Here is a 94,958-nt window from a genome sequence, read left to right as displayed (position 1 = left end):
CAGCAGGAGTAACAGAGTTTACAATTACAACACCAACAGTAGATGATGCATTAAAAGAAGATACAGAAGCGTATGAGATTTCTGTAGGTGGAGTAGATGCAACAGGAACAATCTTAGATAATGAAGCTACTCCTACAATTACTTTATCAGGAAGTGAAGTTTTCGAAGTTACAGACGGAACTGCTACAGGAGACAAGGTAAAAGGATTAGTTACAGCAACTATTGATGTAGCACTAAGTGAGGATTTAACTATTACTTTAAGTAGTGGAGATACTATTTTAATTGAAGCTGGTAAACTTACTGGAAGTATAGAAGTTGAAACATCGAGAGTAGATGATGCTTATGATCAAGGAGAGACTAAGGAAACTGTAACTATTGACTCTATATCAAATGATGAAATAGATATTACCAATAAAGAAGCGGTTATTACTATAAAAGACGATAATGATCCTGTTAGTGTAACAGTAACAGCAGTAGCTACTTCTCCAAAGATAATTGATGTTGATACTGAGTTTGGTGAAGCAACAGGAATTAATGTAACTGCATATGATATATATGGTAATGAAGGAACTTTATCTGTTGTTAAAGGAACAAATCATGATGGTTTTGGTGTTCTAGGGAAAACTTCTGGTTCTGGTGATAGCTCAGAGCTAGGACATGGTAAGAATGGAGTAAGTGAAAAAATAGTCTTTACTTTTGATAATGATGCAGATTCATTAGATGTAGCTTTTGCATGGAGACATAATGGAGAAACTGCAGTTGTAACATTCTCTAATAATGGACAAGAGTTAGGATATGCAAAAGTTTCAGGAGGAGGTTCTAATACTGATGCCACAGTAAGTTATTATGATATCCATGGAAATTTAATAAAATCAGTTCAAGCACAAGGTGGAACAGATAGAGTTGACCTATCTTATACTTTTGAGTTCCCTGATGAAAATGGAAATCCAATGGCTTTTGATAAAGTTGAATTTAGTGCACCTGGATATGATGATGACTACTTAATAAATAAAATCTCATATACTGAAGTAATTGATCCAGAAATTACAAATATTGATACATCAGAAGGTAAGGTTACATTTAATATCCAAGTAGATGAAAATTATCCTCCTCAAGGTCAAGCAAAAGCAATTGTTTTAGTAAATGGATTCGAGTATGAGGTTGATTTAAATGCAACAGGAAGAGGCTCTTTAACTGTTGATGCAAAAGATTTTGATGATTTATCAAATATTAATATTATTGTTAAAGATATAGTTGGTGGAAACTATGAAGATGTAGAAGAAACTAGTGACTCTTTTGACTTAAGTGATTCATTCAAAGATGATTTAAGTTCAACTGATGATCAAATAGTTGTTGATGAAGACACAAGCTATACATTAACTGAAACAGATTTTGGTGAATTAGGAAAAGATGTTGTTGAATTTAAAATTACAGAATTACCTGAAAATGGAACTTTATATTATAAAGTAACAAAAGGACAAACAGTAATTGATAAAGAAGGTAATACTCATGTTGTTACAGAAGATACTACTATTGAAATAGCTGAAAACCAAGTGATTTCATTAGCTGATATAGCTTCTGGTAAAGTTACTTTTACACCAGATTCAAATAGCGATGAAGATGGTAGCTTTAAATTTAAAGTTGGTGATGAAGATGGAAACTTTACAGATGAAGAGTATACAACTATAATTGACGTTCTTGCAGTTGCAGATGCACCTGAAGTTTCAATTTCAGTGGGAGAGCCATTAACTATTGTACCATCTGTTTATGAGTTACCAAAAGGTAGTGGTATTTCTCATGTTAATTATGAGTTTTCTGATGGGACTAGAATAAAATTAGAGCCATACAATGATACTAAAGACCCTACTGATCCAACAAAATACATTCAAGCAATAGAAGAATCTACTGGAAAAACAATTGTTGGATATGAAATAAAAGGAGGTACTAAAATATTTGATGAGTATGGTAATTATTTGAGAGATGTTACTTCATCAGATAATAAAGTTGATACATATGAAGGACCAACAACACAAACAGATACTTATGTATTTGGTTCTTCTCTTGAGTACAGTGTAGATATTAGTGCAGCATTAACTGATATAGATGGAAGTGAAACATTAAGTGTAAAAATTAGTGGTGTTCCAGAGGGAGCAACTTTTGATTCAAACCTTTTAGTTGATGAAGGAAATGGAGAATGGAGCTTAACAATATCTGAAGATGTAACAAATATAAGTTATTCAGATATTAAAATGATAGTTCCTGAAGGTACAGATAATGTTAATTTAACTATTACTGCTACTGCAACTGAAAAAAGAGATAATGAAGACGAGCAAAATTTTGAGACTTCAACAGATAGTGATGCAACTGTATCAAGTGTAGATGAAACACAAAATATAGTATTTAGTGAGAAGAATACTAATTTAGTACTGACAATTGATGTTTCTGGAAGTATGAATGATAAGTTATCTTTAGCAAAAACTGCATTAACAAATATGATAAACAAATATGATGATTTAGGGCAAGTAAAAGTTTTACTAACTGTATTTAGTGGATATGCAAATGTGGAAGAGAATAATTCAGGCTCTGTTTGGCTTTCTGCAAGTGAAGCAATAGATATTATAGATGACTTAAGTGCCAATGGTGGAACAAATTATGATGATGCATTATTAAATGTTATTGATGAATTAAAAGAAAATCCAGCTCCTTTAGATGGAGATACAGTATCATATTTTGTATCTGATGGGGAACCAACATATGGGATGCATTACGAAGAAGAACATTTTGACTGGAATAAATGGAAATGGATAGATGAAGGTTGGTATAGAGATGGAAATGGAAGTAGACTAACTGATATAAATGATAGTATTGTAGAAGATTGGAAAGATTTAGGTTTTGATAAAACATATTCAGTAGGTTTAGGAACTAATGAATTGAATTCATACTTAAGAGAAATTTCTCAAAATCCAGATGATGATGTTATTATCGTTGAGAATGCAAATTCTCTAAATGATATTTTACAAGATACTGTAAGTACTAGTGTGGAAGGTAATGTTATAGATAATGTAGAAGGTGGAGATGGTAATATTTCTATTGATACTATAAAAATAGATAATATTGAGTACTCTAAAGATAGTTTCCCAGAAGATGGATTATCTATAAATGGAGATGGAACATTAATATTTGACTTTGATACAGGAGATTATAAATATACATCTCAATCAAATGAATTTGAAAATGATACAATAAAATCATTTGAAATAATAGCTAGTGATGAAGATGGAGATTCTACATCGTTTGATGTTAATATTGTAATTGATGTTCCTGAAACTAATAGTAATCAAAATATTCTTGACATTGATGGAGATATTGATTTAAGTGAATTACCAAGAAACTCACTTCCTGAGAATGTTAACCAAATTGATTTAACGAATGATATAGTTAATGAACTAATAATTGATGAACAGAGCGTTGAAGAGTTAACTGATAATGAAAATATCTTAAAAATCTTCGGAGATAGTACTGATAAAGTTGAGCTTGAGGGGAATTGGATAAAAGATAATGATGCCTCAAATGATGAGTTTAATGTATATCAAGGGGGAACAGATTCAACTTCAAATATTAAAGTGATGATCGAAACTGATATAGAAGCAGATATCTAAAAAAGAAAAGGAAATTTTCCTTTTCTTTTAACTCTTTTACTTTAAAATTCACTTCAAATACCATTTAACTTTTTTTAGGTATAATCGCACAAAATTAATCAACAAAACACACAATAATTAGGATAATTATGTCAAAACAACTACTTCAAAAACAAGCAGATACGATTAGGTTCTTAGCAGCTGATATGGTTCAAAAAGCAAACTCAGGACACCCAGGTGCACCAATGGGTATGGCTGATATTGCTACAGTTTTAAGTTCTCACTTAAATTTAAACCCATCAAATGACAAATGGCTAAACAGAGATAGATTAGTTTTCTCAGGTGGTCATGCTACAGGTTTAGTTTACTCTTTATTACATCTTTGGGGATTTGATGTAAGTTTATCAGATATGAAAGAGTTTAGACAACATAACTCTAAAACTCCAGGTCATCCTGAATATGGACATACTCATGGTGTTGAAATTACAACTGGTCCATTAGGTCAAGGGATTGCAAATGCAGTTGGTTTTGCAATGGCTTCAAAATATGCACAAAATGTTTTAGGAAAAGATGTTATCAATCACAATGTATACTGTCTTTGTGGTGATGGAGATTTACAAGAAGGTATTTCTTATGAAGCATGTGCTACAGCAGGACACTTAAACTTAGACAACTTAGTTATTATTTATGACTCAAATGAAATCACAATTGAAGGTGATACTTCAATTGCATGGTCTGAAAATGTTAAGAAAAGATTCCAAGCAATTAATTTTGAAGTATTAGAAGTAGATGGACATAACTTTGACCAAATTGACAAAGCAATCATTGCTGCAAAAGCTTCTGATAAACCAGCACTTATTATTGCAAATACTGCAATTGGTAAAGGTGCAGCAACAATGGAGGGAAGCCATCATACACATGGTGCTCCATTAGGTGAAGATGAGATTAAAGCATCTAAAGTAAAAGCAGGGTTTGACCCAGATGAAACTTTTGTTGTTCCATATGATATCAAAGGTGCATTTGATAAATTAATCAAAGGTGTTGAAGCAGAGAATGCTTGGACTGAATCATTATCAGATGAAGCAAAAGCAAAAATTGAAGAGTTACAGAATCCTAATTTTGATGCAATTAACTACCCTGAGTTTGAAGCTGGTGCATCAGTTGCAACAAGAGGTTCAAATCATAAAATCTTAAATGCAATCGCAGATGCAGTTCCAGGTTTCTTAGGTGGTTCAGCTGACCTTGCTCCATCAAATAAAACTGAGCTTTCAGGAAAAGGTGATTTCCCTGAAGGTAGAAATATTCACTTTGGTATTAAAGAACATGCAATGGCAGCAATGACAAATGCAATGAACCTTTATGGATTATTTAGAGTGTTCTCTGCTACATTCTTTGTATTCTCAGATTACTTAAAACCAAGTGCAAGAATTGCAGCATTAGCTTCAATTCCACAACATTTTGTATGGACTCATGACTCTATTGGTGTTGGAGAAGATGGACCAACTCACCAACCAATTGAGCACTTATCTCAATTTAGAGCGTTACCAAACTTCTATACATTTAGACCTGCTGATGCAAATGAAAATGTTGATTCATGGAAAATTGCACTTAACATGAATGCTCCAACTGCATTTGTTTGTTCAAGACAAAACCTAGAAGTACTTAAAAAAGAGAAAGCTTATGGTGATGTATCAAATGGTGGATACTTATTAAAAGAAAGAGAAGATGCAACAGTTACAATTATGGCTTCTGGTTCTGAAGTTTCTTTAGCACTTAAAGCAGCTTGTGAACTAGATAAAGAAGGTATAAAAGCAAATGTAGTTTCTGTTCCTTGTTTTGACCTTTTAGTTGAGCAAGATAAAGAGTATATCTCAAAAATCATCAAGCCTTCTACAAAAGTATTTGCTGTTGAAGCTGCAAGAGGTTTAGAGTATTATAAATTTGCTGATGAAGTATTTGGAATGGATACATTCGGTGCATCTGGACCAGCTGGTGAACTATTTAAAGAGTTTGGATTTACAGTTGAGTCTTTAGTTGAAAGAATTAAAAACGAATTATAATAAATAATAAAAGGTAGGAAAAAACTCCTACTTTTTATAAATCTTCACACAATTTCTATTACTATTTTTAGCTTCATATAAAGCTTTATCTACATTATTTAAACATTTATTACTATCTATATCTTCGCATTGTGCGATACCAAAACTAGCAGTTACTTTTATATCTTTATAAAACTTAGCAGTTTCAATAGTCTTTCTTAGTTTTTCAGCAAGAATATAGGCCTCTTCGCTATTTGTATTAGGTAAAATAACAAGGAACTCTTCTCCTCCCCATCTTCCAAAATGGTCTGTTTCTCTAAGATTTCTTTTTATGGTTTTAGAAAACTCTTGAAGTATTTTATCCCCTGATAAGTGACCATGAATATCATTTATCTTTTTAAAGAAATCTATATCAATAAGAACAATACTTAGTTCTTGTCCATATCGTTTTCTTCTATTCATCTCTTCTTCAATTAAAGAGTCAAGCTTAAATCGATTGTACACATTAGTCAACTTATCTGTTTGAGACAATCTTCTTAGTTTCTTATTTGAATTGTAAATAACAAAGAAGATAATAAGTGCAGAGATAATTACTATAGCCGTAATTATCTGTATAAATAGTTTTGTATTTAATCCTTCTTCTTTAATGATTGTAAGCCATTTATCAAGTACTTGTTCCTTCTCTTCTTCTTTTACAGAATTGATAGCCTTATTTAAAATACTTTGTAAAATAGGTTCATCATTCCTAATAGCAATCTTAGCTTCAATATCAATAGAAGTTTTTCCTGTAATCTTTACATTCTGAATATTGTTCTTTTGAAGTGTTTGAGCTACTGCAGGAAAAAGTCCTACATGTGCAAATACTTCTGATTTGCTTACTTTTTTTAATCCTTCTAAAGTATTGTCAACTTCTACAATTTTTATATTAGGGTATTTTCTTTTTATAAAATCTTTTGTAGCATAATCTTTTACAACAGCTATTTTCTTATCTTTTATATCATCTAAAGAGTCAATAAAAATCTCTGAATCTTTTGTTGCAATTACATTTGAAAAAGTGAAGTATTTTTTTGTAAAGTTAAGGTATTCAGTTCTTTCAGTAGTTTGAACAGTAAAAGGTGAGATATCACACAACTGATTTTTAACCGCATCTAAAGATGAACTCCATGATTCTTTGCCAAGTATTTCAAACTTTATACCAGAGTTTTTTGACATTGCCTCCATAAAGTTAGCGATAATTCCAGAGTATTCTCCTTTTCTAGTAAGGAATTCAAAAGGTGCAGAATCTGGGTCAATACACATTGTTATTGCACCTTTTTTATTTAAATAGAATATTTCTGATTGAGTAAAAAGGTAGTTTTTACTTCTTTTTTTTGTCTCTTTAAATTTTTGGAACCATTTGTTATTTAACTCTTCGATATCTTTTTTTGAGATTAGTTTTTCTGCTTTTTGTATAATACTTTTTAAAATAAGGTTTTCTTTGTTATATGCAAAGTAGAAGCCAAACTCATCATCATCTGTATTTCTCATTGTTTTTAGGTTTGATAAATAGTGTTTGTTTATGTTGTAATCTAAAACTGATTTTAAACCATATGCTCCATCTGCTTTTCCTTGTGATACGGCTTTCATCATAGTAATTGTGTCAGGTGTTGGATAAACATCAATTTTAGGATAATCTCTTTTTACTCTATCATAACTGTGATATCCCTCAACAAGAGCCATAGTCTCACCTTCCATCTCTTTGAAAGTGTGAACATTTTTGTGCTCAATTCTAGTTAGCATAGCTAGAGGTGAAGTTACAAAAGCTTTATTTGAAAAAAGGAATCTCTCTTCTCTTTGTTTTGACTTTAAAACATTAATCATTAAATCAAGTTCTTCGTCTTCTAGCATATTCATAAAGTCGTCCCATTTCCCTTGAACAAACTCTAGTTCTAGTGCTAATTCATTTGCAATCAGTTCTAAATAGTCTATTGCATAACCTGTAGGAATTCCATTTTCGTTGAAGTTATATGGAGGTAAACTTGCATCATTTTGAACTCTTAATACTTTTTTATTTTGTAAGTATTCAAGCTCTTGCTTTGAAAAGTTGATTGTCTTTTTAAAATATACTACTAAAGTAGCTATTTTTTGTCCCTTTAAATTTAGTATCTCTTTTTCATAATACTCATCAGTCTTGTCAAAATTTAGTGATAGTTCAACATCTTTAAAAAGGCTCATTGATTCATCATCTCTAAATGAGCTATATATTGTTTTAAAGTCATTTTTTATTTCAAAAGCAGCTATCTTGTCATAGTTTTCATAATATACTTTAAATAAGTTAGAAATATAGACTTCTCTTTTTCCTGTATTTGTTTGAAAGTATAATTCAACTTGATTTGCTAAAATATCAATATTAGATTTTAAATTATTAGATAGTCTTAAAGAGTTGTTTGCATGGGAGCATGTTAATAGTATTATAAAAGTAAAAATTATTTTTATTGCATTTAATGCCATATATTGGTTCCTCTGTGGATTATAATAGTAGTATATAATAAGTTTAAATAGATGTAAATTAATAGTAAGAAATTAAGTTGTAATATTTCATTTTTAAAGGAAATAAATGCATTTTGTAATAAAAAATCTTTTTGTAGGAAAATCAAAAGAATATAAGTTAAGTAATAGAGTACTAAATAGTGCATATAAAAAAGAAGCACAAAATGAAATTCATGTTTCTAAACTTGGTGTAAAAAATGATGTGCAAGTTGATAAGAAAAATCATGGAGGAGTAGATAGAGCTGTTTGTATTTATTCCCAAGGTTCATACGACTTTTTAGAAGAGAAATTTGATATCAAGTTAAAAGAGTGCTCTTTTGGTGAAAATATTACATTGGAAAATTGTTCAGATAGTGATATTTATATTGGAGATATCTTTTCTTGTGGTGAAACATTATTGGAAGTTTCTCAGCCAAGGGTTCCTTGTTTTGTTATTTCAAAAGTCACAGGAATAAAAAATCTAACAAAAACTTTAGTTCAAGAGTGTAAAACAGGATTTTTGCTACGAACTATAAAAGAGGGCAAGATTTCAAAAGGAGATAGCTTCAATTTAGAAAAAAGAGTTAATACAAAGTATTCAATAGAGTTTATATCTAAGTGTTATCTAAATCCTATAAAATATGAAAAAGAAGTATTAGAACTTTTAAAAATAGACTCTTTAGCACAAGATTATAAAGATAATTTAAAAAGTAGATTAGAAAGAAAAATTGTAGGTATTGAAGAGTTTCAAAAAGATGTAATCTAATATATCAAGATATATTGATATATTAAGTTTTTTTTGCTATAGTTTTAAAATCGAAGAAGTAAAATACTAAAAGGAACATTTTTATGGATATTTTTTTAAAGTCTGCATCTGCATTAAATGATGAGACAAGAGTAAAATTGCTAAAATTTTTAAATATCCATGGAAAATGTTGCGTATGCGACTTAGAAAACTCTTTTGATATGATTCAATCAAGACTATCAAGACACTTAAAGATACTAAAAGAAGCAGGATTTTTAAGAGTAGATAGAGAAGGGCGATGGGCTTATTATTCAGTTAGAACACCCCTTGATGAGTTTAGACAAGCTTCAATAAAAGAGATTATGACTTTAGATATTGAGCTTCCAATTTTAACAAAGGCTTGTAATATATAATGACAGAAACACTATTTGTTTATGGAACACTTATGCCAAACTGCCCAAATGGACATGTTTTGGAAAATATTGTAGGTAAGTTTGTACCTGCAACAGTAAAAGGAAGACTTATTGATGCTGGCTGGTCAGCTTCAATGGGATATCCAGGAATAAGATTAGATGCAGGTGATGATACAATTCACGGGTATTTATTCTATTCATCAAATTTGATAGATAACTGGGACTATTTAGATGAGTTTGAAGGACAAGAGTTTCAAAGAACTCCTGTAACAGTTGAGAGATATGATGAGTTAGAAGTGGATACTTTTATTTATACTCTTAAGCAAGAAGTATTAGATATGGAAGAGGACTCTTAGGAGTTCTTTTTTTTAGTAAAACATATCAAGATATCTTGATGTGTTGATTTTAAAATAGGAAAATTTATGATATTAGCAAGTTCAATTTTTTTGATTACTTTAATATTTGTTATTTGGCAACCAAAGGGTTTACAAATAGGAACAACGGCTGTTATAGGAGCAATAGTTGCACTAATAGCAGGGGTTGTTAGTTTTGAGGATGTGTTAGTTGTAAGTGATATTGTTTGGGATGCAACCTTAGCATTTATTGGAATTATCATTCTTTCAATGGTTTTAGATGAGATTGGTTTCTTTGAGTGGTGTGCAATTAAAATGGCAAAACTCTCACGTGGAAATGGGCATTTAATGTTTGTATATGCTTTACTTCTTGGAAGTTTTGTTTCAGCACTTTTTGCAAATGATGGGGCAGCATTAATTCTAACACCAATTTTATTAGCAAAAATGAGAATTCTAAAACTAAATGCAAAAACAATTTTAGCCTTTTTACTTGCAGGTGGTTTTATTAGTGATTCTGCTTCTTTACCTTTTGTATTTTCAAACCTTACAAATATAGTTACAGCTAACTATTTTGATATAGGTTTCTTAGAGTATTTATCAAAAATGTTTGTTCCTTATGTAGTAAGTACAGTAGTTACTATCTCTTTTTTATGGGTGTTTTTACGAAAAGATATTCCTTCTACAATAGATGTAAGTTTACTAAAAAATCCAGATGAAGTATTAAAGAATAAAACTCTATTTAAATTTTCTTGGGTTTTTCTAGCCTTACTTTTAGTTGGATATTTTGTTGGCGATAACTATGATTTACCAGTTTCTGTATTTGCTTTAGGTGGCGGGTTGATTTTCTTAGCAATTGCAAGTTACACAAAAAGTGCCAGAGCTTGGCTTACAATTAAAACTGCACCTTGGCAAGTTGTATGGTTTAGTATTGGTTTATATATAGTTGTTTATGGTTTAAAAAATGCAGGTCTTACTGATTATTTAGCATCTATTTTACAAGATTTAGTTCAAAGAGGTGATGTGATTGCAATTTTAGGAACAGGATTTATCTCTGCATTTTTAAGTGCTATTATGAACAATATGCCAACGGTTATGATTATGGATATTGCTTTAACTGATATTCCAAATGAAACATTAGCATATGCAAATATTATTGGATGTAACTTAGGTCCTAAGATGACACCGTTTGGTTCTTTAGCAACTTTACTATGGCTTCATGTTTTATCTCAAAAGGGTGTGAAAATTGGTTTTTGGCAATATAGTAAATTTGGTTTAATAGTAACTCCACCTATTTTATTTGTGGTGTTGTTAACTTTAGTATAGACTGATTAGTTTTATATTATTTTGTTTGCACTAAGGCTTCATGGTGGGTACCCAGAAATCAAAGATTTCTACCCTTCCATTGCAGAATCGTTTAAGCAAAATATATAAAACTCTATTCCAAAATAATTTACACTAGTTGTTAGAATGCTTCTGCAACCATTAGGTCAAAACTTTAGTTTTGGGCACCAATGGTGAAGCCCTAATGAAAACAATTAGTGTAAATTATTAATTAGGAGTTTTGATGAAAAAAGTATTAATTTTATGTACAGGAAATTCTTGTAGAAGTATTATTGCAGAAGCACTTATAAATGCAAAGCTAGATGGTGTAAGTTCAGATTCATCTGGTGTAAAAGCAAGTGGAAGGGTTAATCCAAATGCACAAAAACTATTAGAGCAAAAAGGTATCTGGAAAGATGAGTATCATTCAAAAACTATTGATAAGGTTTTAGACAATGAGTATGATTTAGTAGTAACTGTTTGTGACCATGCAAATGAGACTTGTCCAATGTTTCCTAAGGTAACTAAAATTATTCATGTTGGTTTTGAAGATCCAGATGGAAAAGATTTTGATGCATTTCTTAATACATATGAAGAGATAGAATCTGTGTTATTACCAAAAGTTAAAGAGGCTTTAGGTTTATAAGATGTTTTTCTATTGGGAAAAATTTGTAGACTTTTTGGTTTATGATTCAATGGGTCTTACAAAAGGAGAGCACTTAGCTGATGCACTTCACTTTTTTATTTATGATACAGTTAAGATATTTATTCTTTTAGTGACTATTATTTATATAGTTAGCTTTTTAAGAAGTTATTTCCCTGTTGAAAAAATAAGAGATTATTTAAGTGGAAAACATAAACTAATTGGTCATGTCTTTGCTTCATTTTTTGGGATGCTAACTCCTTTTTGTTCTTGTAGTGCAATTCCACTTTTTCTAGGGTTTTTACAAGCAAGAATACCTCTAGGAGTAACTTTTTCTTATCTTATTTCAGCACCACTTAGTGATGCCGTTGTTATTGCACTTCTGTTTTCTCTTTTTGGAGTTAAGATTACTCTTCTTTATATTGGAACAGTAATTCTATTAGCAATAATTGCTGGACTTATAATAGGAAGTTTAAATCTAGAAAAAGAGGTTTTAATAGATGTGAAACCAGTTGATTCTTGTTGTGGTAGTGCAAGTGAAGAGAGTCAAAGTTTACAAAGTAGAGCAAAAGAAGCTTGGGCAGCTAGTATGGATATCTTTAAAAAGATTTATATTTATGTAATAATAGGTATAGGAATTGGAGCCTTTATTCATGGATATGTTCCAGCAGAAACTATTGTGAAGTATGCAGGTGGAGATGCTTGGTGGGCGCCACTTATGGGTGTAGTAATGGGAATACCTATGTATTCTAGTGCAGCTGGAATGTTACCACTTATTGAAGTTCTTACTTCAAAGGGAATGTTACTTGGAACTGCTCTTTCATTTATGATGGCAGTTGTTGCACTTAGTCTTCCAGAAGCATTGATTTTAAAAAGAGTATTGTCAATGAAGCTTATTTCAATATTTTTTGGAACTGTAGGTGTGGCAATATTTATAGTTGGAGTTGTTTTCAACTCTATTTTATAAAAAAGGTTATCTTTAAAAAGGAAAAAAATGAAAATTGAAATTTTAGGTACGGGTTGTACAAAGTGTGAAGCGTTACTTCAAAATGTAAAACAAGCAGTTGCAGATGAAAAAATATTTGCACAAATAGAAAAAGTTGATGACCCAATCAAAATTATGGAATATCAAGTTTTATCAACACCGTCACTTGTGGTAAATGGAGTTGTTAAAAGTAGTGGTAAATTATTAAATAAAGAAGAAGTAAAAGAGTTTTTAAAATAGCAATTGTAACTTTCACTAAGATTTAGCTATAGTTTCATAAAAATTATAAAGATAATATATTGAGTGAAAGTAGATTAGGGCAGATTTATGCCATATTAGCATTTTTATTTTGGGGTGGTTTAGCCCCAATATATTTTAAACAAGTATCAAATGTAGATGCCTTTGAAATTCTTATTTATAGAATACTTTTTTCATGTGTAACACTTCTTCCTTTTTTTCTTTTTAAAAAGGAACTTCACGCTTTAATAACTGCTGTAAAAGATTTTAGGACTATAAAATATCTATTTTTCTCAACTTTTGTTATCTCTTTAAACTGGCTAACTTTTATTTGGGCAATTGCAAACGATAGGATACTAGAGGCTTCTTTGGGGTATTATATTAATCCTTTAGTAAATGTAGGACTTGGGTTTTTAATCTTTAGTGAAAGAATGACAAGAAATCAATATATAGCAATTTTTATTGGTGTAGTAGCTGTTTTATATCAGCTTTTTTCCCTTGGTTATTTACCAATGGTTTCATTAATACTTGCTTTCTCTTTTGGTTTTTATGGAATGCTTAGAAAAAAAGCAAATGTTGGTTCTATAGCAGGACTTTTCATAGAAGTAGTTATTCTTTTACCTTTTGCTTTGGCATATCTATTTTATTTGTATCAATATGAAGTGGTAGCCTTTTTTGAATCAACTTCTTTTTATACTTCATTTATGCTTGCTCTTAGTGGATTAGTTACTGTTATTCCTCTTTTATTATTTAATGGAGCAGCTACAAGAATGAAGTTAACAACTATTGGCTTCTTCCAATATATAGGACCTACTGTTGCATTTTTTATAGCAATTTTTGTTTATAATGAAGAGTTTAACTTTGATAAGCTAGTAACCTTTATACTTATTTGGATAGCACTTTTTGTGTTCTCTTTAGATACAATAAATAAATTAAGAAAAGGTACAAATAAGAAGTAACCATTTTGTTTCTTAATTTTTGTAATATCACAAAAAATAAAGGAATAAAAATAGCTAATTTAAGAGTTGTTAAACTAGCTTTTTTGCTAGTGGTTTTTTGTAATGTAGCAGTTGATATTTCCCACAAAATACTTTTACAAAATATTGCATTTAAAGTATTTGATGGAAGTGAACAAGTTGTTTGGATATCTATTATAAATCTTCTTATAATAGTTCCTTTTTTACTTCTGTTTTCTCTTAGTGGTTTTTTAAGTGATAAATATCATAAAAAAGATGTTCTGATTTATGGAGCTTTATCCTCTTTTTCTTTATCTGTTTTAATGTTAATCGCTTATTTTATTGGCTCATTTTATCTAGCAATGGCAACTTTGTTTTTACTTGCTATTCAAAGTACTATTTATTCTCCTGCAAAATTTGGAATTATAATTGATATCTATGGAAAAAGTGAGCTATCAAAAGGAAACTCTAGTTTACAAGCAGTTTCTATAATTGCTATATTAGTATCAATGGCAACTTTTTCTTTTATCTTTGAAAGCTTTTTTCAGTTTAATAATTTAGAGGTTTTAAATACAAAAGAAGAATTACTAAAAGCCTTACTGCCATTATCTTTATATATCTTGCCTATAGCTATTTTAGAGATGCTTGTCTCTTTTGTTGTATTAAAAAATATAAAAACAAAAGTAAAAAGAAACAAAGACTTAAAACTTGATTTACAAGCTATGTTTTTAGGAAAATTATTTAAAAACAATGTTCAAGATATTTTTAGTAGAAAAATCATTTTCTTATGTGTTTTAGGACTTGGATTGTTTTGGGGAATTTCCCAAGGGATGATTGCAACTTTTCCTTCTTATGCAAAGATGTATTTAGGTATAGATGATGTGTTTGTTATAAATGGTGTAATAGCAGCTTCAGGAATAGGTATTGCTTTAGGAAGTTTCTTTTACTCAAGATATTCAAAACACTATATTGAAGTTGGTACTATACCTTTTGCAGCTCTTGGTATGAGTATTATGATTTTTATTTCAACTATAGTTGAAAGTGCATCTTTTTTAGCATTTAGCTTTTTGATTTTTGGTTTCTTTGGAGGACTGTTTGTTGTACCTTTAAATGCACTAATTCAGTTTAATGCACCAAAGAAAAAACTAGGTACTATCTTAGCTGGGAATAATTGGTTTCATTCTTTATTTATGTTTTTTATTTTAGTCCTTACAACAACAGTCTCTTTATATAATCTTGACCCTCTTAATACAATTTATCTAATACTATTTTTGATGTGTCTTGGAAGTTTATTTGTAGTTGTATCTTTACCCCAATCTATGATTATCTTCTTTTTAAAATGGCTTGTTGGCTTAAAGTATAAGCTTGAAATACAAGGAGTAAAATATATACCTTCTTCAAGTGGAGCTTTACTTTTAGGGAATCATGTCTCTTGGTTAGATTGGGCAGTTATATATCTAGCAACTCCAAGAGAAATAAAGTTTGTCATGGATAAAACTATTTATTCAAAGTGGTATTTAAATTGGTTAATGAAACTGTTTAAAATCATTCCTATTAGTACTAAAGGGAGTAAAAAGACAATAGAGATTGTAGCAAAAGAGTTAGATGAAGGAAATATTATAGTTTTATTTCCAGAAGGAAGTATAACTAGAAACGGTCATTTAGGAGAGTTTAAAAAAGGCTTTGAAAAGATTTTAGAAAGAACAAACTCTGATGTACCCGTTATTGCTTTTTATATTAGAGGTTTATGGCAAAGTATGTTTAGTAGAGCTAATAATAAATATAAAAAGTCATATAGAACAAATACAATCACTGTGTCTTTTTCAAAGCCAATAAAAAAGTATAAAGCAAATACTATAAATATAAAAAATGAAATCAAAGCATTATCTACTAAGTCTTGGCAGAGTCATACTAAAGAGTTAGGTTTAGTAAGTGAGACTATTTTTGATAGATTAAAACAGATGAAAAGAAATATTGTATTTGCTGATTCAACAGGAGTTGAACTTTCTGGATATAAATTTTTAACAGCTTCTATTCTTTTTAAAAATCTTTTGAAATATAGAATAAAAAAGAAAAATATTGGAATACTACTTCCTTCAACAGCGGCTGGGGCTTTTATAAATAACTCTGTTTTAATGTTAGGAAAGACTGTTGTAAATCTGAACTTTACAGCTTCAATGGCTTCTTTAAAATTATCAGTTAAAAATGCAGATATAAAAACAATAATCACTTCAAAAAAGTTTGTAGATAAACTGCAAGAAAAAGGTATTCAAATAAACGAGGTCTTAAGTATTTGTGATGTGGTTTATTTGGAAGACTTAAAAGAGCTTATTAGCAAAGCAATTGGATTAACGACATTTATTAGTGTAATAGCCTTACCAAGCTTTATTTTAAAAGCAATGCATATAAAAAAGGTTCCTAGAAAATCAACTGCTTTAATTATGTTTAGTAGTGGAAGTGAAGGAGTTCCTAAAGGAATAGAGTTAAGTCATAAAAATGTTTTAGGAAATTGCCAACAAATAGCTTCTATATTAAATGTAGATGATAAAGATGTTATTGTTGGTTCACTTCCTCTGTTTCATGCTTTTGGAACAGTTGTGACTAACTTCTTACCTTTAATTGAAGGTATAAAATGTGTAGCTCACCCAGATCCAACAGATGGATATGAAATAGGAAAACTTGTTTCAAAACATAAAGCAACAGTTATGCTTGGAACATCAACATTTTTTAGACTATATACAAAAAACAAAAAGCTAAAAAAAGAGATGTTTGAATCTTTAAGACTTGTAGTTGCAGGAGCAGAAAAACTCTCTTCTAAAGTTAGACAAGAGTTTTATGAGAAGTTTGATAAAGAGATTTTAGAAGGTTATGGAACAACTGAAACCACACCTGTTGCTTGTTGCAACTTACCTAATATAAAAACTCCTGAAGGTCTTCAAGTAGGAAATAAAATTGGCAGTGTAGGAATGCCAATTCCTGGAACAAAAATCAAAATAGTAGACCCAGATAGTTTTGCTGAGTTAAAAGTAGGTGAAGCTGGTATGGTTTTGATTTCTGGGGTTCAAGTTATGAAAGGTTATTTAAAAGATAAGAAAAAAACTAAAGAGGTAATAGTTAAACTTGAGGGAAGAAAGTACTATCTTACAGGAGATAAAGGCTATTTAGATAAAGATGGTTTCTTGTTTTTAATTGATAGATACTCAAGGTTTGCAAAGCTTGGTGGAGAGATGATTAGTCTTGGAGCCGTAGAGCAAAATATAGAAAAGTTAATTACAAGCGATGAAATAGAGTTTGTAGCTACTTCAAAAGAGGATGAGAAAAAGGGTGAAAAGATTATTCTTTTACTTTCAAATATCAAAGAAGATGAACTAGAAAAACTAAAAAAAGATGTGAAAGAGAAGTTTGATAATAATCTTATGATTCCTAGCCTTTATAAAATAGTAGATGAGGTTCCAAAACTTGGAAGTGGGAAATTAGATTTTAAAAGGGCTAAAAAAATGGTTGAAGATTTATAGTAAAGAGATTAACTCTCTTTACTATGATGGCATAACTCTTTTATAATATCATCTTGCTGACCACAAAAATTTCCATTTTTTTCAATTAGGAATAAATCCTTTGCCATTCCTTTGATTGAGCTAAGTTTTGCAGTTTCAATCTCTATACCAAACTCATCAAAAATATTTGCAATATAAGCAAAAAGACCCTTTTGATCTTTTGCTGTAACTTGCATTGAAGCTAAATAGGTAGTGTGATTACAGTTTATGTGAATACCTTTTTCTTCAATCTTTGGAGTTAAGAGCCTTGTTTTTTTACTCATATCAAAAGAGTTTTCAATCATTTGTTCTATGAATGGAATATCCTCATCATCAACTCTTTCTGAAAAGTTTATTTCAAAGAATTTCTTTTCATCAAAAAGTTTAAAGATATTCATTGTAGAGATATTTAAAAACTCTAACTTACCAAGTAAGAAACCAAGATTTAAAGGAATAGCTCTAATAATTTTAATAGATAGTTGATCTTCATTTATAACTTTATATGTAAAATCTTTTACATCATAAGCCCTAACTGCAATATCGATTATTTCATTTGATTTACATTTTAAGAACATTTGATTTGAAGAGATATAAGTAATCTTTTTCTTCATGATATTTGATAAGTTTTTATACTTTTCTAGCTTTTTGATTCTTTCTTGTTTTGCATTTCTTCTTGCATTTTCACTTAATAAAGAAGTGTTATTAAAAGCAGGCAATGCTTGTAAATATAACTGTTTTAAAAGTGAAGCAGTAGAGCTTTTATACACAGATTCTCCAACTGCTGAAATATCTGCATAAGTTACTACATAAAGCATTTTTAGAGCTAATTTAGTTTGTAATAAAGCAGTAAAAGACAGAATAACTTTTTCTGAATAAATATCTTCACTTGAAGCAACTTTACTCATCATATTATGATGTCTTACTAGAAGAGCTCCTAATTGAATATGATTTTTATCTAAATCAAAAGATGTCATCATATTTTTAAACAGTTTTTCCCCTGCAATATGATGGTCTGTAATTCTTCCTTTTCCTACATCATGGAATAAACAAGCAAGTCTTACTAGTGTTTTTTCTTTTGCATCAAAACTATTAAAGATATCTTTTACATAATCATCTTTTATATTTGTCAGTTTTTTTAGAGTTTTTATTGAGTGAATATCAACTGGATGTTGATGGTAGCCATCAAATTGTGGTTGGTGAACTATTTTTTTAGTTACAGGTAAAACAGATTGGAACAATCTTGCATTATATAAAAGCTTAATAATTGGATAAAGGTTTTGTTTATACAGAAGTTGTTTAATTGTTTTTTTCAACTCTTTAGTTTGTTTATTGGGTAGCTTAGTTTTACTAGCATACTCAACATATGACCTATCAAAATGCTTTACATCCCTTGGAAGTGAGATTAGCTCTTTTAATAGATTGTTTAGTGTTTTAGGTTTAGCATTAAATGAAGTATAAAGTTTATTTTCATAAACATAAAGGTTTTTCTTAATTCTATACTCTTTAAGTCTTGAAATATTTTTTGCATCAAAAAGAACTTTTCTAGTGAACTTTTTAACCATGATAGTTGAAAAGAAGTGAACATTATGCAAACACTCAATAAGTTTTGACATACATTGTCTCTCTTTTGTAAGTCTAGGTCTATTTTTAAATCCCATCTTAGAACTTAACTCAGGTAGAATATCAAAGTTTACAACATCAAGTTTCTTTTTTGAAATACTATGAAGGTAGTTTCTAACTCTAAAAATGTACTCTAAAGAGCTTCTATATCTTTTGTACTCTTCTTCTGAGAACTCTTTTCCCATTAGTTGTTTTATATCACTAACCCCATAAGCAATAGTAGCAGTCCAGAAAATCATATTTGATTCTCTCATTCCACCGTAACCATCTTTGATATTTGGCTCCATTTTTAGTGGATATTTTAAAAGTCTTTTTTTATGTTCATCTAGTTTTTCTAATACAAAATCTTTTTGGTAGGTATTTCTTATTTTCTTTAAAACATTTTGATATGAAAACCAAAGGTGCTTAGAACCATAAATCATTCTTGATTCTAAGATTGAAGATTTAATAGTAATATCTTCTTGAACTGATAGTTCAATCTCTTTTATTTCATGAACTCTAGAACCAAGTTTAAGTCCACAATCCCATGCTAAAGTTACAAGCTCTTCCATAATAGCTTTTAGGTTATAGCCTTTTATATCTTCATAAAGAATCATTAAATCAACATCAGAGTAGATACATAGTTGTTCTCGTCCATAACTTCCTAAGGCTATAAGAGAGATAGGAATAGAAGTACTCATTGGTTGATAATCACCAAAATGTTTTCGTAGGATATATTTGTATAGAAGAATTATAAATTTATCAGTATGTTTAGTATGTTTTACAAAGAAATCTTTTCCACCAGTTGTTTCCAAAACTTCATCAATTGAGTTTACATATGATTTAAAATAAGTTCTAAAAACCTTTGAAATCTCAAAGTCTTCAGCACCTTTTGTTATTAGTTCTTCAACTTGTATGTTTAATTCAGTCATCTAAAAAACCCTTATGAATATCAAGTTTTTTCCTTAGAGTGATTCTATTTAGACCTAAATGTTTTGCCATTTGTACTTGTGATTTGTATTTCTTTTTTGCAGCTTTTAATAAAGGAACTTCAAAAAGGTATACAAAGTCTTTATATGAATTCTCTCCTTGTAGGTTTGAGAACATATAGTTTTCCATAAACATTAAAATCTCATCTTCTCCTATTGTTTCAAATAAATAAGAGAAGTAAATAGATTTTCTAAGGCTATGTGCATTGTTTGATAAGTTTATCATAAGTTTAGATGGAAGTACAGGCTCTAAATCTAAAGTTTTACTAGCTTCTTTTGAAAACTTAGTAATAAGCTGTTTAACATCTTCTTCCCTATCTTTTAAAGCAGGAAGTTCAATAGTAATCGAAAATAAATCAGCTAATTTTGAGTTTAACTCATGTTTTAGCGTTGTTGCGATTACTCTGATATTGTTGTCATTTAGCCAGTTTATTACTAAATCTATATTTGTAATATTTTCTATTTTATCTAGGATGATTGCTTCATTTTGCAAGGAGATTATATTATCACTAATATCTCGTTGTAGAGACTTTGCTTTATACTCTTTTACATTGGGCAAAATATATCTTGCTAAAGATTTTTTACCAACACCTGCATCTCCTGTGATTAAAGCATTAACTTCTACACTTTGAAGAAGTTGAGCTGAGTTTAATATCTCTTTTGAGTTTTTTGATTTTGCAATATATTCTTCCATTTTTTAGTCCTAGTTCTTTTTCTTTGTTAAAAATATAAATACTGAAAGAGCAATTAATATCATAGAAATACCTGTAATTAGGTATAAAGCATTAATCATCTTATCATAGTCAGTAAGGGCAATTTTAAATACAACCATTAGTGCTTCAATAGATAAAGCTATAGTAATGGCAATAAGAAACTTTGTGATAATTTTTGTTTCTACTTTTGAGTTTTTTGAATAACTCTTAAAATAAACTTCTTGTTCTAGTATTGTTTTTGCAAGGTCAAAGATTGCAATACCTAAGGTTAAAGCAATTACAGGTTTGAATATTGCATCTAAATCAAAAATTCCTTTAATTAAAAAAGAGTGTGCAAAATCATAAATTGAATAACAAACTATAAATAAAGCCAATAAAAACATTGAATATCCAGCTATTAGATAAAAAGTTTTTGTAAGGGTATGAAAAGGTTTGTTTAATTCAATTAGATTTAGTCTTTCAAGAAGCGTCTCAATCTTAAAATCAAAAAAGATAATATCATCACCTTCTTTTATAGAAACAGTAATACAATTATGTCTAGTAGCACTACTTATATAAGGTGAACTAAAAGCTGTTTTACAGTTCTCTTTAAAATGAAGCTTAGATATTAGATATTCCCTTGAGATATCTTTTTCTTTTGCATCTTCTTTGAATCTATGATAGTTAGGAGAGGTTTGAACTTTAGTATCTTTGTTTACAATATAAACAAGTTCTAAAGATGGAAAAATTTTAAAAAGAGTTTTAAATTTACTTGATTTGTGTTTCTTAACTTCACCAAATTTATTTAAACTCTCTTCTATAAACTCTTCAATTTTGTCTTGATTTTGAATATATACTTCAAAGTACTCTTTCATGAACCACTCCTATATTCGTATGTGTAGTTAATTATAACATATAAAGAAAAAACTAAGTGTATAAAAAATAAACAATTATTTAAAAACTATTTATTTGTAAAAAAAATTAATTTTTTGTAAATTTTTTAAATATATGTTAGTAACCAAAGAATAGGAATTTTTTGAATAAAATTCATTAAATTTACTTTTTATATGTATAAATTATATACAACAAAAATGTTTATTTGCTTTTTGAAATCTGTTACAATTTCTGCATATTTACTTTGAAAAGGAAGAATATGGAAAATTTTAACGACTTAAAATACATACTAGATGGTTTTCTATTTGTATTTTCAGGTGTATTAGTAATGTGGATGGCTGCAGGTTTTGCAATGCTAGAATCTGGTCTAACAAGATCAAAAAATAATGCAACAGTATTAACAAAGAATATTGCACTATTTGCAATCTCTTGTATTATGTATTATTTTGTAGGATATAACTTAATGTATGGTGATGGTTCAGCTTTCATGGGAAGCTTCTCAACAATTAGTATGGAAAACGGTGCTGACGCTACTTATCCAGCTGCAGCAGACTTTTTCTTCCAAGTTATGTTCGTAGCAACTGCTGCATCGGTAATTTCTGGTACTGTGGCTGAAAGAATGAAATTATGGCCATTTTTAATCTTTGTTGTAATTTTAAGTGGTGTAATTTATCCAATTCAAGGTCACTGGACATGGGGTGGGTCTGAACTTGGTGGTTTAATTGCTGGGTTCTCTGATTTCGCTGGTTCAACTATTGTTCACTCTGTTGGTGGATGGGCTGCTTTAGCTGGTGTATTAATTCTTGGTGCTAGAAAAGGAAAATATACTAAAGATGGTAAAGTAAGACCAATCCCTGGTTCAAACTTAACTCTTGCAACTTTAGGTACATTCATTTTATGGATGGGATGGTTTGGATTTAATGGTGGTTCTCAATTAGCATTAGGTTCAAAAGCTGATATCGATGGTATTGCATTAGTAGTTGCAGATACAAATATGGCAGCTTGTGCAGGTGCAATTATGGCGGCTTTATTAACTCAACTACTTTATAAAAAAGTTGATTTAACTATGGTATTAAATGGTGCTTTAGCTGGTTTAGTTTCAGTTACTGCAGGTCCTGATTTAGGAATGTTAGTTTCATTTATTGAAGGTATAGTTGGTGGTGCTTTAGTTGTATTTGCAGTTCCATTCTTTGATAAGTTAAGAATTGATGATCCTGTTGGTGCTTTATCTGTTCACTTAGTAGCAGGTATCTGGGGAACATTAGCTGTTGGTATTTTCAATCCAGAAGTTACAATCCTAGCGCAAATTAAAGGTATCGTTGTAATTGGAGCATTTGTATTCATTGTTTCATTTATTGTTTGGAAAATCTTAGACTTAGTTATTGGACTAAGAGTAGATGAAGAGACTGAAATTACAGGATTAGATATTCATGAGACTGGTCTTGAGTGTTACCCTGAATTCAAAAAAGCTTAATATATAAAAGGAAGATACAATGAAAAAAGTTGAAGCAATTATAAAACCTTTTAAACTAGAAGATGTAAAAGAGGCATTAGTTGAAAATGGTATCTCTGGTATGACTGTATCAGATGTAAAAGGATACGGTAGACAACAAGGACACTCAGAGCTTTATAGAGGAGCTGAGTATGTTGTTGACTTCTTAGCAAAAATTAAAGTAGAAGTTATTGTAAATGACGAAGATGTAGATTCAACAATAGGTGTTATTGTTGAAGCAGCTAAAACTGGAAAAATTGGTGATGGAAAGATTTTTGTTACTTCTATTGATGAGGTAGTTAGAATTAGAACAGAACAAAGAGGTAGTGAAGCTGTTTAATATATAAAATCAAAGAAGAGCTTTTCTTCTTTGATTTAAATCTTATACTCCCTGTATATTTTTTATACACATACTATCTATATAAACTTATTAAAAAAATATATAATGTTTCTTAAGAAAACTTAGGAAGGGTTAAATATGGACTTACAATCAGTTAGTTATGTACTTGATACATTTTTTGCAATCTTTGCAATGACACTTATTATCTTTATGGTTCCAGGTTTTGCTATGCTTGAAGCAGGGCTTGTAAGAACTAAAAACGTTTCAGCAGTATTAATGGTTAATACAATGATTTATGCAGTTGCTTCATTGGCATTTTTACTTGTTGGTTACTCAATTGCTTTTGGAGACTTTGGAAGTGATTCAATGTCAAAATGGGCAGCTTTTCTTTTCCAAATGGCATTTGTTGGTAAAGTAATCAATATTATGTCTGGTGGGGTTAGTGAAAGAGCAAAAGTTCTACCATTAGCTTTATTTACTGTAATTATGGGTGGATTTATTTATCCTGTTGTTGTTAACTGGTCTTGGGGAAGTGATATGTTAGCAGGAACATTTTTAGATTTATCTATGTATGACTTAGCTGGTTCAACAGTTATTCACTCAACTGGTGGATGGGCACTATTAGCTGCAATTTTAATTATTGGAGCAAGACGTGGAAGATATCCTAAAGAAGGTGGAGTAAGAGTAATTCCAGCATCAAATATCCCACTTGTAACATTAGGTGCATTTCTTTTATGGATTGGATGGTTTGGATTTAATGGTGGTTCAGTAGGTTCAATTGCTTCAAAAGAGAGTGCTGATGCAGTTGCTTTAACTATTATGAATACAAATACAGCTGGTTTATCAGGTGCAATTATTGTTGGTGCATTTATGTACTTTAGATATAAAAAGCTTGATATTACTATGGTATTAAATGGTGCTTTAGGTGGTTTAGTTGCAATTACAGCAGGACCTGATCTTTATAATATTTATACTCCAATTTTAATTGGTGCTATTGGTGGAGCACTTGTTGTATTTGGTGTATCTTTCTTTGATAAGTTAAAACTTGATGACCCTGTGGGGGCTTTATCAGTTCACTTATTAAATGGTATTTGGGGAACATTAGCCGTTGGTATCTTTGCAAGTAATGGTGATGATATTACATTCTTAGGTCAATTAAAAGGTGTAGTAGTTGTTGCAGTATTTGCCTTTGTTGTTTCATATATTGTTTTATTTGTTATTAATAAAATAGCTCCATTAAGAGCTCACAATGATGAAGAAATGCAAGGTTTAGATGTAGAAGAGTGTGGTTTAGAAGCTTACCCTGAGTTTAAAAGAGCATTTTAGAATATAATTTGATTTTAAAAATATTTTGTTAAAATAGAAAGATTAATAAAAAGGATTAATAGTGAAAAAAATTGAAGCAGTGATTAAGCCGTTTAAATTAGAGGATGTAAAAGATGCTTTAACTGAAGCAGGTATTACTGGTATGACTGTATCTGATGTAAAAGGATATGGAAGACAGCAAGGACACTCTGAACTATATAGAGGTGCTGAGTATGTTGTTGATTTCTTACCAAAAATTAAAATCGAACTAATTGTTGCGGAAGATAGTGTTGATAGTACAATTGATATTATTATCAATGCAGCTAAAACTGGTAAAATCGGTGATGGTAAAATCTTTGTTTCACCAATTGAAAAAACAATCAGAATAAGAACTGGTGAAGAAGACGAGGACGCTATTTAGTATGGAAACTTTTGAAATAGACTCTGCTTTAGATATGCACCTTCACTTACGTGATGGTGAAATGTTAAAACTAGTTGGTCCTTTAACATCTGAAACTTTTAGTGGGGCATTAATTATGCCTAATTTAGTTCCTCCTGTTACAACTAAAGAAGCTATGCTTGAATATAAGCAAAGAATTAATGAAGCATGTAGTGAAGATAAGTTTGAACCACATTTAACACTATTTTTTCAAAATGATTACTCGTATGAGTTTTTAGAAGATATCAAAGATGATATCATTGGTATCAAACTTTATCCTGCAGGAATTACAACAAATTCTGAAACAGGTGTTGCTTCAATGGATGTTGAAGTATTAAGACCTACATTAGAGTCTATGAGTAAATTAGGTATTCCTCTTTGTATCCATGGTGAAACAAATGGTTTTGTTATGGATAGAGAAAAAGAGTTTATGCCTATTTATGAATCAATAGCAAAAGCTTTTCCTGACTTAAAAATTATTATGGAGCATATTACTACAAAGGATGCTGTAGAGCTTCTTGATAAGTATGCTAACCTTTATGCAACAGTAACATTACATCACTTATTAATTACACTTGATGATGTTGCTGGTGGAATGTTAAATCCGCACCTTTTCTGTAAACCAATTGCAAAAAGACCTGAAGATAGAGATGCCTTATTAGATGCAGCATTAAAAGCACATCCAAAATTAATGTTTGGAAGTGACTCAGCCCCTCATCCAAAACATAAAAAAGAGTGTTGTGGTTGTGCAGCAGGTGTATTTACATCTCCAATTGCACTACAAGTATTAACTCAATTGTTTGAAGAGAATGATTCTTTAGATAATTTAAATGCTTTTGTAAGTTTAAATGCAAGAAAAATTTATAACTTAAACCCTATAAAAAAGACTGTTAAGTTAGTGAAGAAGAACTTTGTTGTTCCAGCTTCATATAATTATAAGGGTGAAAATGTTGTACCAATGTATGCTGGTGAAGTATTAAATTGGTCAATTCAAACTATAGAAGACTAAGGGTTAACGCCCATGTCTTTCTTGTAAAAGACGTTTGATATTCTCAGATGACTCTTTTGCTTTTTTAATTCTTTCTTCTCTCATCTCTCTTAATGTATCAAGTGTTTCTTGTTTTTCATGGTCAATATTAGACTCAATTTGAATTGCTTTTCTATTATTTTGAATTCCTGATACAGCAGCAAACTTCTCAGTACTGTTGATATATACTTTTGCTGATGGAGAAGTTGCATTTTTATTAAAAACTATTACATCATCTGCTTTTAATCCAAGTAGTTCTGAAACTGTCATCTCTGTTTCAGCCATAATAGCTTCGATTCCCATTTTAGCACCAGAAATAAGTGTAGTAATATCTTTTTTTCTACTTGCTTTTTTATTTCTTCCTTCTGAGAAGATTTTTTCAACAATTTTATTTAGAAGTGTTTCAATATATGAAATAGGGTAACAAATAGATAAGAAACCTGATTCTTCATCAATAGTGATTTCAAGTACAACTAGTAGAACAATTTCGTGGTCAGAGATAATCTGAATTGCATTTGCATTTGTATCCCTTGACTCAATTTTAAAGTTTAAAGTTGTAACTTCATCCCATGCTTTATACATATGTTTAACAAACATTTTATAGAAGTGTTCAAAAATATTTACTTCAATCTCAGTAAGTTCTCTATCTAGGTTATCACTTGCAGCAACTGCTCCACTTCCTAATAGTTCAGCAATAATTTTGTGGGAAATTCCAGGGTTACACTCAATTACAATTCTTCCCTCTAAAGGTTTGATTGAAAGAGTATTTAGTGATGTTAATTGTGGAATAGAAAGAATAAACTCTCCATATGTCATTTGCTCAATTGAATATAGTTTGATATCAACTATTTTTCTAAGCATTGCAGACAGGTCTGTAATCAGATCCCTTAACATCTTGTCATGTAGAGTTGAGAAGGCTTTAAACTGCTCATTTGAAATTCTATTTGGCTTTTTAAAGTCATAAATAGAATAGTTTTTTTCTTTAGATACAATCTGTTCTTCGGCCGCTGTTTCAATCTCTTCACCGGCATCGGCAATATCTAAAAGTGCATCAATCTCATCTTGACTTAAAAACTCAGCCATACTATCCTCTTATCTCTAATTCAACGTCTAAAGCACCAAGCTCTTTGATCATTTTTAGGGTATCAATTATTTCAGTAATTGGTAATTTCATTACCTTCATTGCTCTTACTAAATCTGAAACAGTTGGTTGCTTTTTTGTGTTCATTAAAGTATTGTCAATATTAACAGCAACTGGCTTGTTTTCAAGTCTTACATCATCGCCAATATCTTGACCTTTATTAATCTTTTTATCATCCCATTGAACATCACTAAGTTCAGATTTTTTAATTCTAATTGTAAAATCATTTTTAGCTACGGTAACAGGACCAATTGGAATATCAAGTCCCGCAATAATAGTCTCTCTAGCAACATCTATGATAATTTTTTTCTTAAATGTAGAGTCTAATTGAATACTTTGAACATCAGAAAGAAATTTAACAATTGAACTATCTAAAGGCTTTTTTACATAGATAGTTCTTGTGTCAAGGGCAACTGCTAGAGGTTTATTAAAAAATTCATTAATCTTTTTTTCTACTAGATATGCTTGTTTTGCATCATTTTTTAATAAACTTAGTTTGATGCTATCTTCATTTTTAAGTGAGTATTCTACTTCGTTTTCAACTGTTGCACCCTCGTAAATAAAACCTGTAGTTTCATTTTGATTGTCTGCAACAATAGAACCTTGTGCAAGTGCATAAACTTGGCCATCAACTGCTTTTAGTTGAGTTAGTAGAAGTTCTCCATTATCAATAGATTTTGCATCCCCTATGGCAGAGATTTTTACTTTTATCTTGTCCCCTTGCCTTGCAAAAGGAGGAAGTTCTGCTGTTACCATAACAGCAGCAATATTTTTTGATTTAATTGATGAGGCAGGTATTTTAATATATGAGTTTCTAAGAAGGTTTTGTAAACTTTGCATAGTGAATTGTGATTTGTCTCCAGAGCCTGCAAGTCCCACAACAAGCCCATATCCAATAAGTTGGTTATCTCTAATTCCTACAACATTTGAAATATCTTTAATAGTTACAGCATAAATACTTTGTAAAAAAAATAATAAAACTATAAAAAACTTCAACACTACACCTCTTTGATAATTGAGAATATTTTATCTAAAATTTTATAAAAACAAGGTATAATTTTCTTTAAAAACAATTTTAGGGCAATCTTTTGACTATATATATCTACGGTAGTGAAAGTTTTAAAAGTGAAATAAACGCTGTTTTAAGACATTCTAATATAAAGTTTAGACTCGATGACAAGGGTGAAGTAAAAGAGTTAAAGACTTTAGAGGAATTAAAAGCAGCAATAGAAGAAAACCCTAATAATATATACTTAATTGATGACTCAAAGATTATAAAAAAGAATATACTTACAGATAAAATAAAATTTTTAAAACCTAAAGATGGAATAGACCAAGATTATCTTCTAGACCATGGAATAGGTGATGTTTCTGTTGACTCCATTGATGAACTTTCTAAGCATATCATAAGAAGACTAGATTCAATTATAGAAAAAGAAGATGATATTGAAGATATTCAAGATTCAATCATAGAAATAGTTGAAGGTGCTTATGAAGAAGACTTTGAGAATAAAACTTCTAATGATTATATAGTAGAAGAAATTGAAGATGTAAGTGCAGAGAATAAAGAAGAAGAAGTAGAAGAAGTTACCTTAGATGACGAGTTAAGTGCCCTTCTTTCATCTTCAAAAGATGATGATGAGTCTTTCTTTGAAGAAGAAAATGAGTACTCTAATATGAGTGATGAAGATGCTTTAGCTGATATTTTAAATCAAGTTGAAGAGGTTGAAATTCCAGAATCAAGAGTTAAAAAAGAAGTTGAAGATGAAAGTGAATTTGAACCTTCTTCTAATTTAGATGACCTCTTAGTACAATTAGAAGAGAGTCACAATGAGCAAGTTGATTCAAGTTTGGAAGAAAATAGTGAAACAAGAAGTTCTGAAGATTTAGAGGATTTACAAGATGTTTTAAATCAAATAGAAGAAACTTCTATTTCTGAAATAAAAGAAGAAGAGAACACTGTAGATCCACTTATGGATTTGAGTTTTGATGATAATTTAGATAATATAGAAAATAATGAAAAGAGTATTGAACTTAAAGAAGTTCCAAATACTCAAGGAGAAAACATGTCAGATGATTTTTCAGAGTTTGATACTCTAAGTGAAAATGATATTCTTGCTGCTTTAAATAGCGTTGATAATGTAACTGTTACAAAAGAAGATAAATCACAAGAAAATATTGCACAAGCTAGTAATTCATCAAACTCTGTAGATGTTAATTCAGCGAATACAGATGATATTGCTAAACTAATTACACAATTATTAAATAATAAAACATTAGAAATAACAATCAAAGTTAAAGAGTAGCATGGATCTAATAGCTATTGCAGAAAATACGGTAAAGATTATTTTAATCTTAGGTTTACCGTCATTGATTGTAAGTATGGTAATTGGACTTATCATCTCAATCTTTCAAGCAGTAACTCAGGTTTCAGATGCATCATTAACTTTTGTTCCTAAGGTTATTGTTGTATCAATTTTTGTTTTAATAACCTTACCTTGGGTTGGTGATCATATCACAACATATACTAAGGATCTTTGGGATTTAATGTTGATTTTTGGAGAGTGATTTATGATTGATCAATTATATAGTTTAAAAAAACTTCAATCAGATCAAAAACTTATGGAAAAAGCTCAGTTACAATCAAAAATAAATCAATTAGATGCTGAAATTATGCTTACTCACAATCAAATAAATAGTGCTTGTGTTCAAAAATTTGGGGCAATCTCTGATTTTGCAGTTTTAGAAATGCATAAGAATACAATGAAAGAGCATGTAAAAAAACTTGAGTCAGAAAAACTTGGAATTGCTGCTAAGATGGAGAAAGTTATTGAAGAGATAATTGAACTTCAAAAAGAGACAGAACAATATGAATATATTCTTGATGAGATAAAGCAAGAAAAGCAATTAAAAGTACTTAAAGCAGAAATGGAAGCTGCCGAAGAGTATGTTCAGAGTAAATATATAAGTCAATAAGGAGAGTATTTGTTAAGAGTAGTAATTTTATTTTTAATATCAACTATAGTTTTAAATGCTCAAGAAGAGAGAGTAACTAGTGCAGCTTTAATTAAGCAAAAAATTGAAGTAAAAGAGTTAAAAAAAGAGCTTAATATCTTTTATAATAAAAAAGAGAAAGAGTATCAAGAACGAAAAAAAGAGTTGCTAGATTTAATAAAAAAAATAGAAAATGAGAAAAAAATTGTTGCACAAATAAGAGATGAAAATCTTCAGTTGTTAAAAGATATAAATGGTGAAGTAGAAAGTAAGACATCGAAAATATATAATAAGATGAAACCAAAGGTAGCAGCTTCAATATTTAATGAAATGATAAATAATGGAAAAGTTGAAGATGTTTTTGATATAATCTTAAGATTAAAAGAGAATAATGTAACATCATTAATGAAATTTTTAAGCCCAAAAAATGCAGCAATGCTGACAATAATGTTAAAAGACTATAGGGCTAAAAATCAAGACGAAGGGTAATTATGGCAGAAGAAAATAACGGAACAACTAAAGCTGGTGGTGGAAAAGGATTAATGATAGTGCTTATTGCACTAATTGTTATTTTATTACTTGCAGTAGGTGTTGGTGGATATTTATTAGTTAGTAGTGGAGTATTAAATGGTCAACAAGCTCAACAACAAGTACAAAAAGAAGAGTCAGGTGATTCTAATGAAATGTACAAAACAGCAATTAATGATTTAGTACTTAACATTACAAATGCAAAGGGTAGAGAAAAATTAATGAAACTATCTTTTCATTTAAAAAGTACAGAACCATCAATTGAAAAAATTGTAGAAGAGTATAAGCCAGAAATAGTTGATGCTGTGATTGCACAAATTAGTTCAAGAAGCTCAGAAGAGTTATTAACAGTTGGTGGTAAGGCACTTTTAAAAGAAGAGCTTTTAGAAGATATAAATAACATTATCAATGAAGTAACATCTAGCAATGATGATATCAAAAGAAATAATGTTAAAAATATTTTATTCACTACTTTTGTAATTAAATAAAAATGATAGTTGCAGTTAAAACTAATAATAAAAAAAGGCTTTTAATTAAAGTAGCTTCTGCAGTTGCTGTAATAGTAATGTTTATTGCTTATTATTTTCATATGAGCAATGAATTTGCAATGCAACAAAAAAAAGAGCAAGAACAAAAGTTAAAAGCAATAGAAATAGATAATAAAAAGGCGATGCAACAAAAGCTGGAAAGAATTATCTATCGAGAAGTTGAGACTGCAGTTGATTTAATAGGACAAAGAAATATTCAAGATGTAAAAATTATTTCTGATAGGGTTTTAATTCTTGCTGATGTAGGAACAAATCTTGATGCATTAAAAGTTAGATATGGAAGCACAGCTTTAATAAAAAAAGATTTAAAAAACATTAAAATTGCTATTGATTTAAAATATGTTGTTGAAAGTAAAATAAATGAAATTAAGTAAGTATTTATTACTAATAGCTTTAGCTTTTTTATTAGTTGGATGTGTGGAACAACCTGAAATAAAATTTGAAAAGCCAACACTTCAGGTTCCTAAAGCAAAGCCAAAAGTACAAAAGAAAAAAGGCTCTTTATACTCAATGAGAGGACCTTCTTTGTTTGCTGATAAAAAAGATTTACAAGTTGGAGATATAATTCAAGTAAGAATTAGTGAGTCGTTAAACTCAAAAACTAATACAAAAAGAGAAATAAGTTCTGATAGAAGTTCTAACTTAGGAGGTGGACTTATTTCTCAAATGGATGCAAATATTCCTTTATCTTCATCTGTCCAAAAAGCTGCAGATAAATTTAATTCATATGCAGGGGTTAACTTTGGAACTGAAAGTACAAGTGAAAATACAGGGGAAGTAAAAACTAACCTTAGTGAAACATTTAGCACAAGTGTTTCTGCTATAATTGAAGAAACATACCAAAATGGGAACTACTTAATTCGAGCACAAAAAGAGATGCTAATTGATGGACAGAAGCAGTCTTTAGTTTTAACTGGTGTAATAAGACCTTATGATATAACACCTGAAAATTCAGTAACTTCATCACAAGTTGCTAATTTAAAGATTTTATATATTAAAGATGGTGAAGAGCAGGATGTTATGAGAACTCCTTGGGCAACTAGGATAATACAGACCTTCTGGCCTTTTTAATCTAATTTTAAGAAATGTAATGCGATAATTTGACAAGTTATCATATAAAGGAGTAATTATGTTAAAGTCATTAAATGTGGCACAAAGTGGTTTAAATGCCTCAAAATATGCTATTGAGAATATTTCAAACAACTTAGCAAATGAAAATACTCCTGGATATAAAAAGAGAGTTGTACAGTTAAGTGAATTGGAGTTAATTGACTCTAGATTTACTGGACGTGGAGTAAGAGCTGATAATGCTTATAGAATTACTTCTCAATATATGTATGATAATATGATGAATGAGAATACTAAATCAAATTATTATAGTACAATCTCAAAAATAACAGGAAGCATAGAAGTTATGTTTTCTGAAACTGATGAAAGTGGTTTCTCAAGTGATTTAGATAGATATTTTCAAGCAATTGAGAACTTAAGAACAAACCCAAATTCAGAAATATATAGAACAACTTATAAAACTCAAGGTAAAGTATTAGTAGAGTCTTTACAAAACTTATATTCAAATATTGAAAAAGAAGAAGAATTAACTAAAATCTCAATTGAAGAGAATGTAAAGAAAGTTAATAACTTAATTAATGAAATAGGTGAAGTGAATCAGCAATTAGGTCAACATATAGATGCTTCAAATGATTTACTTGATAAAAGAGATCAACTTGAAAGGGAGCTATCTCAATATGTTGATATTGAAGTTGATAGAAGTAATAATGAATATACACTAAAAGTTGGCGGCGAAATTGCTGTTAGATATAACACTAATATTCGTGAAATCAACTTAGTGGAAGAGTTTGAACCTCAAATTGATAGATTCTCTACAAATCCTCCTTCTGGTAAACCAAAAGATATAATTGGTGAAAATTATGATATTGGTTTAGGTGATAAAATATCTTATAAATTTAATAATGAGTATGAAGTTTCTGTTGAAATTGGTAGTAATAAGTTTACTGATGGTCAGGGAAATGAATATGAAATAGATTTTGATGGAGATGGAACTCCTGATACTGTAGATGAAACAAACTATGTTAGAGCTTTATCTTTTGCAGTAAATGCTCATCCTGAAATCTCAGAAAAAGTTATTGCTTATAATGGAGACTATGCAGTTGATGAAGAGGGGAATATTGTAGATAATATGGGAAAAGATGAATTCCTAAGATTAGATGCAAGAAATCCTGGTGAAGCTGGCTCTTTTCAAGGAAGACTTGTAGTAAAAGAAGCAGATAATCCAACTGTACAGTCTTCAAACTCTGTTTTACCTTCAGATTTAGTTGATCCAGCAGGTGGAAATATAACTGTTAATGTTCCTGGTGTAGGGAATACTGTATTTACAGTAACTGGTACAACTACATATGAAAATTTAATCAATGATATTAATGCAGACCCTAATTTAAGTGCTGAGTTAAATGCCGATGGTAATTTAGTTATTGCAAATAAAACTACTCCTGATGATGGCGTAACAGTAATTGATAACTTAACAACACCAATTGGTTTTTCAGATACTCCTAAAAATAGTGGATCACTTTTTAGAGATGAATACTCAAGTAAAAATGGAGAAGATAAAGTATTTTTATCTGTTTATGATAAAGAGATAACATTAAAATCAGGAATTATAAAGGCTCAAACAGAAAACTTAACTACAACTTCTCCAAATAATAAGATTATTGATTATAAAGAGAAATTAGATAATTTTGCTAGATCATTAAGTGATCTTTTTGACAAATTTGTTAAAACAACTTCTGATGGTGATTACCTTTATGGTCATGTGGCATCTGATAATTATTCAGGTGATAGAGAAATCAAGAATTTGAACTTATTTAGTGGTATGGATGTTATGTCTTTAAAATTTAATGAAGATGCAGTAAATGATCTTGATCAAGTTGATTTAGACTATATGGCAACAATGCAATGGAAAAAAGATATTGAATTTGATGGATTTGCACAAGATGGTTCAAACTTCAATAATACTTCACTTTCAGAATTTTTTCAAGAGATAAGGGTAAATGTCTCTTCAGATAAAGAGAATAATGATTTTTTATTAGAGACACAAGAAACAGTATTTCAATCAATACAGTTTAAGTTTGAACAACTAACAAAAGTTGATCCAGATGAAGAAATGATTAATCTTATGCAATTTCAAGCAGCATATACAGCTAATGCAAAAATTGTTACAGCTGTGGATGAGATGATTCAAACACTTCTTGGTATGTAAAGGAGGCGATTATGGCTGATGGTATTTTAGGATTAGGAAGTTCAGGTTCTACAGGTTTAAATCAGGACTTAATTGATAAATTAAAAGAAGCAGAAAGAAAGTCTACTGTTGGTTTAATAGAAGACCAATTAGATAAAATTATTGAAGAGGGTGGAGAAGCAGAAAAACTGGATGCTATTATTAATAAAGTAAATGAGTTTTTAGAATCTATTAAACCTTTTGATTTATTTATATCTAGTGGGGTTTCAGCCTTTGATCAAAAAAGTGCAAGTGTTGCAGGTAGTTCTGCTTTATTTGATGCTGTTGATGTTTCAAGTATTGACGAAGGAACAACTACAGTTAAAATAAATCAACTTGCTCAGAAAGATGTATATCAAACTAACTCATTTGCTGATTCTACTGCTCAAATTACTGGTGGAAATGATGCTGGTGATATGTTGATATTAAATCAAACTGGAAGACCAGTTTATCAAAGTGATACTACAGTAGCTAGTACAGATTTAGTAGATGCAAGTGGTGGTGGAAGTATAACTATTAATATTGATGGAGTAGATAAAACATTTAATGTTACGGCAACTACAACATATCAAGATTTAATTAGCGATATTAATGCTGATAGTGATTTAACTGCAAAACTTACTTTATCTGGTAGATTATCAGTTACATCTGCTGATGAAAAAACTGCTTTAACAATTACAGAGGGGTTAACAACATCTATTGGTCTATCTTTAGGTGAAAAATATTCTACTGAAGGTAAAAGTTACGATGATTTAGCTGCTGATATTACTAAAAACTCTAACTATTCTGCATCTATTGAGTCTGTAGGTACAGATACAAATAGATTAGTTATTAAAAGTACTGATACCGGTTTAGATAATAAAATTAATATAACTCAACAAGGTTTTGATATTGGTTTAGAAGATGCTGCTAATAATACTGTAAAGGCTCAAAATCTTCAAGCATCAGTTGATGGTATTGATTACGATGTATCTTCTAATGTTTTAGTTGTTGGTGGACTTAAAATTACAGCTTTAGAAGTAGATACTGTAGATTCATCTTCAAGTATCTCAATCCAAGCAGATACTTTAAATTTACCTGATTTAGTTCAAGATATAGTTAATAAATATAATGAACTTGTATCTTTAGTTGATAATGAATTATATTCAGCAGAAAGTCCAGTATCAGATAAATCTTCTTTAAGAAGTATGATGGAAGGTATAAAATCTACACTTTTTGATTCTTATGGTGAAAATAAAGATTTAAATATCTTCAATTTTGGTATAAATATTGATAAAAGTGGATATTTGTCTTTAGATACAGAAGAATTTAAAGATAAATTAGAAAATAATATGGATGATTTACAATCGTTATTTACAGGTGTTGCGGAGCATAGAGGCTTAGGAACTCAACTTAAAGAGTATGTTGATGCATTAGACTCTTTTGATGGGCTTTTAACTAAGTATGAAGAGAATATTTTTTCAAGACGAGATAGTTTAGAAGAAGAGAAAACAAAAGCACAAGAGACTTTAGATAATAAATATTCTCAATTAGCTCAACAGTTTGCCTCATATACAGCAATTATTACTCAATTTGAAGCACAGTTCTCTGGATTAAAAATGATGATTCAACAGTCTGTATCAGGTAACTAAAGTTATTTTTACTTAAGTAAATATATAATATACTTGATTTTAATATTAACTGGAGAACTTAATGGGAATTGAAGCATATCAACAGCAAGGTGCAGTATCAAATGATCCATACATGCTTGTATTAAAATTGTATGAAGGAACATTAAAATATTTATCTTTTGTAAAACATGCAATGGAAACAGGTGATATAGAATCAAAGTTTACTAATATTAACAAAGCAGTTGCTATTTTTGATGAATTAAGAAATGTTCTTGATTTTGATAACGGTGGAGATGTTTCTTACTATTTAGATGGGCTATATTTATATCAAATTGAGACACTATTTACTGCAGGTGTTGATGATAATGTTAATGCAGTAGAACAAGTAATGAAAGTTGTTCAAGGTTTAATTGACGCATGGAAAGAAGAGACAGGTCTTTAAAGGCTCTAGAAGAGTTAATATATATTGACTCTTTAGACTCTTACCAAAGAGCAGATGCTCTTGTTAAATGGTATGAGAAGTATTTAAGTGATGGAGACATTACTAATTTTGATTTAGAACTTGAAGATTTAAAAAGACTTCAAGAACTTTTTTATAAAAGTGTAGACTTTTTAAAAACTCACAAAGAAACTACAAGAAAAGAGATTGTTGAAAATAGAAAAGTAAGAAAATTTCTTTAATCTATTTTCTCTAACAGTTTTTCAATCTCTAAGTATTCAAAAATATAAAATCTAACCTTATTAGGGATTTTATTTATCCTACAAATTTCTTTAAACTCTTTTGTTAAAATAGTGTCTTTAAGATATGGACAAAGGTAAATATACTCTTCTAAAATAGTTACAACTATTTTATGTGAAACTACTAACTCTTTTTGAATTAAAATTTCATCTCTTTGTTTTTTTGTAAGAAGTATTCCTCTTTTTTTCAAACTTTCATCAATGATTTTGATATTTAGATTATCATCATTTGTATTTTTATACACTTCTAGATCTTTATCTTTAAAGATTAGTGATATTGAGTTTTTTAAAGATTTTAAATCTTCTTCTAAGTATTCAAAACTATTACTAATTCCTTCTTCAAACTCATTTATAAGTGCATTTGAAAAGTGTTTTCTAAAATAGTTTCTTTTAAAGTTTTCATCTTCATTTGAGCTATCTATAAAGTATTTGATATTATTTTCATTTAAATAGTTTTCAAGAGACTGTCTTGAGGTATTAATTAGAGGTTTAAAAACCTTATAATCTTTTCTACTAGATTCTAATTCAAAGGATAGTAACTCATTTAAACCAGCACCCTTTGTAAACTGCATCAAAAACCACTCTAGCTTATCATTTAGTTGGTGAGCAGTAATTAGTGCTCCATAAGAGTTGTCTTCGATTATTTCATCAAAGAACTTATATCTAATATCCCTTGCTTTTTTTTCAAAGTTTGAAGTGTTATCTAAAACAACTTCTTTTAGATAGATTTTTTTATTGTATTTTTTAGCTAGTTCTTTTGCATATGCAACTTCTTCTTTAGACTCTTTTCTAAAGTTATAGTCAACAATTACAACATCAAAGGGGATCTTTTTTTCAAGTAAAAGAAAAAAAAGAGCAGAAGAATCAACACCACCTGAAAAACCTAATAGATTTCTTTTTGTGTTGATTGCTTCAAAGTTTTTAGTTTGCATATTCTTTAGTAACAGTTGCTAGTAGTTTATCTCCAACTAGTTCTGTGATTTTAACTCTATATTTACAACCAAACTCAATTTGTTTTCCTTCGCCATCTTCATTTAGTAGTTGATTATCATTGATATATACTTCTCCGTCAATCTCAGGAGCCCAAGCAGTTTTTCTAGCACTTAATAAGTACTCATGCTCATCACTTTCCCCATCAACATAAACATCAAACTCATTTCCAATCTCTTGAGCTAGTGATTCAAGAGTTGTCTCTTTTATAATTTCACCTAAAACTTCCGCTCTTTCATCAATAATCTCTTGAGGAACCTTATCTAGCATATCATATGCACTTGTTCCATCTTCATCAGAATATGAGAATACATTAGCTCTGTCAAATTTATAGTCTCTAACAAAATCACATAACTCTTCAAAATCTTCTTGTGATTCTCCAGGATGTCCTACAATAAATGTTGTTCTTACAAAAGAGTTTGGAACTGCTTTCATTGAGTTCATTAGCTCTTTTAGTTTTTCAACACCTTTTCCTCTTTTCATAATTTTTAAGATATTAGATGAGATATGTTGTAAAGGCATATCAAAATAGTTTTCAAATACTTTTGAGTCTTTGATTTTTTCAATTAGATTTAGGCTTGTTGTACTAGGATAAAGATAAAGAATTCTTGCACTATGAACACCTTCAATTTTTTCAACTTCTTCGATTAACTTTTCAAGTCCATCTTTAATGTTTAAATCTCTTAAATATGAAGAAGAGTCTTGTGAAACAAAAGAAAAGTCTTTATATCCGTTTGAAACAAGATTTTTAACCTCTTTTACAAGTGACTCTAAAGTTCTAGAATGAAGTTTTCCTTTAAAGCTAGGGATTGCACAGAATGAACATGTTTGATTACATCCTTCACTTAGCTTGATATAGGCATGATAAGAAGAACCAGTAATAACTCTATCATCTGATTCATTTAATAAAAATACTTCATCTGTAAAAGCAGATCTTTTTTCATTTACAAGTTTATCAATCTTGTCATAATCTCCAACCCCTGTAAATATATCAATCTCAGGAAGCTCTTTTTGTAGTTCTTCTTGATATCTTTGTGTTAAGCATCCTGCCATTACAAGAACTGATTCTTCTTTTCTTTCATCGTGCAGATTTAAAATAGTATTAATACTCTCTTCTTTTGCACTATCAATGAATCCACATGTGTTTACTATGATTACATCAGCAATAGTAGGGTCATTGATAATTTCATACTCTTTTAGTTTTCCTAACATGATTTCTGAATCAACAAGGTTTTTTGTACATCCAAGACTAACTAAATGTAAAGTTTTTGTAGGTTTTGTTTCGCTAAATCTCATTCTTTTTTATCTTTTTAAATTTTTTGCGAATTTTAGCATAATATCAGATTTTTGTAAATTATATTAGCTGAAAATTTTACATTAATTTTATATTAAAATCATTTTGATATGTTATCTTCGCAAAATTAATAAATGATTATTTACAGGAGCAGTTATGATTAAAAATATTAATCTTTTAGTATTAGGCTTTTTGAGCCTTTTTTTTGTTGCATGTTCGAGTAATACAAATGTTCAAAAAGAGCAACTAAAACCAAATGTGTCATTGACAAATACTTATTGGAAAGCAATATCTTTTTTTGATAAAGAAGTAAAAGTTTTTAGAAAAGAAGCCCATATCAAGTTTCAAAAAGATGGAAGAGTTATTGGAAATTTAGGATGTAATAATTTTTTTGGACAGTTTACACAAAATAATGAAAACATAGAGTTTAGCAAAGTAGCTAGTACAAAAATGATGTGTCCAAATATAAAAACTGAAGATGCTTTTGCAAAGGTTTTATCAAGTGCAAAAACTTTTAAAATCAAAGGTGAGAGTATGAGTTTCTTTGATAAAGAGAATAAAGAAATAGCAAGCTTTAAAGCGGTGTACTTTTAATAGTACACCTTTTTTATCTTAAAGCCAGATATTATCAAGTAGCCTTGTATTTCCAAATCTTGCAACTACAAGTATAATAGAGTTTTTTAATTCAATCTTCTCAATCTCATTAAAGTTTCTATCAACAACAGCAATATACTCTACATCTAAAGTTTGCATTACTTCTTGCATTTTTTCTTTTAAAACAGATGCTTTTAATTCGCTTTTTCCTACAAGTGAAGCAGCAGAATATAAAGCTTTAGAGATTAAAAGAGCATCTTTTCTTTGAGTTTCATCTAAATAAACATTTCTAGAACTAAGTGCTAAGCCATCTTTTTCTCTAACTATCTCACAAGGAACTATTTCAATTGGTAAAAATAGATTTTTAACCATTTGTTGTATAAGAGTTAATTGTTGAGCATCTTTTTTACCAAAGTAAGCACGTGTTGGTTGAACTAAATTAAATAGTTTAAGTACAACTTGTAAAACTCCATCAAAATGTCCTGGTCTAGTTTTCCCTTCTAAAACATAACTATTATTAGGGGCTTTTATTAGTACTTCTTCATTAGTATACATAGTAGAAATATCAGGCATAAATAGATAATCAACCTTGCACATTTCACATATTTTCTTATCTGCTTCGTCACGTCTTGGATAAGCATCTAGATCTTCACCTGGAAGAAATTGTGTTGGATTTACAAAGATAGAAACTACAACTACTTCATTTTCATTTCTCGCTTGTTTTATTAAAGAGATATGTCCATCATGTAGTGCTCCCATTGTTGGAACAAAACCTGTAGTTTTAGTTTTATTAGAAGAAGTTACTTCTTGAAGTTCTTCTATTGTTTTTAAAATTTTCAAGACTTTCCTTATCAAGTTTCTTTTTGGCAAGTGTATAAAAAAATTGCTAAATACCTAAGAAATCCTAACTATTTTGCATCATAATTTGGATTCAGTTTTAGTAAGATTAAATCAGCAATCATATTTCCAAGAAGTGTAAGTAAGGCTCCAATAATAAGTATTCCCATAATAACTGGGTAATCATGACTTAAAGCACTTTGGAAAAATAGTAATCCCATTCCATTTATAGAAAAAATTGATTCTAAGATAACACTTCCTCCAATTATTCCTGGAAGAGATAACCCTAGTAAAGTAATAACTGGTGGATAAAGATTAGGTAAAATATAGTATCTAAGAATTTGATTTTTTGTAAGTCCTCTTGCTTTTGCAAAGAAGATATAATCTGATTTTAAAATCTCAATTACAAGTGACCTTACATATAAAGTCAAACTTCCAATTCCTGCAAAAGTGATTATAGTAATTGGTAAAATCAAATGCCATGCATAGTCTAAATAGTAAGTTAAACTTCCATCATCGGCAACTGAGTGAAGTCCTGCTATAGGAAGTATTTCTAAGTGAATAGAAAAAACCATTATGGCAATCAGTGCCAAATAAAATGAAGGCATAGAAAAACTTACCAAAGAAAGTTGACTAGCAAACTTGTCAAATAAAGAGTTTTTATTTAGGGCTGCTTTGATACCTAAGTAAAGTGAAATAATAAAGATTAAAAACATTGAAATAATATTTAGTGTTAAAGTTACTGGAAGTTTTTGTAAAATCTCATTTTTCACAAGCTCTCCACTTGCAAAAGATATTCCAAAATCAAGTTGTATAATAGCAAGAACCCAAGAGAAATATTGTACGTAAAGAGGTTTGTCTAAACCATAGATAGCCTTTAGTTGTTCAATAGACTCTTTTGTAATATTTGGATTTAATTCTCCACTTGCAAAAAAAGAGTTTGGAGTTAGGTTTATAGCTACAAAAGATATTAAACTTATGATAAAAAGCATAATGATAAGATATAATAATTTACGTAAAAATATTTTCATAAAGAATTATACAAAGAGATAGGTTAAAAATGATAGGTATTGATATAGCTTCAATTGATAGAATCAAAAATATGTATGAGAAGTTCGGAAGAAGAGCTTATGAAAGATTTCTTAGTGATGAAGAGATTGAGTTAATAAAGAGGGCTGAAACAGCAGCTGGTTTTTGGGCAGCAAAAGAAGCTGCAAGTAAAGCAATAGGTACAGGTATTGGAAAAGAGTGTTCTTTTCATGATTTAAAAATAAAAAAAGATAAAAATGGTGCACCTAAGTTAAAGTATTCTAAAGCCTTAAGAAAGAAATATAAGATTAAAAAAACATCTCTTTCAATAACTCATGATAAGGGTGTTGCAATAGCAGTGGTTCATAACTTAACTAAATAAAGGGATTAGTTCTTAATAAGGTATCTTTCTAATATAATTTTAGCAGCAAGGGAGTCAACTCTACCGTCTCTTTTATATTTGATGTCACCTTTCATCAAATCTTCTGCTTCTATTGAACTCATATTCTCTTCTTGAAAGATAACTTCTTTGTCAAAATCAAGTAGATTTACAAAGTGCTTAATTCTTTTTTGCATATCTTCACTTGCACTAGGATATCCCACAACTAAAGTATCAATTTCCCACTCATTTAAAGTTTTTAAAACATCATTTGAAGCTTGATTTCTATTTTTTCTTAATATTGCAGGAAGAGGTGTAACAATGTCCCCTTGTAGGCAAATTGCAAGTCCTATTCTTTTAAGTCCAATATCAATACAAGCTAACTTCAATCAGTTTCCTTTAGTAAAATTTGGATAATATTATAGCCTTAAAAGAATAAAACTAGGAAAATGTATATGAAATTAGCTGTATTTGATTTCGATTCAACTTTAATGGATGGAGAAACAATTGACTTTTTAGCTAAGCCTTTAGGTTTAGAAGAAAAAGTTGCAAGTATTACTGAAAAAGCAATGGCAGGAGAGCTTGACTTTTTTGAATCTTTAGTAGAAAGAGTATCTTTACTAAAAGGTTTAGAGTATGCAAAAGCTGTAGAGATTTGTAAAGATTTACCTCTTATGCCAGGTGCTTTTGAATTAATTACTGAGCTTAAAAAACAAGAATATAAAGTAGTTTGTTTTTCTGGAGGTTTTAGAATAGGAACAGGTCCAGCTAAAGAAAAACTAGGAATAGATGCAGACTTTTCAAACATACTACACGAAAAAGATGGAATTTTAACAGGTCTTGTTGGTGGAGATATGATGTTTGGTTTTTCTAAAGGTGATATGATTCAAAGAGTTCAAGCTATGCTTGGAGTTTCACAAGAAGATACTTTAGTAGCAGGGGATGGAGCAAATGATGTTTCTATGTTCCCTTATGCAGCAAAAAAAGTTGCATTTTGTGCGAAAGATATATTAAAAAAAGAAGCTAATATTATTGTTGATGAAAAAGATTTAACAAAAATATTAGACCATATATAACAAGTAACAAAGCGTTCTACGTAAAATAAAAGGATAATGAATGAGTTTAAAAGAAGATATTAATTACTCTTTATGGTGTGATTTTATAGAAAGAGATTTTTTAGAGAATAGATTTCAAGATATTATTAAAGATGAAGTAATCCATGGAGCTACTTCAAACCCAGCAATTTTTGAATCTTCTATTACAAATTCAGCAGCATATGACCAACAACTTCAAATGCTAAAAGCAAATGAAGCAAAAACTATTTATGAAGAGTTAGCAGTTTCTGACATTAGAAGAGCAGCGGAACTTTTACATGATTTACATTTAGAAGACAACAATGATGGATTTATTTCAATTGAAGTTGACCCAACACTTTGTGATGATGCAAAGGGAACTGTTGAAGAGGGAATGAGACTAAACTCTTTAATTGGAGCAGATAACGTTATGATTAAAGTTCCTGCAACTGAGGCTGGATATGAAGCAATGAAAGAACTTACAAGTGCAGGGATTCACGTAAATGCAACTTTAATTTTCTCACCAGAACAAGCTATTAAATGTGCACAAGCTTTAGATGAAGGAATTAAAGCTTCAAACAAAGATATCAAAGCTGTTATCTCTGTATTTGTTTCAAGACTTGATAGAATGTGTGATAACAAAATGGTTTCAAAAGGTTTAGAGACTGCTAAACTTGGAATTATCAATGCAACTAAGTGTTACCACGAAGTTGAAAAGTTTGAAAATAAAAACATTAGAACACTTTTTGCAAGTACAGGAGTAAAAGGTGATGAGTTAAGAGCAAGTTATTATATTGATACTTTAATTTATCCACACTCTGTAAATACAGCACCATTAGCTACTATTGAAGATTGGTTAGAAAATGGTCAAAAAACTCCTACAAAAGTTATTAGTGAAGAAGAGTGTAATAAGTATTTTAAATTATTAGAATCAAAAGACATTGATGTAAAAGAAGTTTATACTAAGCTTTTAAATGATGGTTTAGAAGCATTTAAAGACTCTTTTGCAGACCTATTAAATAAACTAGCAAGAAAAGCAGATTAAAGTAGTTTTACTACTTTAATCCCTCCTATTTTCCAGTCAACTTAAAGTTCTTTTTGGATAAAATTTTTCCAATTTCATATTAATAAAGGTTATATAATGAAAGCTTGGAGTCCAAATAGCTGGAGAGATTTCCCTATTAAGCAACAACCAACATATAAAGATTTAGAAAAATTAAAAAAAGTAGAGAATGAATTAGCTTCTTATCCTCCTTTAATTTTTGCGGAGGAAGCAAGAAACTTAAAATCTCAATTAGCTGAGGTAGTAAATGGTAAGTCATTTTTACTACAAGGTGGAGACTGTGCTGAGTCATTTAATGCATTTAATGCAAATAATATAAAAGATTTATTTAAAGTAATGATGCAAATGGCAGTTGTTTTAACTTTTTCAGGTGGATGCCCAGTTGTAAAAGTAGGAAGAATTGCAGGTCAGTTTGCAAAACCAAGAAGTGCAGACTTTGAAGAAGTAAATGGAATAGCTTTACCTTCATATAGAGGTGATATTGTAAATAATATGGGCTTTAATGAAAAAGATAGAGCACCAAAAGCTAAGAAATTATTAAAAGCATACAATCAAAGTGCATCGACTCTTAACTTATTAAGAGCATTTGCAAGAGGTGGTATGGCTGATTTAAATAAAGTTCATTCATGGAACCTTGATTTCGTAAAAGATAATAGACTAGGTGAAATGTATGAAAACTTAGCAAATAAGATTTCTGAAACATTAGATTTTATGCAATCATGTGGAATCACTGCTGAAAATACAGCTCAATTAAAAGAGACTGTTTTATATACTTCTCATGAAGCATTATTATTAAACTATGAAGAAGCATTAACAAGAAAAGATTCATTAACTGGTGATTGGTATGATTGTTCTGCACACATGTTATGGATAGGTGATAGAACAAGAGAACTTGATGGAGCGCACTTAGAGTACTTTAGAGGTATTAAAAACCCTATTGGATGTAAAGTTGGTCCTTCTATGCAAGAAGATGAATTAATAAAACTAATTGATGCTTTAAACCCAGAAAATGAAGCAGGAAGATTAAATCTAATTGTTAGAATGGGTAATGAAAAGATTGCTGATAAATTCCCGAATTTACTAAAAAGAGTAAAAGAAGAAGGAAGAAATGTATTATGGTCATCAGACCCAATGCATGGAAATACTATCAAAACTGATAATGGATACAAAACGAGAGATTTTGAAGCTATTTTAGGTGAAGTAAAACAGTTCTTCCAAATCCATAAAGCAGAAGGTACTTATGCAGGTGGTATTCACTTAGAAATGACAGGACAAAATGTAACTGAATGTACAGGAAGTTCAAGTTCTGCTATTACAGCTGAAGGTCTTTCTAGCAGATATCACACTCAATGTGACCCAAGATTAAATGCTGACCAAGCATTAGAATTATCATTTATGATTGCTGAAACGTTAAAAGAAGCAAGAAAGTAAATAAAACTATAAAGAGACTAGAAAGTCTCTTTATATGTCTCTTCATTGAAACCTACTAAAACATTATTATCATATTCTATAATAGGTCTTTTTAAAAGCATTGGCTCTTTTATAAGCCATTCAAGTTTTCCAGAGTCATCTAAGTTTAACTCTTTTAATTTTAGTGTTCTATATTTAGTTCCTCTTGAATTAAAAACTAAATCAATTCCTGCGTTTTGAACCCAGAACTCTATAGAAGTTGAAGTAGGAGTGTCTTTTTTCAAATCGAAAAACTCTACTTCTATGTTGTTGTCCTTAAAAAACCTTAAGGCTGATCTAACAGAGTTTCAGGTTTTTATTCCATAAACCTTAACTGCCATTTTTTTTCCTATTCTATAATTTTTGGTACTATAAAGTATCCATCTTCGCTTTTTGGAGCGTTTTCTAAGATTTGATTTGATAGTTCTAAATCTTGCTTAGCAGTGTCTTCTCTCAATGGAGTTCCACCTTCAACTGTATTGAATGTAGCTTCAATATTTGATACATCAATCTCATTTAAATTTTCTACGAAGTTGATAATATCAGCAAGTTCTGATTTTAGATTCTCTTTTCTTGAATCTTCAATCTCTAAGCTTGATAACTTTGATAGTTTATCAATTAATTTATCATCTACAGTCATAATTTTCCTTAACTAGTAAAGTGCTTGGATTATAGCTAAAAAGAGTTTTAAAAGTATTAAAAAGCAATAAAATAATAATTTTCTGGAAAAGTGTCATTTTTGATACTTTTATGATACTATTTATATTACTTTAAGGTTACATATGTGACAATAGATTTACAAAACAAACTAGCCAAACTTATCGTGAGGTAAGGACGGAAAGCTACGGGTCTTGTATTTTAAGATAGCCGGGTTGCAAATTTATATTAATATTAATTAGCTTGCAATTACACTATCTGACATTTAGAATTAACTTTAATTAAAGGAGATAATTATGTTAGAGTTTTTAAAAAGAAGATTAAAAAGTGAAAAAGGTGCAATGGATAAAATCCTTGTAACTTTATTACTTGTTATCGTTGGTGTAGGAGCAGTTGTTGGTTTAAATTCATGGATTGGTACAGAAACTGATACAGTTAAAACTTCAGCAACTACAAAAATTACAGAAGTTACAGGTGATGCTTCAGGAGGTTGATTCTGGACTTTTGCAAAAAAGAGAAGGTTTATACCTTCTCTTTTTTTTTGAAAAAGGCTTAATTATGTTCACAATAGTCTTCTATATATTTTCCTCTTTTCTAGCATTTTTAGATTATAAAAAGTTTTTAATCCCAAACAATATTCTGTTAGCAATGTCTGTTATGTTAATTACTTTTGGTCTATTAGAATCGAAAATATATATAAGCTCTATTATTTTAAGTTTATTGGTACTACTTTTTTTTGTAGTGATTTTACTTTTAAATAGAACACAAATTTTAGGTGGTGGAGATATAAAGTATATGATGGTGATAGCTTTATATCTTGGAGTTAAGCCTTTTGCTGTATTTTTAGTTGTAACAGGTCTTGTTCAAACTTTTGCTTTACTATATAAACAAATGTTGATGAAAAGAAGAGTTGCTCCTATGGCTCCAGCTATGTTTATCTCTGTAGCTATAGTTGATATGATGATATATTTTAAAATATATCCTAGTCTTTTTTAAGGAAGTACCATGAAGAAAGCTTTTATTGACCAAATTCTTTTAGGCCTTTTTTTATTTGTTGCTTTAATTGGATTAGGTGCAACTATTAGTGATAACATGCAAGCAAGAGATAAATATTATAATTTAAAGAAAATAACTGATAATGCTGTTTTAACCCTTGCAAAATATTATGTAAAAATAGAAGAGAGCACTTTTAACGCAGAAGCTGTACATCAAGATATGCTTTTAGAAACAAAACTTGGTCAAGAGATAAAAGATACTATTGTTTATTCATGGGATTTTGTTTCTGAACCAAATACAGTTACTGCAACTATTTCAAACTATCAAGAAGATACTTTCTGGTTAAAATTTTTAGATTTAGATTTTTTAACATTAAATGTTGAATCTAGAGCAACTATTACAAGTGTTGATTTACCTACTCCTACTTCAGACTACTCAGCAGGACTTGCACCTTTTGCTATTAATGATAGAACATTTAACATCGGTGATGCAATTGAGATGAACTACTCTTTAACAGCAGATTGGGAGTATTCAGATAAAGATACTTTCTATCCAGTAATTACTGATTGTGATTGTGATTGTTCTTTTGCATTAAGTAATAAATTTGATTTTTCTGATTTAGGTTTTGATGTTGATAGTTGTGATGCTTCATTACCTGGATGTAGTACAAGTGGTCAAAGTGAGTTTTCTCACTACAGCAATATGTTATCTGATATTTATGATTCAAGCCAGAGTATAAATTTTGAAAATGGAAAAACTGAGACACCAATATGTTTATTGGGAACTTATTTAGGAAATGATTACTCTACTTGGGTAACTCAAATAAACCATTTATCTGATGGTATTTTTGACATAATTGGTCCAAGTGGAGCAAATCTTCCTATCGAGATGGATATTATTACTTTAAACTCTGGGGCTATAGCAAATGGTATTGTAAGAGTAAGAGTTACAGATTATGAAATAGTTGATAATGGAACACCTTCTAATAGAAGTATAAAACTTATTACAGAAGTAGTTCCTGCAAAGACTCCAGAGATTGAGTTAGTTTATTAAAGAGGATAAGTTATGGATTTAAATGAATATCAAAAAAAAATGGAAGCTTCTGAATTAAAAAAGACATTAAATAATCAGATACTAGAGTTATTGGAGTTATTTGTTGATTTATCAGATTTAGACTACTTATCTTTCTATAAATTTGATTATGAATATAATGTTTTTGACTATGAATACTCTTTAAATAAAGATGGAGATAAAATAGACAAACCAGAGCACTTTGGAAAGACTTATAGAATAAAAATTAAAAAAGATAAACTAATCTATGGATATATTTTAATTGATAGAAGAATCAAATCTAAAAAAATATTAAAAAGACTACTAAATAAAATCAAAAAACATTTTCATGAAAAGAAACAATTAGAAAAAAAACTATTAGATAGTGATGCTTCTTTTAATATATATGTAGTTTATGATGAAGAGTTAAAAGCTTTTTCAGACAACTTAAAATCAGGACTTAAAGCACTATTTAATACAGAAGTAATCAGCACAAAAGATATTGCTTTATATTCAAGCCAGTTAAAAGGCAAAGATACTAAACATATAATAATTTATTTAGTGGAAGACCAAAATAAAATAGTTCAAGATGAACAAATAATAAAAGGCTTAAATGAACTAATAATTGTAATTGGTCCAAATGACCACTCTATTTCTATGTACTGTGGTAAACTTGGAATAGAAAACTATATCTCTATAAATGAGTTTAAAGCTGAAAATATAAAAAGTATTATCTTAGATACAAGAAAAGAGTTACTTACTAAAAATAAATATGGTAATAAAATTATTGGTATTACGGGTATTACTGGTGGAATTGGTTCAACGACAATATCAATGAATGCCTGTGATTTATTATCAACAAATCTTCCTGAAAAAAATATTTTATATATTGATTTATCAAATACAAAAGCTATAAGTAACTTATTTTTAGAAGGAAATCCATTACCTGAAAAAACAATAGTAGATTTAATAAACTCTAGTGAATTTAATATAGAAAGTAATCTAGAAAATGGGCTTATAAAAAGAAAAGAAAACTTCTATTGTATAACAGGAATTCAAAAACATATTGATAAAGAGTATATAGAAAGAGATGTATTTATAGAGAAGCTTTTAGAGTATATTTCTAGTTCTAGTGACTATTTTAATTTTATTGTTATTGACTTAGGAGAAGCAGATGCTTCTAATTTAAAATCAACACTTTATGATGTGGTAAATGACTTATGGGTTATTACTGAGATGTCTTTACCTCACACTTCAAAACTAAAAACTTTTTACTCTTTATTAAAAAGAGCAGGACTTAAAGATAAAACTTCGTTTGTAATAAATAGATTTGATTCAAAAAATGCAATTTCAATTTCAGATGCTACATCTATTTTAAATATGAATGATGATGAGAAAAAACTATTTAATGAAATGAAAATACCAAATGATTATGAAGATTTAGGTAGCTGTTGGAATTATTGTAAGTTAGCTTCTGAACATGCAAAAAATTCTATCTTTGTTAAAAAATTAGATTCTATTTTAGAGAATAAAGGCTTTTATAAAAAAGAGAAAAAATCTGAAACAAAAAGCTCTTTATTCTCATTTTTTAAAAAGAGTAAGTAATGAAAAATTTAAAAGATTTAATTGATGAGCAAGAAGAGAGGGTTAGCTTTGAAGAACCGGCTCTTGAAGAAGAAATCAGTACTATTGATATTACCAAAACTAAAATTAATAAGATAAAAAGAAATATAAAAAACGATGAGTTAGTTTTCCCGGAGATTTATACAAACAAAGAGTTATATGATATTGCAGTTAAAATAAATGACTCTTTTATGATGAATCTAAAATCAGAACAGAAAATTACAAAAGATAACCTTGATGAGGTTTTACCTGAGTTTATTCTATCTTTCCCTGAAACTAGAAGTTTAAGAAGAGATATTTTAGAAGATATAAAACAAATGATTACAAACAATATCATTGGCTATGGACATATTTCTACAATTTTTACAATAGCAAGGGATGGACTAAATGATGTTATTGTTAATACAAAAGATTATATTGACATCATTTACAATGGTAAAACTATGGAAACTCCTTTTACTTTTAGAAGTGAAGAAGAACTTAGAAAAATCATTGACAAAATGCTTGCAGAAAACAATAGAAAAATTGATGAAGCCCATCCTATTATTTCAAGTAAATTAAATGATGGTTCAAGGGTTGAGGTACAAATCCCACCAATTGCAGCAAATGGTGGAAGCTGTGTGACGATTAGAAAATTTAATGATATTCCTTTACTACTTGAAATGCTAATTGATGGTGGACAAATGGATTATAAGATGGCTTACTTTTTGGTAAAAGCTGCAAAAGGTAAGTGTAATATCATCGTATCTGGTGGTACTTCAAGTGGTAAAACAACTTTCTTAAATGCAATGACAAGGTTTGTTGATGCAAATGAACAGCTTATGGTTATTGAAGATACAAGAGAGATGCAACCTCAAATGCCTTGTCACTCAATTAGACAATATGAAGCAAGAATGGCAAATGAAGAAGGAAAAGGTGCTATTACCTTAGACTTTTTATTAAGGTCAGCTCTGCGGTCATCTCCAAGAAGAATTATTGTTGGGGAGTGTAGGGGACCTGAAATTGTAGTTATGCTTAATGCCATGAATACAGGACATCCAGGTTCTATGACTACAGTTCACGCAGATAATACAAAAGAAGCATTAGTAAGAATTGAGAATATGTATTTAGAGGCTAGACCTAGTGCAAATATCAACTTTATTCGTACTCAAATGGCATCAGCAGTTGATGTAATTATTCAGCTTGTTAGATTCCCTGATGGTACAAGAAAACTAATTGCAATTTCAGAGATTGAAAGAAGAATAGAAGATAACGGAGTAATCTCTTTAAATGATATTTTCAAATTCAAAAGAGATACAAGTGATTTAAAAAAGACAAAGGGTGAGTTTGAAGTTTTATCAACTCCAAGTAGAACAGTTGACCAAATGAATATGTTTGGTGTTGATATTGATAAAAGGGTTTTTGACCCTAATTTTGAGATGCCAAAACAGATGTTGATTGAAGCTTTAGAGAATGATTTACCTTCTGTTATGTGTGGTTGGAAAGATGAGTTTGTTACAGCCTTTTTAGAAAAAGACCCTCAACTTTTCCATAAGTGGCCACACTTCCAAAAGTTAGTAAAGGATAATTAGATATGAATAATTTAGTTCTATTTTTTATCATTGTAATTCCTGTTTTATTAATTACACTTTTTTCTTATCTTTACTCATATTACATGAGATTAAGTAGTCAAAAAAGAATCATAAATGTTTTAGTTAATACAAATAGTGAAATTCTTGATAAAAGTAGAGCTAATAGAAATGAAAATAAAAAAGATAACTGGCTGACTAAAAAGCTGTACTATGCAGGTTTTACAACAGCTGGTGCAGAGTATACTTTTGTATTAATATCAGTAGCCTTCTCTTTTTTACTTAGTTTTTTCATCTATTTTGTAGTGGGTTCTAAAATCATCTTTATTTTTACATTTTTAATTTTTATGTTTTTACCTTATTTAGTTTTAGTGAAACTAATAAAAGTAAGAGAAGAAGAGTTTAACTTCAACCTAAAAGAGATTATTGACAAGGTGACAAGTATGATGAAAAGTGGGGTTGGATTTGAACAAGCTTTAAAAAAATCAATTGCCACTTGTAAATCGGAGTTTACAAAAAAAGTATTTAATATTTATGTTAATGAAAAGTCTGTAATTGGTGAAGATAAGTGTTTTGAAAAGATGTTTAAATTAGTTGAATCAAAAGAGCTTAGAATTTTCTATCTAACAATTTCTATTGGTAGAAAATCAGGTGGTAAGTTTTCTAATACTTTAGAAAAACTGCGAAAAACTTTACATGACCAAGGAGAAATAAAACAAGAGATAACCTCTTCAACAAAAGAGATTAGAGTTGGAACTTATATGATTATAGGGCTTATTGTTTTTACATATATGATGATGGACAATGCTTTAAATAACTCATTAAGTGCACACTTCTTTGGAAGTGATATTGGTAAGGTTCAAATGTTCTTCATAATTTTATGGGTTGCACTTGGACTATTTATAAATAGCTTATTAACAAAGATTAAATAATGGATAAAACAGTTTTAGTACTAATATTAGCGCCATTGTTACTTGCAATTTTAATTATTGCAGTTGTTTTGATTCTTCAAAGAAGACAGCAACAAAAAAATATTATTCTTCTTTCTCAGTTGGATAATAAAGCAATTATTGATGCTCAACACAAAAATAAGAAGTTGGACAATGACTTAAATATGAAGTTGATTCAAGCAGGAATTACTCAAAAAGAGTATATGGAAGCAAAACTTCTTTTCACTCTTATTGGTGTAATTATTATGGGTGTTTTACCATTTTTTGTACCTATGATGTATGGAATTATTAGTGTTGTAGTTGGGGCTTTATGTATTGTTTTTGGTGGAAAGATGTATTTAAATATTGCTAAAGCAGAGAGAATCGAAAAAATAGATAGAGATTTAGGAGTATTTTTAGATTTAGTAAATGTTATCTTAGAAGCAGGGGGAAGTTTAAAAAATGCCTTCTTTGAAGTATCAAGAAGAGCCCATGGAATTATTGATAAAGAACTATTAAGAGAGATATCAATTCTAGAGTATGAGATGACAAACTACTCAACAAAGGTTGCCTATGAAAATTTAAAAAATAGAGTTGATAGTAAAGAGTTAAGTAAGATTATTGATTTTTTAATTTTAAGTGAAGAGACAGGTATTGGTGTAAAAAATATTTTTGCAATGCAATCAGATGAGATGAGACAAGAGAAGTTTTATAAAATAAAAGGAAAGGTAAACACATTGAATATGTATTTAATGCTTATTATTTTTCTTTTTGTTTTACCAGCTTTTGGCGCGTTTATAGTGTTCCCTATTATGGGTGGAACACTTACAATTGGAATATAAAGGATATAACATGCAAGTAAATAGACAATTGATAGTGATTTTGATATTAGCTTCTTTACTTCTTTCTGCCCTTGGTGCAGCTTTTTATTTTTATAAAAAAAGTGTAGAAGAGAAAAAGAGTGTAAATGAGTTAGTAACTATATATATTGCTAAAAATGATATAGAAAAAGGAACATTACTTCAAGTAAAACATCTTGCTCAAACACAAATAGCAAGACAGTTTATTTTAAATGAACCTTTACTAAAAAAAGAGTTACTTGGTAAGTATACTAAAGAGAATATTTATAAGCATGAAATCTTTTTAAAGCAAAAGCTTACTACAAAAGTAGAAAAAGAGAAAGCTAAAATTATTCCTTTTGAAAACAGTAGTTACAACATGAAGTTTGACCTTTTTGAAAACCCTAACTACTCACTTAATCAAGGTGATTATATCAATATTATGTCGGTTATTCCAAAAGGGAAAATTGATAAAAAAGGTAAATATGCAGACTATAGTGTTCAGTATGTTGCCAAGGGAATAAAAGTATTAGGTTTCCTAAGAAATGGTTTTAGAGAGACTGAAACAATTACAAAACAAAAAATCAAAAAGATAGTTAAGAAAAAAGAGATAGAAGAGATAATTGATGTTAAGTCAGATGAGATGATTTTAGATGTTGATTTAAATGTTCTTCTAAAACTAATCAAAGACTATAACAAAGGAAATCAACTTTGGATGGTAAGAACAAAGTTCGCTCCTGAAATAAAAGCATTTCCAACAAAAACAAAAGCTAACAAAGTAACAGCAAAACAAGCAGTAAAAAGAACATATCCTTATAAACTATTTACTCCTGTAAATAAAGCTATCAAAAAAAGTGCTGTTATTCAGTATGCAAATGATAAAGAGGGTGACAAGTCTAAATCAAAAAGTGTAAACATTGCAATTGATTACTCTAAACAGTGTAGTAGCATAAAAGACAATTTTGTTATGGGAAAATCAAAAAGATTTAACGTAAGAGAAAAACCTACAACAAAATCAACAATAAAAAGAGTTCTAGATAGAAATACAATCATTCCTTATAAAAGTTTAGAGGGAGACTGGTATTTAATCTGTGATAATAACTACGTTCACAAAAATGTAGTTAAAAAAGTAAATGCAAAATTTGTAAAAGAAAAAGTTGGTCTTAAATGAAAAATTTTGAACAAAACAAAAAACCAGCAGTAGTAGATCAAATACTATTATGGATAGTACTATTCATAATATTTGTAGGTTTTTTATTTTTTGTTATAGATTATTCAAATGCCATGAAAGTAAAAGATAATAGTGATGCCTTAGCTGATTATACAGCAAGAATGGTAGCTCTAGGAAAAACTGATGCAGAAGTTGTTGAAGGTTTAAACAATATAAAAGATGACTATATCGCAACTATTTCTGAAGCAGATTTAAATTGTGTTGAAGACTTAGCTTCAACAAACTACCAAGTTATTGTAAATATCTATGCAACATTAAACAATAGTTTTTTACCTGTTGCAAATGATAATGTTCATTCAAGAACAGTTGTTTTTAATGAAGCAAGTGAAGTAGAAAAAGAGTGTTCAATAACACTATCTTTTAATTAGGAGTTTATTATGTCAAGTTTATTTAAATATGTTTTATCTGTAATTTTAGTAAGTTCAATTCTTTTTGCAAATGAGTTGACCCAAAAGGAGTTGTTTGATAAAAACCTCTCTATTTCAAAAGGTTCCTTTAAAGTCTTTGAGTTTGAAAAAAGAATTCAAAGTATAAAAGTAAGTAACCAAGAGTTTTTAGAAGTTGACTTTGTAAATGACTATAATAAACCCCTTCAAGTAATAAAAGTATTTACAAAAAAACTAGGAAATGGAAATATTCTAGTTACTTTTGATGATGCTAGTTCTTTACATATAGATATTAATATCACGGAAAATTTAAAGAGTATTATTGAGGTTGCAAAACAAATAAGTCCTAATATCATAATCAAACAAACAAATGGAAAGATAATTTTACAGGGTAAAACACAAAATCAAAAAACAAAAGATAAGATTCTTGATTTGTTTAAAAAAGCAGGAATTAGTCTAAAAGAGGATTTAGTTGATTTAGTTGAACTCGAAAATCCAGATAAGATGATACGTGTAAAACTTTATGCCGTTGAAATTAATAATGACAAGGGTTTAGATTTAAAAAATAACTGGTTTGTTTCAAGTAAAAACTATATGCAAGTTACTACTGATGATGGAAAATATTATAATGAACCTTTAGATGCATTTGGAGCAGGATATAAAGCTAATTCATATAAAGAAGTAGTTGATGGAGATGGAAATACAGTTATTGTTCCAGATAGCTGGTCTTCAATTAGCTCAAAGGATAGAAGCCTTGCAAATAATCAAAGAAATGTTTTAGTAAATGATGCTATTGATAATCTTATGAAAGAAGCAGTTTCTTTAACAGGTGGATTAACAGGAGCAGCTAATTATTTAGGAAAATACTTTAATGTAGGACTTACATTAAATTACTTATCAACAAAAGGTGTTGCACAAGTTTTAGATGAAACTACACTATTGACTTTAGAAAATAAAGAGGCTTCATTTTTAGCTGGTGGTACTTTAAATATCAAAACTCAAACAACAACAGCAGAGGGACTTCCAACAACTGCACTAAAAGAGATAAGATATGGTTTACAACTTGATATAAATGCTCAAAATATTGTAGATGACCAATTTATTAACTTAAATATCATAACAAAATCTAGTAATGCAGATTTTGCAAATACAGTTGATGGAATTCCAAATATTACTGAAAAATCTATAACTACAAATGTAGTAGTTGAAAATAAATCAACTATTGTTTTAGGTGGACTAATTAATAGAAGTAATGCAGATGATATTGAAAAAATACCTTTACTTGGAGATATTCCGATTTTAGGTTTCTTATTCACAAGTAAATCTTTTAAAGAGGGTAAAAGTGAGTTAGTTTTCTTTATTACACCAGAGATTGTTGATCCAAAATCAAATGACCAAAGAAGTGAATTTGAAAAGAAAACAACATTTACTAAGTATGTTGATGATAAACTTGAAAAAGATATGAAAGATATTGAAAAAGAAAAAGGAATTAATAGTGAAGAAAATAAAGAAGGAGAAACAGTTCAAGAAAGCAGCAATTGATAAAACTTTAGTTGTATTGATTGTTTTAGTATTGTTTTTTTCTTATTTAGTAATTAAAAACTTTATGATGTAAAAGAGGAATTATTTTCCTCTTTTTGCATAGAACTCTTTTTTAAATTCTACCCAGTTATCAGCTAAAATAGCCTCTCTCGCTTGTGTCATTAGATTTAAATAGTATCTAATATTGTGCATTGAAGCAAGTCTAAAATATGTAATTTCATTTGCACGGAATAGGTGATTTAAATATGCTTTTGTAAAGTTTTGACAAGTATAGCAATCACACTCTTCATCAATAGGGCTTGGGTCTTCTTTATACATTGCTTTTTTGATATTTACTCTACCAGTACTTGCAAATAGTGTTCCATTTCTTGCATTTCTTGTTGGCATAACACAGTCAAACATATCAACACCACGTTCAATATTTTCAATTAAATCCTCAGGTGTTCCAACTCCCATTAGATATCTTGGTTTATCAAGTGGCATAAAGTCTGTTGTCCATTCAACTGTATCATACATATCTTGATTTGGTTCTCCAACAGATAATCCACCAATAGCAAAACCATCAAAATCAGTCATAGCACAAAGTTGTTCTGCACTCATTTTTCTAAACTCTTTATCCGTACCACCTTGGATAATTGCAAAGATATTTTGATTTACTCCAATACCTTTTGCTTGTTGTTCTTTATGGTAAGTGATTGCTTCACCTGCCCATTTAGTTGTTCTCTCAATTGATTTTTGAATTCTCTCTTTTGTATTTGGTAAAGCTACTAAATCATCTAAAATCATCATAATATCACTACCTAAATCATACTGTGTATCAAGTACACTTTGAGGTGTGAAGTAGTGTTTACTTCCATCAATATGTGATTTGAAAGTAATTCCATTTTCATCAGGTTTTGAGTTATCACTTAAAGAGAAAGCTTGGAAGCCTCCTGAATCTGTTAAAAAAGAGTTTGGAAACTTTGAAAAGCCGTGAAGTCCACCAAACTTTTTAACAAGTTTACTTCCTGGTCTTAAATATAAATGGTATGTGTTTCCTAATATAATTTTAGCACCCATTGATAATAAATCATTTGCATCAAGTGCTTTTACTGTTGCTTGAGTCCCCACAGGCATAAAAACAGGAGTTTTAATCTCACTGTGTGCAGTTTTAATCGTACACGCTCTTGCTTTATGGTGTGAAGTTGCATCAATTTTAAATTCCATAAAAAATATTCCTTTTGTTATTAAAAACATGATTATATCTAAACAAAAGTAAATGATTAGAGATAAAAAGATATAATCTTACTATGAAAAAGATATTAGTTATTCTTGATGGTATTGTTGCAAAAAAATTAATGCGTAGGATTGTTGAGTCTAATACAACAGAAAACAACTATGACGTAGTTTATATGAACGATGCAATTGTTCCAGAACAAAAACCTTCAAATTTTACATTTTATAAGTTTGACCCTACATCTGAATCTAAGTTAGCAATGGTACTTGACAAGGATATTCATATCCAAGCATTAGTAGCTCTTAACTCAAAAGATGAGATGTTAAATGTTATTAAAAATATTAAGGCACGAAAAAATACTTTACATATTTCTATTTTAGATTATTGGGGAATTGAGATTGAAGACCCATACTTAAATATCTACAAAGGAATTGAAGTATTAGCTAATGGTATGGTTGAAAGACTTCCAAATATCCCTGTAATGGCTCAAAATATTGGGTTAAAGCAAGGTGAAATTATGGAGATTAAAATTCCATTTGGTAGTTCATATGCCTATAGATATATTGGCTCAATTGAACAAAATGAGTGGAAAATATTTGGATTATATAGAAATGAAAAACTAATCAATATAAAACCATCACTTATTTTGAAACCAAATGACATAATTCTTGTAATTGGAAAACCAACGGTATTAATGCAAGTATATAATGCAATAGGAAAATCACAAGGACAATTTCCTATGCCTTTTGGGCATCATTTGTATTTTTATTTGGATATGTATATTCAAACAAAACAAAGAATATTAGATGTAATCAAGGAAGTTAAGTACTTAAATAAAATGTTTAAAAGTACAAAGATGATTATTAGAATAACTAGACCTACAAATGTGGGAATATTAGACTTAATCAAAGAGAGCTTCAAAGATGATGATACCGTTTTAATTAGAATGGATTATCACTATGAACCTATGAAAAAGCAACTTAAAAATGATATGAAAAAGTATGATATCGGAATGGTTATTCTAACTCATGAAATGTTCAAAATCAAAGAGTATGCAAAAGAGATAAAATCTCTTACTGTTCCTATTTATAAGTTAGGGGAAGAGTTAACAGGAAGTATTAAAAAGACGACAGTACTTGTAAATGATGTAAACTCTTATGAGCAAATATCACCTGTAATCTTTGATGTTGCAAGTCAACTAAAAACAAAAACAAAGATTTTTGATATGGACCCAATTGGGGAAGAAGTTGATAAAACTACTTTATTAAACCACTTTGAGAATTTAGCGAAGATATTTAATCAAAAAGTTGAGGTTATTTCAAATGATAATAATCCAATTAGAGAGCTTAAAAAGCAGACAAATACTTTACAAATTTTACCATTAAAAAATGAGATGTTTAAACAACGATTCTCTTGGAAGTTTTTATATACAAACCCAGATTTAATCTCTTTTGATATGAAAAAATATAGTCAATTATTAATACCAGTTATTGAGGAATAAGGAAAAAAATGAAATTTGAAAAATACCCTTTTGAAAAGTTAAATGAGCTTTTAAAAGATATTACACCAAATGATAACTATGAGCTATCGGCTTTAACAATTGGTGAACCAAAGTTTGAAACACCAAAGTTTATTCAAGATGAGTTAAAAAACACAACTTCTTTCTTACAAAAATATCCAGCAAGTGCAGGATTACCAGAGTTAAAAGAAGCAATGCTTACTTTTGTAAAAAACAGATTCAATGTTGAATTACAAATGAGTGAGATAATACCAACTTTTGGTACAAGAGAAGTGTTATTTAACTTCCCTCAATTTGCTCTTTTTGATAAAAAAGACCCAGTAATTGCATTTACAAATCCTTTTTACCAAATTTATGAAGGTGCAGCAATTGCTAGTAGGGCTGAGATTATTCATATTGATTTAACTAAAGAGAATAACTTTAAAGCAACACTTAGTGATGAAGAACTTAAAAGATGTGACTTAGTGATTTTAAACTATCCAAATAATCCAACATCAGCTGAAATGACAAAAGAAGAGCTTGGAGAGTGGGTTAAAAAGGCATTAGAGTTTGATTTTATTTTAGTAAATGATGAGTGTTATTCTGAAATATATTTTGATGAAAATGATAAGCCAGTATCACTACTTGAAGCAAGTGTTGAGGTTGGAAATAGTTCTTTTAAAAATGTACTTGTTATGAACTCTATTTCAAAAAGAAGTTCTGCTCCAGGTCTTAGAAGTGGATTTATTGCTGGAGACAAAGAGATTTTAGAAGAGTATATGAAGTATAGAACTTATGTTGGTTGTGCAAGTCCTGTTCCATTACAAAAAACAGCAGCTTTAGCTTGGAGTGAAACTTCTCATGTAGATGGATTTAGAAAAATCTATAAAAGAAATTTTGAACTTGTACAAGAGATTTTAGGGATAAAACCTCCTCAAGCAACTTTTTATATTTGGTTAGAAGTTGAAGATGAGTTAGAGTTTACAAAAAATCTTTTCAAAGAGAAGCATATCAAAGTATTACCAGGAAGTTTCCTTGGAAGAAACGGTATTGGAAAAGGTTATGTAAGAATTGCCTTAGTTGAAAATGAAGAGAAGACAAAAGAAGTATTAAAAAGATTAAAGGATTTTATTGATGGATAAACAAGAGTTACAAGAAGCTAGAACTAATCCAGAGTTCTTAGATTATTTAGAAACAACAAGAATCAATGCAATTGCAGCAAAAGATATTGCAGCACTTTATGAAGTATTAGATTCAATGTTAATTTTAGATTTAGATGAAGAAAAAATAAACTCTGTTTACCAAACAATTTTAGAAACATCATTTGAAAAAGTAGAAGTGATTGTAAACAATAATCAAAAACTATCTTTAGATGATGAAAAACTTTATTATGTAAGAGCACTTTATGAGCACGGTATTGAAAAGTGGAGTTATGATAACTTTGATGGGGCAAAGGATTTACTGTTTGTACTTTCAAATATTGTTGAAGATGAAACTTTAGCTGATGCTTTACAAGTACATATTATAGCTTTAGCAAATAACATTACACTTGATGATTTTTATGAAAAAGAAGTAAATCTAAATGCTTGTAATAGTGAAGAAAAGTATGGATACTTTATCACTAGTTTTAACAATGATGTAAAAGCTTTATTAGAAGAAAATAGTGAACTTCTAAAAAAAGAGTTTGAAAATTTAAAACATTTACTGGACGCTTAATGAAGGTACATTTTATTGGTATTGGTGGAATAGGGCTTTCAGCCCTTGCAAGATTTTTAAAAAATGATGGACATGAAGTTTGTGGTTCAGATATAAAAAGTTCTCCTATAACTAAGGACTTAGAGAATGAAGGTATTAAAGTTTTTTGTCCTCAAGATGCAAAAAATATTAGTGATGATTTAGATATTGTTATCTATTCTGCTGCCGTTACAGATGAAAATCCTGAGTTAATAGAAGCAAGATTAAAACAAATAAGAACTATTTCTAGAAAAGAAGCTTTACCTATTATCTTAGGGGATAAGAAAAACTATTGTGTTGCAGGAGCTCATGGTAAATCAACAACAACAGCTATCTTAGCTTCTATCTTAGAAAGTTCTGCATTAATTGGAGCTATCTCAAAAGACTTTGGTTCTAATTTTAGATATGTAAATGATTTAGTATCTTTTGAAGCTGATGAATCAGATGCTTCTTTTTTACTTTCTAATCCTTATTGTTCTATAGTTACAAATGCAGAACCAGAACATATGGAATACTACCAATATGACTATGAAAAGTTTTTTGAAGCCTATAAAAAGTTTATTAATTTAGGTGAAAAAAGAGTTTTAAATGGTGAAGATGAGTACATCAAAAAACTTGAAATCAAAGAGGCTACTTACCTTTATCCAAGTAGTGATATTAAAAACCTATCATATCTTTTAAAAGATGGTGAGCCACATACAAGATTTGATTTAAAAGAGCTTGGTTCTTTTGAAGTTTGGGGTTTTGGTTATCATATTGCAATTGATGCATCATTAGCTATTTTAGCAGCACTTGAAGAGCTTGATGTGGAGCAGATTAGAAGAAATATTCAAAACTATAAGGGTATTAAAAAAAGATTTGATATTGTTCAAAAAAATCAAGACCTTGTAGTTGTTGATGATTATGCACATCATCCAACAGAAATAGAAGCTACAATGAAGTCAGTAGAAGTATATGATAACTTAACAAATATAAATAAAAGAGTTGTTATTTGGCAACCACATAAATACAGCAGAACTAATGACAATCTAGAAGGCTTTAAGAAGTGTTTTAGAAGATGTGATGAGTTAGTTATCTTACCAATCTGGACAATTCCAGGTGAACAAAAAATCGATATAGATTTTGAAAAAGAGTTCTCTTCTTATAATCCTACTTTTGCAGATAGTTTAAAAACTACTGATGGAAAAATTGAGCTTATTAAAGGTGGAAAAGTTATTCAAGAGATAAGTGATGGAATAGTTTTAGGTGTAGGAGCTGGTGATATTACATATCAATTAAGACATAATTAGAAGCTAAAAAAAGATAATAATTTAATTTTCTGTAAAGTTTTTAATAATAAAATAGAGTTATTATCTTTAAAGTTAAGGCGTTTAAGATGAAAATATTAGTTAAAAAATTTATGAAAAATGAGTCAACTTCTGGACTTATTTTAATATTAGTAACCATCATAGCACTAGCCTTACGAAACTCTGACTTCTCAGGGTTTTATACTACTTTTTTACATACTCCAATTACTTTTAAAATAGGTGATGTTTTAGATATTGATAAACCATTAATTCTTTGGATAAACGATGGTTTAATGGCTATTTTCTTTTTACTCATTGGTTTAGAGATAAAAAGAGAACTAATAGCTGGACATCTCTCAAGTGCTTCAAAAGTCGCACTTCCTGCAATTGCTGCTCTTGGTGGAATGGTTGTTCCAGCAGTAATCTTTGTAATGTTTAACTATGGAGATGATTTTGCCTTAAGAGGTTGGGCAATACCAACTGCAACAGATATCGCTTTTGCCTTAGGTATTTTATCTCTTTTAGGTAAAAGAGTACCAACAACTTTAAAAATCTTTTTAATGGCACTTGCTATATTTGATGACTTAGGCGCAATCTTAATTATTGCAGTTTTTTATACTTCAGATTTATCTTTCCATGCAATTTCTATGGCTGCAATTTGTATCTTGCTTTTAATCATCTTTAATAGATTCCATGTAACAAAGCTTGGGTTTTATTGGATTACTGGTGCTGTTCTTTGGATTTTTGTATTAAAATCAGGGGTACATGCAACCTTAGCAGGTATTATTGTTGCATTTACAATTCCATTAAATGCAGTAAATGAAAAAAGAAAAAGAGTATCTCCTGCTAAATCTTTAGAACATCATATTCATTATTGGGTTGCTTTTTATATCTTACCTCTGTTTGCATTTGTAAATGCAGGAGTTGATTTAAGGGATATGTCTTTAGAAAAAGTTACGACAGGAGTCTCTTTAGGGATTATTTTAGGACTTTTTGTAGGTAAGCAACTAGGAGTATTTTTATTTACTTATTTAGCAGTTAAATACAAGCTAGCTAAGCTACCTAAATGTGCAAGTTGGCAACAGATATATGGTGTTGCTGTTTTAACTGGTATTGGATTTACTATGAGTTTGTTTATTAACTCTTTAGCTTACCATGAATCAGATGTATTTTTCTATACAGATAAGTTAGGTATTTTAATTGGTTCTTTTCTTTCTGGTATTTTAGGGTATTTAATTTTACGCTTTTCCAAACCTAAAAAAATATGTAATATCTAATCAATGTTTACTGTGTATTTCTTCTTTTAAGTATTAATAACTTAATAGTATTATATAATCAATATAATTATATAAATAGGAAGAAATATGCAAATTACTTTATCTGGAACAGCATTTAAATCATATGAAGTAAATACAAAAAATAGGACAAAAGAAGAACTCTCAAAAGAAAATCTTTCTTTTGACAATACTTTAACAAAAACAAACCAATCAGATAATATCACTTATCAAACAACTAATGAAAATGAAAATACTACAAATATAATATTCAAAGACCCTACTAATGGAAATCATGTTCAAGTTGCTTTAGATAATTCAACAATCGATAGACTTAAAAGAAATTTTTCTGAAGATGATTTTTTTCAAAGAGAAAATGGGGATATAAGACTTAATGCCAAAGCAGAGTCTTTTGTATCTGGTTGGTTTGCAGATATTGCATACAAAAGAGAATTCTTATCTTCTGATGCAAATAATGATGGAAAACTTACCGAAGAAGAATATCTTAATACATATAATGCTTTTGGAATAAAAGGAACCATCACTTATAATTCTGATGATATATCTATTGATGAAAAAGTTGACAATTTAGGTTATGGGAATTATGGTAGTATTGATGAAACAATATATAGAACAGGTATTCATGTAAAATCTTTAGATGATGAACTAAACTATACCCTAAATGCAGATAAAGATTTTGATGGAGAAATCTCTTTAGAAGAAGCTTACACTAGTGAAAGTACAATTGAAAATAAGGTAAAAGCTAATATAGGAGATTTTTTCTCTCTTCCTGAAAACCAAGAAAAAGGTGAGCTTGCAAGTTTTTTCAATGATGCTATTAATTTTGTATTAGATATTCTTGAAAAAAATAAAAAAGATAAAAATAAAAATATCGAAATAGATAAAAAGCAGTGGGAACAAATACAGCAAAGACATAATATTTTGATTACTGAAAGTTTGAAACAAGTTTTCGAAAGTGAAAATAAAAAAGAAAAAACACAAGAGCATTAAAAAATGGGCTTAACAAGTCCATTTTCAACTATAATTGTTCCATCAAGTTCTAACTCAAATATTTTACTAGCATACTTTGATATTGCATCTTCATATTTTGGATGAGTTTTTAGATAGTTTGTAAGCTCATCATCTTTTTTCTCAATACTGCAAAAAGAGTTTAAAAATGTTTCAATACAATAAATTGGTTCAATTAGACCTTTTTCTAAAAGCTTTTGTGTTCCAATACTTTCATCTAACCTATGGGGAATAGTATATACCTTTTTACCCATTTTAAGGGCATAGTTTATTGAACTTAATGTACCACTTTTTTCATCTGCATAAGTCACTATTAAAACTTCGCCAAGGGACACAACTATTTCATTTCTTTGTACAAAACTATAATTTCTAGCTTTCTCTCCTTTTTTATAAGAGCTAAGCATTAAACCATTTTGTTCAATCTCTTCAATAAGTTTTTTATTAATAGCTGGATATCTTATATCTAAGCCATTTGCAACTACAGCAATTGTATTTTCTGCCTTAGCTGCTTTATGAGCTATACTATCAACGCCAATAGCAGCGCCACTTACAACTACCATATCTCTTTGAGCGAAGCCTTGTGAAAGAAGGTGTGTCATTTTCTGAGCATACAAATTTGGCTTTCTGCTTCCTACTATAGAAACCTTTCTTTTATTTAGAAGATTTTTGTTCCCAATACAAAAAAGTTCCTTGGGATATTTTTTCATTGAGTTTAATTCATTTATATGAAAATTAATTTTTTCTATCATTTTAAAACCTTAGATTTTAAAAGATAATATAGGAATTAAACTTTATAAATAATAAATAAAATTATAAAATAGGAAGTTGATTTACATAAATAAGTTCTAAATCTTTTAATAAAGGTTTAGATTCTCTAAGGACTTTTATAGTGATATCGTGTGGGTGACCAATGGCAATAGCATAACCTCTTTTTTTAGCAATTGATATTGCTTTTTTTAATTGGTTTTGTATATAGTTAAATTCTTGTTCATTGTCTAAGAAAATATTTCTTGCAATATATGGCATATTATATTTATCTGCCATGATTTTACCTTTACTTTTACTTGTCGTTCTACTATCCATAAAAGTAAAGTTATATTTTGTTAAAGCTTTAAATAGTCTATCCATAGCTTCAGTATCTTGAGTAAATTTACTACCTGTATGGTTATTTGTAAATTGTGCATTTGGATACCAATCTCTTATTTGAGCAACTCTTTTTTCAATCTTTTCATAAGAGTCTTTTATATGAAGTGTTCCTTGCTCTTCACCTTTGAAATATTTTGCTTCCATAGGAAAGTGAATCATATAAAAAGGTAGACCATTTACCATCTCAATTGTACTTCCGTTTCTTGATGTAGGAGGTAGGATTGACATTGTAGTTTTATAGCCTATATTATTGATTTTATTGATTTGGTATTGTGTTGTAACATCATCAATAACAATTGCAAGTTTAGGTTTATTTGTTTGTATTGGAAGTGGTTTATGAAATACAGATACCTCTTCTGTCTGAATATTTGTTATTTCTTCTGTTTTAGGTTTTGTGTCTGGCTTTTTTTCTTTTATAATATTTGTTGTTTTGTCTTCAGTTTTTTCATGTATATACTCTTTATATAAGTCTTCAGTATACTCTTCAAATTTGTCTTTTTTTACTTCAATATTTTTTACGTATTTATTTAATTTATCTTCACTAGTTTCTTGTATTTTAGTAATATCTTCTTTGATTTTCTTTTCAATTTTAGAAATATCTTTTTTAGATTCTTCTACTTTTTTATTATCAATTAAATAGATTAAAATTCCAATTGCAATAATTAGGGCAAGGATTATTAATAGTAGTATATTAATTAGTTTGAAATTAATATTTTGTGATTTTCTATGTTTTGTGTTAGTAGATTTTCGTTTAGTTTTTCTTTTAGCCATATAAAAAAAGAAGTAAGAGAGTTAAACTCTCTTACTTAGATAATTAGTTTTTGTCTTGATCTACGATTTTGTTAGATGCAATCCATGGCATCATTGATCTTAACTGAGAACCAGTTTGCTCAATTAAAGAAGCTCTTGAGTTCTTTCTTTCAGCATTCATTCTTGGGTATCCAGCTTGACCTTCTAAGATAAAGTCTTTAGCAAATCTTCCATCTTGAATTTCAGTTAATAATTCTCTCATAGCTTGTTTAGACTCATCATTGATGATTCTTTTTCCAGCAATGTAATCACCGTATTCAGCAGTATTTGAAATAGAATATCTCATATCTGCAATACCACCTTCATACATTAAGTCAACGATTAATTTTAATTCGTGTAAACACTCAAAGTATGCCATCATTGGATCATATCCAGCGTTAGTTAATGTTTCAAAACCAGCTTGAACTAATGCAGTAGCTCCACCACATAATACAGCTTGCTCACCGAATAAATCAGTTTCAGTTTCATCTTTGAAAGTAGTTTCGATAATTCCAGTTCTACCACCACCGATTGCAGAAGCATATGCTAATGCTACATCTTTAGTGTCACCAGATGCATCTTGGTGAATAGCGATTAAGTCAGGAATTCCCCCACCTTTAGTAAACTCAGATCTTACAGTATGACCTGGAGCTTTTGGAGCAACCATCATTACATTGATGTTAGCTGCTGGAGCAATTCTTCCATAGTGAATGTTGAAACCGTGTCCAAATGAAACGTAAGCACCTTCTTTTAAGTTATCTTTGATTTCATTTTCCCAGATATCAGCTTGGTTTTCGTCTGGTAATAAAATTACAACAACGTCTGAAGCTGCAGTTGCTTCAGCAACAGTTTTAACTTCAAAACCTTTAGCTTCAGCTTTAGCCCATGAAGAACCATTTTTTCTTAATCCAACAATAACTTCAACACCAGAGTCTCTTAAGTTTTCTGCGTGCGCGTGACCTTGTGATCCAAATCCAATCATTGCAACTTTTTTTGATTTAATTAATTCAATATTACAATCTTTATCGTAGTAAACATTTAATGCCATTACTGTGTACCTCTTCTCAAAATTTTGAGGGATTATACCTAAAAAAAACTAAAGTTTGGGTAATTCTATTTTAAAGCAAGCACCAAAATAATGATATTGTTCAATGAAAAAGTCTGAATTTATGGCTGTTAAAGAACCATTCATATGTTTTTCAATAATATCTTTACTCATATAAAGACCGATACCAGTACCTTGTGATTTGTGTTTAGTAGTGAAGTAAGGGTCAAAGACTTTATCTTTTGCATGGGCAGGAATTCCTCCTGCACTATCAAAGATTTCAATAACATTATTTATTTTTGTACTGTAGGCTTTTATATAAACATGTCTTTTTTCAAATTTTTTCTCTTTTAGAACATCTTTTGCATTATTTAATATATTTAAAAATACTTGTGAAAGCTCATTTGGAAAGCCTTTTGAGATTAGTTGCTCTTCTTTTATATCCAATGTTAGGATAATCTCATTGTCTTTATATACAGCACTTGTGATAGATAAAGAGTTATTTAAAATCTCTATAATATTGAATTTTATTTGTTCTTTGTCTTTTCTAAAAAAGCTTCTAAAGTCTTCAATTGTTTGATTTAAAAATTGAACATACTTCATAATCGATTCATAGGAGCTATCAATATCTTTATCACTTGCTATTGCTAATTGTCTTTGCAGTTGCATAGACGACACAGTTGAAGAAATCGCAGATAATGGTTGTCTCCATTGGTGGGCAATATTTCCTATCATCTCACCTAATGCTGCAAATCGTCCTTGTTGAATTAGAGTTTTATCTTTTTCTCTATTTTTTTCAACTTCTTCTTTGATTCTTAGTTCAAGAGTTTCATTTAGGTCTTGAAGTTCTTTTGTTTTATCGTTTACTATATTTTCAAGGTTGTCATTTAAAGCTTTTAACTTTTTTTGCGTTTGAATTTCTGTAGTAATATTATTTAATGCAACAATAACAATAAAGTTTTGAGAGTCTAATATCTTTTTTGTTGCTGTGATTGTAAAATAGTTTAAACTTTTTTGTTTATACATTGCAACTTTATGCAGTTTATTTGGATTATCAAGAATATACTCAAACCACATTCTTCCATTATAATCTTTATCAACTATATATTCATCATCTTTGATGTCAATAAAAAAGTCACAAATACAAATATGCTCTTTTTTAAAGTCATTAAAACTATTGTAGCCATCAAAAAAGTCAACCAATGCTTGGTTTGCATCAATCATATATTCGCCATTACTTACAACAACTATATTTTTTTGAGCATCTAAAATACCTCTAGTTGAACGCTCTTGTATTTGAAGATTTTTAGTATTTTTATTTATTTGAATAGCAATTAAGAACCCTAGAATTAAAACTGTCAAAATAATCATTAAAATTAAAAGTAGTTCTAGTTGTGTATATTGTTTCTTTTGCTTTTTAATTTCATCTTGTAGTTTCTTTAGTTCAATAGTTCCTTCATATAAAAGTCTATTTGCATTTTCCGTAACCCTTACAAAAAATGCGGGAGTACTTTTATAAAATCTTTTGATTGTTTTGTTTTGTTTTAAAAAACCTTCTAGGTTATTCTCTCTTTTAAGGGAAAACTGCTTTTTTAAAAGCTCATTTAAAGTTTGAAGCATCTCTTCAAATTGAATAATTTTTGGGCTTAAATCAATTACTTCAAGGGAGATATTATTGTCATCTTTTTTATAAGTAATTATCTTTTTTGTATCATTATGTCCTACGATATTTAATCTAATGGTTCGCTCTAATCTTCCCCCATTTTCTAAAATACTTAGGCTATCTTCTATCTCTTCAACTTTATTTTCAATTCTTTGATTTATAAGTTTCATCCCTCTTACATTTGTAGTAGAAGTTGCTAATTCATAAAAGTCAGAACGTATTTTATGTAGGTCATTTACAATTAATTCCCCAATTTCCATCTTCGCTTTTAGATTCTCTGTTTTCTTATCTAAGTTCTCAATTAGATTTAGAAAAAATAGATGTAAAGAAATAAGAAAAATTAGTCCAAATACAAAAACTAAAAGTAGTAAGATTAAATTTTTAAGATTGTAAGAGATGTTTTTAAACAAAAATCATCCTATAAAAAACCATACTTTTTCATAATCTTTTGTCCTTCTTTTGAAGCTGCAAACTCCATAAAGGCTTTTGCAATCACTTTATTTTGTGAAAATTTAAGTAGTGATATTTTAAGTTGCTCTTTTTTAGCAAACTTTTCATCTATCTCTATTATATCTATATGTTTATTATTTTCTTGCCAAAAAGCTGTTGAACGCCAGTTTATAGTTATGTCTGCTCTTTTATCTATTAAGGCTCTATTTAGATTTCTTGAATCTGTTCCAATTTCAACTGAATTGTCATAGGCATCATAGAAAAAATCTTCGCCTTTGTAGTTTTCAAATATTTTTTTAGTTTCTCTTCCTATGCTTCCTGATTTTGGATTACATAAAATTGAAGATAAAGACGTTTTTATAAAATCTTCTAAATCAATATTTCCTTTGTTTTTATCTTTTCTAACAAAAATTGCTGCTTTGTTATAGCCTATTTCAACTGCTTCAAGTAAGTATCCATCTTTTAGATTATTTGTTCTATATGAGTTACTTCCTGGAAGAAATAAATCACCTACTTTTGAGTACTTCAATGAGTCATAAAGGTCTTTTGAACCACCTTGAGAGATTTTAATAGTACAGTTATATTTATCTTCAATAATTTTAGCCATCTCTTTGATAGGTTTAACCATTGTAATTCCACAATAGAATATAAGTGTAGGTTTGCTACTATTTGCCATAAGTGAAGTACTTAATAATAGAGTAAGAGAAATAATTATTTTAAAAAACATTCAAACGTCCTTTGAATAAACTTAAGAATAAAATTATATCAAACAAATAACAAAATATTAATTAAAGGATAAATCTTGTTAAAAAAGATTTTTACAAAGATTGAAAAAGGTATAAATGACTTTTCAAATGAGGAACTAGCGCAATTAGAACCTTTTTTAAATGAAGAGATAATCATAAGAAAAGATAATAATATATTTGAAATAAATTCTAAATACAAAATTGCTACAGTAAAAATCAATAAAAATACTGCAACTTTAAAAGACTTATCAAATGAATACAAAGATATAAGAATAGATTTTGAAAATCTAGAAGGTGCATATGATAATGATTTAGTATTAGCAAAAAGAGTTTTTAATCCAAGAAGTAGAACAAAAGCAAAAATTATAAGAATCCTAGAAGGAACTAGAAAAGAGGTTTTAGTATATAAAAGAGACAATAAGTTTTATACTATAAAAGAGAATATTGAACTTCAAATAAAAAAAGAGCTTGAAGCAAATGAGAATGATGTTTTATTAATAGATGACAAAAAGTTTGAAATTATAAAAAATCTAGGAAATATACGTGATGCAAAAATAGATGAACAAATATCATTACATCTATACAATGAAGAGTTTAGATTACAAAAGCCATTAAATGTAGAAGCAAAAATGGATGATACAAATGAGAGAGTTGATTTAACACATTTAGCTTTTACTACAATTGACCCTGCAAGTGCAAAAGACCATGATGATGCAATCTATTATGATGAAGAAGGAGAAATCCTTTATGTAGCTATTGCTGATGTTTCTTATTTTGTAAAAGAGGGTAGTGAGCTTGATAAATTAGCCTTTCAAAAAAGTACATCTGCTTATTTACCTGGAAAAGTTTTACCAATGCTTCCAAATGAGCTTAGTGAGGATATGTGTTCATTAAAAGAAGGCGTAGAAAGATACTCTTATGTATTTAAAATCTATTTAGATATAGAAAATAAAGCAATATTAAAATCAGAAGTATTTGAAGCAATCATAAAATCAAGAAGAAAATTCTCATATGGAAGAATTGACAGAATCTTAGATGGTAAGTTTGATACTTTCACAGAAGAAGAGAAAGCTATTTTTGATACTTTAGTCTCTTTATATGAGGTTACAAAATCTTTTAGACATGAAAGACTAAAAAAAGGTTATGACTTTAGAAGTGTAGAGTATAGATTAAAGTTAAATAGACAAAGCGAGTTAGAAGGTATTGATATTGAAACTTCTTCACCTTCTCACCAGTTAGTTGAAGAGTGTATGCTTTTAGCAAATATTGAAGCAAGTAAAAAAGTAAACTCTGTTGGGATTTTTAGAATACATGAAGAACCAGCATTTAAAGCAATATCAAAACTAGTTGATGATGTAAATGCCTTAGGAATAAAAGCAAAATTACAAAATGATGTTCATGATACAATTACTCATATTCAAAAGAAAGCCAAACATTCAGTAATCAAAGATGAAATTGATGAACTAATTATTCATGCTCAAACACAAGCTAAGTACTCTTCTAAAAACTTAGGACACTTTGGTTTAGGTTTCTCTTCTTATTCACACTTTACAAGTCCAATTAGAAGATACTCAGATTTAGTTTTACACCGTATGTTAAAAACAAAACAAACACCTAAAAATATTGATGAAATATGTGACCATATCTCTATTCAAGAAAGAAAGATAGATCAAATGGTTTGGGACTTTGAAGATAGAAAATATGCAAGATGGGCTGCAAAAAATCTTGGTGCAGAAATAAAAGTAAAAATAACTGATGATGAAAAAGGAGCTTGTGTTGCTTATGGAGTAGTTCCTGGTATGAAAGTCTATTTAGATAACTATAAAGGGCAAGTGCTATTCTCTAAGCAAAAGATAGTAATAAAATCAAGTGATATAATTACTAAAAAAATTGTGGGGTCACTAAAATACTAATGGAAAAACAAGAACACTGGGATAATATTTTTAACACTCAATGTGAGGAAATTTTAGGTTGGTTTGAAAAAGATTTTTCTCAAACACAAAAGTATTTAGAAAAAATTGAAAACTTAAGCGATAAAGATATCTTTGTAAGTGGAGTAGGTACTTCTAAAATAGCAGATATCTTAGCTTCAAGAAAAGGGAAAACAGTTTTAAATGATATAAGCCAAGAAGCTTTAGATATCTTAAAACAAAGAATAGAAAATAAAAATGTAGAGTTTTTTCACCATGATATTTCAAAGCCTTTTAAAAAAGAGTGTGATGTTTGGATAGATAGGGCAGTACTACATTTTTTAATTGATGAGGAAGATATCAAAAACTATTTTGAAAGTTTAAAACAAAGTCTTAGAAAAGATGGTCTTGTTCTTTTTGCCCAATATACAAAAGGTACTGCAAAAAAGTGTGCAAATCTACCTTTAAAACAGTATGATTTAGAAGAGTTTCAATCTTATCTTGGGAAAAGTTTCAAACTATTAGAGTCTGAAACTTTTGAGTTTACTATGCCAAGTTTAAATACAAGAGAGTTTATCTATGCTTTATATAAAAAAGAAGACTAAACAGTAATAATTGTATCTCCTGATTTAATCCATTGACTTAAAAGTTCACCTGTATAATAAACATTAATATCGCAAGATTCTAGTGTTGAGGTGATACTTAAGTTATCTGCACACTTTAAACAAGCAATAAATTTAACACCATCCTTTGATATCTTTTTTATTTTTTCTTGGATTTGTTTATCTTCATGGATTAGTTTTTGACTTGCTCCCCAAACTAAAACTGTCACTTCTTCCATCCATGCTTTTAGTTTTGCATTATGAGCATATAAAAGTACCATGTTCTCTACTGTTTCTTTATTATCACTAGTCCATAAAATCTTTGCTTCTGTTTGCATAATAGCTCCTGTTAATTTATTAGTTACATTTTTCCATTAAATCTTTTAATTCAAGGTTTAATGCATTTGATGAGATATAAACTTCCCAAATAGAAATACCTAATGATAAACACATAGAGATTAGACTTAATCCAAAAATTTGTTTACCAAAAATATAAAACCCTAAAAAAAGACAAAACATAGAGATAGTACACATTAAAAGTGATAATGCTCCAAAAAACTGCATCCATTTTGTTAATTCAAGTCTTTTTTTTAAGTTATCAATTTGACCTTTGTATTCCCCAATCTCTCCTTTTCTTGCTTGTGAACTTAAAGCTCTAATTAATTGACCCGTTGTAAGAAATCTGTTTGTATAAGCTAATAGTAGTAAAGAGACTGCTGGAAATAGTAATGCAGGAGTAGAAATTTCAATATCCATAAATAAAACCTTTTGTTTCTAATATTGTAACAAATTGTTTTCATAAAAAAAGAAAAGTACAAAAAAAGCTAATTTTAGTTATTATTTCAACATGTATAGAAACGAATTTGATAATAAGTTAAGACAAAATGAAATCTTCAATGCTTATATGTTTTATGGGCAGTCATCTTTTTTAATAGACTATTACACTAATTTAGTGGCTGATAGTTTAGGTTCTAAAGATGAGATAGAAAAACTATATTATGATGATTATAACTTCAAGTATGCAAAAGATAAACTTCTTCAGTCTTCACTTTTTGCATCAAATAATATACTTATTATCAAAATAGAAAAAAAACTTCCAAAAAAAGAAGTTGTAGAACTAATAGAAGCTTGTAGTGTAAACCCTGATTCTAAAGTTATTTTCGCTTGTATGGGTGATAGTGATTTTAAAGCAATGGGCGGATATTTTACTACAAAACTAAAATCTGTTAGTGTTAGACTTTTCTCACCTTTTGCAAATGAAGCCGTAAAACTTATTGAGAACCATGCAAGAAGTTTAAATTTAAATTATGAGATGTCAGCATTAAATCATCTTTATTTTATGCATAGACAAGATTTATCTTTATGTGTAAATGATTTAGAAAAACTTGCAATTTTAAATGAAAAAATCACAACTGATAAAATAAATGCTCACTGTTTTGGGATTGGAGCAATTAATTTTGAAGATTTTTTACATAATTTACTATCTTCACAAGATATAAGTGAAGAATTAGAGCTATTGCTTGAAGAGGGAATGAATGAGATTTATTTATTAACTCAAGTAACTTCTTTTGTGCAACAACTATTTATGATAAGCTCTTACGCAAGAGTTCATGGGGCACCAAATGCAAAAGAGATATTAGGTTTTGTTCCTCCTAAAAATGTTTGGGAAAAGAAAACAAGATTAGCAATTAATATCAAACCAGAGAAATTCTTAGAAATACTTACTTACCTTTTAAATATTGAGTTAGAATTAAAATCTTCAAAAATTCACGATTCAAATCTATATCTACAATCTTGTCTTAGAAAAATTTCAGTTTTAATTAGATAAAATCAGCAACTTTACAAAAAAGTCCTTGCTGATATTTGTAAAGATACCGGCACAAACTAAAAGGAGAAATTAGATGTCAAAATTAAAACATTATGAAACAATGTTTATTGTTAAGCCAACTCTTACTGAAGAAGAGACTGCGGCACAAATCGAAGCGGTAAAAACTTTAATCACTAAAAATGGTGGTGAAATCGTTGCTTGTGATGATATGGGTTCAAGACCATTAGCATATGAAATTGAAAAGCAAAAAAGAGGTTACTACTTTGTTGCATATTTCAAAGGTGAACCAGCTTCATTAAAAGAAATCGAAAGAAACTATAGAATTAACGAAAATATCATTAGATTCATTTTCATTAAATACGAAAGCAAAAAAGAAATCGCTGCATGGACTAAAATGAGCGATGAGGCAGCAAAGAAAGCTAACTAATAAAGCAAAATAGGACAGTCTTATGTATAATAAAGTAGTAATGGTAGGAAATCTTACAAGAGATATTGAGTTAAGATATATGCCTAATGGAGCAGCACTAGCAAAAGGTGCAATTGCTACAAGTCATAGATATAAAACTCAAACTGGTGAACAAAAAGACGAAGTTTGTTTTTTAGATTTTAATATCTTTGGTAGATCTGCAGAAGTTGCTAATCAGTACTTAAGAAAAGGTTCAAAAGTTTTATTAGAAGGTAGATTAGTATTTGAACAGTGGACTGCACAAGATGGTTCTAACAGAAGTAAACATGCTCTAAGAGTAGATAGTATGAAAATGTTAGATTCAAAAGCTGATTCACAAAATATGGGGCAAGATAACCAAGTAGGATACAACAATCCTCAAAATAGTTATAATCAACCACAACAAAATCAATACAATCAACCACAGCAAAATGCTGGGCAAAATAGTTATGGTGGTATGAACAGTCATGCAATGCAAAAAGCACCTGAGCAAAACATACCTGAGATCGATATCGATGACGATGAAATACCATTCTAGGAATAAGGAATAAAAATGGCTGAAAGAAGAAAATACGGAAAAAAATTTTGTAAATATACTGAGATGAAAATTGATTTCATTGATTATAAAAACACTGATTTATTAAAACTATCTATGAGTGAGAGAGGTAAGATTATGCCAAGAAGACTTACTGGTAACTCTAAAAACTCTCAAGAAATGGTAGAGAAAGCAATTAAAAGAGCTAGACACATGGCACTAGTTCCATATATTGTAAATACTCAAGATGTTACTGACGCAGCATACGCAAAGTAATTAAAAAGTATTAATACCAAAAAGGGAGGAAGCATTATGCTTCTTCCCTTTTTTTATGTCTGTATTATATTATGATAATCGTTCTTAGTATTAAGGAAGAACTAAGAGTCAATACAATATTATTTCAATAACTATTATCATTAATAAAAAAGGACAGATATGTTAAAGAAATTAGCCTTAGGAACTCTTGTGTTAGCAAGTTCTTTATTTGCATCAAATGAAGTAAACGTTTACTCACACAGACACTATGATACAGACAAACAACTGTTTAAAATGTTTGAAGAAAAAACAGGAATTAAAGTAAATGTTGTAAAAGCAAAAGCAAGTGCTTTAATCAAAAGAATTGAAAGTGAAGGTAAAAACTCACCAGCAGACGTTTTAATCACTGTTGATGCAGGAAGATTATACCAAGCAACTGAAAAAGATTTATTACAATCAATTGATTCAGACTACTTAACAAAAAATATCCCAGCACAATTAAGAGATAAAGATAATAAATGGTTCGCTCTTACAAAAAGATCAAGAGTTGCAGTATATAAACTTGGAACTGGAATTGAAAAAGAGTTAAAAACTTATGAAGACTTAGCAGACCCTAAATTTAAAGGGAAAATTATGGTTAGATCTTCAAATAATATTTATAACCAATCTTTAATGGCAGCAATGATTGCTCACCACGGTGAAGAAAAAGCTTTAGAATGGGCAAAAGGTGTTGTTGCAAATATGGCTAAAAAACCAAAAGGTAACGATAGATACCAAGTTAAAGCTGTAGCAAATGGAATTGGTGAAATTGCAATTGCAAACACTTATTATATTGGTAAAATGGTAGATAACAAAGAAGTTGCACAAGCTGAAGCTGTTAAAAAAGTTAAAATTTTATTCCCTAAATTTGAAAATGGTGGAACTCACATCAATGTTTCAGGTGCAGGTGTAGCTAAATATTCTCCAAATAAAGAGAATGCAATTAAATTTGTTGAGTTCTTAGCAAGTCCAGATGCACAAGAATTATTTGCAAAAGGTAACTTTGAGTACCCAGTATTAAAAGGTGTTAAGCCTTCAAAATTAGTTTCTTCATGGGGAACTTTTGAAGATGATACAATCTCAATCAACACTTTAGGTGAAAATAATGCAAAAGCTGTTAAAATCTTCGACCAAGCAGGATGGAGATAAGAGGCTTTAACAAATTTGAAACATATTAATAAACTTACAATAAGTAGTGTTTTTATAACACTACTTATTTCAATACCAGCAATTATTCTATTTACAAATATATTTACAGGCGGTGAAAACTGGAAACATCTAGTAGATACTGTACTATTTGAATATATTTTTAACTCATTATATATTATGGTAGGTGTAGCAGTAATAACTGCAATACTAGGCTTTACAACAGCATATTTAACTTCACTATTTACCTTTACTGGTTCTTCATTCTTTCATTATGCATTGATTTTACCCTTTGCAATTCCTACATATATCGTTGCATATATTTATGGTGGAATGTTTGATATTACTGGAAGTGTGACAACTTTTATTTTAGATTTACTAGGAAAAGATTTATCAGAAGTATACTTCTTTGATATTATGTCAATTGAAGGTGCTATTATTGTAATGTCTCTGGTTTTATATCCATATGTTTATTTAATCTGTAAAACATATTTAAGAGCAGAGTCTTCATCTATTATTGATGCTTCAAAGACTATGGGATTAAACAATTTTCAAATTTTTTATAAAGTAGTAATTCCTATTTCAAGACCAGCAATTGTAGCAGGTGTAATTTTAGCTGTAATGGAAGCAGTTGCAGATTTTGGGGTTATGGATTATTATGGAGTTGCAACTTTTGTAACTGGTATTTTTAGGACTTGGTTTGGAATGGGAAGTGTTGAAGATGCTTCAAAACTAGCTTCTATGTTAATGCTATTTATTTTCATTTTAATCTTTTTAGAGAAATATCAAAGAAGAAATAAAAGATACAAAAGTAGTGGAAAAGATTTTAAACCTATTGCAAAACAAAAGCTAACTGGATTTAGTAATATTTTTGCATTTGTTGCATGTTTTATTCCTTTCTTTTTTGGGTTTTTATTACCATTTTCTCAAATGTCAGTATGGTTTTATAGGTCATATGAAGAAGTAATAGATGAAGACTTTTTAACTGTACTTTATCAGACTTTATCCCTTGGTATTTTTTCTGCTATATTTATTACGGTATTAGCTTTTATTTTAGTTTATAATGTAAGACTTCATAAAAGTAAACTAGCAGACTACCTAATGCAAATATCAAAATTGGGATATTCTATTCCTGGTGCTGTTGTTGCCGTTGGAATACTTAGTTTCTTTTCTATTATAGATAGAAGTTTTGATATCTTACTTAGTGGAACTGTTATAGCAGTAATTTTTGGTTATACAGTTAGATTTATTGCTATTTCAATAAACAACTATGAATCAGGATTTGCAAAAATACCTCAAAGCTATGATGATGCTTGTAAAACTATGGGTACAGGAACTTTCCAAACTTTTTATAAAGTAATGTTGCCTTTAATTAAAAACTCTGCTTTAGCTAGTTTTATTGTTATCTTTATTGAAGTAATTAAAGAGTTACCTCTTACAATGATTCTAAGGCCATTTAACTATGATACTTTAGCAGTATTATCCCATGAACTTGTAACTCAAGCACAGGTTGTTGAGTCAAGTGTACCAGCAATGTTTATTGTTGGTTTAGGAATAATCTCTGTTTTAATATTACTTAAAAATATGATTAAGGATTAATGATTCATGATAGGAATTAGTGTAAAAGATTTAGCAGTTTCTTTTGGTGAAACAAAGATTTTAGAGGATATCTCTTTTAGTGTTGAAGCAGGGGAAATTGTAACTATTCTAGGTCCTAGTGGATGTGGTAAAAGTACAATCCTAAGATGTATTGCTTCTTTACATGATGATTATAAGGGTGAAATATTTTTAAATGAAACGTGCTTAGTAAATGATGGAAGAAATCAGTGTAATAAAGATATTGGATATATTTTCCAAGACTATGCTTTATTCCCTCATTTAAATGTAAGAGAAAACATTGAGTTTGCACTTTATAAACTTAAACAAGACGAAAAGCAAAGAAGAGTAGATGTTTTATTAAAGCAGTTTGATTTATTTGACCACAGACATAAGCAAATTCACGAGTTAAGTGGTGGGCAGCAGCAAAGGGTTTCAATAGCAAGAGTTTTAGCCTATGAGCCTAAAGTATTGCTTTTAGATGAGCCTTTTTCAAACCTAGATACAATTTTAAGAAATAAAACAAAAGTTTGGCTAAAGAAGATGATTAAAGAGTTAGGTCTTAGTGCTATATTAGTTACCCATGACCAGAAAGAGGCTTTAAGTATGTCTGATAAAATTGCAATTATCAATGATAAAAAAATTGAGCAGTTTGGAACAGCTAAAGAGCTTTTTGAAAAACCAAAATCATACTACATAGCAAACTTTTTAAATAGAATTAATAAACTTCCAACAAAACTTATAGAGGATTTAGGTTCAAGTATCACTCCTGAGAACTTAGCTGTAATTCCTATTGATAAGATTGAAGTAACTGCGGATAGCTCTAAGATTGAAGCTTCTATTTTAGATATCTCTTATTGTGGGGATTATTATGAACTAGAAGTATCTTTAAATAATTATGATAATTTAGAACTTACAGTAAAATCATTTTGTATAGATTGTTTAACTAGCAGGGATAAATGTTATTTAGATATTGATTTAAAAGATATTCAAATAGTAAGAGAAAAAGTTTAACTCTTTTCTCTTTTTATATAAAACTATAAAGGCTTAAAAGCCTTTATAGTTACTTCATTAATGGATCTGCTAATCCTAGCACATACATTCCAACTAAACCTAAAATACCAGCAACTAAACAATAGTAAATTGTAGGAATAACTGTTCTTCTTAGTGTTTCACCTTCTTGGTCAAGTAAACCAACAGTAGCACTTGCTGCAACTACATTGTGAATTGCAATCATATTACCAGCTGCTGCACCAACTGCTTGAAGTGCAATCATAAATGCAGTTGAGATTCCAAGAGCATCTGCAACACCAAATTGGAACTGAGATAACATCATATTTGAAACTGTATTACTTCCAGCAATAAATGCACCTAATGCACCAACCATTGGAGCAAATAGTGGGTAAATATCACCAACCGATGTAGCAACAAAGTTTGCCATAGCAACAGGCATAGAATCAAATCCAGATTCATTAATTCCTGAGTTAATTAAAATTCTAACTAATGGAATAGTAAATACAAGAACGAAACCAGCCCCAATCATTACTTGTGAAGACTCTCCAATTGCAGCTTTCATCTCTTTGAATTCCATTTTATGTAAGAAGTAAGTTGTAAGTGCAACAAATACTAAAATACCACCTGGTAAATATAATGGAGTAATTGAGTATCCTAAACCTTCTCCTAAAATATCTTTAAATGGAATAACCCATGATGTAACAAATGCTTTAGCTTCAGCTGAAACTCTTGTAATAACAAGAATAATAGCAACTAATACATATGGAATCCAAGCTTTAGTTAATGACATATTTGCTTTTGTACTCATAGAGTCTAGTTTGATTTCTAATTTACTTACCCAGTGAACTGGCCACTCTTCTTTTGGAGCAAAATCCCAGCTTGTTTTTGGTAAAAGGAAACCTTTTTTTGCAGCAAATACAACAATAGGTAAACCAATTAATGCACCAATTAATGATGGGAATTCAGCCCCTAAGAATACACCAGTTAATGCGTAAGGAATTGTAAATGCTAATCCACCAAAAATAGCAAATGGAATAATATTTAAACCTTCAGTCCATGATTTGTTTCTACCAAAGAATCTAGTTAACATCATTACCATAAATAGTGGAATAAGTGTTCCTGTAATTGCATGAACAATAGCAACTTCACTTGTAATGATTTGTAAATAAGTTTCCCAGTTCGAACCTAGACCTTCTAGTGTTGTTCCAATAGATGCACTATCTAAACCTTTGTTTACACCAATTAAAATTGGAGTTCCTACTGCTCCAAACGATACAGGAGTACTTTGAATCATCATACCTACCATAACAGCTGCCATAGCAGGGAAACCAATTGCAACTAATAAAGGTGCTGCAATAGCTGCTGGTGTACCAAATCCTGATGCACCCTCAATGAATGACCCAAATAACCAAGCAATAATAACAACTTGAACTCTTCTATCTGGACTAATGTTGTTAAATCCTTGTCTAATTACTGCAATTGCACCAGAGTGCTTAAGTGTATTTAATAGTAAAATAGCACCAAAGATAATCCATAAAACCGCAACTGTAATAAGTAGACCTTGGATAGTAGAAGCTAAGATTCTGTTGAATGTAACTTCCCAAACTAAATATGCAACTGCTGTAGTTGCAAGATAAACAATAGGCATTGCTTTTTTTGCAGGTAATCTAAAACCTACAAGTAAAATACCAGCAATGAATATTGGTAATGCAGCAAATAATGCTTGTATTCCAATTCCCATAGTGACTCCTTCTATAATATATAGTTAATGATAAAAAGAAGTTGTGACATTTGTATGATATTCAATCGTAGCAATAAAATAGCAATGTAAAAATGTTTAGTTTTGTAGCAGTAATGTAATTTTAAGTTTATGGAAAAAGCTTAATGCTTTTCCCATACTGTTCCATTAGGAGTATCCATAATAGACACATCTAATGAAGAAATCTCTTCTCTAATTTTATCAGCAGTCTCGAAATCTTTATTTTTTTTAGCTTCAGTTCTTTGTGAGATTAATTGTTCAATTTTCTCAATATCTTCTTGTGACACACCAAATTGGAAATATGTATATGCATCATTAAATCCAATTCCTAATACGTCATTTATAAATTCAAAACTTGAAACTAGTTCTTTTTTGATATTTTTATTTTTTGGTTCTTTGTCTAAAGTCTCATTTGCTGAATTAATATATTCATCAATTACTGAGATTGCTTTTGGAGTATTTAAATCATCATTTAAAGCTTTTAGAATATTCTCTTTAAGCTCTTTATTTACAGCAGATTTCCCTAAACCATAAACTCTTTTTTTAACTCTATAGAACTTATCAAGTCTTTTTTTAGAGGCAATTAAATCCTCTTCATTGAAGTTGAAGTTTGTTCTATATTGAGCTGTTAAAAGATAAAATCTTATAACTTCTCCTGAGTATGATTTAACAATATCTTTTAAGAAAAATGAGTTTCCTAATGATTTACTCATTTTCTCTCCATCAATTGTTACAAAACCATTGTGCATCCAATATTTTGCTAAAGAAGCTTTTGATGAACATCTTGTTTGTGCAGCTTCATTTTCATGGTGAGGGAATAGAAGGTCAGCTCCTCCACCGTGAATATCAATTTGGAAAGGCTCATCTTTATATGCAAGATGTTTATTAATCATAGCAGAACACTCAATGTGCCAACCAGGTCTTCCTTTTCCAAATGCAGCTTCAAAACTTACATCATTCTCTTTTTCAAATTTCCAAAGGGCAAAATCATTTGGATTTCTTTTTTCAGTATTTGCTTCAACTCTTGCTTGTGAGTTTTCATCACTTGCTCTTTTTGATAAAGAACCATAAGCTTCATCTTTTGAAACATCAAAATATACCCCATCACTTGTAGAATAGGCTATGTCTTTTGAAATTAGGTCCTCAATCATTTCAATCATCACATCAAGATTTTGTGTTGCTTTTGGTTCTAAAGTATTATCTAAAATATTTAAAATTTGCATATCATTTTTGTATGCATCTATATAGTGGTTTGTAACTTCTTCTAATGACTTATTTGTATCATTCATTTTTTTGATGATTTTATCGTCAATATCAGTGAAGTTTTTAGTCATAGTAACATTGTAGTTATTTGCTTTTAGTGTTCTGTGTAGTATATCAAAGGCAATTGCAGATCTTGCGTGACCTAAGTGTGAATCATCATACACTGTAGGTCCGCAAACGTAAACTTTTACGTCATTATTTTTTATTGGTTGAAACTCAATTTTCTCTTTTTTTACTGAGTCATAAACAAATAGTGCCATTACTTAAATAATGCCTCTAAGCTTGCAGTATCTGTTGTTTTTTCAACTTCTTGGTTATCTGAACTTGATGTCGCAGTAGTTGAACCACCAACTTCTACAAGCTCAATTTCATATCTAGTTAACATTGATGCAAGTCTGATATTTAAACCAGCTTTACCAATTGCTTTTGACTTTTGGTCACTTGGAATTGTAACTACTGCTTTACCTTTGTCATTTCCATCTGCTGGTTTTTCAATTTTTACACTTTGAATAATAGCAGGAGATAATGCTCTTGAAATAAACATTTCAGGAATTGCTGAATACTCAACACAATCAATATTCTCTCCATGTAATTGTGCAGAAACAGCAGAAATTCTAACACCTTTTACCCCAACAATTGAACCAATTGGGTCAACAGATGGATCAGTTGTAGTTAAAGCGATTTTAGCTCTACTTCCTGGAATTCTAGCACTTGCTTCAATAGAGATAATTTCATCTTTTAATTCAGGAACTTCTGCTCTTAAAAGTGATTCTAAAAATTTAGGTGCAGTTCTTGATAGTTCAATGATTAAACCATTTGCTTTATCAATATTTACAGCTTTTACTACAGCTTTAACTGTATCTCCAACTTTAAAGAACTCACCTTTAATTCTAGATTTTCTTGGAAGCATACCTTTTACTTCCCCAATCTCAACAAAAGTATTCTCTTGTCTGTCAACTCTAGTTACTGTACCGTTAATAGTTTTTCCAATTTTATTTTTATATTTACTAACTAAAGTCTCTTCTAAATATCTTTGAACTTTGTATTCAAAGTTACTATGTAAGATTGTTGCAGCATTTCTTCCCATGTTTTCAAACTCTAGGTCATAATCAACTGTATCTCCAACTTCTAAGTCAGGATCAATCTCTTGTGCTTCACTTAACTCAATGAAGTTTTCAGGGTTAATACTGTTTCCTTCTTCGTCAAGTCCTAAAGATCTACTATCTCCATCTGGTACAACTTCTACTTTTTGTGAAAGCTCTAATTTTTTATTTTCTCTATCTATATTTGCATCAAATGTTAACGTCTCATCTACCATTTTTTCGGCAGTTTTGATTAACGCTTCTTTTAAAGCTGTTTCAACTTCTTCTACTTTTAGGCCTTTTTCATAGGCAATAGAATCCAATATATCAATAATTTTATCCATTAAATTACCTTCTTTTTTTAACATTGAAATGTGATGTTTTTTGATTTTCAATGTGGAATAGAACAATATTATATCAAAAAGTTCTTTTATACAAATTAAAGCAACTTTAAGATAAACTATTTAGCTAATTAAAAACAAAAAGGTAATTAAATGGAATTATTATTTGCAAGAAATGAACTTACTGAAAAGCCAAAAAAAGTTCAACTTGATAAGATTAAAGAAGAGTTAAATAAAAGCGGTGAAAAAATATTCTATTTTGATAGAGACAACTCTCACAAAGATATGATGTCTTTAGTTGATGCGTTAGAAGATGAGGGTTATAACGTATATTTCAGAGAAGTTAAATACGGACTTGCTGATGATGAGTACATGTATGAGGTACATGCTTTATAATAATAAAGTGAATAAAAATAAATGAGTAACCAAGAAAAAAAACTATTTATACAAACGCTAGGGTGTCAAATGAATGACACTGATAGCCAACATATAATTGCTGAACTAAAAGAACATAAAAATTATACAACAACAGATCAGATGGAAGATGCTGATTTAATTATTATTAATACCTGTTCAGTAAGAGAAAAACCTGTTCAAAAGCTGTTTTCAGAGATTGGACAATTTAATATTAAAAAGAAAAAAGATGCTAAGATTGGAGTTTGTGGGTGCACAGCTTCACACTTAGGTCAAGATATTATAAAAAGAGCTCCATATGTAGATTTCGTAGTTGGAGCTAGAAATATTTCAAAAATCAAAGATGTAGTTGATAAAAAAGGTTCAGTTGAGATTGATATTGACTATGATGACTCAACTTACCAGTTTGCACAAAATTCTAATTCCTTATATAAAACATCTGTGAATATTTCTATTGGATGTGATAAAGAGTGTACTTATTGTATCGTTCCTGCAACAAGAGGTGATGAAATCTCTATTCCACCTGAAATGATTGTAGAACAAGTTCAAAAAGATGTGGCAAAGGGTGCAAAAGAAGTAACTTTATTAGGTCAAAATGTAAACTCTTATGGAAGAAGGTTCTCTGATGGTAGAGAAAAAACTAACTTTACTAGACTTTTACAAGAGGTTTCTAAAGTAGAAGGTTTAGAGAGAATTAGATTTACTTCTCCACACCCATTACATATGGATGATGAGTTTATTGAAGAGTTTGCAAAAAATCCAAAAATATCTAAATGTATTCATATGCCTTTACAAAGTGGTTCTACTAAAGTATTAAAAGCTATGAAAAGAGGATATACAAAAGAGTGGTTTTTAAATAGAGCTAAGAAAATTAGAGATTTAGTTCCTAATGTTAGAATTACAACAGATATCATTGTAGCTTTCCCTGGTGAGTCTCAAGAAGATTTCGAAGATACAATTGATGTAATCAAGCAAGTTCGTTTTGATCAAATCTTTAACTTCAAATACTCTCCAAGACCAAACACTAAAGCTTTAGAATTTAAAGATTTAGAAATTGAAGATGAGATTGGAAGTGCAAGACTTACAGAAGTAATTGAACTTCACAAGTTACATCAAAGTGAACTAATGGATTCAAATGTTGGAAAAACTGTAGAGGTTTTATTTGAATCATTAAAACCAAATGGTGAGATTGCTGGATTTACAGATAACTATTGTCAAGTATTTGTAAAAGGTAGTGATGAGCTATTAGGAAAAATTGTTAAAGTAAAAATAACTGGTGCAACTAGAACTGCACTTAAAGGTGAAATTGTAGAATAATGAAAAGTTTAAAGAACTATTTTCTTACTAAAATAGCACCTTCTTTTTTACAGCTTATAGTTAGGTTTATCTATCTAACATCAAAGAAAAACTTTCATTATAGTAAAGTTTCTGAGGATGAGACATTGATAATTGCCATGTGGCATGGGGATTTATTAATGCAACCATTAAACTACAGAAACTTTAGAAAAAATGGAAGAGTAAAAGTCATTGTTAGTGAACATAAAGATGGACTAATAATAAAAAAAGTATGTGAGTATCTAGGAGTAGGTGGTATTCCTGGATCTTCATCAAAGGGCGGAATTAAAGCTTTAAAAAATGCTCTAAAAGAGTTAAAAGCTGGAACTGATGTTGCAATTACTCCTGATGGACCACGTGGTCCTAGGTTTTCTATCGCAGATGGGATTGTAGCTATTTCAAAGAAAACAAATACTAGAATAGTATCTTTAAATGCTGTTCCAAAATCTTATTGGCAATTAAAATCTTGGGATAGATTTGTTATACCTAAACCTTTTGGTATAATAGATTTTTATGTATCTGAACCATTTTCTGTAAATGATTTAGAAATGGATGAAGCAAAAGAGTATATAAAAGAAAAAATGTTAGTAAATGCCATGAGATAGGGGTTAAAGTTTAAAATGTTTTCTAAAGAGTCATTATATATAAATGCAATAAAATATACTAATCAATTAAAAATCAATTATAAGAAGCTAAATAATAATGATATTATTGAAACAAACAGCTCTACTTTTATTGCAAAAGATGATATCTTAGGAAGAGACATTGCCACAAAACTTAACAATCATGCCTCTGAAATAAACAACACTTATATTTCAACACTATTAATTGCAGATGATACTGTATTATTAAAAAAGAAAAGTCCTAAACCAAAAGATTGCGAAGTAACAGTATTAAACAATGACTATAATATTGCTGTTTCTAAAAACAATCTTTTTGAAACAAGAAACTATTTTGAAAAGTGTGGAGTTGATTATATCTTCTCTGCTTATCATGTTTTAAATCTTCATATTGAACAAAACCCTTGCAACAACAATCTAGTAATACTTCTATTTAATGACCAAGCTTTTTGTGTAGTTTTAAATGAAAAAAATGAAATTATATTTAATAAGAAGATTGCATTATCTGCTTTTGATGATATCAAACAAAGTAAGTTTTATGAAAATGAAGTATTAGGTCAAAAGCTTTTTGATGAAGTATATGCTTTAGAGCTACATGAGGCTATTCAAAATACAATTGAAGAGTTTTATGCAAATAGTAAAAACATATTTATAGAAAGAATTTCACTATTATATAATATTAAAATCTTAACAAATGAACAGATACAGCAAATGAGTGATGAGTTTATGATTGATACAACTTATCATCCAATCTCTGTTGATGAAGAGTTATTTGAGTTATCAAAAGATACACATAGTCATAAAAGTTTTATAAAGCCAAGGTCAAAACCTACAAACACATTTAGAAACTTTGTTTTAGCTCTAGCTGTATTTGCTGTAATTTTTGCAGGAAGTGCTTTTGTTTTACCATATAAAAAATGGCTAGGAATGGAAGATAAGAAGGTAACAACTCCGACTCAAACTGTTTCAAAAAAAGTTGAAGAAGCAAAACCTATCAAACGAGAAATAATACTTCCTAACCATATGGAAATAAACTCTCAACTAGAGTTTAAAGTATTAAAAGCTTTAGAAGTTATTCCTTATGATATGGTTTTAACTGAATTAACAGTTGATAAAGATAGATTACTATTTGATGTAAATATGTTAAATAAAGACACTTATATCAAAGTTATAAAACCTGAACTACAAAAAGATTATGAAAAAGTAAATATAACTTTTAAAGAGAGTAAAAAGCCTGTTTTAAAAGCAACTATTGATGTAGAAGGTTTCAAAGATAAAAAAGAGACTGGAACAAAAGAGTATAAAGATGTTTATTTATCAAATGAGTTTATGTCAATTATTACTGTTACAGAGCAAATAAAAATGCTATTTCCTAAAGGAACAAGCATAAACTTTAAATCAAGTTCTAAAGAGACTAATGTAAGCTTTGATTATCTTGTAAATATGCTAATACAATCTCCATTAGAGTTTTTTAAAGTAATAGAAGTATTAAATAATGAGATGTACTCTATAAATATTAATTATCCAGTTAATTTTGTTAAAACAGAAGCTGGTATTGAAGTAGAGTTTATTTTACAGTTTAATCAACCAAAGTAGTTGATTAAAACTGCATTATAAACCTAACACCATCTGTAGAGTTTTCTATTTTTAAATTTCCATTATAACTATTTTTAATCACTAATTTCACCATATATAATCCTACTCCTGTACCTTCTTCTTTTGTTGTATAGTATGGGTCAAATATTTTTTCTAGATTCTCTTCTTTTATTCCACCTGCATTATCACTAATGATTAGATAGTTTTTTTCATCTTTAGAAAAAGTTATAATCTCAATCTTTCTATTCTCTATCTCTCTTTCTTCAAAGGCTTGTATTGAGTTTGTAATTAAGTTGATTAAAACTTGTGATAACTCCATTTCTATACCATTTAATTGATAGTTCGAAAGTAGTTGTGTTTCAAGTTCTACATTAGCTTTTTTTATTTGTGAGCCAAGTAACTCTTTTGTACTTTCGATAACTTTTTTTATTTCAAATTGATTTTTATGTTTATCTGGGTTAAAAAAGCTAAGAAAACCATCAATTGTATCTCTCATATAATGGATTTGTTTTTTAGTATTTTGAGAAAATTCATCAACCATTTCATCATTTAACTCATTAAATTGATATGCAAATTTAATATCATCACAATAAATAGAAAGTACATTAAGAGGCTGTTTTAGTTGGTGTGAAATTACACCTATCATTTCGCCGATACTAGCCATTTTTGTATTATGTACTGCAAGTTTATTTGCTTTTTCAAGGGAAGATTTAATTTGTTTATTTTTATTAAAAAGCTCAATATAGGCTTTAAGTTTAGAGGTTAATAAAACATCATCAATTGGTTTAGAGATATATTCAATAGCTCCTAAATCATAACCTTTTTTTTGATATAAATCTTTATCATAAATACCAGTAATAAAAATAACAGGAATATCTTTTAGTTTTTCTATTCTTTTAATATATTCAACAAATTGAAATCCATCAATATCTGGCATTTGAATATCACAAAGTATTAAATCTATATTTTCTTTCATAAGGATATTAATTGCATCATTTGCATTAAGTGCAGAGTGAATATTGATATCTAAATCTTCAATAAGTAGTTCTAGCGAATATATATTATCTTGAACATCATCTATAATTAAAACAGAAAACCTATTTTCCATAATATATCCTTTCATTTTATATCATCTAAAATTATATTCTAAAATGATACTATAATAGTATTTTTTATCTATATAATAACTGTAAGGTTATTTTTCAAGGAGTGGAACATTAAGGTTCTTAAGAAAATGCTAAATATTTTTGATAGATTTAGAAATAGTATTGGTTCAAATTTATTTAATAGAGTATATCTTACTTATTTTGTTTTTGTATTCTTATTTGTACTTTTTCAAATCTTTACTGAGTATAAAAATGAAAAACGAAAACTTGAAAGAGTATTTACTAAAATAGAGATGGTATATAAAAATATTTTAATCAAGAATACAAAAGAAAAAAATATAAAAGAGTTAAACAGTATTTCCCATGCAATAGCACAAACTACAGATATCTCAGGTATTTCTATTATTGAAGAAAAACAACGCTTTATATATTTAAATGGAATGGTTTCTAGCGATATTGAGAATATTAAATCAATAATAAGATTGCCAAATTTAAGCTATAGCTTTTCTAATAGTTTATTAACCCATGGAATGGCATTTACTATTGAAGATAGGAACTACTTTATTTTTTTATTCATAGATGAAAATAAAATCTATAAAAATATGGAAGAGTCAATTTTCTTAATACTTTTAAATATTTTAGCAAGCATGATTATTCTAGGAATCTTATTTTTGATTTTTTCAACAAAATATTTAATCAAACCACTTAACAAAATAATTGATGCAACTAAAAAGTTTGATGTTGTTGGTCATGAAGTAATAGAAATAAAGCTAGACAAAGTAGAAAAAAATGAGTTACATACTCTTGCAAGAACATTTAATAAAATGTCAAAAAGAATCAATGAAGCTTATATCAATATGCAACAGCTAACAATGATTAGAGAGATTCAAAAAGATAAATTAGAGTTACAAAAAAAAGAGCTAGAAGATGCTAATAAATCAAAAGATGATTTTATGGCAAATATGAGCCATGAGTTAAAAACACCCCTAAACTCTATCAATGTAATTAGTAATGTAATGATGAAAAACAAAAGGGGCGTTTTAAATGAAAAGGATATTAAAAATTTAGAGATAATAAATAAGTGTGGTAAAGATTTACTGTTTTTAATAAATGATGTTTTAGACCTTTCTAAACTTGAAGCTGGTGAGATTATATTAAACAATGATAAACTTGATTTAAGAGAGTTAAGTGATAGTATCTATGATATGTTTAATTTACAAGTAAAAGAGAGAAATATAGAGTTTAAATATCATATAGATGATTCTTTAGATTTTATCTTTAGTGATAAAGATAGAATTAGTCAAATTATAAAAAATCTTCTAAGTAATGCTGTTAAATTTACTGAAAAAGGTCAGGTTAAATTTTTAGTTTTTGATGAAGAACCAAATGTTAAAATTGTTGTTGAAGATGATGGAATAGGAATCTCAAAAGATAAGTTAGAGCATATCTTTGATAGGTTTAAGCAAGTTGACGGAAGTACAACAAGAAAATATGGTGGAACAGGATTAGGATTAGCTATTTGTAAAGAGTTAAGTAAGCTATTAGAAGGTGATGTATTTGTTGAAAGTGAAGTTGATAAAGGCTCAACATTTACTTTAGTAATTCCAAAAAACAAACATCTTTTAGAGGGAATGAATTTCTTAGAAATAAGTTCTAATAAAGAAGACCTACTTGAATTAAATAGTAAAGAAGAGATTATTGTATTAAATAATGACCCAATAGTCTTTTTTAATTTAGTAATTGAATTAAATAAAAACTATAAAGTGATACAAGCTTTCTCTTTTGATGAGTTGAAAACTTTTATTGAAAGAAAAGAGAAGATTATTATTGATATAGATAATTTACCAAAAGATGAAATAGAGTTTTTGATAGCAAACTTTGAAGGTAAGTTAATATTTATATCTGAGAATGATTTAGAAGATGAGTATAAAAAGCAAGTATTTGATTTTGTTAAGAAGCCATTAACAGAAGAGTTAATTGCAAAGATATAACACAATCTTGTAAAAAGGATTTATTATGGTTGAAAAAAATGAAGAGATTAGAAGTTTAAAAGTTTTATATGTTGAAGATGAAGAATTAGCAAGGGAAAAACTAGGAAAGTTTTTGCAAAGAAAGTTTGATAATGTAGAACTATGTGCAAATGGTTTAGATGGTTTTTTAGCTTTTGAAAAAGCTTTTCATAGTAATCAAAAGTTTGACTTAGTAATTAGTGATATAAACATGCCTAAGATGGATGGTCTTGAGATGTTTGAGAAGATTAAAGAGGTTGATACTCATATTCCTTCGATGTTAATTACAGCTAGAACTGAAACTGAGCAATTATTAAAAGCTATCTCTTTACATATAGATAGTTATATTTTAAAGCCAATAGATTTAACGGTAATAGATGAAAAGTTAAATAGACTTTGTAGTGATATTTTCTATAAAAAGAATTATGAAAATCAAAAGAAAGAGTTACAAACTTATTTAGATATCTTAAATCAAGAAGCAATAGTTTCAAAAACTGATTTAAATGGAAACATAACTTATGTAAATGATGGTTTTTGTGTTGTTACAGGATATGAACAAAATGAATTAATAGGTAAGTCACATAAGCTAATAAGGCATCCAGAAGTTTCAAAAGATTCATTTAAAACTCTTTGGGAAACTATACAAGCAGGAAAAATTTGGAGTGGTACTTTTAAAAATCTAGCAAAAGATGGCTCAACTTTTTTTGTGAATACAAAGATTATTCCTATTTTTGACTCTTCTAGTAAAGAGATTTTAGAGTATATAGCAGTAAGTTTTTTAGTTACAGAAAATGAACTTAAAAAAAGAGAGAGTTATAAAAAGTATATAGAACAAGTAACACAATATAAAAAAGCTGTAAGTGCTTTAAATACTGAAAAAGAGAGTTTGGCTAAAAGAGTTTTAGACCTTACTAATATTAACTCTACATTAGATGAAAAAGTACATCAAGTTGAGGCAAAAAGAAAGCAACTTTTAAATCAATTAGAAGCCTATGAAAAAAACAACCTAGAGTATGACAAAGTAAATCTTATGACGAAGCAAGATAAGAGTAAGCAGTTTGATCAAATGTATAAAGCTTTAAACACTTTAAAGGGAATAAATAAAAGGCAAGAGAAAACTATTCAAACTTTAGAAACAATGTTAAACTCAAAAAAAGATGAGTTAGATGATTTTATAAAAAAAGATTTAGAGAATAAAAAAAGAATAAATGATTTAAAAGATTTAGTTACAAACTTACAAAAAGAGAATGAAGAGTTAAAAACTAATAAGAAAACTCTGTTTTAATAAGATAAAAGTTACCAAACTTTTATCTCATTATAGATTGAATCTCTCTCAACTGGTGTAAAGCCAGAGTTTTTGATTAAATCAACAAACTCTTCAAGTGGCATACCATTTGCACTTTTTGCTCCTGCTGCACTTTGAATAGACTCTTTTTCAATTGTTCCATCTAAATCATTTGCACCAAACTCTTGAGCTAAAAGAGCTAGTTTTACAGTTGATGTTACCCAATAAGCTTTTATATGAGGAATATTATCTAAAAGGATTCTAGCAATAGCCATAGTTTTTAATATCTCTTGACCAGTTAAAAAATCTTTTACTTTTAGATAGTTATTCTCTTTTTGATAAACAAGGGGAATAAAAGCATTAAATCCATTTGTTTCATCTTGTAAGTCTCTAAGTCTAAGCATATGGTCGATTCTGTGTTCTCTTGATTCAACATGTCCAAATAGCATTGTTGCATTACTTTCATGTCCTGCTTTATGCCAAAGTTTATGAATATCAAGCCATTGTTGTGAAGTAACTTTTCCACCACAAATTCTTTTTCTAACTTTTTCATCAAAGATTTCAGCTCCACCACCTGGCATTGAATCAACACCACTTTCAATCATCTTTTCAATGATTTGCTCATAACTTAAATCATACTCTTGTGCTAAAAAGTGTATTTCTGCTGCTGTTAATGCTTTTACATGAATATGAGGAAAATCTTTTTTGATTTTTTTAAAAATATCTAAATACCACTCTAATCCTGTATCTGGGTTATGAGCAGATACAATATGCACTTCTTTAATACCATTTTTAGATGAGTTTTTAACTGTCTCTAAAATTTGTTCGTGGCTCATTGTGTATGGATTAGGATTTTTTCTACTTGCACTATATGCACAGAATTGACATACATCTTTACAGATGTTTGTTGGATTAATATGTCTATTTATATTAAAATAGGTTTTATCTCCATGTTTCTCTCTTCTAATGTCATTTGCTATTGATGCTAATTCAAAAAGGTCTAGATCATATAATTTTATCGCATCTTCGTAGCCAAGTCTTTGGTTATTTTTAATCTTTTCTAAAACACTCATATTCTCTTCTTCATTTTAATTTATTTGCAGTCTATATCTTTACTATACTTTCCATGATTACTTCTATGTACAAATCCAATACACTCTTTATTTAAAGTTTCATCAAAAAATGTAACTTTGTAAACAGTACTTTTAACTTTTGTTTCTTTATCTTCAACACTCATTCTGTTTACAACTTTAATACTAGAAATTTTTTCATGTCCAAGTGAACTTAGAACTTCCTCCATTTTTAGGTTCTTTGTCATCATAATGAATCCAAAACCTATAATAGTAGCAATAGACATTATTGCAATTATAACAACAGTTTTTTTAGGAAGTCTTCTAACTTCTACATTATGGCTCATATGTAAACTCACTTAAAGGTTTGAATTTGTCATCTTTACTATCATAGTAGTCGATTTTTGCAGTTTGGATGTCATAATACCATCCATGAACTTTAAGTTCACCTTCATCTAATAATCTTTTTACATCAGGATAAGTTAGAAGGTTTTCAAGTTGATATCTAATAGAGTTTCTTTCAGTTGCTCTATACATCTCTTCTTCTGTATTAAATTTTTTATTTTTTAATGTTCTCTCTTTTGCTTTAGCACCTAATTTTAGCCATGTTTTAACATGAACTAGTGAATCTGTTGCAGGAATATCTTCATATAAAGATTTACACGCTCCACAATGTGAATGTCCACATACAACAATATGTTTTACTTTTAAAACAGCAACCGCATACTCAATAGCAGCAGCACTTCCGTGGTAATCTTCATCATGTTTATATGGAGGTACAAAATTTCCTACATTTCTTAAAATAAACATATCACCTGGTTTTGAGTTTAGCATCAAATCAGGAGTAACTCTACTGTCTGAACAACCTATAAACAGAACCTCTGGCTTTTGTCCATGTTCAACTAAGTCTTTTAATTCGTCCTCTAAATCCAAAAATTGTGAGTTTCTGAATTTTTCATTTCCTTTGATTAATTCGTTTAAAATCATGCTACCTTCCTAAGTTTTTTATTACAACTTGATTTTCTTTAGTTACTACAGTAACTTTTTTAACAGGGTCTTTTTCTTCATCATCTACAACTCTATACTCAACAAGATAATCCACTTGGTGGCAAGATACTATTGATGTAAGTTTTGAAAGTTTTACACTTTCACAGTTTTTCATATTCACGAAGTTATTCTCATTTGCAAAGGCTGCAACACAGAATGTAAGAGTTAAAAGTAGTTTTTTCATCTTGTTTCCTTTAGATAATTACAAACATACTCTAAGTCATTTTGTTTAATATCAGTTTTTGCAATAAGTCTTAT

At 29.2% G+C, this 94,958-nt stretch carries 91 protein-coding genes, 2 pseudogenes and 1 riboswitch (1 of these 94 only partly in view); of the genes and pseudogenes, 63 read left to right on the top strand and 30 right to left on the bottom strand.

Annotated elements, in window-relative coordinates; translation table 11 throughout:
* Both CRV03_RS09975 and tkt read left to right on the top strand, forming a co-directional pair.
* Positions 1 to 3,659: vWA domain-containing protein (locus tag CRV03_RS09975; RefSeq protein ID WP_164968649.1), on the top strand; the 3,659-nt coding region annotated here is incomplete at its 5' end.
* 128 nt (positions 3,660 to 3,787) lie between these two features.
* The gene (tkt, locus tag CRV03_RS09970; protein WP_129084995.1) at positions 3,788 to 5,698 is read left to right on the top strand and encodes a transketolase; all 1,911 of its coding nucleotides are present in this window, start codon (positions 3,788 to 3,790) and stop codon (positions 5,696 to 5,698) included.
* A gap of 27 nt (positions 5,699 to 5,725) precedes the next feature.
* On the opposite strand, the gene CRV03_RS09965 is transcribed toward tkt, so the two are convergent.
* On the bottom strand, positions 5,726 to 8,167 hold the full coding sequence (locus CRV03_RS09965; protein ID WP_129084994.1) for a diguanylate cyclase: 2,442 nt from the start codon (positions 8,165 to 8,167) through the stop codon (positions 5,726 to 5,728).
* 106 nt (positions 8,168 to 8,273) lie between these two features.
* Here CRV03_RS09965 and CRV03_RS09960 point away from each other — a divergent pair, with 106 nt between their 5' ends.
* From CRV03_RS09960 to CRV03_RS09920, 9 genes are all read left to right on the top strand, one after another.
* Positions 8,274 to 8,951, top strand: a complete 678-nt coding sequence (locus CRV03_RS09960) for an MOSC domain-containing protein (protein ID WP_129084993.1) — start codon at positions 8,274 to 8,276, stop codon at positions 8,949 to 8,951.
* An 83-nt stretch (positions 8,952 to 9,034) separates the two neighbouring features.
* Positions 9,035 to 9,343, top strand: a complete 309-nt coding sequence (locus CRV03_RS09955) for a metalloregulator ArsR/SmtB family transcription factor (RefSeq protein WP_129084992.1) — start codon at positions 9,035 to 9,037, stop codon at positions 9,341 to 9,343.
* Positions 9,343 to 9,699, top strand: coding sequence for a gamma-glutamylcyclotransferase (locus CRV03_RS09950; protein ID WP_129084991.1), 357 nt, complete (start codon positions 9,343 to 9,345; stop codon positions 9,697 to 9,699). The genes CRV03_RS09955 and CRV03_RS09950 overlap by 1 nt, the downstream gene beginning before the upstream one ends.
* A gap of 66 nt (positions 9,700 to 9,765) precedes the next feature.
* Positions 9,766 to 11,019: an arsenic transporter gene (locus tag CRV03_RS09945; RefSeq protein ID WP_129084990.1), complete on the top strand. Its 1,254-nt coding sequence runs from the start codon at positions 9,766 to 9,768 to the stop codon at positions 11,017 to 11,019.
* A 241-nt stretch (positions 11,020 to 11,260) separates the two neighbouring features.
* Positions 11,261 to 11,662 (top strand): arsenate reductase ArsC, encoded by a 402-nt coding sequence (locus tag CRV03_RS09940; protein ID WP_258239059.1) that lies wholly within the window; start codon positions 11,261 to 11,263, stop codon positions 11,660 to 11,662.
* Position 11,663: 1 nt separating this feature from the next.
* Entirely contained in the window at positions 11,664 to 12,626 is a 963-nt protein-coding gene (locus CRV03_RS09935) for a permease (RefSeq protein ID WP_129084988.1), read from the top strand.
* A gap of 27 nt (positions 12,627 to 12,653) precedes the next feature.
* Positions 12,654 to 12,884 (top strand): thioredoxin family protein, encoded by a 231-nt coding sequence (locus tag CRV03_RS09930; RefSeq protein WP_129084987.1) that lies wholly within the window; start codon positions 12,654 to 12,656, stop codon positions 12,882 to 12,884.
* Positions 12,885 to 12,943: 59 nt separating this feature from the next.
* A complete protein-coding gene (rarD, locus tag CRV03_RS09925) occupies positions 12,944 to 13,840 on the top strand; it encodes an EamA family transporter RarD (RefSeq protein WP_129084986.1) in 897 nt (298 codons plus the stop codon).
* A gap of 5 nt (positions 13,841 to 13,845) precedes the next feature.
* Positions 13,846 to 17,352: an acyl-[ACP]--phospholipid O-acyltransferase gene (locus CRV03_RS09920; protein ID WP_258239058.1), complete on the top strand. Its 3,507-nt coding sequence runs from the start codon at positions 13,846 to 13,848 to the stop codon at positions 17,350 to 17,352.
* 8 nt (positions 17,353 to 17,360) lie between these two features.
* On the opposite strand, the gene CRV03_RS09915 is transcribed toward CRV03_RS09920, so the two are convergent.
* Genes CRV03_RS09915 through CRV03_RS09905 form a run of 3 tightly spaced genes read right to left on the bottom strand, consistent with a single transcriptional unit; the run spans position 17,361 to position 21,525 of the window.
* Positions 17,361 to 19,901 carry an HD domain-containing protein gene (locus tag CRV03_RS09915; protein ID WP_129084985.1) on the bottom strand — a complete coding sequence of 847 codons (2,541 nt, stop codon included), beginning with the start codon at positions 19,899 to 19,901 and terminating at the stop codon, positions 17,361 to 17,363.
* Complete coding sequence (locus tag CRV03_RS09910; RefSeq protein ID WP_129084984.1) at positions 19,894 to 20,652, bottom strand: sigma 54-interacting transcriptional regulator; 759 nt, start codon at positions 20,650 to 20,652, stop codon at positions 19,894 to 19,896. The genes CRV03_RS09915 and CRV03_RS09910 overlap by 8 nt, the downstream gene beginning before the upstream one ends.
* A 9-nt stretch (positions 20,653 to 20,661) precedes the next feature.
* Positions 20,662 to 21,525 carry a hypothetical protein gene (locus CRV03_RS09905; protein ID WP_129084983.1) on the bottom strand — a complete coding sequence of 288 codons (864 nt, stop codon included), beginning with the start codon at positions 21,523 to 21,525 and terminating at the stop codon, positions 20,662 to 20,664.
* Between the two features lie 278 nt (positions 21,526 to 21,803).
* Here CRV03_RS09905 and amt point away from each other — a divergent pair, with 278 nt between their 5' ends.
* The 5 genes from amt (at position 21,804) to pyrC (ending at position 26,129) form a co-directional block, all read left to right on the top strand.
* Positions 21,804 to 23,018 carry an ammonium transporter gene (gene amt / locus CRV03_RS09900; RefSeq protein WP_129084982.1) on the top strand — a complete coding sequence of 405 codons (1,215 nt, stop codon included), beginning with the start codon at positions 21,804 to 21,806 and terminating at the stop codon, positions 23,016 to 23,018.
* A 19-nt stretch (positions 23,019 to 23,037) separates the two neighbouring features.
* The gene (locus CRV03_RS09895; RefSeq protein WP_129084981.1) at positions 23,038 to 23,376 is read left to right on the top strand and encodes a P-II family nitrogen regulator; all 339 of its coding nucleotides are present in this window, start codon (positions 23,038 to 23,040) and stop codon (positions 23,374 to 23,376) included.
* A 138-nt stretch (positions 23,377 to 23,514) separates the two neighbouring features.
* Positions 23,515 to 24,702, top strand: coding sequence for an ammonium transporter (locus CRV03_RS09890; protein WP_129084980.1), 1,188 nt, complete (start codon positions 23,515 to 23,517; stop codon positions 24,700 to 24,702).
* Positions 24,703 to 24,763: 61 nt separating this feature from the next.
* Positions 24,764 to 25,102 (top strand): P-II family nitrogen regulator, encoded by a 339-nt coding sequence (locus CRV03_RS09885; protein WP_129084979.1) that lies wholly within the window; start codon positions 24,764 to 24,766, stop codon positions 25,100 to 25,102.
* 1 nt (position 25,103) lies between these two features.
* Complete coding sequence (gene pyrC, locus CRV03_RS09880; protein ID WP_129084978.1) at positions 25,104 to 26,129, top strand: dihydroorotase; 1,026 nt, start codon at positions 25,104 to 25,106, stop codon at positions 26,127 to 26,129.
* Positions 26,130 to 26,132: 3 nt separating this feature from the next.
* On the opposite strand, the gene fliM is transcribed toward pyrC, so the two are convergent.
* On the bottom strand, positions 26,133 to 27,230 hold the full coding sequence (fliM, locus tag CRV03_RS09875; protein WP_129084977.1) for a flagellar motor switch protein FliM: 1,098 nt from the start codon (positions 27,228 to 27,230) through the stop codon (positions 26,133 to 26,135).
* Between the two features lies 1 nt (position 27,231).
* The gene (locus CRV03_RS09870; RefSeq protein ID WP_258239057.1) at positions 27,232 to 28,287 is read right to left on the bottom strand and encodes a flagellar basal body P-ring protein FlgI; all 1,056 of its coding nucleotides are present in this window, start codon (positions 28,285 to 28,287) and stop codon (positions 27,232 to 27,234) included.
* 89 nt (positions 28,288 to 28,376) lie between these two features.
* On the opposite strand from CRV03_RS09870, the gene CRV03_RS09865 reads away from it, so the two are divergent.
* From CRV03_RS09865 to CRV03_RS09815, 11 genes are all read left to right on the top strand, one after another.
* Entirely contained in the window at positions 28,377 to 29,594 is a 1,218-nt protein-coding gene (locus CRV03_RS09865) for a hypothetical protein (protein WP_129084975.1), read from the top strand.
* Between the two features lies 1 nt (position 29,595).
* Entirely contained in the window at positions 29,596 to 29,856 is a 261-nt protein-coding gene (locus tag CRV03_RS09860) for a flagellar biosynthetic protein FliQ (RefSeq protein ID WP_129084974.1), read from the top strand.
* Positions 29,857 to 29,859: 3 nt separating this feature from the next.
* A complete protein-coding gene (locus CRV03_RS09855) occupies positions 29,860 to 30,264 on the top strand; it encodes a hypothetical protein (RefSeq protein ID WP_129084973.1) in 405 nt (134 codons plus the stop codon).
* A gap of 9 nt (positions 30,265 to 30,273) precedes the next feature.
* A complete protein-coding gene (locus tag CRV03_RS09850; protein ID WP_129084972.1) occupies positions 30,274 to 30,771 on the top strand; it encodes a MotE family protein in 498 nt (165 codons plus the stop codon).
* Between the two features lie 2 nt (positions 30,772 to 30,773).
* Positions 30,774 to 31,298, top strand: coding sequence for a flagellar basal body-associated protein FliL (gene fliL, locus CRV03_RS09845; RefSeq protein ID WP_129084971.1), 525 nt, complete (start codon positions 30,774 to 30,776; stop codon positions 31,296 to 31,298).
* 2 nt (positions 31,299 to 31,300) lie between these two features.
* Positions 31,301 to 31,732: a hypothetical protein gene (locus tag CRV03_RS09840; protein ID WP_129084970.1), complete on the top strand. Its 432-nt coding sequence runs from the start codon at positions 31,301 to 31,303 to the stop codon at positions 31,730 to 31,732.
* On the top strand, positions 31,719 to 32,429 hold the full coding sequence (locus tag CRV03_RS09835) for a flagellar basal body L-ring protein FlgH (RefSeq protein ID WP_129084969.1): 711 nt from the start codon (positions 31,719 to 31,721) through the stop codon (positions 32,427 to 32,429). Before CRV03_RS09840 ends, CRV03_RS09835 begins: the two co-directional genes overlap by 14 nt.
* Before the next feature lie 58 nt (positions 32,430 to 32,487).
* The gene (locus CRV03_RS09830) at positions 32,488 to 34,632 is read left to right on the top strand and encodes a flagellar basal body rod C-terminal domain-containing protein (RefSeq protein WP_129084968.1); all 2,145 of its coding nucleotides are present in this window, start codon (positions 32,488 to 32,490) and stop codon (positions 34,630 to 34,632) included.
* A gap of 11 nt (positions 34,633 to 34,643) precedes the next feature.
* A complete protein-coding gene (fliD, locus tag CRV03_RS09825; RefSeq protein ID WP_129084967.1) occupies positions 34,644 to 36,281 on the top strand; it encodes a flagellar filament capping protein FliD in 1,638 nt (545 codons plus the stop codon).
* 61 nt (positions 36,282 to 36,342) lie between these two features.
* Entirely contained in the window at positions 36,343 to 36,702 is a 360-nt protein-coding gene (gene fliS / locus CRV03_RS09820; protein WP_129084966.1) for a flagellar export chaperone FliS, read from the top strand.
* Positions 36,678 to 36,941, top strand: coding sequence for a hypothetical protein (locus tag CRV03_RS09815; protein ID WP_129084965.1), 264 nt, complete (start codon positions 36,678 to 36,680; stop codon positions 36,939 to 36,941). The genes fliS and CRV03_RS09815 overlap by 25 nt, the downstream gene beginning before the upstream one ends.
* Here CRV03_RS09815 and tilS read toward each other — a convergent pair.
* Together tilS and rimO are read right to left on the bottom strand one after the other, a co-directional pair.
* Complete coding sequence (tilS, locus tag CRV03_RS09810) at positions 36,938 to 37,930, bottom strand: tRNA lysidine(34) synthetase TilS (protein WP_129084964.1); 993 nt, start codon at positions 37,928 to 37,930, stop codon at positions 36,938 to 36,940. The genes CRV03_RS09815 and tilS overlap by 4 nt on opposite strands.
* Positions 37,920 to 39,284, bottom strand: coding sequence for a 30S ribosomal protein S12 methylthiotransferase RimO (gene rimO, locus CRV03_RS09805; RefSeq protein ID WP_129084963.1), 1,365 nt, complete (start codon positions 39,282 to 39,284; stop codon positions 37,920 to 37,922). Before rimO ends, tilS begins: the two co-directional genes overlap by 11 nt.
* Positions 39,285 to 39,438: 154 nt before the next feature.
* On the opposite strand from rimO, the gene CRV03_RS09800 reads away from it, so the two are divergent.
* A complete protein-coding gene (locus tag CRV03_RS09800) occupies positions 39,439 to 39,876 on the top strand; it encodes an META domain-containing protein (RefSeq protein WP_129084962.1) in 438 nt (145 codons plus the stop codon).
* Between the two features lie 18 nt (positions 39,877 to 39,894).
* Here the strand turns inward: CRV03_RS09800 and panC are convergent, their stop codons facing one another.
* Both panC and CRV03_RS09790 read right to left on the bottom strand, forming a co-directional pair.
* Entirely contained in the window at positions 39,895 to 40,716 is an 822-nt protein-coding gene (gene panC, locus CRV03_RS09795) for a pantoate--beta-alanine ligase (protein ID WP_129084961.1), read from the bottom strand.
* A 68-nt stretch (positions 40,717 to 40,784) separates the two neighbouring features.
* Positions 40,785 to 41,744, bottom strand: a complete 960-nt coding sequence (locus CRV03_RS09790; RefSeq protein ID WP_129084960.1) for an ABC transporter permease — start codon at positions 41,742 to 41,744, stop codon at positions 40,785 to 40,787.
* A gap of 29 nt (positions 41,745 to 41,773) precedes the next feature.
* Between CRV03_RS09790 and acpS the strand changes: the two genes are divergently transcribed.
* Positions 41,774 to 42,124, top strand: coding sequence for a holo-ACP synthase (acpS, locus tag CRV03_RS09785; protein ID WP_129084959.1), 351 nt, complete (start codon positions 41,774 to 41,776; stop codon positions 42,122 to 42,124).
* A gap of 5 nt (positions 42,125 to 42,129) precedes the next feature.
* Here acpS and ruvX read toward each other — a convergent pair whose 3' ends face one another.
* Positions 42,130 to 42,510: a Holliday junction resolvase RuvX gene (ruvX, locus tag CRV03_RS09780; RefSeq protein ID WP_129084958.1), complete on the bottom strand. Its 381-nt coding sequence runs from the start codon at positions 42,508 to 42,510 to the stop codon at positions 42,130 to 42,132.
* Between the two features lie 66 nt (positions 42,511 to 42,576).
* Between ruvX and serB the strand changes: the two genes are divergently transcribed.
* The 3 genes from serB (at position 42,577) to CRV03_RS09765 (ending at position 45,688) form a co-directional block, all read left to right on the top strand.
* Positions 42,577 to 43,197: a phosphoserine phosphatase SerB gene (gene serB / locus CRV03_RS09775; RefSeq protein WP_129084957.1), complete on the top strand. Its 621-nt coding sequence runs from the start codon at positions 42,577 to 42,579 to the stop codon at positions 43,195 to 43,197.
* 40 nt (positions 43,198 to 43,237) lie between these two features.
* Positions 43,238 to 44,239 (top strand): transaldolase, encoded by a 1,002-nt coding sequence (locus tag CRV03_RS09770; protein WP_129084956.1) that lies wholly within the window; start codon positions 43,238 to 43,240, stop codon positions 44,237 to 44,239.
* A 93-nt stretch (positions 44,240 to 44,332) separates the two neighbouring features.
* Positions 44,333 to 45,688, top strand: coding sequence for a class II 3-deoxy-7-phosphoheptulonate synthase (locus tag CRV03_RS09765; protein WP_375153736.1), 1,356 nt, complete (start codon positions 44,333 to 44,335; stop codon positions 45,686 to 45,688).
* Positions 45,689 to 45,705: 17 nt separating this feature from the next.
* On the opposite strand, the pseudogene CRV03_RS09760 reads toward CRV03_RS09765, so the two are convergent.
* Together CRV03_RS09760 and gatC are read right to left on the bottom strand one after the other, a co-directional pair.
* A pseudogene (locus CRV03_RS09760) lies at positions 45,706 to 45,999 on the bottom strand (arsenate reductase family protein); the annotation flags it as partial.
* A gap of 56 nt (positions 46,000 to 46,055) precedes the next feature.
* Positions 46,056 to 46,346, bottom strand: coding sequence for an Asp-tRNA(Asn)/Glu-tRNA(Gln) amidotransferase subunit GatC (gene gatC, locus CRV03_RS09755; RefSeq protein WP_129084953.1), 291 nt, complete (start codon positions 46,344 to 46,346; stop codon positions 46,056 to 46,058).
* Positions 46,347 to 46,507: 161 nt separating this feature from the next.
* A riboswitch (cyclic di-GMP riboswitch) is annotated at positions 46,508 to 46,586 on the top strand.
* A 73-nt stretch (positions 46,587 to 46,659) separates the two neighbouring features.
* Here gatC and CRV03_RS09750 point away from each other — a divergent pair.
* The 10 genes from CRV03_RS09750 to CRV03_RS09705 all read left to right on the top strand — a co-directional run bounded on the left by CRV03_RS09750 (position 46,660) and on the right by CRV03_RS09705 (position 56,527).
* Positions 46,660 to 46,857, top strand: a complete 198-nt coding sequence (locus tag CRV03_RS09750; protein WP_129084952.1) for a hypothetical protein — start codon at positions 46,660 to 46,662, stop codon at positions 46,855 to 46,857.
* A 64-nt stretch (positions 46,858 to 46,921) separates the two neighbouring features.
* On the top strand, positions 46,922 to 47,359 hold the full coding sequence (locus CRV03_RS09745) for a prepilin peptidase (protein WP_164968648.1): 438 nt from the start codon (positions 46,922 to 46,924) through the stop codon (positions 47,357 to 47,359).
* Between the two features lie 9 nt (positions 47,360 to 47,368).
* Positions 47,369 to 48,412: a hypothetical protein gene (locus CRV03_RS09740; RefSeq protein ID WP_129084950.1), complete on the top strand. Its 1,044-nt coding sequence runs from the start codon at positions 47,369 to 47,371 to the stop codon at positions 48,410 to 48,412.
* Between the two features lie 12 nt (positions 48,413 to 48,424).
* A complete protein-coding gene (locus CRV03_RS09735; protein WP_129084949.1) occupies positions 48,425 to 50,014 on the top strand; it encodes a hypothetical protein in 1,590 nt (529 codons plus the stop codon).
* Positions 50,014 to 51,603: a CpaF family protein gene (locus CRV03_RS09730; protein WP_129084948.1), complete on the top strand. Its 1,590-nt coding sequence runs from the start codon at positions 50,014 to 50,016 to the stop codon at positions 51,601 to 51,603. The genes CRV03_RS09735 and CRV03_RS09730 overlap by 1 nt, the downstream gene beginning before the upstream one ends.
* A gap of 2 nt (positions 51,604 to 51,605) precedes the next feature.
* Positions 51,606 to 52,532, top strand: a complete 927-nt coding sequence (locus CRV03_RS09725; RefSeq protein WP_129084947.1) for a type II secretion system F family protein — start codon at positions 51,606 to 51,608, stop codon at positions 52,530 to 52,532.
* Positions 52,532 to 53,371, top strand: a complete 840-nt coding sequence (locus CRV03_RS09720) for a type II secretion system F family protein (RefSeq protein WP_129084946.1) — start codon at positions 52,532 to 52,534, stop codon at positions 53,369 to 53,371. The genes CRV03_RS09725 and CRV03_RS09720 overlap by 1 nt, the downstream gene beginning before the upstream one ends.
* Before the next feature lie 10 nt (positions 53,372 to 53,381).
* The gene (locus tag CRV03_RS09715) at positions 53,382 to 54,539 is read left to right on the top strand and encodes a hypothetical protein (RefSeq protein WP_129084945.1); all 1,158 of its coding nucleotides are present in this window, start codon (positions 53,382 to 53,384) and stop codon (positions 54,537 to 54,539) included.
* Complete coding sequence (locus tag CRV03_RS09710) at positions 54,536 to 54,967, top strand: TadE/TadG family type IV pilus assembly protein (protein WP_129084944.1); 432 nt, start codon at positions 54,536 to 54,538, stop codon at positions 54,965 to 54,967. The genes CRV03_RS09715 and CRV03_RS09710 overlap by 4 nt, the downstream gene beginning before the upstream one ends.
* Before the next feature lie 9 nt (positions 54,968 to 54,976).
* A complete protein-coding gene (locus CRV03_RS09705) occupies positions 54,977 to 56,527 on the top strand; it encodes a type II and III secretion system protein (RefSeq protein ID WP_129084943.1) in 1,551 nt (516 codons plus the stop codon).
* Between the two features lie 81 nt (positions 56,528 to 56,608).
* On the opposite strand, the gene tgt is transcribed toward CRV03_RS09705, so the two are convergent.
* A complete protein-coding gene (gene tgt / locus CRV03_RS09700) occupies positions 56,609 to 57,733 on the bottom strand; it encodes a tRNA guanosine(34) transglycosylase Tgt (protein ID WP_129084942.1) in 1,125 nt (374 codons plus the stop codon).
* An 83-nt stretch (positions 57,734 to 57,816) separates the two neighbouring features.
* Here tgt and CRV03_RS09695 point away from each other — a divergent pair, with 83 nt between their 5' ends.
* The 6 genes from CRV03_RS09695 (at position 57,817) to CRV03_RS09670 (ending at position 64,546) form a co-directional block, all read left to right on the top strand.
* A complete protein-coding gene (locus tag CRV03_RS09695; RefSeq protein WP_129084941.1) occupies positions 57,817 to 59,244 on the top strand; it encodes a COG3400 family protein in 1,428 nt (475 codons plus the stop codon).
* An 8-nt stretch (positions 59,245 to 59,252) separates the two neighbouring features.
* Complete coding sequence (locus CRV03_RS09690) at positions 59,253 to 60,383, top strand: succinyldiaminopimelate transaminase (RefSeq protein ID WP_129084940.1); 1,131 nt, start codon at positions 59,253 to 59,255, stop codon at positions 60,381 to 60,383.
* A complete protein-coding gene (locus CRV03_RS09685) occupies positions 60,376 to 60,957 on the top strand; it encodes a hypothetical protein (protein WP_129084939.1) in 582 nt (193 codons plus the stop codon). The genes CRV03_RS09690 and CRV03_RS09685 overlap by 8 nt, the downstream gene beginning before the upstream one ends.
* Complete coding sequence (gene murC, locus CRV03_RS09680) at positions 60,957 to 62,264, top strand: UDP-N-acetylmuramate--L-alanine ligase (RefSeq protein WP_129084938.1); 1,308 nt, start codon at positions 60,957 to 60,959, stop codon at positions 62,262 to 62,264. The genes CRV03_RS09685 and murC overlap by 1 nt, the downstream gene beginning before the upstream one ends.
* 86 nt (positions 62,265 to 62,350) lie before the next feature.
* Positions 62,351 to 63,538 carry a Na+/H+ antiporter NhaA gene (gene nhaA / locus CRV03_RS09675; protein ID WP_129084937.1) on the top strand — a complete coding sequence of 396 codons (1,188 nt, stop codon included), beginning with the start codon at positions 62,351 to 62,353 and terminating at the stop codon, positions 63,536 to 63,538.
* Between the two features lie 87 nt (positions 63,539 to 63,625).
* Positions 63,626 to 64,546: a hypothetical protein gene (locus tag CRV03_RS09670; RefSeq protein WP_129084936.1), complete on the top strand. Its 921-nt coding sequence runs from the start codon at positions 63,626 to 63,628 to the stop codon at positions 64,544 to 64,546.
* Here the strand turns inward: CRV03_RS09670 and CRV03_RS09665 are convergent.
* The 5 genes from CRV03_RS09665 to CRV03_RS09645 form a co-directional block, all read right to left on the bottom strand.
* Positions 64,543 to 65,313: a DNA-processing protein DprA gene (locus CRV03_RS09665; RefSeq protein WP_129084935.1), complete on the bottom strand. Its 771-nt coding sequence runs from the start codon at positions 65,311 to 65,313 to the stop codon at positions 64,543 to 64,545. The two genes, CRV03_RS09670 and CRV03_RS09665, sit on opposite strands and share 4 nt — an antisense overlap.
* Before the next feature lie 61 nt (positions 65,314 to 65,374).
* Entirely contained in the window at positions 65,375 to 66,481 is a 1,107-nt protein-coding gene (locus tag CRV03_RS09660; protein ID WP_129084934.1) for a divergent polysaccharide deacetylase family protein, read from the bottom strand.
* Between the two features lie 43 nt (positions 66,482 to 66,524).
* Positions 66,525 to 67,547, bottom strand: coding sequence for a ketol-acid reductoisomerase (ilvC, locus tag CRV03_RS09655; RefSeq protein WP_129084933.1), 1,023 nt, complete (start codon positions 67,545 to 67,547; stop codon positions 66,525 to 66,527).
* 48 nt (positions 67,548 to 67,595) lie between these two features.
* Entirely contained in the window at positions 67,596 to 69,617 is a 2,022-nt protein-coding gene (locus tag CRV03_RS09650) for a sensor histidine kinase (RefSeq protein ID WP_129084932.1), read from the bottom strand.
* Between the two features lie 8 nt (positions 69,618 to 69,625).
* The gene (locus tag CRV03_RS09645; protein ID WP_129084931.1) at positions 69,626 to 70,384 is read right to left on the bottom strand and encodes a substrate-binding domain-containing protein; all 759 of its coding nucleotides are present in this window, start codon (positions 70,382 to 70,384) and stop codon (positions 69,626 to 69,628) included.
* Between the two features lie 75 nt (positions 70,385 to 70,459).
* Between CRV03_RS09645 and CRV03_RS09640 the strand changes: the two genes are divergently transcribed.
* Positions 70,460 to 72,316 (top strand): ribonuclease R family protein, encoded by a 1,857-nt coding sequence (locus tag CRV03_RS09640; RefSeq protein ID WP_129084930.1) that lies wholly within the window; start codon positions 70,460 to 70,462, stop codon positions 72,314 to 72,316.
* The gene (locus tag CRV03_RS09635) at positions 72,316 to 72,918 is read left to right on the top strand and encodes a class I SAM-dependent methyltransferase (RefSeq protein WP_129084929.1); all 603 of its coding nucleotides are present in this window, start codon (positions 72,316 to 72,318) and stop codon (positions 72,916 to 72,918) included. Before CRV03_RS09640 ends, CRV03_RS09635 begins: the two co-directional genes overlap by 1 nt.
* Here CRV03_RS09635 and CRV03_RS09630 read toward each other — a convergent pair.
* Both CRV03_RS09630 and CRV03_RS09625 read right to left on the bottom strand, forming a co-directional pair.
* On the bottom strand, positions 72,915 to 73,253 hold the full coding sequence (locus CRV03_RS09630) for a DsrE family protein (RefSeq protein ID WP_129084928.1): 339 nt from the start codon (positions 73,251 to 73,253) through the stop codon (positions 72,915 to 72,917). The two genes, CRV03_RS09635 and CRV03_RS09630, sit on opposite strands and share 4 nt — an antisense overlap.
* A 19-nt stretch (positions 73,254 to 73,272) precedes the next feature.
* Positions 73,273 to 73,671, bottom strand: a complete 399-nt coding sequence (locus tag CRV03_RS09625) for a DUF2721 domain-containing protein (RefSeq protein WP_129006669.1) — start codon at positions 73,669 to 73,671, stop codon at positions 73,273 to 73,275.
* Between the two features lie 91 nt (positions 73,672 to 73,762).
* On the opposite strand from CRV03_RS09625, the gene holA reads away from it, so the two are divergent.
* The 7 genes and pseudogenes from holA to CRV03_RS09590 all read left to right on the top strand — a co-directional run bounded on the left by holA (position 73,763) and on the right by CRV03_RS09590 (position 79,773).
* Positions 73,763 to 74,743 (top strand): DNA polymerase III subunit delta, encoded by a 981-nt coding sequence (gene holA / locus CRV03_RS09620; protein ID WP_129084927.1) that lies wholly within the window; start codon positions 73,763 to 73,765, stop codon positions 74,741 to 74,743.
* Positions 74,744 to 74,816: 73 nt separating this feature from the next.
* Positions 74,817 to 75,161 (top strand): annotated as a pseudogene (gene rpsF / locus CRV03_RS09615) (30S ribosomal protein S6); the annotation flags it as partial.
* A 31-nt stretch (positions 75,162 to 75,192) separates the two neighbouring features.
* Positions 75,193 to 75,726, top strand: a complete 534-nt coding sequence (locus CRV03_RS09610; protein WP_129084925.1) for a single-stranded DNA-binding protein — start codon at positions 75,193 to 75,195, stop codon at positions 75,724 to 75,726.
* 15 nt (positions 75,727 to 75,741) lie between these two features.
* A complete protein-coding gene (gene rpsR, locus CRV03_RS09605; RefSeq protein WP_129084924.1) occupies positions 75,742 to 75,999 on the top strand; it encodes a 30S ribosomal protein S18 in 258 nt (85 codons plus the stop codon).
* A gap of 159 nt (positions 76,000 to 76,158) precedes the next feature.
* The gene (locus tag CRV03_RS09600; RefSeq protein WP_129084923.1) at positions 76,159 to 77,166 is read left to right on the top strand and encodes a Fe(3+) ABC transporter substrate-binding protein; all 1,008 of its coding nucleotides are present in this window, start codon (positions 76,159 to 76,161) and stop codon (positions 77,164 to 77,166) included.
* 15 nt (positions 77,167 to 77,181) lie between these two features.
* Positions 77,182 to 78,762, top strand: a complete 1,581-nt coding sequence (locus CRV03_RS09595; RefSeq protein ID WP_129084922.1) for an iron ABC transporter permease — start codon at positions 77,182 to 77,184, stop codon at positions 78,760 to 78,762.
* Between the two features lie 6 nt (positions 78,763 to 78,768).
* Positions 78,769 to 79,773, top strand: a complete 1,005-nt coding sequence (locus CRV03_RS09590) for an ABC transporter ATP-binding protein (protein ID WP_129084921.1) — start codon at positions 78,769 to 78,771, stop codon at positions 79,771 to 79,773.
* Between the two features lie 49 nt (positions 79,774 to 79,822).
* On the opposite strand, the gene CRV03_RS09585 is transcribed toward CRV03_RS09590, so the two are convergent.
* The 3 genes from CRV03_RS09585 to nusA all read right to left on the bottom strand — a co-directional run bounded on the left by CRV03_RS09585 (position 79,823) and on the right by nusA (position 84,221).
* Entirely contained in the window at positions 79,823 to 81,514 is a 1,692-nt protein-coding gene (locus CRV03_RS09585) for an L-lactate permease (RefSeq protein ID WP_129084920.1), read from the bottom strand.
* Positions 81,515 to 81,654: 140 nt separating this feature from the next.
* Positions 81,655 to 83,055 carry a cysteine--tRNA ligase gene (gene cysS, locus CRV03_RS09580; protein WP_129084919.1) on the bottom strand — a complete coding sequence of 467 codons (1,401 nt, stop codon included), beginning with the start codon at positions 83,053 to 83,055 and terminating at the stop codon, positions 81,655 to 81,657.
* Complete coding sequence (gene nusA, locus CRV03_RS09575) at positions 83,055 to 84,221, bottom strand: transcription termination factor NusA (protein WP_129084918.1); 1,167 nt, start codon at positions 84,219 to 84,221, stop codon at positions 83,055 to 83,057. The genes cysS and nusA overlap by 1 nt, the downstream gene beginning before the upstream one ends.
* A gap of 150 nt (positions 84,222 to 84,371) precedes the next feature.
* Here nusA and CRV03_RS09570 point away from each other — a divergent pair, with 150 nt between their 5' ends.
* The 4 genes from CRV03_RS09570 to CRV03_RS09555 are packed head-to-tail and all read left to right on the top strand — an operon-like array spanning position 84,372 to position 88,183.
* Positions 84,372 to 84,614, top strand: a complete 243-nt coding sequence (locus CRV03_RS09570) for an HP0268 family nuclease (RefSeq protein ID WP_129084917.1) — start codon at positions 84,372 to 84,374, stop codon at positions 84,612 to 84,614.
* Between the two features lie 21 nt (positions 84,615 to 84,635).
* Positions 84,636 to 85,949 (top strand): tRNA (N6-isopentenyl adenosine(37)-C2)-methylthiotransferase MiaB, encoded by a 1,314-nt coding sequence (gene miaB, locus CRV03_RS09565; protein ID WP_129084916.1) that lies wholly within the window; start codon positions 84,636 to 84,638, stop codon positions 85,947 to 85,949.
* Positions 85,949 to 86,572, top strand: coding sequence for a lysophospholipid acyltransferase family protein (locus CRV03_RS09560; protein ID WP_129084915.1), 624 nt, complete (start codon positions 85,949 to 85,951; stop codon positions 86,570 to 86,572). The genes miaB and CRV03_RS09560 overlap by 1 nt, the downstream gene beginning before the upstream one ends.
* Before the next feature lie 15 nt (positions 86,573 to 86,587).
* A complete protein-coding gene (locus tag CRV03_RS09555; protein WP_129084914.1) occupies positions 86,588 to 88,183 on the top strand; it encodes a hypothetical protein in 1,596 nt (531 codons plus the stop codon).
* Between the two features lie 4 nt (positions 88,184 to 88,187).
* Here the strand turns inward: CRV03_RS09555 and CRV03_RS09550 are convergent, their stop codons facing one another.
* A complete protein-coding gene (locus tag CRV03_RS09550; protein WP_129084913.1) occupies positions 88,188 to 89,291 on the bottom strand; it encodes a sensor histidine kinase in 1,104 nt (367 codons plus the stop codon).
* A gap of 126 nt (positions 89,292 to 89,417) precedes the next feature.
* Between CRV03_RS09550 and CRV03_RS09545 the strand changes: the two genes are divergently transcribed.
* Together CRV03_RS09545 and CRV03_RS09540 are read left to right on the top strand one after the other, a co-directional pair.
* The gene (locus CRV03_RS09545; RefSeq protein ID WP_129084912.1) at positions 89,418 to 91,280 is read left to right on the top strand and encodes a HAMP domain-containing sensor histidine kinase; all 1,863 of its coding nucleotides are present in this window, start codon (positions 89,418 to 89,420) and stop codon (positions 91,278 to 91,280) included.
* A 25-nt stretch (positions 91,281 to 91,305) separates the two neighbouring features.
* Positions 91,306 to 92,583: a response regulator gene (locus tag CRV03_RS09540; protein WP_129084911.1), complete on the top strand. Its 1,278-nt coding sequence runs from the start codon at positions 91,306 to 91,308 to the stop codon at positions 92,581 to 92,583.
* Between the two features lie 11 nt (positions 92,584 to 92,594).
* On the opposite strand, the gene mqnE is transcribed toward CRV03_RS09540, so the two are convergent.
* The 5 genes in view from mqnE to CRV03_RS09515 are tightly spaced (at most 20 nt apart) and all read right to left on the bottom strand, a layout consistent with a single transcriptional unit that may run on beyond the window.
* On the bottom strand, positions 92,595 to 93,656 hold the full coding sequence (gene mqnE, locus CRV03_RS09535) for an aminofutalosine synthase MqnE (protein WP_129084910.1): 1,062 nt from the start codon (positions 93,654 to 93,656) through the stop codon (positions 92,595 to 92,597).
* Between the two features lie 20 nt (positions 93,657 to 93,676).
* Positions 93,677 to 94,000: a hypothetical protein gene (locus tag CRV03_RS09530; protein ID WP_129084909.1), complete on the bottom strand. Its 324-nt coding sequence runs from the start codon at positions 93,998 to 94,000 to the stop codon at positions 93,677 to 93,679.
* A complete protein-coding gene (locus CRV03_RS09525; RefSeq protein WP_129084908.1) occupies positions 93,990 to 94,640 on the bottom strand; it encodes a carbonic anhydrase in 651 nt (216 codons plus the stop codon). The genes CRV03_RS09530 and CRV03_RS09525 overlap by 11 nt, the downstream gene beginning before the upstream one ends.
* A gap of 1 nt (position 94,641) precedes the next feature.
* A complete protein-coding gene (locus tag CRV03_RS09520) occupies positions 94,642 to 94,884 on the bottom strand; it encodes a fibronectin type III domain-containing protein (protein ID WP_129084907.1) in 243 nt (80 codons plus the stop codon).
* Positions 94,881 to 94,958, bottom strand: the 3' end of a protein-coding gene (locus CRV03_RS09515; protein WP_129084906.1) for a pyridoxal phosphate-dependent aminotransferase family protein. 1,017 nt of this gene lie beyond the right edge of the window; only the last 78 of its 1,095 coding nucleotides appear in the window; the start codon falls outside the window, past its right edge; the stop codon is at positions 94,881 to 94,883. Before CRV03_RS09515 ends, CRV03_RS09520 begins: the two co-directional genes overlap by 4 nt.

Source organism: Arcobacter sp. F155 (genome assembly GCF_004116455.1).
Classification (GTDB): domain Bacteria; phylum Campylobacterota; class Campylobacteria; order Campylobacterales; family Arcobacteraceae; genus Halarcobacter.
This window is presented reverse-complemented; position numbering and strand designations above follow the sequence as displayed.

Bases quoted from the DNA above. Each gene is read 5' to 3' on its own strand.
- tkt (WP_129084995.1), top strand. From the start codon at position 3,788: ATGTCAAAACAACTACTTCAAAAACAAGCAGATACGATTAGGTTCTTA.
- CRV03_RS09965 (WP_129084994.1), bottom strand. From the start codon at position 8,167: ATGGCATTAAATGCAATAAAAATAATTTTTACTTTTATAATACTATTA.
- CRV03_RS09960 (WP_129084993.1), top strand. From the start codon at position 8,274: ATGCATTTTGTAATAAAAAATCTTTTTGTAGGAAAATCAAAAGAATAT.
- CRV03_RS09955 (WP_129084992.1), top strand. From the start codon at position 9,035: ATGGATATTTTTTTAAAGTCTGCATCTGCATTAAATGATGAGACAAGA.
- CRV03_RS09950 (WP_129084991.1), top strand. From the start codon at position 9,343: ATGACAGAAACACTATTTGTTTATGGAACACTTATGCCAAACTGCCCA.
- CRV03_RS09945 (WP_129084990.1), top strand. From the start codon at position 9,766: ATGATATTAGCAAGTTCAATTTTTTTGATTACTTTAATATTTGTTATT.
- CRV03_RS09940 (WP_258239059.1), top strand. From the start codon at position 11,261: ATGAAAAAAGTATTAATTTTATGTACAGGAAATTCTTGTAGAAGTATT.
- CRV03_RS09935 (WP_129084988.1), top strand. From the start codon at position 11,664: ATGTTTTTCTATTGGGAAAAATTTGTAGACTTTTTGGTTTATGATTCA.
- CRV03_RS09930 (WP_129084987.1), top strand. From the start codon at position 12,654: ATGAAAATTGAAATTTTAGGTACGGGTTGTACAAAGTGTGAAGCGTTA.
- CRV03_RS09915 (WP_129084985.1), bottom strand. From the start codon at position 19,901: ATGACTGAATTAAACATACAAGTTGAAGAACTAATAACAAAAGGTGCT.
- CRV03_RS09910 (WP_129084984.1), bottom strand. From the start codon at position 20,652: ATGGAAGAATATATTGCAAAATCAAAAAACTCAAAAGAGATATTAAAC.
- CRV03_RS09905 (WP_129084983.1), bottom strand. From the start codon at position 21,525: ATGAAAGAGTACTTTGAAGTATATATTCAAAATCAAGACAAAATTGAA.
- amt (WP_129084982.1), top strand. From the start codon at position 21,804: ATGGAAAATTTTAACGACTTAAAATACATACTAGATGGTTTTCTATTT.
- CRV03_RS09895 (WP_129084981.1), top strand. From the start codon at position 23,038: ATGAAAAAAGTTGAAGCAATTATAAAACCTTTTAAACTAGAAGATGTA.
- CRV03_RS09890 (WP_129084980.1), top strand. From the start codon at position 23,515: ATGGACTTACAATCAGTTAGTTATGTACTTGATACATTTTTTGCAATC.
- pyrC (WP_129084978.1), top strand. From the start codon at position 25,104: ATGGAAACTTTTGAAATAGACTCTGCTTTAGATATGCACCTTCACTTA.
- fliM (WP_129084977.1), bottom strand. From the start codon at position 27,230: ATGGCTGAGTTTTTAAGTCAAGATGAGATTGATGCACTTTTAGATATT.
- CRV03_RS09860 (WP_129084974.1), top strand. From the start codon at position 29,596: ATGGATCTAATAGCTATTGCAGAAAATACGGTAAAGATTATTTTAATC.
- CRV03_RS09855 (WP_129084973.1), top strand. From the start codon at position 29,860: ATGATTGATCAATTATATAGTTTAAAAAAACTTCAATCAGATCAAAAA.
- fliL (WP_129084971.1), top strand. From the start codon at position 30,774: ATGGCAGAAGAAAATAACGGAACAACTAAAGCTGGTGGTGGAAAAGGA.
- CRV03_RS09840 (WP_129084970.1), top strand. From the start codon at position 31,301: ATGATAGTTGCAGTTAAAACTAATAATAAAAAAAGGCTTTTAATTAAA.
- CRV03_RS09835 (WP_129084969.1), top strand. From the start codon at position 31,719: ATGAAATTAAGTAAGTATTTATTACTAATAGCTTTAGCTTTTTTATTA.
- CRV03_RS09830 (WP_129084968.1), top strand. From the start codon at position 32,488: ATGTTAAAGTCATTAAATGTGGCACAAAGTGGTTTAAATGCCTCAAAA.
- fliD (WP_129084967.1), top strand. From the start codon at position 34,644: ATGGCTGATGGTATTTTAGGATTAGGAAGTTCAGGTTCTACAGGTTTA.
- fliS (WP_129084966.1), top strand. From the start codon at position 36,343: ATGGGAATTGAAGCATATCAACAGCAAGGTGCAGTATCAAATGATCCA.
- CRV03_RS09815 (WP_129084965.1), top strand. From the start codon at position 36,678: ATGGAAAGAAGAGACAGGTCTTTAAAGGCTCTAGAAGAGTTAATATAT.
- tilS (WP_129084964.1), bottom strand. From the start codon at position 37,930: ATGCAAACTAAAAACTTTGAAGCAATCAACACAAAAAGAAATCTATTA.
- rimO (WP_129084963.1), bottom strand. From the start codon at position 39,284: ATGAGATTTAGCGAAACAAAACCTACAAAAACTTTACATTTAGTTAGT.
- CRV03_RS09800 (WP_129084962.1), top strand. From the start codon at position 39,439: ATGATTAAAAATATTAATCTTTTAGTATTAGGCTTTTTGAGCCTTTTT.
- CRV03_RS09790 (WP_129084960.1), bottom strand. From the start codon at position 41,744: ATGAAAATATTTTTACGTAAATTATTATATCTTATCATTATGCTTTTT.
- acpS (WP_129084959.1), top strand. From the start codon at position 41,774: ATGATAGGTATTGATATAGCTTCAATTGATAGAATCAAAAATATGTAT.
- serB (WP_129084957.1), top strand. From the start codon at position 42,577: ATGAAATTAGCTGTATTTGATTTCGATTCAACTTTAATGGATGGAGAA.
- CRV03_RS09770 (WP_129084956.1), top strand. From the start codon at position 43,238: ATGAGTTTAAAAGAAGATATTAATTACTCTTTATGGTGTGATTTTATA.
- gatC (WP_129084953.1), bottom strand. From the start codon at position 46,346: ATGACTGTAGATGATAAATTAATTGATAAACTATCAAAGTTATCAAGC.
- CRV03_RS09750 (WP_129084952.1), top strand. From the start codon at position 46,660: ATGTTAGAGTTTTTAAAAAGAAGATTAAAAAGTGAAAAAGGTGCAATG.
- CRV03_RS09745 (WP_164968648.1), top strand. From the start codon at position 46,922: ATGTTCACAATAGTCTTCTATATATTTTCCTCTTTTCTAGCATTTTTA.
- CRV03_RS09740 (WP_129084950.1), top strand. From the start codon at position 47,369: ATGAAGAAAGCTTTTATTGACCAAATTCTTTTAGGCCTTTTTTTATTT.
- CRV03_RS09735 (WP_129084949.1), top strand. From the start codon at position 48,425: ATGGATTTAAATGAATATCAAAAAAAAATGGAAGCTTCTGAATTAAAA.
- CRV03_RS09730 (WP_129084948.1), top strand. From the start codon at position 50,014: ATGAAAAATTTAAAAGATTTAATTGATGAGCAAGAAGAGAGGGTTAGC.
- CRV03_RS09725 (WP_129084947.1), top strand. From the start codon at position 51,606: ATGAATAATTTAGTTCTATTTTTTATCATTGTAATTCCTGTTTTATTA.
- CRV03_RS09720 (WP_129084946.1), top strand. From the start codon at position 52,532: ATGGATAAAACAGTTTTAGTACTAATATTAGCGCCATTGTTACTTGCA.
- CRV03_RS09715 (WP_129084945.1), top strand. From the start codon at position 53,382: ATGCAAGTAAATAGACAATTGATAGTGATTTTGATATTAGCTTCTTTA.
- CRV03_RS09710 (WP_129084944.1), top strand. From the start codon at position 54,536: ATGAAAAATTTTGAACAAAACAAAAAACCAGCAGTAGTAGATCAAATA.
- CRV03_RS09705 (WP_129084943.1), top strand. From the start codon at position 54,977: ATGTCAAGTTTATTTAAATATGTTTTATCTGTAATTTTAGTAAGTTCA.
- tgt (WP_129084942.1), bottom strand. From the start codon at position 57,733: ATGGAATTTAAAATTGATGCAACTTCACACCATAAAGCAAGAGCGTGT.
- CRV03_RS09695 (WP_129084941.1), top strand. From the start codon at position 57,817: ATGAAAAAGATATTAGTTATTCTTGATGGTATTGTTGCAAAAAAATTA.
- CRV03_RS09690 (WP_129084940.1), top strand. From the start codon at position 59,253: ATGAAATTTGAAAAATACCCTTTTGAAAAGTTAAATGAGCTTTTAAAA.
- CRV03_RS09685 (WP_129084939.1), top strand. From the start codon at position 60,376: ATGGATAAACAAGAGTTACAAGAAGCTAGAACTAATCCAGAGTTCTTA.
- murC (WP_129084938.1), top strand. From the start codon at position 60,957: ATGAAGGTACATTTTATTGGTATTGGTGGAATAGGGCTTTCAGCCCTT.
- nhaA (WP_129084937.1), top strand. From the start codon at position 62,351: ATGAAAATATTAGTTAAAAAATTTATGAAAAATGAGTCAACTTCTGGA.
- CRV03_RS09670 (WP_129084936.1), top strand. From the start codon at position 63,626: ATGCAAATTACTTTATCTGGAACAGCATTTAAATCATATGAAGTAAAT.
- CRV03_RS09665 (WP_129084935.1), bottom strand. From the start codon at position 65,313: ATGATAGAAAAAATTAATTTTCATATAAATGAATTAAACTCAATGAAA.
- CRV03_RS09660 (WP_129084934.1), bottom strand. From the start codon at position 66,481: ATGGCTAAAAGAAAAACTAAACGAAAATCTACTAACACAAAACATAGA.
- ilvC (WP_129084933.1), bottom strand. From the start codon at position 67,547: ATGGCATTAAATGTTTACTACGATAAAGATTGTAATATTGAATTAATT.
- CRV03_RS09645 (WP_129084931.1), bottom strand. From the start codon at position 70,384: ATGTTTTTTAAAATAATTATTTCTCTTACTCTATTATTAAGTACTTCA.
- CRV03_RS09635 (WP_129084929.1), top strand. From the start codon at position 72,316: ATGGAAAAACAAGAACACTGGGATAATATTTTTAACACTCAATGTGAG.
- CRV03_RS09630 (WP_129084928.1), bottom strand. From the start codon at position 73,253: ATGCAAACAGAAGCAAAGATTTTATGGACTAGTGATAATAAAGAAACA.
- CRV03_RS09625 (WP_129006669.1), bottom strand. From the start codon at position 73,671: ATGGATATTGAAATTTCTACTCCTGCATTACTATTTCCAGCAGTCTCT.
- holA (WP_129084927.1), top strand. From the start codon at position 73,763: ATGTATAGAAACGAATTTGATAATAAGTTAAGACAAAATGAAATCTTC.
- CRV03_RS09610 (WP_129084925.1), top strand. From the start codon at position 75,193: ATGTATAATAAAGTAGTAATGGTAGGAAATCTTACAAGAGATATTGAG.
- rpsR (WP_129084924.1), top strand. From the start codon at position 75,742: ATGGCTGAAAGAAGAAAATACGGAAAAAAATTTTGTAAATATACTGAG.
- CRV03_RS09600 (WP_129084923.1), top strand. From the start codon at position 76,159: ATGTTAAAGAAATTAGCCTTAGGAACTCTTGTGTTAGCAAGTTCTTTA.
- CRV03_RS09590 (WP_129084921.1), top strand. From the start codon at position 78,769: ATGATAGGAATTAGTGTAAAAGATTTAGCAGTTTCTTTTGGTGAAACA.
- CRV03_RS09585 (WP_129084920.1), bottom strand. From the start codon at position 81,514: ATGGGAATTGGAATACAAGCATTATTTGCTGCATTACCAATATTCATT.
- cysS (WP_129084919.1), bottom strand. From the start codon at position 83,055: ATGGCACTATTTGTTTATGACTCAGTAAAAAAAGAGAAAATTGAGTTT.
- nusA (WP_129084918.1), bottom strand. From the start codon at position 84,221: ATGGATAAAATTATTGATATATTGGATTCTATTGCCTATGAAAAAGGC.
- CRV03_RS09570 (WP_129084917.1), top strand. From the start codon at position 84,372: ATGGAATTATTATTTGCAAGAAATGAACTTACTGAAAAGCCAAAAAAA.
- miaB (WP_129084916.1), top strand. From the start codon at position 84,636: ATGAGTAACCAAGAAAAAAAACTATTTATACAAACGCTAGGGTGTCAA.
- CRV03_RS09560 (WP_129084915.1), top strand. From the start codon at position 85,949: ATGAAAAGTTTAAAGAACTATTTTCTTACTAAAATAGCACCTTCTTTT.
- CRV03_RS09555 (WP_129084914.1), top strand. From the start codon at position 86,588: ATGTTTTCTAAAGAGTCATTATATATAAATGCAATAAAATATACTAAT.
- CRV03_RS09550 (WP_129084913.1), bottom strand. From the start codon at position 89,291: ATGGAAAATAGGTTTTCTGTTTTAATTATAGATGATGTTCAAGATAAT.
- CRV03_RS09545 (WP_129084912.1), top strand. From the start codon at position 89,418: ATGCTAAATATTTTTGATAGATTTAGAAATAGTATTGGTTCAAATTTA.
- CRV03_RS09540 (WP_129084911.1), top strand. From the start codon at position 91,306: ATGGTTGAAAAAAATGAAGAGATTAGAAGTTTAAAAGTTTTATATGTT.
- mqnE (WP_129084910.1), bottom strand. From the start codon at position 93,656: ATGAGTGTTTTAGAAAAGATTAAAAATAACCAAAGACTTGGCTACGAA.
- CRV03_RS09530 (WP_129084909.1), bottom strand. From the start codon at position 94,000: ATGAGCCATAATGTAGAAGTTAGAAGACTTCCTAAAAAAACTGTTGTT.
- CRV03_RS09525 (WP_129084908.1), bottom strand. From the start codon at position 94,640: ATGATTTTAAACGAATTAATCAAAGGAAATGAAAAATTCAGAAACTCA.
- CRV03_RS09520 (WP_129084907.1), bottom strand. From the start codon at position 94,884: ATGAAAAAACTACTTTTAACTCTTACATTCTGTGTTGCAGCCTTTGCA.